General features: G+C 70.9%; 102 protein-coding genes and 2 pseudogenes (2 of these 104 only partly in view). 57 read left to right on the top strand and 47 right to left on the bottom strand.

The annotated features are described in order from the left end of the window. Window positions 1-704, bottom strand: the 5' portion of a protein-coding gene (locus REH65_RS03835) for an ROK family transcriptional regulator (protein ID WP_281455924.1). 556 nt of this gene lie to the left of the window's left edge; the window shows 704 of its 1,260 coding nt (coding positions 1-704); its start codon is at window positions 702-704; its stop codon lies off the left edge, out of view. Between the two features lie 422 nt (window positions 705-1,126). Here REH65_RS03835 and REH65_RS03830 point away from each other — a divergent pair, with 422 nt between their 5' ends. Continuing rightward, window positions 1,127-1,993 (top strand): VOC family protein, encoded by an 867-nt coding sequence (locus tag REH65_RS03830; protein WP_406691301.1) that lies wholly within the window; start codon window positions 1,127-1,129, stop codon window positions 1,991-1,993. 9 nt (window positions 1,994-2,002) lie between these two features. Here the strand turns inward: REH65_RS03830 and REH65_RS03825 are convergent, their stop codons facing one another. The 4 genes from REH65_RS03825 to REH65_RS03810 all read right to left on the bottom strand — a co-directional run bounded on the left by REH65_RS03825 (window position 2,003) and on the right by REH65_RS03810 (window position 6,167). Next, entirely contained in the window at window positions 2,003-2,893 is an 891-nt protein-coding gene (locus tag REH65_RS03825; RefSeq protein WP_281455926.1) for an oxidoreductase, read from the bottom strand. An 81-nt stretch (window positions 2,894-2,974) separates the two neighbouring features. Beyond that, window positions 2,975-3,373, bottom strand: a complete 399-nt coding sequence (locus REH65_RS03820; protein WP_281455927.1) for a peptidase inhibitor family I36 protein — start codon at window positions 3,371-3,373, stop codon at window positions 2,975-2,977. Between the two features lie 322 nt (window positions 3,374-3,695). After that, on the bottom strand, window positions 3,696-4,853 hold the full coding sequence (locus REH65_RS03815) for a lipid II:glycine glycyltransferase FemX (protein WP_406691300.1): 1,158 nt from the start codon (window positions 4,851-4,853) through the stop codon (window positions 3,696-3,698). A gap of 42 nt (window positions 4,854-4,895) precedes the next feature. Next, the gene (locus REH65_RS03810; protein ID WP_406691299.1) at window positions 4,896-6,167 is read right to left on the bottom strand and encodes a nucleotide sugar dehydrogenase; all 1,272 of its coding nucleotides are present in this window, start codon (window positions 6,165-6,167) and stop codon (window positions 4,896-4,898) included. 136 nt (window positions 6,168-6,303) lie between these two features. Here REH65_RS03810 and REH65_RS03805 point away from each other — a divergent pair, with 136 nt between their 5' ends. Continuing rightward, a complete protein-coding gene (locus REH65_RS03805; RefSeq protein WP_406691298.1) occupies window positions 6,304-7,392 on the top strand; it encodes a hypothetical protein in 1,089 nt (362 codons plus the stop codon). A gap of 58 nt (window positions 7,393-7,450) precedes the next feature. On the opposite strand, the gene REH65_RS03800 is transcribed toward REH65_RS03805, so the two are convergent. The 9 genes from REH65_RS03800 to REH65_RS03760 all read right to left on the bottom strand — a co-directional run bounded on the left by REH65_RS03800 (window position 7,451) and on the right by REH65_RS03760 (window position 16,906). Then, window positions 7,451-8,512, bottom strand: a complete 1,062-nt coding sequence (locus REH65_RS03800) for a GNAT family N-acetyltransferase (protein WP_406691297.1) — start codon at window positions 8,510-8,512, stop codon at window positions 7,451-7,453. Beyond that, the gene (locus REH65_RS03795) at window positions 8,509-9,504 is read right to left on the bottom strand and encodes a glycosyltransferase (RefSeq protein ID WP_406691296.1); all 996 of its coding nucleotides are present in this window, start codon (window positions 9,502-9,504) and stop codon (window positions 8,509-8,511) included. The genes REH65_RS03800 and REH65_RS03795 overlap by 4 nt, the downstream gene beginning before the upstream one ends. Beyond that, window positions 9,501-10,145, bottom strand: a complete 645-nt coding sequence (locus REH65_RS03790) for a sugar transferase (protein WP_406691295.1) — start codon at window positions 10,143-10,145, stop codon at window positions 9,501-9,503. The genes REH65_RS03795 and REH65_RS03790 overlap by 4 nt, the downstream gene beginning before the upstream one ends. Next, a complete protein-coding gene (locus REH65_RS03785; RefSeq protein WP_406691294.1) occupies window positions 10,132-11,532 on the bottom strand; it encodes a hypothetical protein in 1,401 nt (466 codons plus the stop codon). Before REH65_RS03785 ends, REH65_RS03790 begins: the two co-directional genes overlap by 14 nt. Further along, on the bottom strand, window positions 11,529-13,133 hold the full coding sequence (murJ, locus tag REH65_RS03780; protein ID WP_406691293.1) for a murein biosynthesis integral membrane protein MurJ: 1,605 nt from the start codon (window positions 13,131-13,133) through the stop codon (window positions 11,529-11,531). Before murJ ends, REH65_RS03785 begins: the two co-directional genes overlap by 4 nt. Further along, on the bottom strand, window positions 13,133-14,071 hold the full coding sequence (locus REH65_RS03775; protein WP_406691292.1) for a hypothetical protein: 939 nt from the start codon (window positions 14,069-14,071) through the stop codon (window positions 13,133-13,135). The genes murJ and REH65_RS03775 overlap by 1 nt, the downstream gene beginning before the upstream one ends. Further along, window positions 14,068-15,168 carry a DegT/DnrJ/EryC1/StrS family aminotransferase gene (locus REH65_RS03770; RefSeq protein WP_406691291.1) on the bottom strand — a complete coding sequence of 367 codons (1,101 nt, stop codon included), beginning with the start codon at window positions 15,166-15,168 and terminating at the stop codon, window positions 14,068-14,070. Before REH65_RS03770 ends, REH65_RS03775 begins: the two co-directional genes overlap by 4 nt. Further along, window positions 15,165-16,253 (bottom strand): Gfo/Idh/MocA family protein, encoded by a 1,089-nt coding sequence (locus REH65_RS03765; RefSeq protein ID WP_406691290.1) that lies wholly within the window; start codon window positions 16,251-16,253, stop codon window positions 15,165-15,167. The genes REH65_RS03770 and REH65_RS03765 overlap by 4 nt, the downstream gene beginning before the upstream one ends. A gap of 455 nt (window positions 16,254-16,708) precedes the next feature. Further along, window positions 16,709-16,906 (bottom strand): hypothetical protein, encoded by a 198-nt coding sequence (locus tag REH65_RS03760; protein WP_281455939.1) that lies wholly within the window; start codon window positions 16,904-16,906, stop codon window positions 16,709-16,711. Between the two features lie 309 nt (window positions 16,907-17,215). Between REH65_RS03760 and REH65_RS03755 the strand changes: the two genes are divergently transcribed. Beyond that, window positions 17,216-18,502: a nucleotide sugar dehydrogenase gene (locus tag REH65_RS03755; protein ID WP_406693075.1), complete on the top strand. Its 1,287-nt coding sequence runs from the start codon at window positions 17,216-17,218 to the stop codon at window positions 18,500-18,502. A 93-nt stretch (window positions 18,503-18,595) separates the two neighbouring features. Then, window positions 18,596-20,011: a selenium-binding protein SBP56-related protein gene (locus tag REH65_RS03750; RefSeq protein WP_406691289.1), complete on the top strand. Its 1,416-nt coding sequence runs from the start codon at window positions 18,596-18,598 to the stop codon at window positions 20,009-20,011. Between the two features lie 54 nt (window positions 20,012-20,065). Here REH65_RS03750 and rpiA read toward each other — a convergent pair whose 3' ends face one another. Next, window positions 20,066-20,818, bottom strand: a complete 753-nt coding sequence (gene rpiA, locus REH65_RS03745) for a ribose-5-phosphate isomerase RpiA (RefSeq protein WP_406691288.1) — start codon at window positions 20,816-20,818, stop codon at window positions 20,066-20,068. A 568-nt stretch (window positions 20,819-21,386) separates the two neighbouring features. Between rpiA and REH65_RS03740 the strand changes: the two genes are divergently transcribed. From REH65_RS03740 to REH65_RS03730, 3 genes are all read left to right on the top strand, one after another. Further along, the gene (locus REH65_RS03740) at window positions 21,387-21,887 is read left to right on the top strand and encodes a hypothetical protein (protein WP_406691287.1); all 501 of its coding nucleotides are present in this window, start codon (window positions 21,387-21,389) and stop codon (window positions 21,885-21,887) included. Window positions 21,888-21,974: 87 nt separating this feature from the next. Then, window positions 21,975-22,487, top strand: coding sequence for an SRPBCC family protein (locus tag REH65_RS03735; protein ID WP_406691286.1), 513 nt, complete (start codon window positions 21,975-21,977; stop codon window positions 22,485-22,487). After that, window positions 22,487-23,521, top strand: a complete 1,035-nt coding sequence (locus REH65_RS03730; RefSeq protein WP_406691285.1) for an LLM class flavin-dependent oxidoreductase — start codon at window positions 22,487-22,489, stop codon at window positions 23,519-23,521. The genes REH65_RS03735 and REH65_RS03730 overlap by 1 nt, the downstream gene beginning before the upstream one ends. A 3-nt stretch (window positions 23,522-23,524) precedes the next feature. Here REH65_RS03730 and REH65_RS03725 read toward each other — a convergent pair whose 3' ends face one another. The 5 genes and pseudogenes from REH65_RS03725 to REH65_RS03705 form a co-directional block, all read right to left on the bottom strand. Further along, a complete protein-coding gene (locus REH65_RS03725) occupies window positions 23,525-24,019 on the bottom strand; it encodes a winged helix-turn-helix transcriptional regulator (protein ID WP_406693074.1) in 495 nt (164 codons plus the stop codon). A gap of 40 nt (window positions 24,020-24,059) precedes the next feature. Continuing rightward, window positions 24,060-26,762: pseudogene (locus REH65_RS03720) on the bottom strand (PAS domain S-box protein); the annotation flags it as partial. 166 nt (window positions 26,763-26,928) lie between these two features. Continuing rightward, window positions 26,929-27,765: a class I SAM-dependent methyltransferase gene (locus REH65_RS03715; RefSeq protein ID WP_406693073.1), complete on the bottom strand. Its 837-nt coding sequence runs from the start codon at window positions 27,763-27,765 to the stop codon at window positions 26,929-26,931. 9 nt (window positions 27,766-27,774) lie between these two features. Continuing rightward, window positions 27,775-29,661, bottom strand: coding sequence for a glycosyltransferase (locus REH65_RS03710; protein ID WP_406691284.1), 1,887 nt, complete (start codon window positions 29,659-29,661; stop codon window positions 27,775-27,777). A 128-nt stretch (window positions 29,662-29,789) separates the two neighbouring features. Continuing rightward, on the bottom strand, window positions 29,790-29,975 hold the full coding sequence (locus REH65_RS03705; protein ID WP_281455949.1) for a hypothetical protein: 186 nt from the start codon (window positions 29,973-29,975) through the stop codon (window positions 29,790-29,792). Window positions 29,976-30,205: 230 nt separating this feature from the next. Between REH65_RS03705 and ahcY the strand changes: the two genes are divergently transcribed. After that, window positions 30,206-31,666, top strand: a complete 1,461-nt coding sequence (gene ahcY, locus REH65_RS03700) for an adenosylhomocysteinase (protein ID WP_406691283.1) — start codon at window positions 30,206-30,208, stop codon at window positions 31,664-31,666. A gap of 138 nt (window positions 31,667-31,804) precedes the next feature. Here the strand turns inward: ahcY and REH65_RS03695 are convergent, their stop codons facing one another. Both REH65_RS03695 and REH65_RS03690 read right to left on the bottom strand, forming a co-directional pair. Beyond that, window positions 31,805-32,785 (bottom strand): Acg family FMN-binding oxidoreductase, encoded by a 981-nt coding sequence (locus REH65_RS03695; protein ID WP_406691282.1) that lies wholly within the window; start codon window positions 32,783-32,785, stop codon window positions 31,805-31,807. A 58-nt stretch (window positions 32,786-32,843) separates the two neighbouring features. Then, the gene (locus tag REH65_RS03690; protein ID WP_406691281.1) at window positions 32,844-33,845 is read right to left on the bottom strand and encodes a LacI family DNA-binding transcriptional regulator; all 1,002 of its coding nucleotides are present in this window, start codon (window positions 33,843-33,845) and stop codon (window positions 32,844-32,846) included. A gap of 107 nt (window positions 33,846-33,952) precedes the next feature. On the opposite strand from REH65_RS03690, the gene hisD reads away from it, so the two are divergent. Continuing rightward, window positions 33,953-35,272, top strand: a complete 1,320-nt coding sequence (gene hisD, locus REH65_RS03685) for a histidinol dehydrogenase (RefSeq protein WP_406691280.1) — start codon at window positions 33,953-33,955, stop codon at window positions 35,270-35,272. 65 nt (window positions 35,273-35,337) lie between these two features. Here the strand turns inward: hisD and REH65_RS03680 are convergent, their stop codons facing one another. After that, on the bottom strand, window positions 35,338-36,573 hold the full coding sequence (locus REH65_RS03680; protein ID WP_406691279.1) for a phosphodiester glycosidase family protein: 1,236 nt from the start codon (window positions 36,571-36,573) through the stop codon (window positions 35,338-35,340). 242 nt (window positions 36,574-36,815) lie between these two features. Here REH65_RS03680 and REH65_RS03675 point away from each other — a divergent pair, with 242 nt between their 5' ends. Both REH65_RS03675 and REH65_RS03670 read left to right on the top strand, forming a co-directional pair. After that, complete coding sequence (locus REH65_RS03675; RefSeq protein ID WP_406691278.1) at window positions 36,816-37,820, top strand: DivIVA domain-containing protein; 1,005 nt, start codon at window positions 36,816-36,818, stop codon at window positions 37,818-37,820. A gap of 67 nt (window positions 37,821-37,887) precedes the next feature. Next, entirely contained in the window at window positions 37,888-38,505 is a 618-nt protein-coding gene (locus REH65_RS03670; protein WP_406691277.1) for a class I SAM-dependent methyltransferase, read from the top strand. 1 nt (window position 38,506) lies between these two features. Here the strand turns inward: REH65_RS03670 and REH65_RS03665 are convergent, their stop codons facing one another. From REH65_RS03665 to REH65_RS03655, 3 genes are all read right to left on the bottom strand, one after another. Continuing rightward, a complete protein-coding gene (locus REH65_RS03665) occupies window positions 38,507-39,052 on the bottom strand; it encodes a type 1 glutamine amidotransferase domain-containing protein (RefSeq protein WP_406691276.1) in 546 nt (181 codons plus the stop codon). Between the two features lie 81 nt (window positions 39,053-39,133). Next, the gene (locus REH65_RS03660; protein ID WP_281458482.1) at window positions 39,134-40,093 is read right to left on the bottom strand and encodes an adenosine deaminase; all 960 of its coding nucleotides are present in this window, start codon (window positions 40,091-40,093) and stop codon (window positions 39,134-39,136) included. Between the two features lie 24 nt (window positions 40,094-40,117). Further along, complete coding sequence (locus REH65_RS03655; RefSeq protein WP_406691275.1) at window positions 40,118-40,822, bottom strand: gamma-glutamylcyclotransferase; 705 nt, start codon at window positions 40,820-40,822, stop codon at window positions 40,118-40,120. An 88-nt stretch (window positions 40,823-40,910) separates the two neighbouring features. On the opposite strand from REH65_RS03655, the gene REH65_RS03650 reads away from it, so the two are divergent. The 4 genes from REH65_RS03650 to REH65_RS03635 all read left to right on the top strand — a co-directional run bounded on the left by REH65_RS03650 (window position 40,911) and on the right by REH65_RS03635 (window position 44,616). Then, complete coding sequence (locus tag REH65_RS03650; protein WP_406691274.1) at window positions 40,911-41,861, top strand: phosphotriesterase; 951 nt, start codon at window positions 40,911-40,913, stop codon at window positions 41,859-41,861. A 95-nt stretch (window positions 41,862-41,956) separates the two neighbouring features. Further along, complete coding sequence (locus REH65_RS03645) at window positions 41,957-43,135, top strand: thiolase family protein (protein WP_406691273.1); 1,179 nt, start codon at window positions 41,957-41,959, stop codon at window positions 43,133-43,135. Window positions 43,136-43,146: 11 nt separating this feature from the next. Beyond that, the gene (locus REH65_RS03640; protein WP_406691272.1) at window positions 43,147-43,542 is read left to right on the top strand and encodes a Zn-ribbon domain-containing OB-fold protein; all 396 of its coding nucleotides are present in this window, start codon (window positions 43,147-43,149) and stop codon (window positions 43,540-43,542) included. Window positions 43,543-43,662: 120 nt separating this feature from the next. Beyond that, complete coding sequence (locus REH65_RS03635; RefSeq protein WP_406691271.1) at window positions 43,663-44,616, top strand: pyridoxal-phosphate dependent enzyme; 954 nt, start codon at window positions 43,663-43,665, stop codon at window positions 44,614-44,616. A 36-nt stretch (window positions 44,617-44,652) separates the two neighbouring features. Here REH65_RS03635 and REH65_RS03630 read toward each other — a convergent pair whose 3' ends face one another. The 3 genes from REH65_RS03630 to REH65_RS03620 form a co-directional block, all read right to left on the bottom strand. Further along, window positions 44,653-45,387 carry an SDR family NAD(P)-dependent oxidoreductase gene (locus tag REH65_RS03630; protein WP_406691270.1) on the bottom strand — a complete coding sequence of 245 codons (735 nt, stop codon included), beginning with the start codon at window positions 45,385-45,387 and terminating at the stop codon, window positions 44,653-44,655. A 67-nt stretch (window positions 45,388-45,454) separates the two neighbouring features. Beyond that, window positions 45,455-46,048 (bottom strand): XRE family transcriptional regulator, encoded by a 594-nt coding sequence (locus REH65_RS03625; RefSeq protein ID WP_281458475.1) that lies wholly within the window; start codon window positions 46,046-46,048, stop codon window positions 45,455-45,457. A 55-nt stretch (window positions 46,049-46,103) separates the two neighbouring features. Further along, a complete protein-coding gene (locus REH65_RS03620; RefSeq protein WP_406691269.1) occupies window positions 46,104-46,511 on the bottom strand; it encodes a DUF5313 family protein in 408 nt (135 codons plus the stop codon). A gap of 59 nt (window positions 46,512-46,570) precedes the next feature. Between REH65_RS03620 and REH65_RS03615 the strand changes: the two genes are divergently transcribed. Next, window positions 46,571-47,047 carry a MarR family winged helix-turn-helix transcriptional regulator gene (locus REH65_RS03615; RefSeq protein WP_406691268.1) on the top strand — a complete coding sequence of 159 codons (477 nt, stop codon included), beginning with the start codon at window positions 46,571-46,573 and terminating at the stop codon, window positions 47,045-47,047. Here the strand turns inward: REH65_RS03615 and REH65_RS03610 are convergent. Further along, a complete protein-coding gene (locus REH65_RS03610; protein ID WP_406691267.1) occupies window positions 47,038-47,793 on the bottom strand; it encodes an enoyl-CoA hydratase/isomerase family protein in 756 nt (251 codons plus the stop codon). The two genes, REH65_RS03615 and REH65_RS03610, sit on opposite strands and share 10 nt — an antisense overlap. A gap of 202 nt (window positions 47,794-47,995) precedes the next feature. Between REH65_RS03610 and REH65_RS03605 the strand changes: the two genes are divergently transcribed. Beyond that, window positions 47,996-48,196, top strand: coding sequence for a hypothetical protein (locus REH65_RS03605; protein WP_406691266.1), 201 nt, complete (start codon window positions 47,996-47,998; stop codon window positions 48,194-48,196). Window positions 48,197-48,283: 87 nt separating this feature from the next. Beyond that, entirely contained in the window at window positions 48,284-48,691 is a 408-nt protein-coding gene (locus REH65_RS03600) for a cold shock domain-containing protein (RefSeq protein ID WP_281458538.1), read from the top strand. A gap of 24 nt (window positions 48,692-48,715) precedes the next feature. Here the strand turns inward: REH65_RS03600 and ligD are convergent, their stop codons facing one another. Continuing rightward, a complete protein-coding gene (ligD, locus tag REH65_RS03595; RefSeq protein ID WP_406691265.1) occupies window positions 48,716-50,278 on the bottom strand; it encodes a non-homologous end-joining DNA ligase in 1,563 nt (520 codons plus the stop codon). A 123-nt stretch (window positions 50,279-50,401) separates the two neighbouring features. Here ligD and REH65_RS03590 point away from each other — a divergent pair, with 123 nt between their 5' ends. The 11 genes and pseudogenes from REH65_RS03590 to REH65_RS03540 all read left to right on the top strand — a co-directional run bounded on the left by REH65_RS03590 (window position 50,402) and on the right by REH65_RS03540 (window position 62,282). Then, a complete protein-coding gene (locus tag REH65_RS03590) occupies window positions 50,402-50,923 on the top strand; it encodes a VOC family protein (RefSeq protein WP_281458469.1) in 522 nt (173 codons plus the stop codon). A 324-nt stretch (window positions 50,924-51,247) separates the two neighbouring features. Beyond that, on the top strand, window positions 51,248-51,781 hold the full coding sequence (locus REH65_RS03585) for a lipoate--protein ligase family protein (protein WP_406691264.1): 534 nt from the start codon (window positions 51,248-51,250) through the stop codon (window positions 51,779-51,781). Window positions 51,782-51,990: 209 nt separating this feature from the next. Further along, window positions 51,991-52,191, top strand: coding sequence for a heavy-metal-associated domain-containing protein (locus tag REH65_RS03580; protein WP_281458467.1), 201 nt, complete (start codon window positions 51,991-51,993; stop codon window positions 52,189-52,191). 28 nt (window positions 52,192-52,219) lie between these two features. Next, entirely contained in the window at window positions 52,220-54,457 is a 2,238-nt protein-coding gene (locus REH65_RS03575) for a heavy metal translocating P-type ATPase (protein ID WP_406691263.1), read from the top strand. Between the two features lie 73 nt (window positions 54,458-54,530). Next, window positions 54,531-54,767 carry a hypothetical protein gene (locus REH65_RS03570; RefSeq protein WP_281458465.1) on the top strand — a complete coding sequence of 79 codons (237 nt, stop codon included), beginning with the start codon at window positions 54,531-54,533 and terminating at the stop codon, window positions 54,765-54,767. A 92-nt stretch (window positions 54,768-54,859) separates the two neighbouring features. Then, on the top strand, window positions 54,860-55,279 hold the full coding sequence (locus REH65_RS03565) for a CBS domain-containing protein (protein ID WP_406691262.1): 420 nt from the start codon (window positions 54,860-54,862) through the stop codon (window positions 55,277-55,279). Window position 55,280: 1 nt separating this feature from the next. Further along, a complete protein-coding gene (locus REH65_RS03560; protein ID WP_406691261.1) occupies window positions 55,281-55,937 on the top strand; it encodes a response regulator in 657 nt (218 codons plus the stop codon). Window positions 55,938-56,031: 94 nt separating this feature from the next. Next, a pseudogene (locus REH65_RS03555) lies at window positions 56,032-59,148 on the top strand (HAMP domain-containing protein); the annotation flags it as partial. A 142-nt stretch (window positions 59,149-59,290) separates the two neighbouring features. Continuing rightward, the gene (locus REH65_RS03550; RefSeq protein ID WP_406691260.1) at window positions 59,291-60,487 is read left to right on the top strand and encodes a four-carbon acid sugar kinase family protein; all 1,197 of its coding nucleotides are present in this window, start codon (window positions 59,291-59,293) and stop codon (window positions 60,485-60,487) included. Next, the gene (pdxA, locus tag REH65_RS03545; RefSeq protein WP_406691259.1) at window positions 60,484-61,476 is read left to right on the top strand and encodes a 4-hydroxythreonine-4-phosphate dehydrogenase PdxA; all 993 of its coding nucleotides are present in this window, start codon (window positions 60,484-60,486) and stop codon (window positions 61,474-61,476) included. The genes REH65_RS03550 and pdxA overlap by 4 nt, the downstream gene beginning before the upstream one ends. Before the next feature lie 23 nt (window positions 61,477-61,499). Continuing rightward, the gene (locus REH65_RS03540) at window positions 61,500-62,282 is read left to right on the top strand and encodes a DeoR/GlpR family DNA-binding transcription regulator (protein ID WP_281458994.1); all 783 of its coding nucleotides are present in this window, start codon (window positions 61,500-61,502) and stop codon (window positions 62,280-62,282) included. A 157-nt stretch (window positions 62,283-62,439) separates the two neighbouring features. Here REH65_RS03540 and REH65_RS03535 read toward each other — a convergent pair whose 3' ends face one another. Continuing rightward, complete coding sequence (locus REH65_RS03535; RefSeq protein WP_406691258.1) at window positions 62,440-63,384, bottom strand: GlxA family transcriptional regulator; 945 nt, start codon at window positions 63,382-63,384, stop codon at window positions 62,440-62,442. Between the two features lie 165 nt (window positions 63,385-63,549). On the opposite strand from REH65_RS03535, the gene REH65_RS03530 reads away from it, so the two are divergent. Beyond that, window positions 63,550-64,212, top strand: a complete 663-nt coding sequence (locus tag REH65_RS03530) for a DJ-1/PfpI family protein (protein WP_406691257.1) — start codon at window positions 63,550-63,552, stop codon at window positions 64,210-64,212. Next, entirely contained in the window at window positions 64,209-64,505 is a 297-nt protein-coding gene (locus REH65_RS03525) for a hypothetical protein (protein ID WP_406691256.1), read from the top strand. Before REH65_RS03530 ends, REH65_RS03525 begins: the two co-directional genes overlap by 4 nt. Before the next feature lie 40 nt (window positions 64,506-64,545). On the opposite strand, the gene REH65_RS03520 is transcribed toward REH65_RS03525, so the two are convergent. The 4 genes from REH65_RS03520 to REH65_RS03505 form a co-directional block, all read right to left on the bottom strand. Next, window positions 64,546-64,941, bottom strand: coding sequence for a thioesterase family protein (locus REH65_RS03520; protein ID WP_406691255.1), 396 nt, complete (start codon window positions 64,939-64,941; stop codon window positions 64,546-64,548). Beyond that, the gene (locus REH65_RS03515; protein WP_406691254.1) at window positions 64,938-65,897 is read right to left on the bottom strand and encodes a 3-hydroxyacyl-CoA dehydrogenase NAD-binding domain-containing protein; all 960 of its coding nucleotides are present in this window, start codon (window positions 65,895-65,897) and stop codon (window positions 64,938-64,940) included. The genes REH65_RS03520 and REH65_RS03515 overlap by 4 nt, the downstream gene beginning before the upstream one ends. A gap of 1 nt (window position 65,898) precedes the next feature. After that, window positions 65,899-66,786 carry a 3-keto-5-aminohexanoate cleavage protein gene (locus REH65_RS03510; RefSeq protein ID WP_281458990.1) on the bottom strand — a complete coding sequence of 296 codons (888 nt, stop codon included), beginning with the start codon at window positions 66,784-66,786 and terminating at the stop codon, window positions 65,899-65,901. 107 nt (window positions 66,787-66,893) lie between these two features. Beyond that, window positions 66,894-67,754, bottom strand: coding sequence for a TetR family transcriptional regulator C-terminal domain-containing protein (locus REH65_RS03505; RefSeq protein WP_406691253.1), 861 nt, complete (start codon window positions 67,752-67,754; stop codon window positions 66,894-66,896). A 182-nt stretch (window positions 67,755-67,936) separates the two neighbouring features. On the opposite strand from REH65_RS03505, the gene REH65_RS03500 reads away from it, so the two are divergent. From REH65_RS03500 to REH65_RS03480, 5 genes are all read left to right on the top strand, one after another. After that, window positions 67,937-69,661, top strand: coding sequence for a BCCT family transporter (locus tag REH65_RS03500; RefSeq protein WP_406693072.1), 1,725 nt, complete (start codon window positions 67,937-67,939; stop codon window positions 69,659-69,661). Window positions 69,662-69,814: 153 nt separating this feature from the next. Then, complete coding sequence (locus tag REH65_RS03495; RefSeq protein ID WP_406691252.1) at window positions 69,815-71,170, top strand: MFS transporter; 1,356 nt, start codon at window positions 69,815-69,817, stop codon at window positions 71,168-71,170. A 99-nt stretch (window positions 71,171-71,269) separates the two neighbouring features. Continuing rightward, window positions 71,270-72,040: an IclR family transcriptional regulator gene (locus REH65_RS03490; RefSeq protein ID WP_406691251.1), complete on the top strand. Its 771-nt coding sequence runs from the start codon at window positions 71,270-71,272 to the stop codon at window positions 72,038-72,040. Further along, window positions 72,037-73,260 carry a CaiB/BaiF CoA transferase family protein gene (locus REH65_RS03485; protein WP_406691250.1) on the top strand — a complete coding sequence of 408 codons (1,224 nt, stop codon included), beginning with the start codon at window positions 72,037-72,039 and terminating at the stop codon, window positions 73,258-73,260. The genes REH65_RS03490 and REH65_RS03485 overlap by 4 nt, the downstream gene beginning before the upstream one ends. Further along, window positions 73,257-74,099, top strand: a complete 843-nt coding sequence (locus REH65_RS03480) for a citryl-CoA lyase (protein WP_406691249.1) — start codon at window positions 73,257-73,259, stop codon at window positions 74,097-74,099. The genes REH65_RS03485 and REH65_RS03480 overlap by 4 nt, the downstream gene beginning before the upstream one ends. 155 nt (window positions 74,100-74,254) lie before the next feature. Here the strand turns inward: REH65_RS03480 and REH65_RS03475 are convergent, their stop codons facing one another. The 5 genes from REH65_RS03475 to REH65_RS03455 all read right to left on the bottom strand — a co-directional run bounded on the left by REH65_RS03475 (window position 74,255) and on the right by REH65_RS03455 (window position 79,678). Continuing rightward, the gene (locus tag REH65_RS03475) at window positions 74,255-75,271 is read right to left on the bottom strand and encodes an NADP-dependent oxidoreductase (RefSeq protein ID WP_406691248.1); all 1,017 of its coding nucleotides are present in this window, start codon (window positions 75,269-75,271) and stop codon (window positions 74,255-74,257) included. 112 nt (window positions 75,272-75,383) lie between these two features. Beyond that, window positions 75,384-75,749, bottom strand: coding sequence for an IclR family transcriptional regulator C-terminal domain-containing protein (locus tag REH65_RS03470; protein WP_406691247.1), 366 nt, complete (start codon window positions 75,747-75,749; stop codon window positions 75,384-75,386). A 348-nt stretch (window positions 75,750-76,097) separates the two neighbouring features. Then, entirely contained in the window at window positions 76,098-77,456 is a 1,359-nt protein-coding gene (locus REH65_RS03465; protein ID WP_406691246.1) for a 2-hydroxycarboxylate transporter family protein, read from the bottom strand. Between the two features lie 102 nt (window positions 77,457-77,558). Next, a complete protein-coding gene (locus REH65_RS03460; RefSeq protein WP_406691245.1) occupies window positions 77,559-78,422 on the bottom strand; it encodes a hydroxymethylglutaryl-CoA lyase in 864 nt (287 codons plus the stop codon). Continuing rightward, window positions 78,422-79,678 carry a CaiB/BaiF CoA transferase family protein gene (locus REH65_RS03455; protein WP_406691244.1) on the bottom strand — a complete coding sequence of 419 codons (1,257 nt, stop codon included), beginning with the start codon at window positions 79,676-79,678 and terminating at the stop codon, window positions 78,422-78,424. The genes REH65_RS03460 and REH65_RS03455 overlap by 1 nt, the downstream gene beginning before the upstream one ends. A 231-nt stretch (window positions 79,679-79,909) precedes the next feature. On the opposite strand from REH65_RS03455, the gene REH65_RS03450 reads away from it, so the two are divergent. Continuing rightward, window positions 79,910-82,786: an FAD-binding and (Fe-S)-binding domain-containing protein gene (locus REH65_RS03450; RefSeq protein ID WP_406691243.1), complete on the top strand. Its 2,877-nt coding sequence runs from the start codon at window positions 79,910-79,912 to the stop codon at window positions 82,784-82,786. 17 nt (window positions 82,787-82,803) lie between these two features. Further along, window positions 82,804-83,757 (top strand): aldo/keto reductase family oxidoreductase, encoded by a 954-nt coding sequence (locus REH65_RS03445; protein WP_406691242.1) that lies wholly within the window; start codon window positions 82,804-82,806, stop codon window positions 83,755-83,757. On the opposite strand, the gene dctA is transcribed toward REH65_RS03445, so the two are convergent. Continuing rightward, window positions 83,742-85,118: a C4-dicarboxylate transporter DctA gene (gene dctA / locus REH65_RS03440; RefSeq protein ID WP_406691241.1), complete on the bottom strand. Its 1,377-nt coding sequence runs from the start codon at window positions 85,116-85,118 to the stop codon at window positions 83,742-83,744. The two genes, REH65_RS03445 and dctA, sit on opposite strands and share 16 nt — an antisense overlap. 159 nt (window positions 85,119-85,277) lie before the next feature. Between dctA and REH65_RS03435 the strand changes: the two genes are divergently transcribed. Further along, entirely contained in the window at window positions 85,278-86,162 is an 885-nt protein-coding gene (locus tag REH65_RS03435; protein WP_406691240.1) for a LysR family transcriptional regulator, read from the top strand. 101 nt (window positions 86,163-86,263) lie between these two features. After that, window positions 86,264-87,340, top strand: coding sequence for a tartrate dehydrogenase (locus REH65_RS03430; protein WP_406691239.1), 1,077 nt, complete (start codon window positions 86,264-86,266; stop codon window positions 87,338-87,340). 6 nt (window positions 87,341-87,346) lie between these two features. On the opposite strand, the gene REH65_RS03425 is transcribed toward REH65_RS03430, so the two are convergent. Beyond that, window positions 87,347-87,949, bottom strand: a complete 603-nt coding sequence (locus tag REH65_RS03425) for a TetR/AcrR family transcriptional regulator (RefSeq protein WP_406691238.1) — start codon at window positions 87,947-87,949, stop codon at window positions 87,347-87,349. Between the two features lie 51 nt (window positions 87,950-88,000). On the opposite strand from REH65_RS03425, the gene REH65_RS03420 reads away from it, so the two are divergent. Beyond that, window positions 88,001-89,245: a cytochrome P450 gene (locus tag REH65_RS03420; RefSeq protein WP_406691237.1), complete on the top strand. Its 1,245-nt coding sequence runs from the start codon at window positions 88,001-88,003 to the stop codon at window positions 89,243-89,245. A gap of 285 nt (window positions 89,246-89,530) precedes the next feature. On the opposite strand, the gene REH65_RS03415 is transcribed toward REH65_RS03420, so the two are convergent. Next, window positions 89,531-90,934 carry an APC family permease gene (locus tag REH65_RS03415; protein WP_406691236.1) on the bottom strand — a complete coding sequence of 468 codons (1,404 nt, stop codon included), beginning with the start codon at window positions 90,932-90,934 and terminating at the stop codon, window positions 89,531-89,533. Continuing rightward, on the bottom strand, window positions 90,927-92,843 hold the full coding sequence (locus tag REH65_RS03410) for a primary-amine oxidase (protein ID WP_406691235.1): 1,917 nt from the start codon (window positions 92,841-92,843) through the stop codon (window positions 90,927-90,929). Before REH65_RS03410 ends, REH65_RS03415 begins: the two co-directional genes overlap by 8 nt. A gap of 118 nt (window positions 92,844-92,961) precedes the next feature. Between REH65_RS03410 and REH65_RS03405 the strand changes: the two genes are divergently transcribed. Beyond that, the gene (locus REH65_RS03405) at window positions 92,962-93,549 is read left to right on the top strand and encodes a TetR/AcrR family transcriptional regulator (RefSeq protein ID WP_281458970.1); all 588 of its coding nucleotides are present in this window, start codon (window positions 92,962-92,964) and stop codon (window positions 93,547-93,549) included. Between the two features lies 1 nt (window position 93,550). Here REH65_RS03405 and REH65_RS03400 read toward each other — a convergent pair whose 3' ends face one another. Beyond that, window positions 93,551-94,219: a GntR family transcriptional regulator gene (locus REH65_RS03400; RefSeq protein ID WP_406691234.1), complete on the bottom strand. Its 669-nt coding sequence runs from the start codon at window positions 94,217-94,219 to the stop codon at window positions 93,551-93,553. Between the two features lie 115 nt (window positions 94,220-94,334). Here REH65_RS03400 and REH65_RS03395 point away from each other — a divergent pair, with 115 nt between their 5' ends. The 6 genes from REH65_RS03395 to REH65_RS03370 all read left to right on the top strand — a co-directional run bounded on the left by REH65_RS03395 (window position 94,335) and on the right by REH65_RS03370 (window position 103,025). Further along, window positions 94,335-95,828 (top strand): fumarylacetoacetate hydrolase family protein, encoded by a 1,494-nt coding sequence (locus REH65_RS03395; protein ID WP_406691233.1) that lies wholly within the window; start codon window positions 94,335-94,337, stop codon window positions 95,826-95,828. Continuing rightward, the gene (dapA, locus tag REH65_RS03390) at window positions 95,825-96,778 is read left to right on the top strand and encodes a 4-hydroxy-tetrahydrodipicolinate synthase (protein ID WP_406691232.1); all 954 of its coding nucleotides are present in this window, start codon (window positions 95,825-95,827) and stop codon (window positions 96,776-96,778) included. The genes REH65_RS03395 and dapA overlap by 4 nt, the downstream gene beginning before the upstream one ends. A 3-nt stretch (window positions 96,779-96,781) precedes the next feature. Continuing rightward, a complete protein-coding gene (hpaE, locus tag REH65_RS03385) occupies window positions 96,782-98,269 on the top strand; it encodes a 5-carboxymethyl-2-hydroxymuconate semialdehyde dehydrogenase (protein ID WP_406691231.1) in 1,488 nt (495 codons plus the stop codon). 30 nt (window positions 98,270-98,299) lie between these two features. Then, entirely contained in the window at window positions 98,300-99,355 is a 1,056-nt protein-coding gene (gene hpaD / locus REH65_RS03380; RefSeq protein ID WP_406691230.1) for a 3,4-dihydroxyphenylacetate 2,3-dioxygenase, read from the top strand. Between the two features lie 105 nt (window positions 99,356-99,460). Beyond that, window positions 99,461-101,359, top strand: a complete 1,899-nt coding sequence (locus tag REH65_RS03375) for an FAD-binding monooxygenase (RefSeq protein ID WP_406691229.1) — start codon at window positions 99,461-99,463, stop codon at window positions 101,357-101,359. 31 nt (window positions 101,360-101,390) lie between these two features. After that, window positions 101,391-103,025 carry an amidohydrolase gene (locus tag REH65_RS03370; RefSeq protein ID WP_406691228.1) on the top strand — a complete coding sequence of 545 codons (1,635 nt, stop codon included), beginning with the start codon at window positions 101,391-101,393 and terminating at the stop codon, window positions 103,023-103,025. Between the two features lie 187 nt (window positions 103,026-103,212). Here REH65_RS03370 and acs read toward each other — a convergent pair whose 3' ends face one another. After that, window positions 103,213-105,153, bottom strand: coding sequence for an acetate--CoA ligase (gene acs, locus REH65_RS03365; protein WP_406691227.1), 1,941 nt, complete (start codon window positions 105,151-105,153; stop codon window positions 103,213-103,215). Window positions 105,154-105,361: 208 nt separating this feature from the next. Here acs and REH65_RS03360 point away from each other — a divergent pair, with 208 nt between their 5' ends. The 9 genes from REH65_RS03360 to REH65_RS03320 form a co-directional block, all read left to right on the top strand. After that, entirely contained in the window at window positions 105,362-106,447 is a 1,086-nt protein-coding gene (locus tag REH65_RS03360) for a sensor histidine kinase (RefSeq protein WP_406691226.1), read from the top strand. Continuing rightward, entirely contained in the window at window positions 106,444-107,226 is a 783-nt protein-coding gene (locus tag REH65_RS03355) for a LytR/AlgR family response regulator transcription factor (RefSeq protein WP_406691225.1), read from the top strand. Before REH65_RS03360 ends, REH65_RS03355 begins: the two co-directional genes overlap by 4 nt. Next, window positions 107,223-107,573, top strand: a complete 351-nt coding sequence (locus REH65_RS03350) for a hypothetical protein (RefSeq protein ID WP_406691224.1) — start codon at window positions 107,223-107,225, stop codon at window positions 107,571-107,573. Before REH65_RS03355 ends, REH65_RS03350 begins: the two co-directional genes overlap by 4 nt. A 3-nt stretch (window positions 107,574-107,576) precedes the next feature. Continuing rightward, window positions 107,577-109,250: a cation acetate symporter gene (locus REH65_RS03345; protein WP_406691223.1), complete on the top strand. Its 1,674-nt coding sequence runs from the start codon at window positions 107,577-107,579 to the stop codon at window positions 109,248-109,250. Window positions 109,251-109,417: 167 nt separating this feature from the next. After that, on the top strand, window positions 109,418-109,759 hold the full coding sequence (locus REH65_RS03340; RefSeq protein ID WP_406691222.1) for a DUF485 domain-containing protein: 342 nt from the start codon (window positions 109,418-109,420) through the stop codon (window positions 109,757-109,759). 18 nt (window positions 109,760-109,777) lie between these two features. Next, the gene (locus REH65_RS03335; protein ID WP_406691221.1) at window positions 109,778-111,385 is read left to right on the top strand and encodes a cation acetate symporter; all 1,608 of its coding nucleotides are present in this window, start codon (window positions 109,778-109,780) and stop codon (window positions 111,383-111,385) included. A 222-nt stretch (window positions 111,386-111,607) separates the two neighbouring features. Beyond that, window positions 111,608-113,080 carry an FAD-binding protein gene (locus REH65_RS03330; protein WP_406691220.1) on the top strand — a complete coding sequence of 491 codons (1,473 nt, stop codon included), beginning with the start codon at window positions 111,608-111,610 and terminating at the stop codon, window positions 113,078-113,080. A 163-nt stretch (window positions 113,081-113,243) separates the two neighbouring features. Beyond that, on the top strand, window positions 113,244-114,233 hold the full coding sequence (locus REH65_RS03325; protein ID WP_406691219.1) for a TerC/Alx family metal homeostasis membrane protein: 990 nt from the start codon (window positions 113,244-113,246) through the stop codon (window positions 114,231-114,233). Window positions 114,234-114,389: 156 nt separating this feature from the next. Further along, window positions 114,390-114,445, top strand: partial view of an ArsR/SmtB family transcription factor gene (locus REH65_RS03320; RefSeq protein ID WP_406691218.1) — the beginning only. The gene runs 301 nt beyond the window's last position; 56 of the gene's 357 nt are visible here — the first part of the coding sequence; the start codon lies at window positions 114,390-114,392; the stop codon falls past the right edge of the window.

Genomic DNA, 114,445 nt, shown 5'->3' with positions numbered 1-114,445 from the left:
ACCTCACCGGTCAGGTAGACCAGGTCGGCGGCCGGGTGCGGCATGGCGTGCAGCTCGGCGAGAGCGGACAGGTTGGCCTCGTTGTCCACCACGATCGGCACGTCGCTGCCGAGCCGGTCGCGCAGCGCCTCGGCGATCGGGGTGGAGCGCCATTCGAGGTTGGGCGCGTAGCGGACCCGGCCGTTCTCGGCGTCGACCAGGCCGGGAACCGCGACCGCGATCCCGGCCAGGAACGACGACGCGCTGCCCGCGAGCTCGGCCACGGCGTCGCGGGCCAGCCCGGCGAGCCGGTCGAGGGTGGTCCCGGGGTCGGCGTGGATGGCGTCGAAGCCCAGGCGGCGCTCGACGATGACGCGTCCGGCGAGGTCGGTGCCGCGCGCGGCCAGGTACTGGGAGTTGATCTCCAGGCCGAGCGCGGTGATGCCGCCGCCGTCGAGCTCCAGGGCCCGGCCGGGGCGGCCGACGGCGCCGTCGCGGCGCAGCCCGGTCTCGCGGATCAGGCCGCGGTCGATGAGCTCGGTGGCGAGGCTGGAGACGGTGGCCTTGGTGAGCCCGCTGCGAGTGGCGATGTCGGCGCGCGAGACGACCTCGCCGCGCCGCACCTCGTCGAGCACGCGGGCCAGGTTGGCCCGGCGCACGGCGGTCTGGTCGACGCCGGACGTCCCGCCCAGCCGCACGACTTCGCCGGTTCCTCGCTCGGTCACGAACACCTCCAATAAGTATGGGCGTCAAACTAATAGCGCGGGCCTCGTGAGGCAAGGGGCTGCCGAAAATCGCAGTCATCGCTGGTCATGTGTGGTGCCGGTCACCGATGAGGACGCTGGTTAGTTGAGATGGTGAACTAAAGCGGGAGTGATCGCTGGATCTGGTGAGATCGCCGGGCGGGGCTCGTTCGCAGGGCCCGAGATGGGCCGAACGGCGTAGCCTCGCGGCTGCCCGTCTCGCCCCCGCCCCCTCGGCGAGGCGGGCACCACCTCTTCCCGGGAGGACGCGAACCGGACAGCCCCCGGTTCGTGTCCCCGACATCCCGTTGCCCTCCTCGTCAGGCCGGTGGCAGCATCATGCGGACGCATGATCACCGGAACGCCGCTCGCCCGCGGCCTCCGGACGAACCGCCGGAGGGGCGATGACCGCGAACCATTCGGCCGATCCGAGCGCGGCCACCGCTGCGATCCGGCACGTCGAGATCGGATGCCGGAACCTGGCCCGATCCCGGGAGTTCTACTCCGAACTGCTGGGATTCCCCGAGATCGCAGCGGAATCCGGCATCAGCTGGCTGGACGCCGGGCCCGCGCGGATCAAGCTGGTCGAGGTCGGCGAGGGCGACCTCGGCGGCTGGGAGCCCGACGACCTGCAGTGCGGGATGCGGCACGTCGGCATGAAGGTCGGCGACGTCGACGCCCAGGCCGCCCGGCTCCGCGAGGCCGGTGTCGAGTTCACCGCGCACCCCAAGGACGCCCACGGCGGCGTTCGCATCACGTTCTTCACCGACCCCGACGGAACCCTGCTGGAGTTCGTCGAAGGTGCGGTCCAGCACGACGAGATCTCCTCGCACGAACTCGCCGCCGAAGACCTCGCCGCGCACCAGAACCGGCCGCGCGCGGCCGGACCGGTCTTCGACCACGTCGCCGTCACCGCGCCGGACCTGCAAGAAGCCCTCGACTTCTACGTCCGCACCCTCGGCGCCCGCGTCATCGGCAAGCTCGTCCGCGGCGACGACCCGCGCGGCTTCGTCATCACCAACGTGCGCGTCGGCGACGTCGTCCTGGAGCTGTTCACCTTCCGCAGCGAGACCAGGCCCAGCACCTGGTCGGCCGGGCAGTCGCGGCACGGGTTGCGCTCGCTCGGGCTCGGCGTGGCCGAAGCCCGCGGCGCCGTCGGAGCGATGACCGCCGCCGGTGCGGGCGCCGTGCTCAGACCCGGCACCGAACCGCTGCTCATCGACCCGCACGGGGTGCCGCTGACCATCACCACCCGCGCGGCCGGCGGCTGAGGCGCCGGGTCAGGACTTCTCGGTGAGCGGGAAGCCGATGCCGGTGAGGTGCTCGGACAGCGTCCAGAGCCGCTGCGCGGCAGCAGGATCGCTGGCCGCCTTGCTGCGGCCGACCAGGGTGGGGGAACCGCGCAGCTCCATCGGACCGTCCGGGCCGACGAAGCTGGCGCCCGGCAGGTCCTGGGTGGCGGCGTAGAGCGTCGGCAGGGCACCGGCTTTCGCGGGTTGCGCGACGACGAGATTGCCGAGCGCCATGAACCGGCGCAGCACCGCGCTGCCCGCGTGGCTCTGCAGGTTCGTCGCCGAGTAGCCCGGGTGCGCGGCCGTGGAGCGGACCCGCGACCCGGCGTCGGTGAGCCGGCGCTGGAGCTCCAGCGCGAACAGCAGGTTCGCCAGCTTGGACTGGCCGTAGGCCTTCTGCGGGTCGTAGGCGCCGGTGAAGTTCGGGTCCTCCCAGTGGATTCCCCGCACCGCCCGGTGCATCCCGGAGGACACGGTGACCACGCGGTCGGTGACCTGCGGCAGCAGCAGGTTCGTCAGGGCGAAGTGCCCGAGGTGGTTGATGCCGAACTGGAGCTCGAAACCGTCCTTCGTGACCCCTTCCGGCGGGAACATCAGCCCGGCGTTGTTGATGAGCAACGAAATCTCGCCGTCGAACCGCTCGGCGAACTCCCGCACCGAGGCGAGGTCACCGAGGTCGAGCCTGCGCACCTCGGCCGATCCCGGAACGCTCCCGGCCGCCCGCTCGCCCTTGGCCATGTCGCGCACCGCGAGCACCACGTGCGCGCCGGCGCGCCCGAGCGCCTGCGCCGTCTCCAGGCCGAGCCCGCTGTTCGCGCCGGTGACCACGGCCGTCTTGCCCGCCAGGTCCGGAAGCTGGTCGCTGCTCCATCGCGTCATGGGCCCATCGTGCCATCGATCGCCGAACACGCCGATGACCACGCCCGCGAGCGGCGGCCGTGGTCATCGGCGTTCCCCCTCTCAGCAGGGATCCACCCCCACCAGGTTCAGCGGACCACCGTCGGCGATGGCCTCGTTCTCGGGCGACCTGTAGCCCTCGGTCCACGTGGCCGGGTCGTCCGGGTTTCCGGTGGCGAAGGACGCGACGCCGGGCGCGTACTGCGTGTTCAGCCACGAGCCCGCACGCCCGTCCTCGAAGCCCTCGAACTTGGCCCAAGCGTCGAGGCAGTCGTGGAAGGTGTTCTGGTGACCCGAGAAGTTCGGACCGTCCCAGACGCACAGCTGGCCTTCGCCGCACACGGCCTTGGCGCGCTGCACGGCCTCCTCCTGCGTCTCACCGGAGGCGACGCCCCCTCCGACGGCCATGAGCAGCAGTGCACCGGCCCCGCTCGCAGCGATCTTGCGAGTCCTCGTCGACATTTTTCCTCCCAGTTCTCAGCTACGCAGGCGTGCGAACGCACAGGTGTCCCGCGCGTGGTGTTCGGTGCTGGCCCCCAGCGGCCCGGTTCGGGCCTTGGCATCGCGACACCCTTTCCACGTCGCACGTTCGACTAGGGTTGCCTCGAACCGGACGGAAAATGCGCGGTTTTCGGCCACGCCACCCGGCCGAGACCACGCGAGACCCGAACTCACACCCGGTAACCAGCCCGAACATCAACCAGGCAGCCGGTTTTCAACGCGAACCCGCGTGCGGAACGCCCGCGCGCCGCACGCGTGCGCGCAGCGTGAGGAAGTTGAACCCTCAGCGAACGCCGTGCGGGGAGGACTGCGGAGCGGTCGTCCCGCTGCGGCCCCGACGCAGCAAGCCCTGCGCCGTCCGGATCAGGCGCGTGCCGGTACCGGTCCGCCTCGCGAGGTCGTAGGCGCCGCGCAGCGCCACCGGCCTGATGGACTCGATCGCGGGGGAGCAGCGGTAGGGACTGCCGCCGAAGTCGCACTTGTACCGGTCGTAGCTGTTCAGCGACGAGCGATCGCCGGCGTCGTCCAGCAACGTCCGCAACGCCGACTCCGGCAGGCCCCCGAGGTCGAACCACCGACACCCCCGGCCCCTGGCCCACATCATGGCTTCCCAGTGCAGGATGCCGGGCATCCCCTTGGGACTCGGCACCGCGCGATCGAACCCGGTCAGGCGCGATTTCATCGTCGCCCCGCACAGGGTGTAGAGGTGGGCGACCACGGGGGTTCCGCGGTGGCGGGCGATCCACAGCGCGGCGTGCTCGCCGAGCCCGCGCAGCAGAGCTGCCACGTACTCCTCGGAGAACGGCTGGAACCCGTGGTGGGCACCGGTCCGGGCGAGCAGCTCGGCCACCACCGGGGCGTCCCGCTCATCACCGCGATCGAGTCGAACCCCCTTGTCCTCCCAGGACCTCCTCCTGATGTCCCGGCGCAGCCGCACGTTGCCGAACTCGGACCGCAGGTCCTCCTCGGAGCGGGTGAGATCGATGCGCAACGACCCGGGCGGGGCCACCCGCGCGTCGGACGCGCGGAACCCGCGCTCGATCAGCTCACCGCTGAGGTCGTCGACGCCTTCCGGTGGTTGCACGAACAGCATCCGCACGTGGTGCCGGGCGAGGTCGTCGAGGGCTCCGGCGAGCGCCTCGCGCACGCGCTCGCGATCGGGCACGCCCGTCGCGATCACGGGCCCGTAGGGCACGTAGCCGATCGTCCCCAGCGGCCGCACGTTCCGGACCAGGACCTGCGCCCCGCCGATGACTTCGCCCCGGTGCGCGGCCAAGACGTAGTGCGGGGCGTAGCCCGCGGCCGCGCGCACCCGCCCCCACGCGCTGAGCTGGCTGACGTCGCAACCAGGTGTGGCGTCGACGAGGTCGTCCCACGCCCGGATCCAGGACTGCTCTGGTCGAGCCGAATCCACGATGGTGATCGAGTTCCCCGCAGGCACGTCCTCCCCCTCTCGCGATGCGGAGCCGGTCGTCGGCGTCCGTCACAGCCTTTCCGCGTTCCCGGCCCGCAGCCGGTTGCGGGTGTCCAACACGCAGTCGCTGCGCTGAGCGACCAGGTCCCAGTTGATGACGTCGTGATCGGTCAGCACGATCACCAGGTCCGCACCGTCGAGGTGTTCCTGCTCGCAGTCCACCATCTCCACGTATGTGGGCACCGCGGCCGGGTCGACGAGCGGGTCGATCGCGGAGAGCCGGGCGCCGAGCTTGTCGAGGAGCCGGGCCACGGCGACCGCCGGGGAGTTGCGCGCGTCCCCGGAGTTCGACTTGTAGGCCAAGCCGATGAGCAGCACCCGGCTGCCGTTGACCGCCTTGCGGCGAGCGTTGAGGCATTCGACCGCCCGGGTGACGACGTGCTCGGGCATGTGGTCGTTGACGGCGTTGGCGAGGTCGACGAACCGGAACGCCTGCCCGAGCGACCGCTTCACCTGCCACGACAGGTACGACGGATCGATGGGCAGGCAGTGGCCGCCGACACCGGGACCGGGCTCGAAGCGCATGAACCCGAACGGCTTCGTCGCGGCGGCGTCGATCACCGACCACACATCGACACCCAGCCCGTGCGTGTAGACCGCGAGCTCGTTGATCAGCCCGATGTTGACGTGCCGGAACGTGTTCTCCAGCAGCTTGGCGAGCTCGGCCTCCCGCGTCCCGGGGACCGCGAACGTGCGGTCGACCAGCGAGTCGTAGAACTCCCGCACGACCCGGAGCGACTCGGCATCGATGCCCGAGACGATCTTCGGCGTGTTCTCGAAGTGCCACGTCCGGTTGCTCGGGTCGATGCGTTCCGGGCTGTAACCGACGTGGAAGTCGCTGCCCGCGCGCAGTCCGGAACCGGCTTCGAGGATCGGGACCAGCACGTCCTCGGTGGTCCCCGGGTAGGTGGTGGACTCCAGCACGACGCAGCAGCCGGGCGAGATGTGCTGCGCGATCATCCGCCCGGCCTCCTCGATGCAGCCGACGTCCGGGGCCCCGTCCCGCAGCGGGGTCGGCACGCAGACGACCGCGACGTCGAACCCGGCCAGCTCCTCCGGGTCGCCGGTGGCGACGTACCGGCCGGACGAGAGCGCGAGTTCGATCTGGGCGTCGCTCACGTCGTCGACGAAGGTGCTGGCTCGCCTCAGCAACTCCACCCTGTCCTTGTCGAGGTCGAAACCGACGACCTCGAAACCGATCTCCACCGCCCGCATGGCGACCGGCAATCCCACGTAGCCCTGGCCCACCACCGCGAGCCGTCCGATCGATTGGTCTGGCATCTCACCCATCTCCTCTGCGATGCGACTCGGTGCCGGGCTCCGATCGCGACGGGCGGTTCCGCCGTCGCTGCATGAATCGGGGCCGGGCTCTAACCTCGGAGAACGACCGCTCGGGTTTCGGGCGGGGAGGGAAACCATGAGCGTCAAGATGTTGATCGCGGTCGTGGGGACGACGACGGCGCTGCTCGCCGGCGCGTGCACCGGTGGTGGGGGCGAGCCCGAGGCACCGTCCCGGCCGGAGCGAGGTCCGGCCGCGGCGGCCGAGCCTCCGCGAGACCCGCCCCCCGTCACCTGCACGCGCACCGCGACCGACCAGGAGCAGGCCCGCGCTCTGCTCGATCAGGCCGCACCCGGTCAGACGCTGTGCTTCTCGGGCGACGGCCTCCGCGGCGCCGACTTGGAGGCGTCGGCCTCGGGGACTCCGGAACAACCGATCGTGCTGGTCGGTCGGGACACCACCGTGGGTTCGGTCTCGGTGGACGCCGACCACGTGGTCGTCGACGGCTTCACCACCGCCGACGGCGACGGACTGGCGCTCACCGGGACGGGCATCACCGCGCGGGGGAACGAAGTGCTGCGCGCGCACGACGACGGCATCGGCTGCGAGTGCACCGACGCGGAGATCGAGGACAACGTCGTGCGCGAGGCGGACGGCACCGGGATCAGGATCGAGGGCGAGCGGATCTCGTTGCTGCGCAACGACGTGAGCGGTTCGGTGATGCGGGAGTCGAACGACGCCGACGGGATCCGGTTCTTCGGCACCGGACATCGGATCAGCGCCAACAAGGTTCACGACATCTCCGACGACGGTTACCCCGAACCGCCGCACACCGACTGCTTCCAGACCTACGACAACAGCAGCCCGCCGACGGTCGACGTGGAGATCTCCGGGAACAGCTGCCTCAACGTTGATCACCAGTGCCTGATCGCCACGGCGGAGGAGGCCGGGCAGACCGGCGCCATCGGCCGCTCCCGCTCGGTGCGGTTCGTCGGCAACACCTGCGCCGTCAACGGGTCGCAGGCCGTGCTCGTCCGGTGGTTCCCCGAGATCACGGTGCAGGACAACGAGATCTCGGGCCCGGACCTGGTCAACGGCGTGTACATCGCGGACGATTCGACGTCCGCGACGGTCGTCGGCAACCGGTTCCGCGGTGACTACCCGATGGTCGAGGTGGACGAGAGCTCCCGGCCGGGCCTGCGCCTCGAGGGGAACCAGCGCTTCTGACGCGGGCGGCAGCGCCCGGGTGAGGCAGCGTCGGTGATCGCACGACATGTCGCCGCTCCTAGCAGAAGTAGTGGTACAGCTCGGCGCCGGCGCGCGCCGTGACCTCGTCCGGGACGGAGTCCTCGGTGAGCAGCAGCGTGATCGCGTTCAAGGTCGACCCGACCTCGACCTCCGCGGGGGAGGGCTCCTCCCCTCGGGAGCGCAGCGTCACGACCCGCGACTCGTGCGTGGAGTACTTGCGCTTGAACCGCTGCAGGCCGGGCTGGTCGAGTCCGCTGATGCCCCAGTCGACCGCCCGCAGCCCCTGCTGCGCCGCCCAGCGGATTCCCGCCCAGTACAGCGCGTCGTTCGGCCTGTCATCGAGGGAACCGGGCAACGACGCCATGAACTTGGCGTACAGCGCGCCGTTCCACCGCAGGAACACCACACCCGCCACCGGTTCCGCGGCCCCGGGCGGGTACGCCAGCATCGTCGTCACGCCCTGCTCCGGGGCGAACGCCTCCCAGATCCGCTCGAAGAACTCGACCGGCTGCGCCAGCATCCGGAACTTGACCTTGCGCAGCGCCACCTGCAGCCGGTGGAACCGCCGCACCCCGTCCAGACCGGTGTCGATCTCGATCCGCACGCCCCGCCGCTCGGACCTGGTGATGCTGCGCCGGGCGGCGGACCCGATGCGCTCGTACAGCTCCGGCACGGGCACGTCGAGGCGACAGCCTTGCCGGACCGACTCGTCGACCACCTCGAGGCGTGCGTCCTCGAAGGGAACCGAGCCCTTCGAACACCGCACGCTGAAGCGCTCACCCGGGGCGAGCACGTCGGCGGTCAGCGCGTTCCAGGTCGCCGCGTCCGGCATGATCGGATCTGCCCAGTCGGAGAACGGGAGGCTGCACACCCGCCGTCCCCGGGCGTCCGACACCGGGACCCAGGCCAACCCGGCGACCGGTTCGCCCCCGGCGTCGAGCGCGATCCTGGCCGTCGGGGTGAATCCGTAGGTCGCGCACAGCGCTCGGATCCACGGCGGGGACACGAACGGTCCGCCGGACGCGCTGAGCGCCAGCTCCCGCCATCGGTCGTCCCGGCGCGGGTCGACCCGCACGACCTCGCCCGCAGTGAGCGTCATCGCCGACCACTCCTCTCGTTCCGCGGGAGGAGGCTGAACGGGCTCGGTTCGTCGACGCGCCGAACCGACCAGGACATGCTCGCGGTCAGCTCGGCGACGCCGACCGCCCCGTCCCGTCGGTACGACGCCAAACCACGCCGCCGCAGCTCCTCGGCCAGCTGACCCTGGTGGTCGTCGCTGGCTTCGCCGTACTCGTGCAAGCGGGTGACGAGGACGGGCTTCAGCCCCGCCTCGAACGCCGCCATCGCCGACCCGGTGCCGGCATGGCTGATCACGATGTCCGCCACCGACAGGGCGCGCTCCAGATCGGGGCCCGACAGGTACCGGACCCCGTCGATCGGCAACCCGTCGACCGGTGTGGAACCCGTTTGCCACAGCACTTCCACGGTCGATCCCGTGGTGTTGCTCAGCTCGCCCTGCGGCCCGAGCAGCCGCACGAGCTGGTCGAGCATGCGCCTGAACGGGAAGTTCGACGTCCCCACGGTGACCAGGACCCGGATCGGACCGCGGCGATCGCGGTGCGCCGGTACCGGTGCGTAGCAGTCGAACTGGCTGCCCCCGTAGTGCCAGTGGCGCGAGGCCCACCCGGGGTGCTGGGTGTAGCAGCGCACACCGGGCACCCACCGCATGATCCGCCCGGTGAGCGAGGGGCTGGTGACCCTGGCCGCGCTCTCGACGTAGTGGCACTCGACGCCGCGCGCCGCCAGGTACGGGAGGAATCCCAGCGCGATTCCGGAACCCGTTGAGATGGCCCGCGTCACCTCCCGGTTCCGCCAGATCCGGTGGGCGATCGGCAGGCACCGCAGCACACCCGACACGCTGCGGCCCGGGACGACGTGGGTGAACTCGGCATCCCGGTCGGTCAGCAAGGACCGGCCCTGCGTGGAATCGGGGGTCACCCACAGCGCGGTGCCGTCGGGAGGAACGCGTTGCGCCAGCTTGTCCAGCTGGGCGAGGTGACCTCCGGTCGTCGCCACGAACAGCGTGGTCATCGCGAACCACCCCCGCGCAGCACCGAAGGCACCGTTCGGGCGAGGATCACGAGGTCGCTCCAGAAGCCGCGCTGCCGGACGTAGGTGAGGTCCAGCTGCAACATCTGGAGGGTCCCCATCGTGCTCCTCCCGCTGACCTGCCAGAGCCCGGTCAAGCCGGGCCGGACGGTGAACCGCGCCGCGTAGGTCGCGGGGAACATCTCCGCTTCCCACTCCAGGCAGGGCCGCGGGCCGACCAGCGCCATCTCCCCGCGGATCACGTTGATCAGCTGGGGGAGCTCGTCCAGGCTGGTCCTGCGCAGCCACGATCCGAAGCGGGTGATCCTCGGATCGGCGTCGAGCTTGCAGCTCCCGTCGATCGAGGTGTCCTCACCGCGCAGCTCGCGAGCGATGAGCTCCCGGTGCGCGGCGTCGCTGCCGCCGAGGCGCATGGTGCGGAACTTGTAGAGGGTGAACGCTTCACCCGCGAGGCCGACGCGGCGCTGTCGCAGCAGGGCGGGGCCGGGGCTCGTCAGCCTCACGAGCGCGCCGATGACGAGCATCGGTAGTGCGAGCACCGCCAGCGCCAGGCTCGCGAGGATCACGTCGGTCCACTGAGGTGGGTCGAATCGCCGTCGGGCGGGCAGGTCATGAGCGTTCACGGGTGCACCTCCCCGAAACCACCGCGAGGAGCACGAAGAGGAGGTCGCCGGACCCCCGCAGCACCAGGTGGATGTCGATGATCGAGAGCACCAGGACGACCCACCACGCGATCTCCAGGGTCGCCGCGAACGCGCCGGTGGTGTCCAGGCGCGTCCGCAACCGCGACGTCGTGGTCAGAACCGCCACCGAGAGCCAGATGAACGCCGCGAGGAGCGGCAGACCGCCCACCCACAGCAGCTGCAGGTACCCGCTCTCGAGGTAGATCAGATCGCGCCAGGTCTCCGGAGCGGGGAGCACCGAGTCCGGGGAGACGCCGAGCACGAAGCCGAAGTCGTCGAGCCGGGGCAGGTAGAAGTGGGTGATGTTGTCCCAGCGCCCCAACCAGCTGCGGGGCACGGTGAAGCCCTCCGAGAAGTCCGACATCCGGCCGAGGAACGCGGGCGCGCCGACCAGCACGGCGACCCCCACCACCGGCAGGAACTTCACGGCGCGCCGCCGCAGCTGCGGGTACCGGCGCAGGATCACCAACCCCGCGACCGCGGCCGCGATCCACGTGGAGAACTGCCCGGCCGCCAGCACTCCCGCTCCGAGGACGAAGCCGGCGACGAGCGCTTCCCGCTTGGCGAGCAGACCGCGCAGCGAGCAGCAGATCACCAGGCTCAGGCAGATGATGATGTAGTCACCGGTGGCGATCGACGAACCGAGCGTCGTCGTGCCCCGCGACGAGAGCCCGCCGTTGTCGGTGGCCCACCACCCGGCGAGCAGGTCCAGCACGGGACCGACGTTGAGCGTCTGCAGGATCGCCACCACGGCGACGACGACACCCGGCCAGATGATCAGACGGGTGCATCGCAGCAGCTGCGCGTCGGTTCGCACGGTCATGCGCACCAGCAGGAACAGCGCCGCGAGCTTGCACATCGGCAGGACGGCCGACAGGTCCGAGCCCAGCGGCGTCTGCCCGCGCAGCATCATGGAGGCGAGCGGCCACACCGTGGCCAGCAGCACCAGGCAGCCCAGCGGCACGTCCAGCGGACGCAGCCGCAGCCGCACGGCGTCACCGCGCAGGTACCTCACGAGTCCGCCGGCGCAAGCGCCCGCCAGCAGCACGGCCAGCAGGGCTTCGTTCGGGCGCGCGATCGGCACCAGCGCGCCGCGTTCGATCCCGGCCAGGAACGGCAACGTGACGAGGTAGAGGTAGGGGGCGAACACCGGGCGGTAGGCGCAGGCGGCGAACAGCCCGACGATCACGAGCGTCGCGAACACGAGCAACCCGCCCACGATCGACAACGCCCCGAGCACGACCGCCGCGACGACGGCCAACACGACCAGCCGACGGTCTCCGCGAACGCCCGCTCGCGGTGTTCCGTCGCGGACCAACGAGATCATGTCGCACCTCCCGACATGCGGAGCAGCCTGAAGCGGGCGGCTCCGGTGAAAGCGGCCAAGGACAGCAGTCCGCACGCGACGAGCACGCCGAACTCGGCGACGGTGCCGAGTTCGCTGGTGTTCAGCAGCCACCAGCCGGCCCCGACGACGGGCAGCATCGCCGCCGCGGCTATCACCGAGACCCCGATGTGCGCCGGATCGGCGAACCTCTCGGGCCGGATGGCGCGCCACAGCCGAACGAGCGTGATCACCGCTCCCGCGAGCTCCCCGAGCAGCAACGCGACGCACAGGATGACCAGGCGTCCCGTTCCGGGCGCGACCACCAGCGCCGACGCGGCGACCGTCACCGTCACGAGCAACAGAGCCAGGCTCGCGTTCCTCGGTCCGGCGACATCGATGCGCGCGAACAACCCCTGGCGTCCGATCTGGTGCAGCCCGGCCGCGAGCTGCGCCACCGCGACGACGGTGATGCACGCGGCGAACCGGGCGATCACGTCGGGCGACCGCATCTCGCCGTTGGCGAGCACGCGGGCCACGGGATCACCGAGCACCAGCAGCAGCACCGCCGCGGGGACGCCGGTCACGGTGGCGTAGGTCAGCGCTTGACGCCACGAGGCGGCGAAGGCGGCGCGGTCGTCGCGTTCGTAGCTGCCCGACATCTCGGGCAGCACGGCGATCGAGACGGCACGCGCCCCCAGCGCGAGCGGGAACTGGAAGAGGGCGTACGCGAGCTGGACGACGACCACGCCGCCGGGAACGGTCGCCGCGATGATGAGCAGCGCGTACATCCCGATCATCGGGGAGGCGGGTACCGCGAGCGAACCGCGGAGCCGCCGCGCGACCCGCATCGTGGCGGGGTCGCGCCACCACTTCCGGAACGGCCGGACCGCCAGACCGCAGCGCGCGGCACCGTACAGCTGCAGTCCGGTGTGGACGGCGACCGCGGCGGTGCTGCCCACCCCGAGCGTCAGGAGGAAACCGAGCGGGATTCCACCGGCCTCCTGACCGGTACCCCACGTGGCGCCGGCGATGACGACGATCGCGATCAGGACGACGTTCTCCACCGCCGGCGCGGCCGCCGCGAGGACGAACCGCTCTCGGGACTGCTGGGCGGCAGCGCCCAGAGCGGCCATGGTGTACAGCACGACCTGCGGGCTGACCAGGAGGATCAGCAGCACCGCGATGCCCTGTGCCTGTCCCGCGACGACGGGGTCGGCGATGCCGAAGGTCAGCGACCACGCCAGCAGGGGGGAGGCCAGGAGCAGGAGCGCGGTCACCGCTCCGGCCGCCGTGAGCAGGCACGCTCCCACACCGCCGAGCAGTTCCGCGGCATGCCCGCGCCGCCCGCGCGAGGACGCGCTGACGACGGCCGGCACGACCACGAGCCCGAGCGCCTGTCCCGCCACCGCCGAGAAGACGATGTTGGGAACGACGTTGGTGGCGACGAACGTGTTCGCGAAGAAGGTCGGCCCGAGCACGGCCCCGATCACGACCACGCGGCCCAGCCCCGTCACCCGGCTGATCAGCGTCCATCCCGCGACGACGGCGGAACGACGTGCAGCCGTGGTGACGAAGGGCCCGAGCGGGCGGGAGCGCAACATCACTCGGCCCCGCTCGTCCGCGTGCGCCGGTGAACGATGACCGCGACCGTCAGCAGCGCGACGACGAAGGCCGCGAGCGCACCGGAGACGGCGGCGAAAACGGGTCGTGGGCTCACCGGGTCGGGCACGCCGTACGGCGGGACGACGATCTCGGTGCGGGGCGCGTCCATCTGCGCGACCGTGATCTCGTCGAGCTGCCGCCGCAGGTTCTGCTCCCGATCGCTCAGGTCCTGCACCTGGGCCTCGGCCGCGGCCAGCTTCGCGGTCCCGATCCCGCTGTAAGCCTGTTGGGCCCGCTGGGATTCCAGGTCCGTGCGGGCCTTGGCGAGTCCGCCCTGCACCTGGCTCAGCTGCGTGTTCAGGTAGCCCGACGCCTGGCTGCCGTCCTGGGTGCGCACGACCTGCTGATAGCGGTCGACGATGTCGCGGGTGAGGTTCTGCGCGGTGTCGCGGTCTCCCGCTCGGGCTTCCACCTGGATGATCTCGCTGCTGTCCAGCAGTGAGATGGTGACCTGCTTCTCGATGCTCTCGACGGGGACACCGTTGGCGACGGCGACCGGGCCGAGCACCTGCCTGCTTCGGAGGGTGACCAGTTGGGTGGTCAGGCTCCGGTCCTCGCGCAGGAAGCCCGTCGGCTTCTCCGTGCTGATCTCGTACAGGATGTCCGCCCGGGCCGCGTACTCCTTCGGCCACAGCAGGGCGCCGCCGAACCCGGCGGCCGCCCCGAACATCACTATCGCCAGGATCAACGCGAACAGGCGACGTGGGGAGATCGCGCGAAAGAGGGTGTGCGCGGCGGTGTCCCGGTCCCGGGTCGGTACCCGCGCGCGATCCGCCTCCCAGGGCTCGTAACGATGCCAGCGTTCGACGGACGAGTTGTTCGCGTTCCCGTCCGGTTCGATCCGCGGCTGTCCTCGATCGGATCCGGTGCTGGTCATGAGGTGACACCTCGCAATGCTTCACAGATTCGTGCGACGTCGGCTTGGCCCAACGTCGGCGAGATCGGCAGGGACAGGATCTGCTCGGCGGCCTTCTCGACCGTCGGCAACTGCTCGCGAAACGCGGAGAAAGCGGGCTGCAGGTGGCAGGGAACGGGGTAGTGCACGCCCCAACCGATCCCCGCGGAGTCCAGTGCGGACACCGCCCGCTCCCGCTGCGCGGTCCGCACCACGGCCAGGTGGTGCGCGGACTGCGCCTCGGGTGATACGGCGACCGGGGCGCAGGAGGCGGGCAGCAGCGCCGCGTAGGCCTCCATCAACGCCGAGCGTCGCCGGTTGTCGTCGTCCAGCATCGGGAGCTTGGCCGACAGGGCTGCCGCCTGGATGCTGTCGAGGCGGCTGTTGCGGCCGCGTTCGCGGTGCACGTGACGGTTGCCCGGTGCGCAGCCGTGGTTCGCGAGCCTGCGCACTCGGTCGGCGACCGAACGGTCGTGCGTGACGACGGCTCCCGCGTCCCCGAGTGCCCCGAGGTTCTTGCCCGGGTAGAAGCTGAAGGCCGCTGCTGTGCCGACGCTTCCCGCCCGCTGGCCGGCGTACCGGGCACCGTGCGCTTGTGCGGCATCTTCGAGCAGCGCGAGCGAGTGCCGTCGGGCCACGGCCGCGACCCGGGGCACGTCGATCATCTGGCCGAAGAGGTGCACCCCGACGATCGCCGCCGTCCGCGAGTTCACCGCCGCGCCCGCCGCATCGGGATCGATGAGCAGCGTGCTGGGATCGACGTCCACGAACCTCGGTCGGGCGCCTGCCGAGCAGACCGCCTCGGCCGTGGCGGCGAACGTGTTGGCCGGGACGATCACCTCGTCACCGGCGCCGATCGACAGCGCGGTCAGGATCAGTTCCAGCGCGTCGGTCCCGTTGCCGACCCCGACGCACTCGGAGGTCTCGCAGTAGCTCGCGAACTGCTCCTCGAACATCCCGACCTCCGGTCCGCCCACGAAACGCCCGTGCTGCAGAACGGCTTTCCACGCGATGTCGAGCTCCTCGCGCACGTCGGAGTTGACGCCGACGACGTCCAGGAAGGGAATCGGCTCGTTCATGACGGTGTCCCACCGAGTTGGGCGCGCGCGAGCAGGACCTGCCGGCCGTCGAGGAGGCCGTGCTCCTCGCGAACCGCGACCTCGTGGCCGCTCTTACGGGCCGCGTCGGAGGCGCTGAGCACCCGGACCACGTCGAGCCCGCTCTCTCCTGGCGTGGACGGCCGCTCACCGGTGCGGACGCAGTCGATGAAGTGGGTGTCCTGAACCAGGAGCGGCTCCCGGAACACGACGTGCGGCGACACGATGTCGCCCGTGCGGTAGGTGACCGGCATCGCCGGCGTGTCCACCGGCTCGCCCTGATCGGTGGAATCCACGCCGATGTCGTAGATCCGGATCCGGTCCTCGTCGAGCAGGTCGTTGTAGACGGCCATCTTCCGGTCTCCGACGACGGTCACGCGCCGGACCTTCTGCGGGTCCAGCCAGCTCACGTGCACGAAGGCCGGGATGAGTGACTGCTCGAGCTGCAGGCGCAGGTACGCGACGTCGGCATGACGCGCGCCGACGCTGCGGTGCGCCCAGGCCGCGACCGAACCGGGCCGTTCCCCCATGAGGAACGAGATGATCGACAGATCGTGCGGGGCCAGGTCCCAGATCACGTCGACGTCGTTCTGGTAGATCCCGAGGTTGAGCCGGGCCGTGTCGATGTAGAGGACGCGTCCGAGCTCGCCCGAGTGGATCATCTCCCGCAGCTTCCACACCGCCGCGTTGTACTCGAAGGTGTGGCCGACCATCAGCGGGACACCGTGCTCGGCCGCCGTGTCGACGAGTGACCTCGCCACCGATGTGGACGTCGCCAGCGGTTTCTCGACCAGCACGGGTTTGCCCGCGCGCAGTGCGCGATGCGCGATCTCACCGTGCGTCCTGGGTGGAGTGGCGACCACGACACCTTCGACGAAGTCGAGCGCTGCGGCGAGATCTCCTGTGAGGTCGGCGTTGGGACAACCCCACCGGGCCTCCTCCCGTCGGCCCGGATCGTTGTCGACCACGACGAGGTCGACCCCCGGAACGCTGCTCAACACGCGTGCGTGCTTGGCGCCCCAGTACCCGTACCCGACCACGGCCAACCGCGTGTGTTGATGACTCATCCCCGCCCCCGTTCGAGTAGGCGCTGCAACGCATTTCAGTTCTCGGCTGAAAGGTTGTGATAGCGCTACCGAAGGTGGAACAGGTTGTTGCGTCGTCCTAGTGTCAAAAGTCCCCGCCACACCACGTGACCGGAAGAATGCGGTGAGTGAATGCCGGATCGGCGCGCGGCACGGGGGAGCGTGCGAGGGAAAGGTGCTGCGGCAGAGGATGATCCCCGGCATCGCGAGGTTCATCGGCCCCGTGGCGGACGAAATTCAGGGCACGGGCAGCGCCGAACGCACCGCCCGCTTCGGAGGAATCCGCTCCGGTTCTGAAATCCCGGAAGTGGAACGAAATGATTCTCTTCTTTCCGGGGGTGGGCGATTCCTCGTGCGCGACTCGGGCCGTTCAGGGCGAAGTCGACGCCGTACGTCCGTTTGCGGCCACGACCGGGCCGGAGGTGATCAGGTGCGGCTCACTGCCGCTGCTCGCGACCGGCTTTCCGAACGCGTTTGATCTCCTCGGCGTCGTAGAGGTTCGCCAGCGCGCCGCGACCGGCGGGTCGCCGCGCGATCGGACTGATCCTGTGCCGGGAGAGCCAAGCGTTCACCGATCCGACCCGGATTCCCAAGTAGTCGGCGATGTCGTGACGGTCCCACTTTTGCTGATCCATGGGGCCTCCTCGTGCGGGTCCGATCACGGACTCGTTTTCCCGATTGTGCCCTCCCCGCTTCTCGCGGCAGCGGGGAGGAAGTCCCTTATCAGGCCTTTGTTCCCTGGTTTGTGGCACCACGTTGGTGCACTCTTCTCTGCAGGTCGGATCGGCCCGGTCCCACGCATCGGCGGTCATCGGGGTTGCGCGAAGCACCGGGGGAACCGCCCGGTTCCGGCCCGGTTACTCAGCGAAACGTTCTGACAGCAGTGCGTTCTCAGCGACCGATGCACAAGACGAGAAGGTTCCGCGATCATGGGTGAAGCGAATATGACTGCGACGCGGTCGAGTTCAGCGATCGGAATCATGCAGGAGCCGGGGTCGGTCCACGCGGTGGTCGTGGGTTCGGGTGAAGTCGGTATGCGGACCGCGCTGTCCCTCGTGGAATCCGGAGTCGCGGTGACCGGTGTGAACGTCGATGAGAGCAGGCTGCTGGTGCGCGACGCCGAGCCGTCCACCCCCGACCGCGCGCGAGTCGAGCGCGCGCTCGCTGACGGCCGGATGGAGTTGACCTCCGACCTCGCGGCGATCAGCGACGCGGAGTCCGTGGTGATCGCGGTGCCCATGCCGGTGGACAGCCGCTTGGTGCCGGACATGCGCGAACTGACCGCGGCGTGCGCCTCGGTGGTGGCCAACGCCGTCGAAGGGCAGTCGATCGTGCTCACCTCCACCACGTACGTCGGTTGCACTCGCGACCTGGTCGCCGAACCGCTGCGCCACCGCAACGGCTGGACCGTCGGCGAGCAGGTGCACGTCGCGTTCAGCCCGGAGCACGTCGATCCCGGCGTGAACGGGCCCGAGCGGTACGCGACCCCGCGCGTGATCGGCGGGGTGACCGAGGAGTGCGGTCGCCGGGCCGAGGCGGTGATCGCCCGCGGCGCACCGGGCGTGCACGCCGTCACCTCACCGGAGGCCGCGGAGATGACCGAGCTGCTGCAGAACAGCTTCCGGGCGGTCAACATGGCGATGATCAACGAGTTCGCCGACGGCTGCCGCGCCTTCGGGGTCGATCCGATCGAGGTCATCGAGGCGGCGGCGACCAAGCCCCACGGGTTCGTGCCGTTCCAGCCGGGGCCCGGCCGCGGCATCCCCTGCGACGCGCACTCCCTGCTGTGGCAGTTGCGCGCGCAGCGGTTCCCGGCGCCGCTGATGAACGCCGCGATGGGGTCGATCGCGGCCCGCCCGCACCGGGTCGTCGAACGCGCCCGGCACCTGCTGGCCGACCGGGGCAAGCCCTTCGCCGGCTCCGACGTGCTCGTCCTGGGCGTCGCCTACGAGCCCGGGGTCGCCGACGTGCGGGAGTCCCCGGCGCTGGAGGTGATGGCGGACCTGGCCGCGGAGGGGGTCCGGGTGGCCTACGCGGACCCGTTCGTGCCGTCCGTCCGGTTGGGTGACACCACGTTGCGAGCCGATGACGCCGCCGAGTCGCGGCGGTGGGACCTGGTCATCGTGCACACCGCGCACCCGGGAGCGGAGATGTCCTGGTTGAGCGGCCAGAACGCCGTCCTGGACATCACCTACCGGCTCGACCCGTCGCTGCGCTGCGCGCACCTCTAGCGGCCGGTCCCGCGATGCGGACACCGCTCGCCGAGGGGTGAGGTGCGGGACGATTCGGGGTGGACCGAACGCCATCTCCCGATGGAGGACGAGATGAGCACACCCACGGTGGATCCGACGTTCTACCGCAGTCCGGCCGAGGCGATCGCCGCACCGCCCGAGTCGCTGGCCTACGTCGTGACCTTCGACCGCGCCGCCGAGAAGCCCGACGCGCTGGCCGTCATCGGCACCGACCCCGACGCCGACGGGTACGGGCAGGTCGTGGGCTGGGCGGACCTGCCCACCCGCGGCGACGAGCTCCACCACTTCGGCTGGAACGCCTGCAGCAGCGCGTTCGCGCACGCCGGGCACCACACCGACGGCCTGCAACGCCGCTACCTGCTGCTGCCGGGCCTGCGGTCGTCGAACATCCACGTCTACGACACCCACCCGGACCCGACGCAGCCGCACCTGGTGCGCACCGTGGACGCCGACGAGCTCGCCGCCCGCGCCGGGTACTCGCGGCCGCACACCCTGCACTGCGGGCCCGACGGCATCTACCTGTCGTGCCTCGGCGCCGCCGACGGCGACGGGGGACCGGGAGGGATCGCGGTCCTCGACCACGACACCTTCGAGGTCGTGCGGGCGTGGGAGACCGATCGCGGCCCGCAGCACCTGGCCTACGACGCCTGGTGGCACCTCAACCAGAACACGCTGATCACCAGCGAGTGGGGCACCCCGTCGATGATCGAGGACGGTCTGGTGCCCGAACTGCTGCTGGGCCAGCAGTACGGGCACGCGCTGCACTTCTGGGACCTGGCCGAGGGCAGGCACGTGCAGCGCGTCGACCTCGGCTCGGAGCACCAGATGGTGCTGGAGCTGCGGCCGTCCCACGACCCGGGCGCGACCTGGGGGTTCGCCGGGGTCGTGGTCAGCACCGCGGACCTGTCGGCCTCGGTGTGGCGCTGGTTCCGCGACGGCGAGCGGTGGCAGGTGGAGAAGGTCATCACGATCCCGGCCGAACCCGCCGGGACCGAGCAGCTGCCGCCCGCGCTGCAGCCCTTCGGCGCGGTCCCGCCGCTGGTCACCGACATCAACCTCTCGGTCGACGACCGGTTCCTCTACGTCTCGTGCTGGGGGACGGGCGAGCTCAAGCAGTACGACGTCAGCGATCCGGCGCACCCGCGCGAGGTCGGTTCGGTCCGGCTCGGCGGCATCGTCGACCGGGCACCGCACCCCTCGGCACCGGACCGGCCGCTGGCGGGCGGCCCGCAGATGGTGGAGGTCAGCCGCGACGGGCAGCGGATATACCTGACCAACTCGCTCTACGGCGCCTGGGACGACCAGTTCTACCCGGACGGCGTGGGCGCGTGGCTGGCCAAGCTCACCACCGACCCGCAGCGCGGCGGGCTGACCGTCGACCGGGACTTCTTCGTGCACGGCGACGAATTCCGGGGTCGCCGGGCGCACCAGGTGCGCCTCCAGGGCGGCGACGCGTCCTCGGACTCGTACTGCTACGCGGGGATCTGAGACGCGACGAGGGGCCGTGAGCGGTGCTCACGGCCCCTCGGTCGGGTGACGGCGTCAGCGTCCGCGGGTCGACGGGCGGGCCGACGGGGTCGCGGAGACGTCGCGGATGTCGTGGCTGCCGTCGCCGCGGCCGATCACGACCTCGGCGGCGATGCCGGTGAACAGGCCGTTCTCCACCACGCCCGGGATCCAGTTGAGCTGGGAGTCCAGCGCGATCGGGTCCTTGATCGCTTCGAGGTGGGCGTCGATGATGAAGTTGCCGCTGTCGGTGACCAGCGGGCCGCCGTCCTTCTCGCGGCGGGTCAGCTTCACGCCGGGGTGGCCGAGGGAGTCCAGCAGCTCGCCGATGGCGCGCTCGGTGGCCTGCCACTCGAACTGCACGACCTCGATCGGCAGCGGGAACTTGCCGAGCTGGTCGACGGCCTTGCCCTCGTCGACCACGCACACCATCTTCGCCGAGTTGTCGGCGATGATGCGCTCCCAGAGCAGGCAGGCGCCGCCACCCTTGATCATGTGACCGGCGGGGTCGATCTCGTCGGCGCCGTCGACGGTGAGGTCCAGCTTGCCGACCTCGGCCAGCGTGGTCAGCGGCACGCCGACCTCGAGCGCCAGGTCACGGGTGCTGGTCGAGGTGGGCACGCCGACCACGTCGAGGCCGTTGGCCACGGCCTCGCCCAGCGCGCGGACGAACCAGTGCGAAGTGGTGCCCGAGCCCAGGCCGAGCTTCATGCCGTCGCGGATGTAGGCGTCGATGACGGCCGTACCCGCGGCCCACTTCGCCCGGTCCTGCTCGTTACTCGGTTGCATCGCTGCTCAAGTCTCCTGTGGACGCTCCTGCGGATCACCGCCGGCCGGGCCGGGCGGTGGGTTCGACGTCACGGTACATGTGCTGGTCGCAGGCGGTCGCCGGGTCGTGCCCCGTGGTCCCGCGCACCGCCGAGCCGGGTTCCGACGGACCCCGTCGGGGGCTTCGGAATCGATTTGGAAGGACGCACCACCGGGTGACGTCGCGGTGTGCGGGAGATGATGTTGCTCGCGCAACGAAGGTCCGGGTCAGCGACGGTTCAGCGACTTGATCCGAAGCGCTCTCGTGGTCTTGCCGCCGTCGCCGAATCCGGTAGGCTCCGCCGTCCCCGGATCGGAGCCGGGTGTCCGCATCGGAGGGACGCGGGCGAAACTCCCTGCGCTTCAACCGCTTCCGATCTGGCCCAACGCTGTGCCGCGCGTCACGCCCGAACCCCGGATCGCTGCCCGTGGCGCGATCACCGGGTGCCGATCGAGTTGCTGATTCCCTTTCGGGCCGAACAATGGACCCGGTGGGGGTAATCCGGTCGCGGGGCGTCCGGGGGGAATTGAGTGGAAGGACGCTTGAGCCATGCCCTTCTATTCGACGGTGGCCGAGACGGAGATCGCGTGCCCGGCCATGGACGTCTACAGCTACATCACCGATCCGGCCAACTGGGAGGGCGGCCGGCCGGTGGCCGATCCGGGGTGGACGCTCGTGCCACCGGGCAGGAGGCCCGTCGACGACGGCTGGCAGGAGAGTCGGGGGAACCGCTGGGCGATCCTCGACGCCGAACCGGGCCGCCGCTGGATCGTGCGGTCGCGGGGGCTCGACGGCGCCTCGTCGGTGACCATCACCTACAGCTTCTCCGAGGTCGACGGCATGACGCACGTCCTCCGTCACATGGAGATCGAGGTGTCCGAGCACGCCGCGGTCAGCGAGCACGCGCGCGCCGCGTTCGCCTGCTCGCCGCCGAACCGGGAGCTGGTGGTCATCATCAAGCACGCGCTGGAGAAGGCGCGGCGGGTCCCGCTCCCGGACATCCCGCTCCCGGACGTTCCGGTGCCCGCTTCGACCTCGCGCACGGCCTGACGAGCACTTCCTCGTCGAGGAGTTGACATTGCGGGTTGCATCACGCAACCCTACTGGTCAACGCCGCATGACGAGGAGGTCGCGAGCATGGAGTGGACGGGCGCGCGCTACGCGGACGGACCGGCGGTCGAGGTCGAGACCTGGATCGACGCCCTGCCGCAGCGGGTGTGGGAGCTGGTCAGCGACGTGCACCTGCTCGCGCGCTTCAGCGAGGAGCTGCAGGAGGTCGCCTGGCTCGACGGAGCCGTCGAACCGGCGCTCGGAGCCCGCTTCACCGGCCGCAACCGCAACGACGCGCTGGGGGAGTGGACCACGACCTCCCACGTCGTCGAGTTCGAGCCGCACCGCGCCTTCGGCTGGGCCGTCGGCGACGCCGAGCACCCGACCGCGTCCTGGCGCTTCACGCTGGAGGCCGACGGCTGCGGCACGCGGCTGCGCCAGTGGGCTCGGATGGGACCGGCGCGCTCCGGGCTGAGCCTGGCCATCGACCGCATGCCGGACAAGGAGCAGAAGATCGTCTTCGTCCGCCTGCGCGAGTTCGAGCGCGGCATGACCGCCAACCTCACCGGCATCAAGCGGCTCGCCGAGGCGACCGGCTGATGCGCACCGCCACCACCATCGAGGGCTCCGGCGGCGACTGGCGCGAGACCGTAGAGTTCGTCCGCGAAGCCGAGAAGCTCGGCCTGGACATGTGCTGGGTCGCCGAAGCCTGGGGCTCCGACGCCCCGTCCACCCTCGGCTACCTCGCCGCCCGCACCGAGACGATTCGCCTCGGCTCCGGGATCATGCAGCTCGGCACCCGCACGCCGGTCGCCATCGCCCAGGCCGCGATGACGCTGGCCCACCTGTCCGAAGGCCGGTTCCACCTCGGCCTCGGCGCGTCCGGACCGCAGGTCGTCGAGGGGCTGCACGGCGTGGACTTCGCCCGCCCGCTGGGCCGCATGCGGGAGACGGTGCAGGTCGTGCGGCAGGTCTTCGCCGGCGAGAAGGTCCGCCACAGCGGCGAGCACTTCACGATCCCGCGCCCCGGCGAATCCCGGCCGATGCGCGTGTCGATCCCGCCGGTGCAGGTGCCGATCCACCTGGCGACGCTATCGCCGAAGATGCTGGAGCTGACCGGGGAGATCGCCGACGGCTGGCTGGGGACCAGCTTCGTGCCGGAAGGCGCCGACGCCTACTTCGAACACCTCGACGCGGGTCTGGCCCGCGCCGGGCGCACCCGCGCCGACCTGGACATCTGCCAGGGCGCCGAGGTCGCCTTCGCCACCGACCCCGCCGAACTGCGCGACATGCTCGCCGGGCGCAAGAAGCAGCTGGCGTTCTCCCTCGGCGGCATGGGTTCGGCCACCACCAACTTCTACAACCGCGCCTACGCCCGCCAGGGTTGGCGGGAAGCGGCCGAAGCCGTGCGCGAGCGCTGGCAGGCGGGCGACCGCGACGGGGCGGCGGCGCTCGTCACCGACGAGATGGTGCTGGCCACCACCTTGATCGGCACCGAGGAGATGATCCGCGAGCGGTTGCGCGTCTGGCGCGACACCGGCGTGCGCACCGTCCGCTTCTACCCGGCGGGGGAGGACCTGGAGGAGCGGCTGACGACCCTCGGCCGCGCGCTCGACCTCGTCCGGGACCTCTGAGGCTCAGCCGAAGCGGCGCTTGACGTCCGGGCGCTCGGCCAGGCGAGGCGGGTAGCCCGGGCCGAGCCGGGCCGCCGTGTCCTCCGCGCGCAGCGGTTCGCGGCAGGCCGCGCAGACCACCTCGGCGTGGGTGTCGTGGCCGCAGCGCTCGTGGTGCAGCACCACCGGGACGCCCTCGGCCCCCGACAGCCACCGGTCGCCCCAGCGGGCCATCGCCGCCAGCACGCCGTAGAAGTCGCGGCCCTTCTCGGTCGGCACGTAGTCGTAGCGCGGCGGTTCGTCCTGGTAGGCGCGCTTGTCGAGCAGGCCCTCGTCCACCAGGCGGCGCAGCCGCTCGGCGAGGGTGTTGCGGGCGATGCCCAGCGAGGTCTGGAAGTCGTCGAAGCGCCGGACGCCGTAGAAGGCCTCCCGCAGCACCAGCGGGGTCCACTGGTCGCCGAGCAGGTCCAGGGCCCGCGCGATCGAGCAGGGCCAGTGAGCCAGGGACGTGCGCCGCATGCCGCCGAGGATAGCGGGTTGCGCGACGCAACCCGCCTCACTCGATGATGGCCCGCCGGTTGGCGACCTCGATGGTGCCCGCCAGCTCCTGGACCGGCGACGGGCGGCCCAGGTAGTAGCCCTGGGCCTGGTCGCAGCCGAGCCTGCGCAGCACCGCCAGCTGCGCCGGGTTCTCCACGCCCTCGGCGATGACGCCCAGATCGACCGCGTGGGCCATCGCCATGATGCTGGTGACCAGCGCCTCCGAGTCGTGCGAGTGCGCGATGTCGTTGATGAACGACCGGTCGATCTTCAGCGAGTCCAGCGGCAACCGCAGCAACTGCGCCAGCGAGGAGTAGCCGGTGCCGAAGTCGTCGATGGCCAGCCGCACCCCGTACCGCCGCAGCTCCTGGAGCATGTGCGCGGCCGTGGTCGGGTCGTGCATCAGCGCGCTCTCGGTGATCTCCAGCGACAGCGACCGGGCCGGCAACCCGGAACTGCGCAGCGCCTGGTCCACCGCCTCCGGCAGCGCCGGGTCCTCCAGCTGGCGCACCGACAGGTTCGCCTTCACCTGCAGGTCGAGGTCGAAGCGCGAGCGGAACTCCGAGATCTGCTTCACCGCCGTGGACAGCACCCAGCTGCCGATGTGGTGGATCAGGTCGCTCTCCTCGGCCATCGGGATGAACTCCTCCGGCGAGACCGTCCCGTGCTCCGGGTGGGTCCAGCGCAGCAGCCCCTCGACCGCGGCGACCCGGTTGGAGTGCAGGTTCACGATCGGCTGGTAGGCCAGCCACAGCTCGCCCCGGTCGACCGCCGAGCGCAGGTTCTGCTCCAGCTCCAGGTAGCGCTGCAGCCGCTCGCGCAGCTGCACGTCGAAGAACGCCACCCGGCCGCGCCCGCGCGTCTTGGCCTCGTACATCGCCACGTCGGCGTCGCGCAGCACGTCCTCGGCGGTGCGCGTGTCGCCGGGCGGGACCAGGACGATGCCGATGCTGGCGTCGACGTGCAGGTGCCTGCCGTCGACCAGGATCGGCTCGGTGAGCCGCCGCCGGATCCGCTCTGCCAGCGCGTGCAGGCGTCCCGAGTCGTGCTCGTCGTGCACCAGCACGACGAACTCGTCGCCGCCGTGCCTGCCGACGTGCTCGTCGGACCGCATCACCGACCGGAGCCGCTCTCCGGCGACGCGCAGCACCTCGTCACCGACGACGTGCCCCAGCGAATCGTTGATGATCTTGACTTGTCCAGGTCGATGAACATCACGCCGGTCGGTTTCGTGCGGGTCGGCTCGCGCATCGCCGCCTGCAACCGGCGCAGCACCATCGTCCGGTTCGCCAGCCCCGTCAGCGGGTCGTGCGTCGCCTCCCGCTCCAGCTGCTTGCGGAAGGCGCGCGGCTCGGTGATGTCGGTGAACGACACCATCGTGCGGTGCGGCGGCGAGTCCTCCGGCGTCAGGGAACGCGCCGAGATCGCCAGCCACGCGCTGCTGCCGTCCCGGCGCTCGAAGCGCGCGACGCGGCGGTTCTCCGGCTCACCGCTGTAGCGCGTGCGCACCGACGGCGGCTCCGGCAGCTGCTCGCCGTCGTCGTCGTAGGTCACCCACGACTCCGGCGAGCTGCCCAGCAGCTCCTCCTCCCGGAAGCCCAGGATCGCGGCCGCGGCCGGGTTGGTCGTGACGATCCGGCCGCCCTCATCGATGATCAGCACGCCCTCGTCGAGCAGGCTGACCACCGTCGCGTAGCGCTGCTCGGCCGTGCGCCGCGCCGTCTCGTCGGCGCACACCAGCACGTAGCCGTTGCTCATCTCCGCCGCCGAGATCCGCACGAGCACCGGCGAGCCGTCGGCGTGCCGGTGCTTGGCCTCGGTCGTCCCGCCCACCGTGAGCAGCGCCGCCGGGTCGATCCGGGCGCCCACCACCTCGCCGACCGGGCGGCCGCGCGCCTGCTCCGCGGAGTACCCGTAGATCATCTCGGCGGCGGGGTTCCAGCTGGTCACCACGCCGTCCCAGGACGTGGCGATGATGGCGTTGCTGACGTGCTCCACCAGCGCCGCCTGGTACCGCAGCGCCGCCTCCGCGGCCCGCTGCGCGGTCACGTCGTGCAGGATCACCTGGAACGCCGGCCGCCCGTGCCAGCTGGTGCGCACCGCGACCGACTCGACCAGCATCCGCGAGCCGTCGACCCGGATCATCTCGGCTTCGGCCGGCTCGGTCGTCGTCCCCGGCTCGTTGGCCACCGACAAGCGCGAGAACAACCCCGCCCGGGAGTGCTCGGCGACGAACTTGGTGATGGGATGCCCGACGACCTCGTCGGGGGAGGAGGCGCGCATCATCCGCACGCCCGCCGGGTTGACGTAGACGGTGACCCCGTCCTGGTGCACGCACACGGCGTCCGGGTTGAGCTCGATGAGCCGCCGGTATCGGTCGGCGATGTCGGTGTCCAGCCGCTGGTCGCGCAACGGCGGCGCCGCGTCCACGGCGATCCCGACCAGGCACCTCTCCCCCCGGTAGTGGGTGGTGCTGCAGCGCAGGAACGCCGAGCGCGCCTCGCCCGAGGCCGTCAGGAACGGCTCCTCCAGGGCTTGCGAGTCCGGGGCCTGGCGGGTCTCGGCGGAGTGCACCAGCGGCGAGACCAGCTCCAGCAGGCGGGTCCGGATCTGCTGCAGGTCGTCCTCGTCGACCTGCAGCAGCCCCGCCATGCCCGCCGACCAGTGCAGCTCGCCGTCGGAGAACCGGTAGGACCAAGCGGCGGCGCGGTTGACCCGGCATGCCAGGTCGTTGAGCCCCTCGTCCAGACCGGCCGCGTCGTCCAACCGGTAGCTCTCAACCATGGCCCTCCGCTTCCCAGGCGAACGCCGCCGACACCCTAGTCGGCCTTCCGTGCGCGCGCTGCTCGGGCTGCCCGCCCGGTACCCGGGCGGGCGGGACGAGCGGATCAGCTGTGCTGCACCGCGGCCTGCGGGGCGCGGGCGAACCTGTCGATCTCCACGCCAGGGCCGACGTCGGTCAGCCGGACTGCCACCTGCTCGTTGTCGATGGTGAACGCTTCGTACGAGAACTTCCAACCGGTCGCGTCGACGTGCTCGCCCCACGCCCGGTACTCGCCGAACTGCCAACCCGGGTAGTTGAAGAACTCGTCGAACACCACGACGCTGCCCTTGCGCAGCCGCGGGCCCACCAGCTCCAGCACCGTCTTGGTGGACGAGTAGATGTCGCAGTCGACGTGCAGGAACGCCACCGGGCCCGGGTGGGCGTCCAGGAAGCGCGGCAACGTCTGGTCGAACCAGCCGACGACCAGCTCGGCGCCCTCGACCTGCGGCGGCCCGTCCGGAAGCATCTCGCCGCCGAACGTGCCCTCCGGGAACCCGGCGCGCCAGTGCTCCGGCAGACCCTCGAAGGAGTCGAAGCCGTAGACGTCGACGCCCTTGCGGGAGCGGGCGATCTCGGTGAGCGTCTTGCCGGAGTACACGCCGAACTCCAGGGCCATGCCCTCGGCCGGGGCCAGCGACAGCGCGTGGTTGAGGGTGGCGATGGGGTCCGGCAGCATCCGAGCCGAGGCCATCTCCTGGTGCACCAGCCGCGCGGTGGACACCGCGGCGTCGCGCTCACCCGCGGCGAACAGGTCGCGGCGCGAGCGCATCTCGAAGTCGCGGGTGGCGTTGACCGCGCGGTCGACCTCGGGGCGGACCACGCCCGCGACGGCCTCGGACACCGCACGCTGCAACTTCTCCCGTGCGGCGACCCGCACGGGGTTGAGGACGCGGGACAGCATGTTCACGATCTACTCCTTGGCAGCGTTGGTTTCGTCGAGCTGGAACAGGCGGGTCCAGTTCGTCCTGTCGGTGAGCGCGCGGTGGCCGTCGCGCCACGCGCCCCGCGCCCGGTCTCCTTCGCGGCGCAGCCGCAGCGCCGTGCGCAGGGCCTTCGCGCCGATGCGACGGAGCTCGTCGCGGTCGACCCGGCGGACCGACACCGATTCCTGGGAGGCGTCGGTGACCACCGCGGTCTCGAACAACCCGACGTGCCACCAGTGGGCGTCGCCGGACGGGATGGAGGCGGCACCGCCGACCTTGCCGCGCAGGTGCCAGATCAGGCGCTTGGCCAGCACCAACCGACGGCGGGCCGGGTGCGGTCCGGCCTTGGCGATGGGTCGCGAGGCCCCGCGCAGCCCCGGCACCTGCGAGGGCGCGTACCGCGCGGTCTCGGGGTGGGCGGCGCGGATCCGCGCGATCCGGGCGAGCGTGTCGGCGTCACCGTCGCGCAGGACGCCGGGACCGGCCAGGAAGTCCTCGACCGCGGCGATCAGCACCTCGGCCTGGGCGTAGCGCATCGACACCAGGCACTCGGCGGTCCAGCGCAGGAAGACCTTCGCGCTCGCCGCGCCGCTGAAGTCGCCGTGCAGCGCGTCGATGATCAGCGCGTTGCGCAGGGTGAAGTACCGGACCCAGCTCTCCTCGTCCTTCCAGTCGAAGTCGGCGTGCCACACCGCCGCGCCGGGCAGCGTCACGGTCGCGTGGCCCCGGCCCCGGATGCGGTAGCCGAACTCCACGTCGTCCCACTGGAAGAACATCGGGATGGGGTAGCCAGCGTCGCGCACGATCTCCGAGGGCAGCAGGCAGCACCACCAGGCGTTGTAGTCGGCGTCGACGCGCCGGTCCTGCAGCTGCTCGGTCAGGTCGGCCCGGTCGAGACCGCCGTCGACGGCCAGGCCGGGTTCGATGGTGGTGAACCGGGCGTGCTCGGCGGAGACGTGGATCTGGTACGGGTGCAGCAGCTGCAGCATCTGCGACCCGACGACGGTCGGTTCCACGGCCGAGTCGGCGAACGTCGTCATCCGCACCACCGTGTCCGGCTCCAGCAGGATGTCGTCGTCCATGAACAGGGTGTTGAGCACGGCGTCGTCGTCGGCGAGCGACTCGTGCAGGCCGCGGGTGAAACCGCCCGCGCCGCCGAGGTTGCGCTGGCGCACGTAGTGCATCCGGCCGCCGAACATGTCGCGAACCGACTCGAACGGCTCGCGGGATTCGAGGGTGTCGTCGCCCTGATCGACCACGTAGACGTCCGACAGCGCGCTCATCGCGGCCGGGTCGGCGGCCAGCGCGCGCAGCGTGTTCAGGCAGTCGTCGGGCCTGTTGTGCGTGCACAGCACGGCGGTGGTGGGGCGGCTGCGGTGCGGGTGGGGGACCAGCCACTCGACGTCGGCGACCTGCAGCGGGTCGGCCTCGGTGATCAGCTCCAGCCAGATCGCGCCGCCGTCGACGAACTTGCCGATGCCCACGGTCCACTGCGCGCGCGTCTCGGTGGTGCCCGCGACGCGCGCGGTGTGCAGCGTGCGGGTGCCGCCCCGGGAGTCGGAGGCCATGACGCGCACGATCCCGGCGCCGCTGACGCTGGCCCGCACGGTCACCTCGGTGACGGCGGTCCAGCGCTGCCAGTAGCTGGCGGGGAAGCGCCCGAAGTAGGTCGAGGTGGACACGGTGCTGTGCGGGTGAACCGTGACCGCGCCGCGGTGCCGGGTGGCCGCGCCGTCCTCGATCTTGGCGTAGAGATCGACGGGCAGGCTGGCGAACGGAGGCGTGAAGAACGTCCGCATGGCTATCGCCGGGCCGTGGTCCTCAGGTGTGGGTGCCGCCTGTCGGCCGGTCGGGAGCACCTCGGTGTCGTTCACTTCACGGAAGCCGCCAACAAGTGTCATGAGCGCCGCATTCTTCAACTGTGATCTCAATGGATGGTCAAGAATGTTTATCGCGTTCATGGCGGCCGACCTTGACGACGCGACGGCGCCTCACGCGGAAATCACCTCTTCCGGTGAAAATCGGGAAGGCCGAGGTCCGGCGCGGTTTCGCGCCCCGCGCGGCCGGTGGGGCGGTTGACAAAGCGGTCGGCGGTCACCAGAATTTTCAGCACGCCGGGTTCGACCGACTCGATGCGCTCCGATCCGGGGCGCGACCGCTGGCTGAGAGGCGCTGCAACGGACGTCACGTCCGCCACGCTCGGCCGGCGGGGTAAAGGGACAGCACGGTAAGGGCGCCTCCTGACGGAGGTGCCTTTTTTGATGTCGCGAGGGGGATCGCGGCCACCGGCCGACGTGCGAACGCCGTGGAGTCTCCGGCGTCGTGCCGCCTGCGCGTGATCGCGGTCGGCGTCTTCCACCTGATGGGTCCGCTGTGGACTGAGTTGTCGATGAATCGTGCTATGCGAGAAGAGGAATCATGAGCGTGAAGCTTCAGCAGGTGGGCGGACTGGAGTTCGCCGTGCGCGACCTGAAGCTGGCGGAGGCGGGTCGTCACCAGATCCGCCTGGCCGAGCACGAGATGCCGGGTCTGATGGCCACGCGGAAGGAATACGCCGACTCCCAGCCGCTCAAGGGCGCCCGGATTGCGGGTTCGTTGCACATGACGGTGCAGACGGCTGTGTTGATCGAGACCCTGGTCGCTCTGGGTGCGGATGTGCGTTGGGTGTCGTGCAACATCTTCTCCACTCAGGACGAGGCTGCGGCTGCGGTCGTGGTGGGTCCGAACGGGACTGCGGAGAAGCCTGCTGGTGTTCCGGTGTTCGCGTGGAAGGGCGAGACGCTGGAGGACTACTGGTGGTGCACCGATCAGCTGTGGGACTTCGGTGACGGCAAGGTCGCCAACATGATCCTCGACGATGGTGGTGACGCGACGCTGCTGGTGCACAAGGGTGTCGAGTTCGAGGCTGCGGGTGCGGTGCCGCAGCCGAGTGCGGATGACCCGGAGGAGTTCAAGGTCGTTCTGGAGACTCTGCGCAAGTCGGTCGCCAACGACAAGCAGCGGTTCACCAAGCTGGCGGCTGAGATCAAGGGTGTCACCGAGGAAACCACGACCGGTGTGCACAAGCTCTACGAGCTGGTGAAGTCCGAGGAGCTGTTGTTCCCGGCGATCAACGTCAACGACTCGGTGACGAAGTCGAAGTTCGACAACAAGTACGGGTGCCGTCACTCGCTGGTGGATGGCATCAACCGGGCCACCGATGTGCTCATCGGCGGTAAGGTCGCGGTGATCTGCGGTTTCGGTGATGTCGGTAAGGGTTCGGCGGAGTCGTTGCGGGGTCAGGGTGCTCGGGTGATCGTGACCGAGATCGACCCGATCTGCGCGCTGCAGGCGGCGATGGAGGGCTACGAGGTCAAGACGCTTGAGGATGTCGTGGAGTACGCCGACATCTTCATCACGACGACGGGTAATTACGACATCATCAAGGCCGAGCACATGGCCAAGATGAAGCACCAGGCGATCGTGGGCAACATCGGTCATTTCGACAACGAGATCGACATGGCGGGTCTGGAGAAGACCCCGGGTGTGACCAAGCAGGAGATCAAGCCGCAGGTGCACGAGTACACCTTCGATGATGGGCACAGCATCATCGTGCTGTCGGAGGGTCGTCTGCTGAACCTGGGCAACGCCACGGGTCACCCGTCGTTTGTGATGTCGAACAGCTTCACCAACCAGACGATCGCGCAGATCGAGCTGTTCACCAAGCCGGGCGAGTACGGCAAGGACGTCTACGTGCTGCCCAAGCACCTGGACGAGAAGGTCGCTCGTCTGCACCTGGACGCGCTGGGTGTGAAGCTGACCAAGCTCACCAAGGAGCAGGCGGCCTACATCGGCGTCGACGTCGAGGGCCCGTACAAGCCCGAGCACTACCGCTACTGAGCAACCAGCCGTGAGTCTCCCGGCCCCCCACCACTCCCGGGAGGCTCACGGCTGGCCGTGTATCGCGCGGGCAACGGCGCCTGCGCCGCAGGGAAATTCGGCGCTGCATCCGGCGAAAGGTCGGGTGCAGCGCCGTTTTCAGTCGATCAGCAGTTCCGCCGGATCGCGGCGCGGGGTCTCCGGCACGGGGGAGCCGTAGCCGAAGCGCAGCACGGCCTGCGGCTGCAGCGACCCGCCCAGCATCCGGCGCAGCTCGTCGCGCGTGTCCTGCACCTCGACGACCTGCGACAGCAGCGAGGCCGACAGGCCGTGCGCGCAGGCCGTGAGCAGCACCCGCTGCATCGCCTGACCGGCCCGGACGTCGTCGGCGCGGCTGTCGTGGTGCGAGCACAGCACCGCCAGCAGCGGATCGCGCTCGAAGTCCTTGCCCGCCACCCGTTCCGGTGCCGAACCGCCCGAGAAGTCCCGCACCACCCACAGGTCCTGGGGCTCCGGGCGAGGACCGGCGGAGGCCGTCGGAACCCCTTCGCTCACCTGGCGCGAACGCCCGGTCCAGCGCTCCAGCTCCGCGCGGAAGCGCTCGTCGTCGAGCTGGACCCGGTGCGCCCGCTGCGCCAGCTCGGCGAAGGCGTCGAGCTCGGTGCGGGCCAGCACGTGCAGCCATCCCTGCTCCCGCTGCGCGGCGTTGATCAGCGCGTGCCGGTCGGTGGTCGAGACGGGGATCTCCTGGAACGGGCGGCGGTTGGTGCGGCGACGCGGGATCGCGTCGTGGAGCTCGCGCTCGGCCGGGGCCTGCTCGGCCCGGCCCCCGTCGCGGACCTCCGCGAGCACCGTCGGCGCGCTCATCGACGACGGCGGATCGACCACCGGCCGCAGGCCCTCGTGCTCCAGCGCCAGCCGCAGGTTCAGCAACGCCGCCCCGCACGACAGGCGCAGCTCGCGGTCGTCGGGATCGGTGGCGGGCAACCGCCGCTGCGGATCGGCGTGCACCTCGATGACGTGTTCGCCGAGCCGGAACAGCCACGGCTGCCGGTTGTGCAGCGACGGGGCGAGCCCGGCGCAGCGGATCACGTGCTCGGTGCGCTCGGGCGGCAAGCCCAACGCCGTCGGAAAAGTCATGGCCAGCCCCTCGACGTGTCCGGCCGCACAACGCCATCCGAGTCTGGCAGAGCCCCGGCTAGCCCGCCGGGTGTGCGGTGCGCGCGGTCGAGCCGCGCACCACGAGCTCGCTGGGGAAGCGCTCCTCGCGGGCAGGCAGATCGCGGTCGTCGATGCGCTCCAGCAGCAGCCGGACCGCGGCGCGCGCCATCTCGGCGATGGGCTGGCGCACGGTGGTGACGTCGTAGGAGTCCCACGCCGTCATCGCGATGTCGTCGTAGCCGACCACCCACACGTCCTCCGGGACGCGGCGGCCCAGCGAGACCGCACCGTCGACGGCGCCCAGCGCGGTGAGGTCGTTGGCGCAGAACACCGCCGTGGGCGGGTCGGGCAGCTCCAGCAGGTCGCGCATCGCGGTGCGCGCGACGTCGTGGGCGAACCCGCTCGGGACGCTGAGCTCGGCGGCCAGCGGGTGGCCGAGCTCGGCGAGGCGCTCGCGGAACCCCTGCTCGCGGTGCCGGGCGGTGCTGGGCAGCTCCGGCCCGGCCAGGAACCCGATGCGGGTGTGGCCGGTGGCCACCAGGTAGTCGGCGACCGCGCGGCCGCCGCCGAGGTTGTCGGTGGTGACCTGATCGCAGTCGAGCTCGTCGAGGCCGCGGTGCAGCAGCACGATCGGGGCGGAGCGGTCCACCGCGTCGGTGAGCTGGGGCGTCGGCTCGGTGACGGTGGTGAAGATCAGGCCGTCGGCGGTGCCCTCGTCCAGCGACTCCAGCGCGCCGGACCCGTCCGCGCCGTTCCACAGCACCATGCGCTGCCCCGCGGCGTCGAGGGCTTCGGCGACGGCTTCCAGCAGCTGCGGGTAGAAGGGGTTGGTGATGTCGGCGACGACCACCCCGACGGTCGCCGTGCGCCGGGTGCGCATGGTGCGCGCGGCGGCGTGCGGCCGGTAACCGGCCTCGCGCATCGCGGCCAGCACGCGCTCCCGGGTCTGCGGGGCGACCTTGCCGTTGTCCTGCAGGACTCGGGACACGGTCATCTGGGACACGCCGGCCAGCCGTGCCACGTCCCGGCTGGTGACCACCGGGCACCTCCTTCGCGTCTGCACCGAGGAAGGCCATCCTACGGGGTTTACGTAAACACCCGCGCCGCCTAGGGTGCGTGTGTACGTAAACATCCTGGGAGGGACACATGACGTTCGCGCTGAAGCGGGCCGCGGAGAGCTCGGCGGCCACCACGACCTCGCTGCCCGACGTGCAGGAGAAGGTCGCCGCGATCATCGCCGACATCCGCGAGCGCGGGGACGAGGCGGTCCGCGAGTGCTCGGCCCGCTTCGACAAGTGGGAGCCGGAGGCGTTCCGGCTCTCGCGAGCTCAGATCGACGAGATCATGGCCCGGGTGCCCGACCAGGTCATCGCGGACATCGAGTTCGTCCAGCAGCAGGTGCGCGGCTTCGCCGAGAAGCAGCTGGAGTCGATGCGCGAGATCGAGGTCGAGACGCTGCCGGGCGTGCACCTGGGGCAGAAGCACATCCCGGTCGCCGCGGCGGGCGCCTACGTGCCGGGCGGGCGCTACCCGCTGCTGGCCTCGGCGCACATGACGATCCTGACCGCCAAGGCCGCCGGGGTGCCGCGCGTCATCGCCTGCACGCCCCCGATCCGCGGCGAGGTGCCCGACGCCACCGTCGCGGCCATGCACCTGGCCGGTGCCGATGAGATCTACCTGCTCGGCGGTGTGCAGGCGGTGGTGAGCATGGCGCTGGGCACCGAGACGATCGAGCCGGTCGACATGCTCGCCGGACCCGGCAACGCCTTCGTCGCCGAGGCCAAGCGCCAGCTCTACGGCGAGATCGGCATCGACCTGTTCGCCGGGCCGACCGAGGTCCTCATCGTCGCCGACGAGACCGCGGACCCGTTCGTGGTGGCCGTCGACCTGCTCAGCCAGGCCGAGCACGGTCCCGACTCGCCCGCGGTGCTCATCACCACCTCGGAAGCCCTGGGCCGCAGCGTGGTCGAGCACGTCGACGCCCTGCTGCCGGACATGCCCACGCGCGACAACGCCGAGCCGGCCTGGCGCGACCACGGCGAGGTGCACGTGGTGGCCGACCTCGACGAGGCCTACCGGCTCGCCGACGCCTACGCGAGCGAGCACGTGCAGATCCTCACCCGGCAGCCCCGCGAGGCCCTGGAGAAGATGCGCAACTACGGCGCGCTGTTCCTGGGCGAGGGGACCTGCGTGTCCTACGGCGACAAGGTGATCGGCACCAACCACGTGCTGCCCACCCGGGGTGCCGCCCGTTACACCGGCGGTCTGTGGGTCGGCAAGTACCTCAAGACCGTGACCTACCAGGAGGTCACCGACACCGCCGCCAGCGCCCGCCTCGGAGAGGTCTGCGGCCGCGCCGCCCGCGTCGAGCTCTTCGAGGGCCACGCCCGCTCCGGCGACGTCCGCGCCGCCAAGTACGGCACAGCGGACCTCCCCTGGGCGCCCAACGCGCCCGCACGCTCCTGACCGCAGCGGGTGTCCACGATTTCAATGGAGATCGGGTTCCTGATCTCCATTGAAATCGTGGGCCGTCAGCGGGTGAAGACGCCGATTCCGTTGGCGACGGGGCGTTGTTCACCGTCGGAGGGGGCGTTGCGGACCGTGGCCAGCGGGGTGCCGGGGGTTCTGACGGCCATCGTGGTCGAGCCCCCGCCGTCGAGGTTGACCGCGTCGGTGGCCCCGAGATCGGTCAGCAGGCCCGCGGTTTCGGCGAGGTTGAGCCCGGTGCTGGCGGGGGAGCGGCCGTCGACGACGACCAGGTGCACGAGGCGGCCGTCGTCCCCGATGCCCGCGGCGGTGCGCGGGGCGAGTTCGGCGGTGTCCAGGCCGGGGATCGGGGTGCCGTCGCGCATGATCGGCGTGGCCCCGACCGCGAACGACAGGGGCATCCCGTCGGCGGGTACCAGAGCGGTGCGGACCCTGACGGGGTCGCCGGGGTCGAGGGCTTCCAGTACCGCGTCGCCCGCCTCCCGGCCGACCAGGACGACCGTGTCGTCCGGGATCGGGCCCGCGCCCGGCAGATCGGTCTCGGAGCGCACGACGCCGTCGGTGATCACCACCTCCTCGGTGGCGGTGCTGCACGGCGCGGAGCGGTCGGTGTCGGTGCCGCAGACCGAGCGGGCGCGGGAGACCTCGCCCCAGTCGTCGGTGTAGGCGCCGACGCCGTCGACCGGCAGCGCGTACTGGTTGAGCCCCTCGACGTCCACCACCCCGCCCGGCCAGATCGCCGAACCGGTCACCGAGAGCCGGGAAAGCCTTGCCCTGCCGTCGATCCCCACCGCGAAGACGTCCTCATCGGACGTTCCCTCCGGCAGGGCGGGGCCGAACCGCTGGCCGTCGGGAACCGCGCCCTTGAGCGCCTCGCCACCGGCGATCTCCGGGCCCACCGACGAGCTCGTCGGCACCACGCCCGGGTGCTCCTCGCTGATGTTGAAGAAGTCGCCGTTCACCCCCGCCACCGCGCCCGCCGCGTTGGTCTGGTCGGCGATCTCGTCCTTCGCCGCCACCGAACCCGGGTGCAGCAGGCCGAGTTTCGCGTTGGGATCGCTCAGATCGACCGTCACCACGTGGCCGAGCACGGGGCCGTGGGCGGTGGACAGCTGGAACGGCCGGTAGCTGACCCCCGGTCCGATCACGACCTCGCCGTCCTGCGCGGCCGCCGGTATCGGCGAGGCGAGCGCCCCGCAGGTCAGCAGGACCGCGAGCAGGCGGGCACCACGACCGGCCACCATCCGAGAACCTCCCAGCACTCCGGTGATCGCGCTCACTCAAGCAGCCGGTCGTGAACGCGTGGTGTGCTTGGAAAGAACTCGACGTGCAGCGAGCCCGAAGGGCACGAGCGGTTACCGCCGTTGGCGCAACGTGAATGGGCTGGCTCGGGCCTTGATCTCGCGTCCGGGTTTGGGCAAGCTGGAGCGCGCAAACGCGGGCGGTCGGGGGCCCGGCGCGAATGTGAGCCGGGTATGCGTCCGAGAGGAATCATGCGGACGCCCTGTGGAGGCCGGACTACATGCTGACCCCTGATGACGTGCGGAATGTCGTCTTCGGCCGGGCCTGGCGCAAGGAGCGCGGGTACGACGAGGCCGAGGTCGATCACTTCCTGGGTCGGGTCGAGGCCACGCTGCGCGGTAAACGACTGGTGACCGCGCGCGACGTGCTGACGATGCACTTCAGCCCGCGCAAGCGCGGCGGGCGCGCCTACAAGAAGAACCAGGTCGACGAGTTCCTGGACAAGGTCGCGCTGACCCTGATGAAGCTGGAGGTGCGCGCCGAGGAGCGCGGCAAGTCGCGCTCGGCGGAGGACGGTGTCCGTGGCGAGCGAGCCGCGCGCAAGCCCGACGAGATCCGCCCGAAGTCCGAGGAGACCGGGAGCACCCCGCTGCCCAAGCGCCACGTGAGGGAACCAAGCGGTCCGGCCCCCAGCGGTCCGGCTCGGATCGAACCGGCGCACAACGCCGCGGCGCAGGTCGAACCCGCCCCGGTCGTCGAGCGGGCGCCGGAGGAACCGGGACGCCCGGAGCGCTTCCGCGGCCTGCAGCCGGCGACCTCGCAGAGCTCGGCGCTGGACAAGGCCGAGGTCGACGCGTTCATGGACCGGGTCCAGGCCACCCTGCGCGGCATGGACGACCTCACGCCCAACGACGTGCTCAACGCCCGGTTCAACCCGCCCGCACCCGGCATGCCCGGCTACGACGAGGCCGGGGTGCTGGCGTTCCTGGTGATGGTGTCCTCCAGCATCCGCAACATCACCCGCACCAACATGCGCGCGGTGACCACCGGCACGAACCTCCCGCCGGTGACCGCCACGGGCACCCAGATGCGGCCGGTCACCGGCACCGGGACCAACATGCGTCCCGTCGGCACCGGCACCAACCTGCCGTCCGCGACCGGGACCGGGACGAACCTGCCCCCGGTGGCCGCGCAGACCGGGGCGTTCCCCACCCACGCCGGCGACGGCACCCGCCCGCCCCGGCAGCGGATGATCCCCGGACGGCGTCGGCCCCCGCGCCGCTGAAGCGGGCGCTGAAGCGGGCGCGGAAACGGCCTGTGCGGACCGCGGTGGTGCGGTAGCGTTCCGCGCCGTGGAGCGCTCGGAGAAGCTGCGGCGGTACTGGGACCGGTCGGCGCCCTCCTACGACGGCGTCATGGCCCGCTTCGACCGCTACCTGGCCGGCGACAGCAGGCGGTGGATCTGCTCGCGAGCCGGTGGTGACGTGCTGGAGGTCGCGATCGGCACCGGCCTCAACCTGCCGCTCTACCCGGCGGGCACGCACCTGACCGGCGTCGAGTGGAGTCCCGGGATGCTGGACCTCGCGCGGCGCCGCAACGACGAGCTCGGCACCGGCGCCGAACTGCGCGAGGGCGACGCCCGCGCGCTGCAGTTCCCCGACGGCGCGTTCGATACCGTGGTCTGCACGTTCTCGCTGTGCGCGATCCCCGACCACGAGCAGGCGATCACCGAGATGCACCGGGTGCTGCGGCCCGGCGGGTTGCTGCTGCTGGCCGACCACGTGGTCAGCACCGCGTGGCCGGTCCGGCTGCTGCAGCGGGCGGCCGAGCTGGTCACGGTGCCGATGGGCGGCGAGCACTTCCGCCGCCGCCCGTCCCGGCACCTGGCCGCCGCGGGCTTCGAGGTGGTCGAATCCGAGCGCTTCAAGCTCGGCCTCATCGAACGCCTCGCGGCCCGCAGGCGCGGCTGACTCAGCTGGACGCGATCGCCTTGATCACCGCCTCCTGGAAGGCGGGCAGGTCGCCCGGATTGCGGCTGGTCACCAGGTTGTCGTCGACGACGACCTCCTGGTCGGTGACCTCCCCGCCCGCGTTGCGGATGTCGGTGCGGATGCTGGGGAACGACGTGAGCTGCCGTCCCCGCACCACACCTGCCTCCACCAGCGTCCACGGGCCGTGGCAGATCGCGCCCACGGGTTTGCCCGAGGCGACGAAGTCCCGCACGAACGACACCGCCGTCCCGTCGCGGCGCAGCTGGTCGGGATTGATGGTGCCGCCGGGCAGGACCAGCGCGTCGTAGTCGCGCACCGACACCTGCGAGACCTCCCGGTCCACCGGGAACCGGTCGGCCTTGTCGATGTCGCCGTTCATCGCCTGGATCTCGCCGGAGTGCAGCGACACGAGATCGACCTGTGCGCCCGCCTGTTCGAGCGCCTGGCGGGGCCCGGTCAGCTCGACCTGCTCCACGCCGTCGGCGGCCAGGACGACGACCTTCCTGCCGGTGAGTTCGTCAACCATCGTCGAAACCTCCTTCACGGGTACCCGACGGCTCAGGTACCCGTGGAGGAGGCGCGTCAAACCAGTCCACTGGGGACGGTGTCAGCCGCCGATCTCGGCCTTCCACGCCGACTTCCGCTCGTCGTCGACGAAGCAGGCGTCGAAGGAGTTGCGCGCCAGCGTGGCCACCTGCTCCTCGGTGATGCCCAGCTCGCGGCGCAGCGCCGCGAAGTTGTCGTCGACGTAGCCGCCGAAGTACGCGGGATCGTCGCTGTTGACGCACACCAGCAGGCCCTCGTCGAGCATCGCGGGCAGCACGTGGTCGGAGAGCTTGTCGACCGTCCGCAGCGCCACGTTCGACAGCGGGCACACGGTCAGCGGGATCTGCTCGTCGCGCAGCCGCGCCACCAGCTCCGGGTCCTCCATCGCGCGGATGCCGTGGTCGATGCGCTCGACGCCGAGCACGTCCAGGGCGTCGCGCACGTAGTCCGGCCCGCCCTCCTCGCCGGCGTGGGCGACCCGGTGCAGGCCCTCGGCCGCCGCCCGCCGGTAGACCTCGGCGAACGGCGCCGGCGGGTGGCCGACCTCCGCCGAGTCCAGCCCGACGCCGATGAAGCGCTCCCGGTAGGGCATCGCCATCCGCAGCGTCTCGGCCGCCGCCTCCGGCCCCAGGTCCCGCAGGAAGCACAGGATGAGGTCGGTGGAGATCGGCGAGTCGCGCAGCGCGCCGCCGATGCCCTCGAACACCGCGCCCAGCGGCACGTCGTTGTTCAGGTGCACCTGCGGGTCGAAGAAGATCTCCGCCCGCCGCACCCCGGCCTTCTCGGCGCGCGCGAGGTAGGCGCTGGTCAGGTCGTAGAAGTCCTGGTCGGTGCGCAGCACCGGCAGGTTCGCGTAGTAGAGGTCCAGGAACGACTGCAGATCGTTGAAGTCGTACTTCGCCCGAAGCTCGTCGAGATCGCTGGTGGGCAGCGCGACGCCGTTGCGCGCGGCCAGCTCGACCAGCATCTCCGGTTCGAGCGTTCCCTCGATGTGAATGTGCAGTTCCGCAGTCGGCAACATGTGTGATTCCTCCCCGGTCCCAACCTACCGGTGCGGCGGGCCGGGCTCGCCGGTGACCTCCACGCAGGTCAGGCCGTCGGATGCGGCCAGGCTGCCGGTCAGCTCGCGCGCCCGCTCCTGCCCGAGGTCCGCGCAGGGCACGTACCGGCCGTCGACCAGCAGCGGGCGGCGGATCGCGCCCAGCGCGCCGTAGGCCAGCACGTCCGAGACCGGGCCGGTCTCCAGCTCGACGCGTTCGGGTCCGCGCAACCGCACCAGGCGGTAGCGCTCGCCCCGGCCCTCGCAGACGTCGAGGACCCGGCGCTGCTCGGCGGTGGCCAGCCACACCGCGTGGTGCTCGACGACTCCGGGTGCGCCGACCAGCACCGCCGGGCGCTGCCCGTCGCGGGCCCGCACCCCGGAGGCCCACACCGCCGACAGGCCGGTGCAGCGCGCGCGGAGCACCACGACCGGGCCGTCCAGCCCCAGCTCCTCGCGCAGCCACGTGATCTTGCTCGGGCAGGCGTTGGAGCCGTAGGCCAGCACCGGCCACCGCGCCGCCAGCGGCTCGTCGAGCACGTCGTCCAGGCAGCCGGGCCCGACCCGCCAGCCGGAGGGCTGCGAGGCGTCGGGGGAGAGCCGCCAGCCCTGCCCGTCGACCTGCAGGAACGAGTGGTCGGGACGGGCACCCGGATACGGATCGGCCGGGAAGTCGGCATCGCGGAAAGTGGCCGGTCCCAACGCGTTCACCGGACCAACATGCCTGGCTCGCGGCGGTTCGCGCAAGGCGCACGAGCGTTTAAGGTGCCCGCCAGCGAGATCGTCGAGGAGGACGAACATGGTCGAGACCGTTCGCGGGCAGGTGCCGGTTGACCAGCTGGGCACCGTGCTGATGCACGAGCACGTCTTCGTGCTCAACGAGGAGATCCGCCGCAACTACCCGGAGTTCTGGGACGAGGAGGCGCGGGTCGCCGACGCGATCCGCAGGCTGCGGGAGCTCGCCGGGCGCGGCGTGGACACGATCGTGGACCCGACCGTGATCGGGCTCGGCCGCGACGTCGAGCGCGTCGCGCGCATCAACGCCGAGGTCGACCTCAACATCATCGCCGCCACCGGCCTCTACACCTACGACTCGGTGCCGTTCTTCTTCCGGATGCACGGGCCCGGAACGCTGCTCGGGGGCGACGACCTGATGGTGCGAATGTTCGTAAAGGACATCACCGAGGGCATCGCCGGAACCGGCATCAAGGCCGCGTTCCTCAAGTGCGCCATCGAGGAGGAGCTCACCCCGGACGTGGAGCGCGTGCTCAACGCCGTCGCCGAGGCCCACAACCGCACCGGCGTCCCGATCACCGTGCACACCAGCCCGGGGCACCGCACCGGTCTGGTCGCCCAGGAGGTGCTGCGGCGCAACGGGGTCGACCTCGGCCGGGTCGTCGTCGGCCACAGCGGCGACACCACCGACACCGACTACCTGCGCGAGCTCATCGACAACGGCTCCTTCATCGGCATGGACCGCTTCGGCCTCGACGTCCTGCTGCCCACCGACGACCGGGTGGCCACCATCGCCGAGCTCGCGGGCCAGGGCCTGGCCGACCGGATGGTGCTGGCCCACGACGCCTCCTGCCACATCGACTGGTTCCCGGAGGGCCTGGTCGAGGAGGCGATGCCGAACTGGAACTTCACCCACATCCACGACGTGGTGCTGCCCGCGCTGCGCGAGGCCGGGGTCACCGAGGACCAGCTGACGACGATGCTGGTCGACAACCCGCGCCGGTACTTCAGCTGATCACCGCGGCCGCGCCGGAGGAGATCCGGTGCGGCCGTTTACAAAGCGGGTGCGCTCACCTACTTTCGGACCGAGATCGTCCGGAAGGGTGTCAGATGAGCAGTCGCAGTGACCTGCCCGCGCACCGCAGGGCCGCGATCGCCGGGCTCGGCATGACCGAGATGGGCAAGGTCTACGGCCGCACCGCGCAGCAGTTCGCCGCCGAGGCGGTCCGGCGCGCCGCGGACGACGCCGGGCTGGGTCTCGGCGACGTCGACGGCCTGCTGGTGTCGGCGGGCCTGGGCGGGGGAGTGGACCTGAGCCTGCAGGACGACCTGGGGCTGGAGGACCTGCGGCTGCTCAGCCAGATGCAGTCCTTCGGCTCCACGGCAGGGGCGATGGTCCAGCACGCGGCGATGGCCGTCGAGGCGGGCATGGCCGACACCGTGGCCTGCGTGTTCGCCGACGCCCCGCTGCGCGAGGGCGCCTCCTCGGGTGCGGCCTACGGGAGCGAGCGCTACTCGCCGAGCGGCTGGGGCGGGCTGATCGCCACCAGCGGTTTCAGCGGCCCGAACTCGTTCTACGCGCTGGCCGCCCGCCGCCACATGCAGGCCTACGGCACGACGAGCAAGCAGCTCGGCGAGATCGCCGTCGCGCAGCGCGCCTGGGCGGCGCTGAACCCGCTCGCCCGGTTCCGGGACCCGATCGACATCGCCGACCACCAGGAATCGCGCATGGTCGCCGAGCCGTTCCACCTGCTGGACTGCTGCATGGTCTCCAACGGCGGGGTGGCGGTGATCGTCACCCGCGGCGACCGCGCGGCGACGCTGGCCCAACCCCCGGTGTCGGTGCTGGGCTGGGCGCAGGCCCACCCGGGTGGTTCGCTGCGCCGCGACGACGACCTGGGGCTGGTCAGCGGTGCGGCCCAGGCCGGACCGGCGGCGCTGCGGATGGCCGGGGTGAACCTTGCCGACATCGACATCGCCGAGCTCTACGACTGCTACACGTTCACCGTTCTGCTGACGCTGGAGGACTACGGCTTCTGCGCCAAGGGCGAGGGCGGCGAGCTCGTCAGCACCCCGGGCGTCCTCGGCCCCGGCGGATCGCTGCCGGTCAACACCGGCGGTGGCCAGCTGTCCTCGTACTACATGTGGGGTTTCACGCCGCTGTCGGAGGCGATCATCCAGGCGCGCGGCCAAGCCGGCCGACGCCAGGTCCCGAACCACGAGCTGCTGCTGGTCTCGGGCAACGGCGGCATCTTCTCCCACCACAGCACGCTCGTGCTGTCCGCCTGAAGGAGGCCCCGATGGCTCTCGTCCCGGTCACCAGAGACCGCGCCAGCGCGGCGTTCTTCGACGGAACCCGCCGCGGTGAGCTGCTCCTGCCGCGCCGCCGCGACACCGGCGAGCACCTCAGCCCGCACACCCCGATCTCCCCGGACGACGACGTCGAGCAGGTCCCCGCGGCCGGGACCGGCCGGGTGGTGTCCTGGACGGTGGTGCACCACAAGCTCCCCGACGGCGGCGCGTTCCGCCTCGTCGTCGGCATCGTCGAACTCGACGAAGGACCGTGGTGGTGGACCCGTCTCGCCGAGGTCGACCCGGACTCCGACCTCACCGGCCTGCGCGTCCGCGTCGCCTTCGAACCCTCCGGCCCGGACCCCGACCACGAGGTCGTCCCGTACTTCGTGCCGGAGGAGTAGCCCTCGTCCGGTGGCCGCGTTCATCCACAGTGGACCAACGTCGTCACCGGACGGCGCTCGCGCGTGGCGCTGCGCGAGTGACTACCGTGCTCCTGGAACGGAGCTCTCGGGAGGCGTGTGGTGATCGGGATCGGGGACGTCGAGGCCGCTGCGGAGGCCGTGGCGGGGTACGTGGTGCGGACTCCGACGGTGAGCAGTCCGGGGTTGTCGGAGCTGCTCGGGGTGCCGGTGACGGCGAAGCTGGAGCTGCTGCAGCGGACCGGGTCGTTCAAGGCGCGCGGGGCGGTGGCCAAGCTGCTGTCGCTGACCGAGGCGGAGCGGGCGGCCGGGGTGGTGGCCGTCAGCGGCGGCAACCACGGCATCGCGCTGGCCGTGATGGCCGGGGCGCTGGACGTCAAGGCGACCGTGGTGATGCCGGAATCGGCGCCGCGGCGGGCCGTGGAGGTGGCCGAGTCCGCCGGGGCGACCGTGCGGTTGTGCCCGGACATGGCGGGCGCTTTCGCGCTCACCGAACAGCTGCGGGCCGAGGGCTCCACGCTGGTCCACCCCTTCGACGACCCGGTGGTCATCGCCGCGCAGGGCACCGTCGGGCTCGAATTCGCCGAGGACGCGGGGGAGTTCACCGACGTGCTGGTGAGCATCGGTGGCGGCGGCCTGATCTCGGGCGTGGCCACCGCGCTGCGCGCGAAGCGGCCGGGCGTGCGGATCTGGGGCGTGGAGACCGAAGGCGCCGAAGCGATGTCGCGGGCGCTGGCGGCGGGCGGCCCGGTGCCGGTCGAGCTGTCGTCGATCGTGTCGACGCTGAGCGCGCCCGCCGTGTCCCAGCTGACCTACGACACCGCGCGCGAGCTCGTCGACGACGTGCTGGTGGTGCCCGACGCCGAAGCCGTGCGCGGCGTCCTGGACCTGGCGGGGCACGCGAAGCTGTGGGCCGAGCCGGCGGCCGGCTGCCTGCTCCCGGCCGCCCGGCGGATCATCGCCGAGCACGACGACGTCGCGCTCGGCCTGGTCGTGTGCGGCGGCAACGCCACCCCGCACGACGTCATGGCCTGGGCCCAGCGCTTCGGGGGCTGAGGAACCCGGCGGGGAAGACCCAACCCCCGAAGGCGGTCACTCGGAGCGGTTGATCACGCGCGCCGAGGTCTGGTCGCGCGCCAGCAGCAGGATCTGGTCGACGTTGACGTGCGGCGGCCGCGTCGCCACCCACGACACGGTCTCGGCGACGTCCTCCGCGGTCAGCGGGTTCGTCCCCTCGTAGACCGCGTCGGCCTTGTCCTGGTCGCCGCGGAACCGGACGAGGCTGAAGTCGGTCTGCACCAGGCCCGGGTCGATCTCGCATACCCGGATCGGCCGGCCGAACATCTCCAGCCGCAGCACCCGGGACAGCGCCGCGACCGCGTGCTTGGCGGCGTTGTAGCCGCCGCCGGTGGCGTAGGGCTCGCGGCCCGCGACCGAGCCGATGTTGATGACCTGGCCGTCACCGGACTCCAGCAGCTTCGGCAGCAGCGCGCGGGTCACCCGCAGGGTGCCCATCACGTTGGTCTCGTACATCCACTGCCAGTCCTCGTCCTTGGCCTCCAGGATGGTCTCCGCGCCGACGGCCCCGCCGGCGTTGTTGACCAGCAGGTGGCAGCGGTCGATCGCACCGGTGAACGCGTCCACCGAGGTCTGGTCGGTGACGTCGAGCTCCAGCGCCCGGCCGCCGCAGGCCTCGGCCACCTCCTTCAACCGGTCCAGGCGGCGCGCACCGAGCACGACCTCGAAACCGGCTCCGGCCAGCGCCTTGGCGCTCGCGGCACCGATCCCGGTGCTCGCCCCGGTGACCACCGCTACTGGCTTGCTCATCGAAGAAACCTCCTCGTACCTCGCGCGTCGGCCCCAACCTAACGCGCCGGGGCGCGGCAGGGCGTGATCACCGCTCGGGGGCGTCCTTGGGCTTGGCGCGGAGGTGCGCCCGTTCGCCCTGCTTGCCGAACAGGCTCAGGAATTCCACGGTCTGGTCGTCGGCAGGGCCGAACCAGTGCGGGACGCGGGTGTCGAACTCGGCGGCCTCGCCGGGGGAGAGCACCAGGTCGTGCTCGCCGAGGATCATCCGCAACCGTCCGTTGAGGACGTAGAGCCACTCGTAGCCCTCGTGGGTCTGCGGATCGGGTTCGCCGCGCCGCACCGTCGCCGGGATGATCAGCTTGTAGGCCTGGATGCCGCCCGCGCGTCGGGTCAGCGGCAGCATCGTCATGCCACCGCGCGAGATCGGGCGGAGGTGAACCCGGGGATCGCCGGTCGGCGGGGCGTCGACGAGCTCGTCGAGCGTGACGCCGTGCGCCTTGGCCAGCGGCAGCAGCAGTTCCAGGGTGGGTTTGCGGGAACCGGATTCGAGCCGCGAGAGCGTGCTCACCGAGATGCCGGTGGCCTCCGACAGGTCGGACAGCGTGGTCTCCCGCTGCTTGCGCAGCGCCCGCAACCGCGGTCCGACGGCTTCCAGCGCGTTCCCGAATTCCCCGTCCACCCGTCCAGCTTGCCACTGCGGCAAGCTGGATTGCCACCGGTCTCACCCGGAGCGATCAGTCCTGGTTGCGGTAGATCTCGTCGTAGCGGGAGGCCCGCTGCGCCCGCGCTTCGGCGTGGGCGGCCTCGCGGGTCGCCCTGCCGGTGCCGATCGGGTAGCCGTGTTTGTGCAGCCGGTACTCGCAGGTGTGCTCCATGTACGACAGCGAGTACCACAGGGCCAGGATCACGCCGCCGAGCACGGCCATGCCCCGGATCCACAGCGGCCCCGGCAGCAGCAGGAACAGCAGGCCGGGGGAGATCTGGACCAGGCTGCGCGCGGTGTGCCGCAGCACCCAGGTCCGGCAGGTGACGTCGTGCAGCACCCACTCGCGGTACCGGGAGGGCAGGCGTCCGCCGAAGGCGTACCAGATCCACCGCAGCGGGTCCGGGCGTTTCGGGCGCGGGTCAGGCTGTTGGCTCACACCCCAATACTTAGCACACTAACTGTTAGCGTGTTCCAGCACGTGGGTAAGATGACGCCGTGCAGACTCCCGACCTGGGCGAGGACCCGCTCGCTCTCGACCGCCAGGTGTGCTTCGCGCTGTCGGTCGCCTCCCGCAACGTCATCTCGCTCTACCGGCCGCTGCTCGCGCCGATGAACCTCACGCACCCGCAGTACCTGGTGATGCTGGCGCTGTGGGAGAGCTCCCCGCGCTCGGTCACCGACCTCTGCGAGGCGCTGCACGCCGACGCCGCTACCTTGTCCCCGCTGCTCAAGCGGCTGGAGGCGGTGGGCTACGTGGTGCGCACCCGCAGCCGCAGCGACGAGCGCCGGTTGGAGGTCGCGCTCACCGACGAGGGCGCCCGGCTGCGCGCGGAGGCGGAGAAGATCCCATACCAGATCGTCGAGACGCTGGGCGTGGAGCTCTCCGCGCTGGAGGAGCTGCACGGCTCGCTGACCACCATCATCGCGGCCAGCCGACGCGCCCTCGACGCGCGCGGCAGCGGTCAGGCGTAGGGGAAGACCGCGGGCCGGCGTTCGAGGAACGCGGTGACGCCCTCGGCCGTCTCCCCGGTCTCGGTGGCCACGTCCTGCCAGTGCGCGGCCCGCTCGGTCAGCGACTCGCCCCGCGCGGCGAGGTCGACCAGCTCCTTGGCCGCGCGCACGCTCAGCTGCGACCGGCCCGCGATGGTCGCGGCCAGCGCGGCGACCCGCGCCACCGGATCGGCCACGACCTCGTCGACCAGCCGAATCCCCAGCGCGCGCCCGGAGTCGAAGAAGTCCGCCGAGAACAGCAGCAGCTTGGCCGCCGCGGGGCCGACCAGCTCGGTCAGCCGCTCGATGCTCGACGACGGGTAGACCACGCCGAGCTTGGCCGGGGTGATGCCGAACATCGCCGGTTCGGCGGCGATCCGCAGGTCGCAGGCCGCCGCCAGCTGGCAGCCGCCGCCGATGCACAGACCGTTGATCAGCGCGATCGTCGGCAGCGGGCAGTCCAGCAGGGCCCGCTCGGCGGGCTCGGTCGCACTGCCCCCGGGGCCCTCGATCTCGTGCAGCTCGGAGATGTCGGCTCCGGCGCAGAAGGCGTCCCCGGCCCCGGTGAGCACGACGACGCGCACCGCCGGGTCGGCGGTGATCTCGGCGAGCAGTTCCGGCAGCCTGCGCCACATGGCCGCGTTCATCGCGTTGCGCTTGCCCGGGTTGTCGATCGTGATCCGGGCCACGTTCTGATCGACTTCCAGCCCCAGCCGACCCTCGCTCATGCCGCCTCCACGCCCCGTCGCACCTGCTGCCCGGCGGATCGTAACCGCAGATCGGGAACGGTGACCCGCAGTGGTGTCCGGGCTAACGATCACCGCGCGCCTCACCTGATCGGGTTTCGGGTCTAGCCTTGCCCGGTCGTGCGAGAAACGCGAACACCCTTGAGGATTTGAGTGGTGTTCATGCGGAAGGGTGGCAACCAGGATGGATGAGGAGACCCGCAGCCGGCTCGCGGAGATCCGCTCGCTGGCGGAGGAGCTGTACCCGGAGACGATCGAGGCCGAGATCGGCCGAGCCCGGGTGGAGGCCTACCAGGCGGGGATCAAGTTCGCCGCTGACTTCATCGAGCACGGCCCCAAGGAACGCAGCAGGCCCAACACCGACATCCCGATGCCGCGCCGCTGAGCCGCCGTTGGACACCGTTGGTCGCCTGCTCGTGACCGGAGGTAGAGTGCTCGCGCTGCGGTGCGGGGTGAAGGCGGGGTGCGGCAGATGGTCACCGGCAAGGTCATCAGGTTCGACGAGGTGCGCGGCTACGGGTTCGTGGCCCCGGACGTGGGCGGCGAGGACGTCTTCATCCACGTCAACGACCTGACCTTCGACAAGCGCCTGATCGCACCTGGCGTGGTCGTCGAGTTCGACCTGGAGGACAGCGACCGCGGCCCGAAGGCCTCCCACGTGAGCATCGTCCGGGAAGCGCCCGCCGCCGCGGCCGAGCGCGGGCCCGACGAGCCGCCGCCGGGAGAGGAGCTCTTCGACGTGCTGTCGGCCAAGGAGTTCCACGAGACGATCACCGAGGCGCTGCTGGCCGCCGCGCCGACGATGACCGCCGAGCAGATCCTGCAGGTCCGCCAGAAGCTCACCCAGGTCGCCGTGAGGCACGGCTGGGTCGACGCGTAGTAGCCGCGCCGCAGGCGGTTCCGGTCAGACCGGTGGTAGCGGCTGGCGGTGGTCGAGCAGTTCGGCGAACGGGTCGCCGCGTTCGGCGACGCGCTCGCCGACGGTGCGCAGCGTCCAGCGGTCCGGCGTCAGGTCCGGGTCGTCGAGCTCGTCCCACTCCAGCGGGACCGACACCGGCGCGCCCGGTCGCGGGCGGGCGCTGTAGGGCGCGACGAGGGTCTTGCTGAGGACGTTCTGGGTGTAGTCGAGCCGGGCCAGCCCGTGCCGCTCCGACTTGCTCCACGCCCAGCTGACCAGTTCCGGCACGGTGTTGCCGACGGCGCGCGAGACCTTCTCCACCCACTCGCGGGTCTCGGAGTAGCTGTAGCGCGGTTCGATCGGCACCCAGATCTGGATCCCGCGCTGTCCGGTGACCTTCGGCTTGGCCAGCACCCCCAGGTGCTCCATCGCCGCGCGATGCAACCGGGCCAGCGTCAGCACGTCGTCGAAGCTCGTGCGCTCGCCGGGGTCGATGTCGAACAGCGCCCAGCTCGGGTGCTCCACGTCGTCGATCGGCGAGGTCCACGGGTGCAGCTCCAGCGCGGCGTAGTTGGCCAGCCAGGCCAGGGCGGCGGGGCTGTCGGGCACGATGTAGCGCTGCACGTCACCGGGATCGGCGCCGGGGTAGGCCCAGGTCCGCAGCCAGTCCGGCGCGTGGCTCGGCGCCTCCTTGTGCCAGAAGCCCGGTGAGTCCACGCCGCGCGGGAAGCGGTGGCTGTTGAGCGCCCGGTCGGCCAGGTACGGCAGCATCACCGGCGCGATCCGCGCGTGGTAGGCGATCAGCTCGCGCTTGGTGATCGGCTCTTCCCCGTCCCGGCCGGGGAAGAGCACCTTGTCGAGGTTGGTCAGCGCGATCCGCTCGCCCTGCAGCGTCCAGGTCCCCTTCGACCCCAGCGCCGCGAGCTCGGCGAGCTCGTCGTCGGTCGGCGGCTGCCACGACGGGCGGAGGCGGATCTCGGCCTGATCGGCCGGGAGGTCGCTCCGCCACATCGCCTCCGGGGCGGCCGCGACCTGCTCGTTGGTGCGGCCGCTCTTCACCGAGACCAGGTGCTCCTCGGGGTCCCAGCCCGGTTCGGCGTGCTCGTCGCGCTTGTGCAGCAGCAGCCACTGCGTCTCGCCGCGCCGCACGAGCACGAAGTGCCCGCGCAGCTTCTCGCCGTGCAGCTCGAAGTGCAGCGTGCCCGCCTCCAGCGCCGCGGCCGGGTCGTCCTCGCCCGGCGTCCAGGTGCCGCGATCCCACACGATCACGTCGCCGCCGCCGTACTCGCCGGCCGGGATGGTGCCCTCGAAGTCGGCGTACTCCAGCGGGTGGTCCTCGACCCGCACCGCCATCCGCCGCACCGCCGGGTCCAGCGTCGGGCCCTTGGGCACCGCCCAGCTCAGCAGCGCGCCGTCGTGCTCCAGGCGCAGGTCGTAGTGCCTGCGGCGGGCGCGGTGGCGCTGCACGACGAACCGGTCACCGGTGCCCGTGGTCTCGCCGCCGCGCGGTTCGGCGGTGCGCTCGAAGTCGCGCATGCGCCGGTAGGTCGCCAACCGACCCTCGTCCATCGGTTCAGCGTGCCACGCCCGGGCGCAGGTCACATCGTTGTGCTCAGCGGAAGGTCTCGGTCCGACTGATCATCGTGCCGTCCGAGTGGCCTAGAATTGGTTGAAAACGAAAGGAGTCGGAACATGCCGCAGCCGCAAGGAGCCGAGCTGGAGGCCGTCCGGGCTCGTCGCAACGAGCTCCGCGACCGCTACCTGAAGCCGAGCGCGCAGCGTCCGGCCCCGACTGTAGGGGGCTTCCACCACGTCGCGCTGATCTGCAAGGACGTCGAGGAGACCATCCGCTTCTACCAGGAGTTGCTGGGCTTCCCGCTGGTGGAGCTGGTGGAGAACCGGGACTACGCCGGTTCCAGCCACTTCTTCTTCGACGTCGGCAACCGCAACCTGCTGGGGTTCTTCGACTTCCCCGGCCACGACCACCCGCCGTTCGAGGAGACCATCGGGGCGGTGCAGCACATCGCCCTGGCCACCGACGCCGAGAACTTCGCCGCCGCGCGCGAGCGCCTCGACGAGGCCGGAGTGGAGTACATCGGTCCCGATCGCGGGATCGACGACAGCCTCTACATCCGCGACCCCAACGGCATCGGCCTGGAGTTCTACCGCGAGGAGCTCGCCGTCTTCAACGGCACCCCGCTCCTGGACGACTGAGGCCGCGCACTGCGGTCCGGGGCCGGATTTCGACGGGAGCCGGGCCCCGGTCCGCTCGAGATCCCGTCCCCGGGGAAGGGATTTGCCCTGCGTAGACTGCGCGCGTGGAGTTGTTGCGCGGGGCTTTGGGCGTGGGCGAGGACCAGGCGATGGAGGTCGCCACCGCGCACGCGATGCTGCGGCGGATCAGCGCCGGTGAGACCGGGCCGGTGCTGCGGGTCTACCGGCCGGAGGCGCGGGTGGTGGCCTTCGGCAGGCGCGACAGCCTGCTCCCCGGGTTCCCCGACGCCGTCGCCGCCGCACGCGACGCCGGGGTTCGCCCCCGTGCTGCGCGCACCCGGCGGGCGCGCCGTCGCCTACACCGAGAACTCCCTGGTCGTCGACCACGCCGGCCCCGACCCGGGCCGCCTGGCCGGCCTGGAGGAGCGGTTCGTCGGCTACGCCGAGCTGTGGTCCGAGGTGCTGGCCGCGCACGGGGTGGCCGCCCAGGTCGGGGCCGTCCCGGGGGAGTACTGCCCCGGCGCGCACAGCGTCAACGCGCGCGGCCGCGTGAAGCTCGTCGGCACCGCGCAGCGGATGGTGCGCGGTGCGTGGCTGTTCAGCGCGGTGGCGATCCTCGACGACGCCGACGTGCTGCGCCCGCTGCTCACCGAGATCTACCGGGCCCTGGACCTGCCCTTCGACGACGACTCGGTCGGTTCGATCGCCGACGAGTCGCCGGGCGTCTCCGCGGCCGATTTCGAGGACACCGTGCTGGCCGCCTACGACGGCCGATTCGGCCTGACCCCGGCGACGCCGCCCGAGGAGCTGGTCACCCGCGCCAAGGCGCTGGTCGCCGATCACCGCGTCACGGCGTGACCGGCGGCGCCGTGCGGGGCGACCAGGTCGGCCCGGCCTGAGTCCACGGTGGAGCCGGGAAGTTCCCATCTCCAATGCTGGTGGGGTTACCCCTCGGGGGTATTACGATGAGGGTGTGTCGTGCTTGCAGTGGTACCCCCAGGGGGTATAGTTTCGGGGTGTCGGCGCGCGATGCCGACGACAACCCGAGAGCGAGAGGGATGGCCCCGATGAGCGAGACGACCTACCACGTGACCGGAATGACCTGCCAGCACTGCGTGGCGTCGGTGACCGAGGAGGTCGGTGCCGTCGACGGCGTGACCGACGTGCGGGTCGACCTGCCCACCGGTGCCGTCACCGTCGTCGGCAGCGCCGAGGAGGCCGCCGTGCGCGCGGCCGTCGAAGAGGCCGGCTACGAGCTGGCCTCCTGATCGGATCGAGCGCGGGAGAGGACCTGGCATGACCACCGTCGAGCACTCCGCGGGCCGCACCGTCGAGCTGGCGATCACCGGCATGACCTGCGCGTCGTGCGCCAACCGCATCGAGCGCAAGCTCAACAAGGTCGAGGGCGTCACCGCCAGCGTCAACTACGCGACGGAGAAGGCGCAGGTCGCCGCCCCCGACGACCTCGACCCGCAGCGGCTGGTCGAGGTCGTCGAGGCCGCCGGGTACGGGGCCGCGCTGCCCGCCGCCGAACCCGCCGACGCCGAGGAGGCCGAACCAGCCGACGCGCTGCGGCAGCGGCTGCTCGGTTCGCTGGCGCTGTCGGTGCCGGTCGTGCTGCTGGCGATGGTGCCGGTGCTGCAGTTCACCTACTGGCAGTGGATCTCGCTGGTGCTGGCCGCGCCGGTGGTCGTGTGGGGCGGCTGGCCGCTGCACCGCGCGGCGTGGGTGAACCTGCGCCACGGCGCGGCGACGATGGACACCCTGGTGTCGATGGGCACGCTGGCGGCCTTCGCCTGGTCGCTGTACGCGCTGCTGCTCGGCCACGCCGGCATGCCCGGCATGACCCACCCGTTCACCTTCACCATCGAACGCGGCGACGCCACGAACTCCATCTACCTGGAGGTCGCGGCCGCCGTCACCACGTTCGTGCTGGCCGGGCGCTACTTCGAGGCCCGCGCCAAGCGACGCGCCGGGGCCGCGCTGCGCGCCCTGCTGGAGCTGGGCGCCAAGGACGTGGCGGTGCTGCGCGACGGTGCCGAGGTCCGCATCCCCACAGCTCAGCTGGCGGTCGGGGACCGGTTCGTGGTGCGTCCCGGCGAGAAGATCGCCACCGACGGCGTCGTGGAGGAAGGCGGCTCGGCCGTCGACGCCTCGATGCTCACCGGCGAGTCCGTACCGGTCGAGGTCGGCCCGGGTGATGCCGTGGTCGGCGCGACGGTCAACGCCGGGGGCCGGCTGGTCGTGCGCGCCACGCAGGTCGGATCCGGCACCCAGCTCGCGCAGATGGCGCGGATGGTGGAGGAGGCCCAGACCGGCAAGGCGCAGATCCAGCGGCTCGCCGACCGGGTCTCGGCCGTGTTCGTGCCCATCGTCATCGGCCTGGCGCTGCTGACCCTGCTCGGCTGGCTGATCGCCGGTCAGCCCACCACGGCCGCCTTCACCGCTGCGGTGGCCGTGCTCATCATCGCCTGCCCGTGCGCGATGGGCCTGGCCACGCCGACCGCGCTGCTGGTCGGCACCGGGCGCGGCGCCCAGCTGGGCGTGCTCATCAAGGGCCCGCAGGTGCTGGAGTCCACCCGTGGCATCGACACCGTCGTGCTGGACAAGACCGGCACCGTCACCAGCGGGCGGATGCAGCTGGTCGACGTCCGCACCGCCGAGGGCGTCGAGCGCGCCGAGGCGCTGCGGATCGCCGGGGCCGTGGAGCACGCCTCGGAGCACCCGATCGCTCGCGCCATCGCCACCGCCGCCGAGCAGGAGACCGGCGAGCTGCCCGCGGTCGCCGACTTCGCCAACATCGAGGGGCTCGGCGTGCAGGGCGTCGTCGACGGCCGGGCCGTGCTGGCCGGTCGCGCCGCGCTGCTGGACCAGTGGGGCCTGCACCTCGACGGGGAGCCGGCCGAGGCGAAGGCGGCGGCCGAGGCCGCCGGGAAGACGGCGGTCGTGCTGGCCTGGGACGGCGCCGTCCGCGCGGTGCTGGTCGTGGCCGACACCGTGAAACCGACCTCGCAGCAGGCGATCTCGCAGCTCCGCGACCTCGGCCTGACCCCGGTGCTGCTCACCGGCGACAACGCGGCCGTGGCCGACGCGGTGGCCGCGCAGGTCGGCATCGACGAGGTCATCGCCGAGGTGATGCCCGCCGACAAGGTCGAGGTCGTCAAGCGGTTGCAGGGCGAGGGCAAGTCGGTGGCGATGGTCGGCGACGGCGTCAACGACGCCGCGGCCCTGGCCCAGGCCGACCTCGGCCTGTCGATGGGCACCGGCACCGACATCGCCATCGAAGCCGGCGACCTCACCCTGGTCCGCGGCGACCTGCTCGCCGCGGTCGACGCGATCCGGCTGGCACGGCGCACGTTGACCACGATCCGCGGCAACATGTTCTGGGCGCTGGCCTACAACGTCGCCGCCCTGCCGCTGGCCGCGGCCGGGCTGCTCAACCCGATGATCGCCGGTGCGGCGATGGCGTTCAGCTCGCTGTTCGTCGTCGGCAACAGCCTCCGCCTCCGCCGCTTCCGCAGCACCGCGCAGTAGTGGCGAGCGCCCGTTCGGTTCCGGGCGGGCGCTCGCACTGGCCCGGGTTGACCGGCTGCGGTCCAATGGGGGTATGGCTGAGTTGAGCACTGCGACCCTGCAACCGGGGCAGACCGAGTCCAACGACCAGGGCGAGCGGGTCGGCCGGTCCACCGGCGGGCACCTCGTGCAGATGCGCCGCCGGGTCTCCGACCGCGGTTTCGCGGTCACCGTCGACGCCGAACCGCGCGCCGAGATCCCCACCGAAGTCCTCACCCACGAGTGGTCGGCGGCCAACAGCGCCTTCGACCGCCTCATGCGCGAGTACTGACGCGGACACCGCTTCAGCGGCCCCTCGCCGGGGTTTCGCGCCGACCGGCCCCGGGTAGTGCGGAAGGACCCACTCCCGAGGAGGGCCGAATCATGACGACCGCACGCGACATCATGCACTCCGGTGCTGAATGCATCGGTGAGAACGACACGCTGCTCACCGCCGCGCGGATGATGCGGGACCTCGACGTCGGGTCGCTGCCGATCTGCGGGGACGACGACCGGCTGTACGGCATCATCACGGACCGCGACATCGTGCTGCGCTGCTGCGCCGAGGGCCGCGATCCCGCGCAGGTCAGAGCGAGCGAGATGGCTCAGGGCACGCCACACTGGATCGACGCGCGATCCGACGTCGGCGAGGTGCTCGCCTCGATGGAGGAGCACAGGATCCGGCGGATGCCGGTGATCTCGGATCACCGCCTCGTGGGCATGATCAGCGAGGCGGATCTGGCCCAGCACCTCGACGGCGACCAGCTCGCGCACTTCGTGGAGACCATCTGCGCCGGGAAGTGAGATGAGCACACGGGTGTTCGTGGTCGACGACCACGACGTGATCAGGCGCGGCATCGCCGCGCTCGTCGGCGCCGAGACCGACCTGGAGCTGGTCGGCGAGGCTGGCAGCGTGGCCGAGGCACTGGCCTGGGTCCCGAAGATCCGCCCCGACGTGACGGTGCTCGACGTGCGGTTGCCCGACGGCAACGGCGTCGAGCTGTGCCGGGAACTGCGCTCGCAGCTGCCGGAGCTGCGCTGCTTGATGCTGACCTCCTTCGACGACCACGAAGCGCTGATGGACGCGATCATGGCCGGGGCCAGCGGTTTCGTGCTCAAGGGCGTGGTCAGCGAGGAGCTCGTGAGCGCGCTGCGCAAGGTCGGCGCGGGCGAATCGCTGCTGAGCCCGCAGCGCACCGAGGCGATGCTGTCCTGGCTGCGCAAGGAGCAGGAGAAGGCCGATCCGCTGCGGGAGCTCACCGCCCGCGAGCGCCAGGTGCTCGAACTCATCGGTGAGGGCATGACCAACCGCGAGATCGCCGACCGGATGGTGCTGGCCGAGAAGACCATCAAGAACTACGTCTCGCAGATGTTGGCGAAGCTCGCGATGAGGCACCGCAGCGAGGCGGCGGTGCTGGCCACCGAGCTCCGGCTCGACCGCGATTCCCGCAACAAGCGCTGAGCGCGAAGGGACCCTGATGCCACCACAGCCGGAGCGGTCCGACGCCGAGCAGGCATTGGACCGGTTGCTGCCCGCGCTGCGGGAACTGCGCGACGGCAACTTCCGCCGCCGCCTGGTCGTCACCGGCGGCGGCGCCGCCGCCGAGGCCGCCGCGATCTACAACGAGGTCGCCGAGCGCAACCAGCGGCTTGCCGGTGAGCTGCAGCGGGTGGGGGAGTCGGTGGCGCGCGGGCAGCTGCCGGTCGCCCCGGTCTCCCTGGACGGCCCGGTCGAGGGCGGTTGGGCGCTGTCGGCCGACTCGGTGAACTTCATGGCGGACAACCTCACCAGCCAGGTCCGCGACATCGCCCAGGTCGCCACCGCCGTGGCCGCCGGGGACCTGACGCAGAAGATCGACGTGGACGCCCAGGGCGAGATCCTTCAGCTGAAGAACACGATCAACACGATGGTGGATCAGCTCTCGGCGTTCGCCGCCGAGGTGACGCGGGTGGCGCGGGAGGTCGGCACCGAGGGCAAGCTCGGCGGCCAGGCGCGGGTGTACGGCGTGGCGGGGATCTGGAAGGACCTCACCGACAACGTCAACATCATGGCCGACAACCTCACCAATCAGGTCCGCAGCATCGCGCAGGTGACCACCTCGGTCGCCAAGGGCGACCTGTCGAAGAAGATCGACGTCAACGCGCGCGGTGAGATCCTGGAGCTCAAGACCACGATCAACACGATGGTGGATCAGCTCTCGGCGTTCGCCGCCGAGGTGACGCGGGTGGCGCGGGAGGTCGGCACCGAGGGCAAGCTCGGCGGGCAGGCCGAGGTCGCCGACGTCTCCGGCACGTGGCAGCGGCTGACCGAGAGCGTCAACCGGCTCGCCGGCAACCTCACCACGCAGGTCCGGGCCATCGCCCAGGTCGCCACCGCGGTCACCGAGGGCGACCTGACCAGGCAGATCACCGTGGACGCCTCCGGTGAGGTCGCCGAGCTCAAGGACAACATCAACGCGATGATCAGCAACCTGAAGGAGACGACCCGGGCCAACCAGGAGCAGGACTGGCTCAAGACCAACCTCGCCCGGGTCTCGGCGCTGATGCAGGGGCAGCACGACCTCGACGCGCTCGCGCAGCTGATCATGTCCGAGCTGGCGCCGCTGGTGGCGGCCCAGCAAGGGGCGTTCTACCTGACGCGCACCGGCGACGACGGCCGCCGCTACCTGGAGCACACCGCCGGGTACGGCTGCCCGCCCGACAGCGATTCGCCGCAGCGGTTCGCCTTCGGCGAATCGCTGGTCGGGCAGGCGGCCGTGGACCGCCGGTCGATCCTCGTCGACGACGCGCCGCCGGACTACATCCGGATCGGGTCCGGGCTCGGCGAGAGCGCGCCGGCGCAGGTGGCGATCGTGCCGGTGCTGTTCGAGGGATCGGTCCTCGGCGTGCTCGAACTCGCCGGGATACACCCGTTCGGCGCGGCGCACCTGGACCTGCTGGACCGGCTCAAGGAGTCGATCGGTGTCGAGGTCAACACCATCGTGGTCAACAGCCGGACCGAGGCGCTGCTGGCCGAGTCCCAGCACCTGGCCAGCGAGCTGCAGGCCCGTTCCGAGCAGCTCCAGCACCAGCAGGACGAGCTGCAGCGCTCCAACACCGAGCTGGAGGAGAAGGCCACGCTGCTGGCCAGCCGCAACAACGACATCGAGCTCAAGAACATCGAGATCGAGCAGGCCCGCCAGGAGCTGGAGGAACGAGCCCGGCAGCTGTCGGACGCCTCCGCCTACAAGTCGGAGTTCCTGGCCAACATGTCCCACGAGCTGCGCACACCGCTCAACAGCGTGCTGATCCTGGCCAAGCTGCTGGCCGACAACATGGACGGCAACCTCACCCCGCAGCAGGTGGACCTGGCCCGGACCGTGCATCAGGCGGGCTCCGACCTGCTCCAGCTGATCAACGACGTGCTCGACCTGTCCAAGGTGGAGGCGGGGCAGATGCACCTGCTGCCGGAGGACGTCGAGATCGGCGAGGTGTCGCGGAGCCTGGACTCGATGTACCGGCCGGTGGCCGCCGAGAAGGGCCTGGACTTCAAGATCGTGGTCTCGCCGTCGTTGCCGCCGAGCGTGCGCACCGACCGCAGCCGGCTCGAGCAGATCGTGCGCAACCTGCTGTCCAACGCGGTGAAGTTCACCGATCGCGGCAGCGTCGAGCTGCGCATCCGGCCCGCCCAGCCCACCGAGGTCACCAGCGGCTCCCTGCGGCGCGCCCGCCAGCGCGTGGTGTTCTCGGTGCGCGACACCGGGATCGGCATCCCGGCCGACAAGCTGTCGCTGATCTTCGAGGCGTTCCAGCAGGTCGACGGCACCACCGTGCGCAAGTACGGCGGCACCGGGCTCGGCCTGTCGATCAGTCGCGAGCTCACCGACCTGCTCGGCGGCGAGCTGCAGGTGCGCAGCGAACCCGGGCAGGGCAGCACGTTCAGCCTCTACCTGCCGACCGAGCCGATCGAGGAAGCTCCCGGGCGAGGTCCGGCACCGGCCGAGGTCGAAGGGGCCGACACCGAGCCGGTGGACGCGGGAACGGTGGACGCGGAAACGGTCGACGCGCAAACGGTCGACGCGGAAACGGTCGACGCGGAACCGGTTGACGCGGAACCGGTTGACGCCGGACGGGTCGAGCCCCCGCCGCTGCCACGCGTTCCCACCGATGCCGAGACCAGCTTCGACGTCTCGGCCGAGGGCATCGATCCGCCGCTGCGCTCGACCGAGCTGATCAACCAGGACACCCAGCCGCACCTGCAGCGCTCCGCCCAGCCCGCCCAGCGCGGGTCGCTGCAGTTCCACTCCGAGAAGGTGCTGGTCGTCGACGACGACGAGCGCAGCGTGCAGGCCATGAAGGTGCTGCTGGAGCAGCACGGCCTGCAGGTCGTGCAGGCCGACAGCGCTCTGTCCGCGCTGACCGAGCTGCGCAAGCACGCCGACGTCGTGATCGTGCTGATGGACGTGATGATGCCGCAGCTGGACGGGAACGAGACCATCCGCATGATCCGGGAGATGCCGCGCTACCGGGATCTGACGATCATCGCCGTCACCGCCAAGGCGATGAAGGGCGATCGCGAGCAGAGCATCTCCGCCGGGGCCACCGAGTACCTCACCAAACCGGTCGACGCCGACCGCCTGCTCGACCTGCTCTCCGAACACCTACCTGCGGGAATGGGCGCCGAAGCGGACTGAACTCCGGGGCGCGCAGCATGTTGCGCACTGCGCACTCACTGGAGAGGACTATTGCGCGGTTCGCGCAGTGATCTCTATGGTTGGACCAAGCCCGACGGGGGGTGCTCGTTGGGTGTTCCGGCGAGCAGAAGAGCAGGTGATCATGGGATCGCGAGTCCTGGTCGTAGCCGATGACCTCAGCGGTGCCGGTGATTCCGGAGTTCCCTTCGCATTGCGCGAAATGCGCACTCTGCTGGCGTTGGACGACACCGGCGACGCCGAAGTGTTCGTGGCCGACACCGACAGCAGGCACATCGAACCCGATCTCGCCGCCAAGCGCGTGCACGAGGCCCTCGACGGGCACGCGCAGGGGCGGGTGGTCTTCAAGAAGATCGACTCCACGCTGCGCGGCAACGTCGCCTCCGAGGTCGGCGCGATCGTCGAGCACGCCGGGGGAGCGGGGGTGCTGCTGTGCCCGGCCTCGCCGGCGACCGGCCGCACCGTGCTCGGCGGAGTGGTGCACATAAACGGAATCCCCTTGCACCACACGGGTTTGTGGAAGAACGAACCCGGAGAATCGCCGGTGGACATCGCGTCCGCGCTCGACGGGCTGAAAGTCCGCCACGTGGCGCTGGCTTCGGTGCGCGGCAGGCCCGCGCAGCTGCGCGAACGCGTCGCCCAGCTGCTCACCGAGGCCGAAGTGGTGATCTGCGACGCGGTGTCCGAGAGCGACCTGCGCGCCGTGGTCACCGCGGGCGCCGCGGCCGAGAACCCGCCGCACTGGGTCGGTGCCAACGGGCTGGCCGACGCGCTGGCCGAACTGCTGCGGCCGGGCTACGACATCGAACCTCCGCCGCCGGTCGACGGGCCGGTGCTGGCCGTGGTCGGCAGCGCCAACTGGGCTTCCCGCCAGCAGGCCGATCACCTCGCCGAGCGCTTCGGGCACACCCGGCGGCTCTCGGCGCGCACCCTCGTCGAGGCCGATCCGGCCGCGCTCGTGCGGCTGGCCGACCAGATCAACGACGCGCTGTGCGGCGGCGACGTGCTGGTCACCGTCGAAGGGCCGGTGGAGGCCGGGCACGCGCGCCGGCTCACCGCCAGCCTGGCCGAGGTCTGCGCCCCGGCCGCGCAGAAGGCCGGACTGCTGGTGCTCACCGGCGGCGAGACCGCGCGGGCCGTGCTGACCCGGCGCGGCGTCAGCGGTCTGCGACTGCTCAACGAGCTCGAACCCGGCGTGGTGCTGGGCCGCACCATCGAGAAGCAGCCCGGCTACGTCATCACCAAGGCCGGTGCGTTCGGCGCGCCGGACACCCTGCACCGCGCGGTCTCCGCGGTGCGCTGCGGAAGGGCCGTCGCGTGACCCTTCCCGCCATCGCCGTCACGATGGGCGACGCCACCGGTGTCGGGCCCGAGGTGGTCGTGCGCGCTCTCGCCGAACCCGAGCTGCGCGGCCTGGCCCGGCCGGTGGTGATCGGCGACGCGGCGCGGCTGGCCCGCGCCGCCGAGATCTGCGGCGTCGACGTGCGGATCAAACCGGTCGCCGAGCCCGCCGAGGCTTCCGGCGACCCGGGCGTGATCGACGTGCTCGACGTCGGCGGCATCCCGCCGGACCTGCCCTTCGGCGAGCGGTCGGAGATCGCGGGGGAGGGCGCCTACCGGTACGTGGCCCGGGCGGCGGAGCTGGCGCTGTCCGGGCAGGTGCAGGCGATCTGCACAGCCCCGCTGAACAAGGCGGCGCTGCACGCCGCCGGGCACCGCTATCCCGGGCACACCGAACTGCTCGCCGAGCTGTGCGGGGTCCCGGAGGTGTCGATGATGCTGTCCACCGGTCAGGTGCGGGTCATCCACGTGACCACGCACATCGGGCTCGTCGACGCCATCGAGCGGATCGATCCCGGCCTGGTCGAGCGCACCGTGCGGCGCGGACACCGGACGATGGTCGACGCCGGGATCGCCGCGCCGCGCATCGCGGTGTGCGGGATCAACCCGCACGCCGGGGAGAACGGCCTGTTCGGGCGCGGCGAGGAGGAGTCGAAGATCGACCCGGCGTTGGAGATCTGCCGCGCCGACGGCATCGACGCGCAGGGCCCGCTGCCCGCCGACACGGTGTTCTTCCGGGCCGGGCGAGGCGATTTCGACCTGGTCGTGGCGATGTACCACGACCAGGGCCACGGCCCGGTGAAGATCCTCGGCCTGGAAGCCGGGGTGAACATCACGGTGGGCCTGCCGGTCATCCGGACCTCGGTCGACCACGGCACGGCCTTCGACATCGCCGGCACCGGCCGGGCCGAGGCGGGCAGCATGATCGAGGCGCTGCGCCAGGCGTCGGCACTGGCCGGAAAGCCTTGATCCGGTTCTGGGAGGATCGCGGCGTGAGCGCGGAAGTCGAAGGACGCCTCTCGGCAGGGCAGCGCCGGGCGTTGATAGAGCGGTTGGTGACCGAGCAGGGCGCGGTCCAGGTCGAGGAGCTGGCGGCGTCGCTGGCCGTCACGCCCTCGACGATCCGGCGCGACCTGCAGCTGCTGACCGACCAGGGCAAGCTCGCGCGCACCTACGGCGGGGCGATGCCCGCCAGCAGCGCCGAGCCCTCGCTGGGGCAGCGCTCCGCGCTGGCCTCGGCGGAGAAGGACCGCATCGCCGAGTGGGCGGCCGGGCAGGTCTCCATCGGGGACACGGTGATCCTCGACGCGGGGACCACGACCGGCAAGCTCGCCCACCACCTGCGCGACCGCTCCGGGCTGACGGTGGTCACCAACAGCGTCATGGCGCTGACCGAGCTGGTCGACGCCGATCCGGTGCAGGTGGTGTCGCTGGCCGGGGAGCTGCGGCACATCAGCCAGGGCTTCGTCGGTCCGCTGGCGGAGCTGACGCTGTCGCGGCTGACCGCCGACAAGGCGTTCCTCGGCGCCGACGGGCTGGACTCCCGGTACGGCATCTGCGAGGCGAGCCTGCTGCAGACCCGCCTCAAGGAGCAGATGATCGCCCAGTCCCGCGAGGTCTTCATCCTCGCCGACAGCAGCAAGCTCGGCGCCATGCCGTTCAACGCCTGGGCCCCGCTGCCGTCGCGCTGGACGCTGGTCACCGACACCAACGCGGGCGAAACCGACCTCGCCCCGTTCCGCTGCCTCCCCGAGGTCACCATCATCACCGTCTGACCCCACCCCCAGGTGCAACACCGGCTGATCCGGGCGCACCGGTGGTGATCGTGGTGGGCAGGGGACGGTTCTTCCTCGAATCACCCATGATCAATGTCCGGTATGTCCGGACAGTTCTCACTAGAACTGTCCACTGCCCTGCGCTCTTCCGCGCTGCTCAGCCGCCGTTGCGGAAGGTGGTTCTGTAGGTGCGGGGGTTGACCCCGGCGAGGCGGCGGAAGTGGGTTCGGAAGGTGTTGGGGCTGGCGAAACCGACGCGGTCGGAGATGGTTTCCACCGCGTGATCGGTGGTTTCGAGGAGCTCCTGGGCGTGGCGGACCCGGACTCGGGTGAGCCATTCGACCGGGCTCTGGCCGGTTTCGGCGTGGAAGCGCCGGTGCAGGCTGCGGGTGCTCATCCGGCCCGCGGTGGCCAGGTCGGCGAGGGTGAGGGGTTCGTGGGCGTGCTCCTCGATCCAGCCCAGCAGCGGTTCGAGCGTCGCGGGCGCCAGGTCCGGTGGGTTGTGGACGATGAACTGGGCTTGGCCGCCGTCGCGGTGCAGCGGGGCCACCGCCAGGCGTGCGGCGTCGGCGGCGACGGCGGTGCCGTGATCGCGGCGGATCATGTGCAGGCACAGGTCGAGTCCGGCTGAGGCGCCCGCCGAGGTCAGGACCGGGCCGTCGTCGACGTAGAGGACCTGCGGATCGACGTCGACCCGCGGGTACCGCTGCGCCAGGAGGTCCGAGGCGGCCCAGTGCGTGGTGGCGGGGCGGCCGTCGAGCAGTCCCGCTTCGGCGAGGGTGAAGGCGCCGACGCAGATCGAGGCGACCCGCGTCCCGGCCGCCGCCGCGACGCGCAGGGATTCCAGCGCGTCCGGCGGCGTCGGCACGGTGATGTCGTGGCGCCCGGGCACGACGATCGTGTCCGCGCGGGCGAGCTCGTCGAGACCGTGATCGGTGGCGATGCGGATCGGGCCGGCATCCAGCAGCGGCTCGGTGCCGCACACGACGACGCGGTAGGCGGCGCGCCCGTCGGGCATCCTGGCCCGGCGGAACACCTCCATCGGCGTGGCCAGATCGAAGGCGATCGTGTCCGGCAGCGCGAGCGCGGCGACGGTGTGCATGAGCCGACTGTAGCCACGACATCCCAGTTCACGGTCCTGCCGCAGGACGGTGGCGAGATCCGGGTGAAGGTTGGCGTTCAGACGGTGGTGGGCGCGGTCGAGCCCACCCGACGATGGTGCCGACCCCGGCGAGAGCGCCGGAACGAGCCCGAGGAGCCCCCGCTGATGCCCCTGTCCGACCAGATCGTGCTGTTCGACGGGTTCGACCCGCTCGACGCGATCGCGCCGTTCGAGGTCCTCGCCGCTGGCGGCGACGAGGCCGGCGACGGCCCGCACATCGAGTTCGTCTCCGCCGAAGGACCCCGGCGAGTCGTGTCGGGAACCCGCGGCATGGCCCTGGAAGCCACCGCCGCGCTCGACCCGGACCTGCCCGGATTCGTCGTCGTGCCGGGCGCTTCCGGCCCGATCGACGGCGACCCCGACGACGGCGTGGACACGATTCCCGTGCTGCTCAACAGGTTCAGCACCAGCGCGGCCGCCCCGCTGCTCGCCCGCGCGCTGGCCAACCCGGAGGTGACCGTGGCGACCGTGTGCGGCGGGTCGCTGGCGCTGGCCATGGCCGGACTCCTCGAAGGCCGCCACGCGGTCACGCACGCGCTCGGCATGGACCTGCTCGACGCCACCGGGGTCCATGCCGTGCACGCCCGCGTCGTCGACGACGGTGACCTCGTCTCGTCCGGCTCGGTGACCTCCGGGCTGGACCTCGGCCTGCACCTGCTGCGACGCCGGTACGGCTCGCACGTCGCCCACGCCGTCGAAGAGCTCTTCGCCCACGAGCGCCGCGGAACCCCGTGGCTGTCTCCGAACGCCGAACGGGAGCACGCATGATCACCGGGACCTGGGACGTCGAGCTCAAGACGCCGATCGGCACGCTCGCCGCGACCTACGAGTTCACCGGAACCGCGGACGGTTTCACCGGAACCGCCACGTCCCGGGACGAAACCGTCCCGCTCGTGGACGTCGTCGTCGACGGGCAGCGCGTCACCTGGCGGCAGTCGGTGACCCGGCCGCTGCGCCTGAACCTCGACTTCGACGTCATCGTCACCGGCGACGAGCTCACCGGTCACTCCCGCGCGGGGCGCCTGCCCCGCACGGCGGTCACCGGAACCCGGCGGGCCTGAAGTGGTGCGCCCGGTGCCGAGAACGACACCGGGCGCACCCTCAGCCGTCCAGCTGCGCGGCGATGTGGTCGGGGAAGGGCACCGAACGCCCCTGCGCGCTGTCGACGTGCAGGGCGACGATCTCCTCGGTGGCGACCACGGTGCCGTCCACGATCATCTCGTGGGCGATCCGCAGCTTCTTCGCGCCGCGCTCGACGATGCTGGTCCGCACCAGCATCTCCGCGTCCGGACCGACCTCGCGCAGGTACTTGACGTGCGCCTCGACGGTGTAGAGCGAACACCCGGACCCGGTGCGGTAGGCCTCGTCCATCCCGGTGCGCTCCATGAGCGCGTCGGTGGCGAAGCCGAACACCAGCACGTAGTAGGCCTCGCTGAGGTGGCCGTTGTAGTCGATCCACTCCGGCCGGACCTTCTGCCGGAACTCGCCTCCGCTCATCGCGTCCCCCGGACCTGCTGCATCGCGCGCATGACGGCGATGACCGCCTGGTCCCGCTCGGCGACGAGCTCCGGGATGGGCCGGCCGCCGGACGCCTCCTCGCAGCCGTCGACCATGCGGTCGCGCAGCTCCCCGGTCAGTTCCGGTGCCTCCAGGCGGGTCCACGGCGCCTTCAGCGACGGGCCGAAGTGGTCGAGCATGTGCGCCATGCCGCCCTCACCACCGGCGAGGTGGAAGGTCAGGCACGGGCCGAACAGCGGCCAGCGCAGCCCCGGTCCCTCGGTGATGGAGGCGTCGATCTGCTCCACCGTCGCTTCGCCGTTGGCGACCATGTGCAGCGCCTCGCGCCAGATCGCCTCCTGGAGCCGGTTGGCGATGAACCCGGGGACCTCGCGGTCCATCGTGATCACCGACTTGCCCGCGACCTCGAAGAACTCCGAGGCCCAGCGCACCGCCCAGTCTTCGGTGCTCTCGCCGCCGACGACCTCGACCAGCGGGATGAGGTAGGGCGGGTTGAACGGGTGGCCGACGACCAGGCGCTGCGGGGTGGGGCAGCGGTCCTGCATCTCGGTCATGGTGAAGCCCGAGGTGGACGAGCTGATCACCACACCGGCCGGGGTGGCGGCGTCGATCCGGGCGAGCAGGTCGCGCTTGAGGTCCAGGTCCTCGGGAGCGCTCTCCTGCACGAACTCCGCTCCGGCGACGGCGTTCTCGAGGGTGTCGACGACGGTCAGGTTGTCGCGGGACGCGCCCTCGGCGAGACCCAGCTCGGTCAGCGCGGGCCAGGCGAGCTCGACCAGCCGGTGCAGCTTCTCGGCGGCGTCGTCGGCCGGGTCCCAGGCGGTGACCCGGTAGCCGCGCGCCAGGAAGTGCGCGACCCAGCCGCCGCCGATGACACCGGCGCCGATGCAGGCGACGTGGCCGACCTCGGCCGGAGCGATCGTGGACTCGGTCATGTCAGGACCTCCGCTTCAGGCCGAGCTTCTCGCGCGCCTGGTCCGGCGTGGCGACGTTGGCGCCCAGCGCTTCGACGATCGTCACCGCGCGCTCCACCAGCTGGGCGTTGGTGGCCTTCACGCCGCGGCTGAGGTAGAGGTTGTCCTCCAGCCCGACCCGGACCTGGCCGCCGAGGATCGCCGACTGCGCGACCCAGGGCATCTGGTTGCGGCCGATGGCGAAGCTGGCCCAGTTCGCGCCCTCCGGCAGCATGTTCACCATCGCCTGCAGCACGCCCGGGTCGACGGGTGCGCCGTAGGGGATGCCCATGCACAGCTGGAACAGCGGCGGGGCGTCGATGAGGCCTTCCTCGATCATCTTCGTGGCGAACCACAGCTGACCGGTGTCGAAGATCTCCAGCTCCGGCTTCACGCCCAGCTCCTGGATGCGCTTGGCACCGGCGCGCAGCATGTCGGGGGTGGAGATGTAGAGCTGGCTGCCCTCGCCGAAGTTCAGCGAACCGCAGTCCATCGTGCAGATGTCCGGCAGCAGCTCCTCGACGTGCGGCAGCCGCTCCAGGCCGTTGACCAGGTCGGTCCCGTCGACCGGCTTGAGCGGGTCGTCGGGGTCGATGAACAGGTCGCCGCCCATGCCCGCGGTGAGGTTGATGACGACGTCCACACCGGACTCGCGGATCCGCCGCACCGTCTCCCGGTACAGCGCGACGTCGCGAGAACCCTTGCCGTCGTCGATGTTCCGCACGTGGATGTGCACGACGGCCGCCCCGGCGTTGGCGGCTTCCACGGCCGAGCGGGCGATCTGCTCCGGGGTCACCGGCACGTGCTCGCTCTTGCCGACCGTGTCACCGGCGCCGGTGAGCGCCGCGGTGATGATCACTTCGTTGTTCAACGCGATTCCTTTCTCGAACCACCGGGTTTTCCAGGGGTTTTCCGGGCAGCGCGCAGCGCGCCGGACACGGGCGTGCCGACGACTGCGGGAATTCGGGTGATTGCGGGTCAGTGCTGGACGATGTCGCGGTTGACGTAGTCGTGCAGGACCTGGCGCATGCGCTCGACGGAGCGGCCGGGTCGGTCGGTGAGGACCTGGATGCCGAGGCCGTCGATGAGCGCGGTCAGCGACAGGGCGAGGTCCTCGGGGTCGGCGTCGGCGACGAACACGCCCTGCTGCTGGCCCTCGCGGATGGTGCGGGCGATGGTGTCGTGCCAGCGGGTGTAGGAATCCGAGTGCAGCACACCCATCTTCGGGTTGCGGGCGCTCTCGTTCCACACCTGCAACCAGATGGACCACTCCAGCCGCAGCAGCCCGGGTTTGGGCAGCTGGAGCTCGACGAGCCGCAGCAGGCGGTCGTGGGCGTCGTCGATGCTGTGCAGCTCGGCGACCTGCCGGTCGAAGGCCTGGCGAACCGAGTGCCGGAGCGCTTCGGTGAGCAGGTCGTCGCGACCGGGGAAGTGGTAGTGGATGGTGGCCGCGCTGACCCCGCACTCCTGGGCGACGTCGGAGACGCGCACGGAGTGGTACCCGCGTTCGGCGATGAGGTGCCAGGCGGCGTCGAGGATCTGCTGGTGCCGTCCGGCTTCCCGCGCGTCGGGGGTGCGGGAGAGCACGGCGGAGCGCTGCGGAACGGCGGCGACCGTTTCGGCCTCGTCGCTGCCGTTGATCAGCCAGTTGACCGTGACGTTGCCGGTCTCGGCGATGCGGGTGAGCTCGGCGGGGGTGAACCGCCGGGTGCCGGCCAGGGACTTGGACAGCTTGGTGGCGTCCAGGCCGATCTGCTCGGCGAACGCCCGCTGGCTGCCCGGGTGCCCTCGCAGCACCTCGCGCACTCGGTCGCGCAGCGCCGACTCCGTGTCCTCCACGACTCACACGCTAACAGCGCATTGCGACTATCGCAACGGTCGGGGTTTCATCGCAACGCTGCGTCGGCGCCGCGACCGCTGGTTGCGGAACGAAGAAAAGCCAATTACCTGCGAATATGCGCATTGGGTCTTGACGATCGGTGAGGGCGGCTTCAAGGTGTACGCCATTGCGCAACTGACTCATCAGTAGAATCGCAACGCAATCGGCTCCGCTGCCCGTCCGCGGGCGACGCCGCGGACCGCTTCCGGCGCGGACGCCGACGAGACGCTGCACGGCCGGTGCGAGCCGGCCCCGACACTGTGGAGGTGCTTCCGTCATCCCTGCGACAGGCGGAGAAGTTCGGATCGACAGACGGATCTTCGGTTTCTCGGTGCTGCTCGTGGCCCTCATCTGCGTTCCGGTGATGATCGCCCCGGAACGCGGTCAGCAGGCCCTCGACGCGCTGCTCGGCGTGCTCACCGGGAAGTTCGGATGGGTGTATCTCTGGTTCGCCGCCGCGGTCGCGGCCTTCCTCGGGTGGCTGGCGTTCAGCCGCTACGGCCGGGTGAAGTTCGGCGGACGCGACGACAAGCCAGAGTTCGCCACGCACAGCTGGCTGGCCATGATCTTCACCTCCGGCATCGGCGGCGGGATCATCTACTGGGGCGTCATCGAGTGGTCCTACTACTACGTCGAACCGCCGATGCACATCCAGCCCCGCAGCACCGAGGCCGCCGACTGGGCCGCGGCCTACCCGCTGTTCCACTGGGGTTTCACCGCGTGGGGCCTGTTCTGCTTACCGGCGCTGGCCCTGGCCTACGTCTACCACGTGCGCAAGCAGCGCACCCTGCGGCTCAGCGACGCCTGCCGCGGGGTCATCGGTGACCGGGCCGACGGCTGGCTGGGCCGGCTCATCGACGTGCTGTTCATCTTCGGCCTGATCGGTGCCGCGGGAACATCGCTGGGCCTGGAGGTCCCGCTGGTGTCCGAGGGCATCGCCGCGATGACCCCGCTGGAGAAGGGCACGCCGCTCGACATCGGCATCGTCGTGGTGTGGACGGCGCTGTTCGGGGTGAGCGTGTTCCTGGGCATGCAGAAGGGCCTCAAGCGCCTCGCCGACGTCAACGTGTGGCTGGCGCTCGTGCTCGGCGTGTTCATCCTGGTCGTGGGCCCGACGGTGTTCCTCATCGACACGTTCACCCAGAGCTTCGGCATCCTGCTGCAGAACTTCGTCGAGATGAGCTTCTACACCGACCCGGTGGGCCGGTCGGGCTTCGAGGAGACCTGGACGATCTTCTACTGGGGCTGGTGGATCGCCTACGCCCCGTTCGTCGGCCTGTTCACCGCGAAGATCTCCAAGGGTCGCACGGTCCGCGGGATGATCGGCGCGATGTGCCTGGCCGGCAGCGCCGGGTGCTGGCTGGCGTTCATGCTGCTGGGCAACACGTCGTTGTGGATGGAGATCAACAAGATCGTCCCGGTGGCCGACATCGTGCAGGGCCAGGGCGACACGGCCGGCATCATCGCCACCCTCGCCCACCTGCCCTTCGGCTCCTTCGCGGTGGTGGCGTTCCTGCTGCTGATGGTGGTCTTCCTGGCGACGACCCTGGACTCCTCGGCCTACACGATGGCCGCCACGGCGTCGAAGGACCTGCCTCAGGACGCCGAACCGGCCCGCTGGCACCGCGTCTTCTGGGCGATCGTCCTCGCCGCGGTCTCGGTGATCCTGATGTACACCGGCGGCCTGGAAGCCCTGCAAACCCTGTCCATCATCACGGCCTTCCCGCTCATCTTCGTCCTCGTCCTCGTCGCCATCTCCCTCGCGAGATGGCTCCGGGAGGACTTCGGCACCAACGACCTCCAACCCCCGCTGGTGGCCGACCAGCAGCTCGAAGAGGGAACCGAGAAGGAACCCGTGACGACCTGACCCCATCCCGCCGAATCGGGGCCGACTCCTTCGCGGAGTCGGCCCCGATTCGTCTCCGGGTCTTGTCAGGCTCGGGGGTGCACCGTACTCTCCGTCCGCCTAATGACACAGTCGTACCACCAGGCGGTACGAACAGGTGACAAGGGAGTCGCTATGGGTGCACCGAGCAGACGCGGGTCTGCGTTCCAGCCGCGGGTTTTCGCGGCCGGGGTCCTCGGCACGACCGTCGAGTGGTACGACTTCGCGTTGTACGCGACCGCGGCGTCGCTGGTGTTCAACAAGTTGTACTTCCCCGGTGGAGATCCGCTGGTCGGCACGATCGCCGCCTTCGGGACGTTCGCCATCGGGTTCCTCGGCCGACCGCTCGGCGGCGCCTACTTCGGCGAGCTGGGAGACCGCAAGGGGCGCAAGCACGTCCTGGTGATCACGCTGCTGCTGATGGGCGTCGCGACCACCGGGATCGGTCTGCTGCCGACCTACGGGTCGATCGGGTTCGCCGCACCGCTGCTGCTGACCGTGCTGCGCTTCGTGCAGGGCTTCGCCGCGGGCGGGGAGAAGACCGGCGCGCTGGTGCTGATGTTCGAGAACGCGCCCACCCGCTCCCGGGGGCTGCAGGCCAGCCTGCCGGCCATCGGCACCGGCGCCGGTTCGCTGCTGTCCACGGGTGCGATGGCGCTGGCGTCCTCCACCCTGTCCGAGCAGGCCTTCCTCGACTGGGGCTGGCGCGTTCCGTTCCTGATCAGCGCGGTGCTGACGCTGTTCGGGCTCTGGGTGCGCCGGTCGCTGGAGGAGCCCGAGGAGTTCAAGCGGGAGCAGCGGCGTCAGGCAGCTGAAGGCGAAGGCCGGCAGGTCGCGCGGCGCCCGTGGCGGGAGCGGTTGGCGCAGAGCCGTTTCGTGGAGTCCTGGCGCAAGTACCCCAAGGAGATGCTCATCGTCATCTGCGCGGGTGCGGCCGAGAACTGCGGGTACTACGTGTTCGGCACGTTCTCCGTCGCCTACGCCGAGGACGCGGGGCTGTCGACCGGGCCGGTGCTGACCGGCGTCATGTTCGTCTCGGCGGTCAAGCTCGTCTCGGTCCCGCTGTTCGGGGCGCTGTCGGACCGGTGGGGCCGCCGGCCGGTGAGCATCCTGGGTGCGCTGGTCATGGCGATCGCCTGCTACCCGTTCTTCCTCATGGTCGACACCGAGATCGCGTGGCTGGTGTGGCTGGCGCTGCTGATCACCCTCGGCATCGGGCAGTCGGCGGTTCTGGGTTCGCAGCCGGCGTTCTTCGCGGAGCTGTTCAGCACCAAGGTGCGCTTCACCGCGGTCGGGGTCGCCAACAACATCGGCACCGTGCTCACCGGTGGGTTGGCCCCGGTGCTGGCGAGCGCGCTGCTGCTGTGGTTCGACCACAACATCATCGGAGTCGTGATCTTCCTGCTGGCGACGTGCGCGATCACGGTCGTCACCGTCGCCGTGGCGCGGGAGACCCGCGAGACCGAGGAGCCCGAGCCGGTGAACGCGTAATTCGAGTGCCATCTGTCGGTACCGACGTACCGACAGATGGCACTAACCGGGTAGGGTTGGGGGAGACGTGCTCGGCCGAAAACCTCTGGGAGGACGCAGATGCCGCAGAGTTCGAGCGAGAGCGGTGACGGTGTTCGCAGCGTGCTGCGGGCGTTGGACCTGCTGGCGCTCTTCGACGAGAACCACCGCTCGCGCACCGCGCGGGAGCTGATCGACGCCACGGGACTGCCCAAGTCCACGGTCGTGCGGCTGGTGTCGACCCTGGAGCAGCGGGGTCTGCTGTGGACTCGCGGCGACGGCCGGCTGGCGCCGGGCGCGGGCATGCTGCGCTGGGCGCAGCTGGCCCACGACGCCTGGCAGCTCCCGCCCGAAGCGGTGGAGTGCCTGCGCCGGTTGTCCACCGAGTCCGGCGGCGAGTCGTCCCGGATCTACGTCCGGCAAGGCGTCAACCGCCTCTGCGTCGCCCAGCACGAGGGCACCCAGCAGTTGCGGCACGTCGTGCGCATCGGCGAGGCCATGCCGCTGTGGGCCGGTGCGTCCGGGCACGCGCTGCTGATCGGCGCCGCCCCGGAAGCGGTGCGGGGCGTGGCCGCGGCGGCCGGACGGGGAACCGAGTTCGAGGCGGAGTTCGCCGAGCGGGTGCGCCGGGCCGAGGAGCGGGGCTGGGCCGTCAGCCACGGCGAGCGCGAGGACGGTGTCTCCGCCGTCGCCGCCCCGGTCACCGACTCGGCGGGGCGAGTCGTCGCCGCGGTCGGGCTCGGCGGACCCACCAGCCGGTTCACCCAGGACCGGGTGAGCGAGTTCCTGCCCGTCCTGGTCCACGCGGCGGAGCAGTTGTCCAAGCTGAACTTCATCGGAGGTCGTTCGTGAGCCCACGTCCCTCGGGACCCGGGAACCTGCTGGAAGGCGTCCGGGTCCTGGACCTGACCAACGTGCTGGCCGGGCCGTTCGCGGCCTACCAGCTGGGCAACCTGGGGGCCGACGTCGTCAAGGTCGAGGTCCCCGGCGCCGGTGATCTCGCCCGCCAGCTGGGCGCCGATGCGGGGCTGAACCAGGAGCGGCTCGGCGCGTCGTTCCTCGCGCAGAACGCCGGGAAGCGCTCGCTGACGGTCAACCTGAAGTCCCAGCGCGGGCGCGAGGTGCTGCTGCGCAGCGCCGCCGAGGCCGACGTGCTCGTCGAGAACTTCCGACCGGGCGTGCTGGACCGGCTCGGCGTGGGCTGGGAACGCCTGCGGGAGGCCAATCCTCGCCTGGTCTACTGCGCGATCTCCGGTTTCGGACAGGAAGGGCCGCTGCGCGACAGGCCCGCCTACGACCAGATCGTCCAGGGGTTGTCCGGGATGATGAGCGTGACCGGCACCGCCGAGTCCGGTCCGCTGCGCGCCGGGTACCCGGTGGCCGACACGCTCGGCGGGATGGCCGCGGCGTTCTCCATCGCCGCCGCGCTGGTCCAGCGCGACCGCACCGGCGAGGGCGTGCACCTGGACGTGTCGATGCTGGAGTCGGCGATGACGGCGATGGGCTGGGTGGTGTCCAACCAGCTGATCGCCGGGCAGGAGCCGAAGCGCGTCGGCAACGACAACTTCACCGCCGCCCCGTCCGGCGCCTTCAGCACCGGGGACGGGCTGCTCAACATCGCCGCCAACGAGCAGCGCCAGTTCGCCGCCCTGTGCCGCGTGGTCGAGCGCCCCGAACTGGCCGCCGATCCGCGCTTCGCCGAGCGCGGGGACCGCAAGGCCCACCGCCAGGAGCTCACCGACGAACTGGAGAAGGCGCTGGCGGCGCGCTCGGCGAAGGAGTGGGAATCCGCGCTCGCCGAGGCCGGGGTTCCGGCCGCCTGCGTGCTCACCGTGCCCGAGGCGCTCGGCAACGAGCAGGTCGCCGCCCGGAACTTCATCCACGACCTGCCGTTCCCGGAGCACCCGGACCGCGGGCTGCGCGTGCTCGGCAGCCCCGTGCGGGTGGCCGGGGAAGCGGCCGGCCCCGCGACCCCGCCGCCGACCCTGGGCGAGCACACCGACGAACTGCTGGCCGAACTCGGCTACAGCGCCGAGGAGATCACCTCGCTGCGCGAGGAAGGAGCGGTATGAGCACCCCCGCCTTCAGCACCACCCAGGAGTACGAGAACGCGGTCACCGGGTGGTGGCGCACCGGCGTCAGCCGCATCCGGCCGGGTGAGATCCTGCTGCGCGGATACCCCGTCGAGCAGCTCATCGGCGAAGTGTCCTTCGTGGACACGATCTGGCTGATGCTGCGCGGTGACCTGCCCGAACCCGGTCAGCGCCGGTTGCTGGAGGCGGCGCTGGTCTCGGCGGTCGACCACGGACCGCAAGCGCCGTCCATCGCCGCGGCCCGGATGTCCGCCACCTGCGGGGTCGGCCTCAACAACGCCGTGGCCACCGGCGTCAACCTGCTCGGCGACGTCCACGGGGGAGCGGGGCAACAGTGCATGGAACTGCTGGCCGAGCTGCACGAAACCGGCGCGGACCTCGACGAGGCCGCCGAGAAGGTCGTGGCCGACCACCGGGCGTCGGGCGCGCGCATCCCCGGCTTCGGTCACAGGTTCCACCCGCGCGACCCGCGCCGGGACCCGTTGGTGAGCATGGTCGAGCAGGCCGTGGCCGACGGGGACGTGCCGGGCTGGGCGTTGCGCGCGGGCACGGCCCTGGAACGCGCGCTCTCCCGAGGCCGCAGCCGCCCGGTCCCGATGAACATCGACGGCGCCACCGCCATCGTCTACAGCGAGCTCGGGTTCCCACCGGAACTCGGCCGCGGCCTGTTCGTCCTCGCCCGCAGCGTCGGAGTCCTCTCCCACGCCTGGGAGGAGAAGTCCTCCGGAACCCGCATCAAGGGCCCCATCCCACGACCTCTCCTCCCGGACTACAACGGCCCCGAACCCCGCGACCTCCGCGGCGGAGGCTCGGCTTGATCGTGGGTGGGGAAGTTTTCATGAAAACTTCCCCACCCACGATCACGGTGCTGCGCGGGCTCGGCGGAGGCTGAGGCACCCACACGCTCGATGCCGATCGCTTCGTTCACTGGTGTTCCGTCGGCGACCAGGACCGGTTCTCGTCGGTCAGTGAACTAGGGGGCCTCGGGGAGTGCGATGAGCTGCTTGCCCAGGTTCATCCCGTCGAAGAGACCTTGCAGCGCGTCCGGGGCGCGGTGCAGTCCGGTCGTGATGGTCTCGTTCCACACGAGCTTCCCGTCGGCGACCCAACCGGCGAGCTCCCGGAGGGCGGACGGGAAATCGGCGACGTGGTCGAAGAAGACGAAACCCTCCATGCGCGCGCGGCGGAACGCCAGCTGCATGTAGTTCGCGGGACCGCGCCCGTAACCTGCGGCGGTGTAGCCGGAGGAGATCGAACCGCACAGCGCGACGCGCGCGCCGAGGGCGAGGTTGTCGAGGGCTGTCTCCAGCAGCGGTCCTCCGACGTTGTCGAAGACCGCCGACAACCCCGAGGGGGTGAAGGTGCGCAGCGCCGCGTGGACGTCGTCGTGGTAGTTCACGCAGTCGAAACCCGCCACGTCGGTCACCCAGCGCACCTTCTCCGCGGTGCCTGCGGTGCCGATGACCCGCGCACCCCTCAACCGGGCGATCTGGCCGGCCAACGAGCCGACACCTCCGGCCGCCCCGGTGACCAGAACCGCCTCGCCGCCGGAGAGGCCCAGCACGCGGGTGATCCCGATGTGGGCGGTCAACCCGTTGGTGCCGAACACCGACAGCATGTGCCTGGGCTCGATGCCCGGCGGCACCGGGTTGACCCCGAAGATCCCTTCGCCACGCGCGATCGCGTACTCCTGCCAGCCGAGGTCGCCGTACACCCACTGCCCCTCCGGCAGCCGGGGATCTCGGGACTCCAGAACCTGACCGACGCCGCTGCCGCGCATGACCGCGCCGACCGCGACCGGGTCGGTGTAGGTCGCGTCCGGGTTGAGCCACGTGCGCTGGGTGGCGTCGATGCCGAGCCAGCGGACACCGACCAGGGCCTCGCCGTCGGCGAGAGCGGGCACCGCTTCCGTGCGCAGGTCGAAGGTGTCGGCGTCGATGTTGTGCGCGGGTCGTGCCCGCAGGACGACCTGGCGATTCTGCCTCGGCACTTGCCCCCCAGCTCTCAGCGGCCCGACCGGCCGCGAGGTGCCGATCTCAGGGGAAGACTAGCTTCGGGCGCAACCGGATATCGGATGAGATCCGGTTGCCCGAGTCGCGTTGTCAGGAGTTGCGGAGGGAGTCCGAGAGCTGGGCCGCGGCGGAGACGATCAGGCCGCCGTAGGCGGCTCCGGGGCCGGTTTCGTCGACTCGGATCACCGGCGCGGAGAGGCAGAGGGCGGCGACGGTTTCCCCGGTGGGTCGTTGGATCGGGGCGCTGACCGAGCACAGGCCGGGCGTTCGGCGCGAGACGCTCTCCACCCAGCCCTGCGCGGGGGTGGGTTCGGTGAGGACGCGGGCTGCCGATCCCCCTGCCGCTAGCGGCAGGAGCGTGCCGACGGGCACCGAGGCCCGCAGTTCCGCGGGGGAGTCGACGCCGGCCAGGCACAGGCGGTGTTCGCCTCGGCGGACCCAGCTGCGCGGTCTCACCGGTCTTCTGCCGCAGGTCGGTGAGGACGGGCTTGCCGAACTGCTCCAGCGACGGCATCGAGAAGCGGGCGCCGAGGCGGAGCCCGCCGTCGTCGTCCCTGCTGAGCAGGGAGTGCGCGAGCATCGATCCGACCAGCCGGTGCGCGGTCGGGACCGACAGGCCCAGGTGGCGGGCGAGTTCGGAGGCGGTCATGCGGCGGAGCTCGACGGCGTCGAGGACGGCGACGACGCGGTCCAGGACCCCGACGCCGGTCGAGCGGATGACCGGGCTCGGTTCGGCTCCGGCGAGTGGATCGGTCGGCACCGCCCCAGGGTAGGTCCGATCCCCGGTTCGTCCTCCGCTGGTCGTCATGTCAGCGACAGCAGGGGTGCGAGCAGGGACGTCGCGAAGAGCACGACCGCGCCGCCGAGCCGGTTGGTCAGAGCCGCGAAGGGCATCAGGTGCATCCGGTCGGCCGCCGAGAGCACGGCGACGTCGCCGCTGCCGCCGGTGTCGGCCATGACGAGCCCCGGGGTGATCGCGGCCTCGACGAAGTAGAACCGCACGAGCCAGCCCAGGACGCCGGAGGTCAGCGTCGCGCTGAGCACCGTCGCCGCGGTCAGGACCAGGAACAGCGGACTGCTGAGCGCGGTGAGGACGTCGCCGATGTCGATGTAGGTGAGGCTGACCGCGACCAGCAGCGCGGGCACGAACAGGGTGGTGGCCATCGCGCCCCAGTTGGTGCTGGCCTCCTCCAGGTGGTGGGGCAGCAGACCGGCGATCTTGACGATCGCGGCGGCGATGATCGTCCAGGCGTAGGGGTGGAGGAACGGCAGCAGGCCGCCCATGAGCTCGCCGAACACGAACAGCAGCCCGGCGATGAGCAGGCCCTGTCCGAGGGCGGCGTAGGTGGCGCTGTCGCGGGTGGGTGCGGTGTCGATGGTGATGTCGCGGCGCTGGATGCGCATCAGCTGGCCGCGGCCGTCGAAGCCGACGAACAACTGCTTCTCGCGTCGTCCGAGTCCGTTGTAGACACCGGCGATGGCGATGCAGAGGATGTTGGCGACCACCACAGCCGACATCAGCTGGCCCATGAAGGAATCCGGGGTACCGCCGGTCGCCGCGGCGTACATCTCCGACATCGGCACGGCACCGATGCCGAGACCACCGGCCATGATCGGTGCCGCGACGAGCAGAACGCCCTGCGCGAAGCCGAATCCCAGCAGGGCGCCGAGCGCCCCGGTGATCACGAACGTCAGCGCCAGGCAACCCAGCAGCGGGACGGCGAAGCGCGGACCGGCCTTGAGCAGCAGCGCTCGCGGCATGCCCAGGACGCTGCCGGCGATGATGGTGATGACCAGGAAGTCCAGGAACCCGCTGTCCTCCACGAACCCGGCGACGACCTCTGCCGCGACCTGCGGGAACACGCCCGCGAACAGCAGGATCGCGGGAACGAACGTGCACAGGACGGTGGGCAGGCCGTAATCGCGCAGCACCGGGACCTGCTTGCCGACCCACATCAGCAGACCGCCGACGAGCATCGTGACGGCGAACCCGGACAGCAGCGAGGTCGGCAGGTGGTCGGTCAGCGCGGCGGCGAGCAGGATCGCGGCACCGGCCAGGTGGACCAGCGGGGGAAGGCCGGCCAGCTCCGGTCCGCGGAGCAGGACCGGGGTGGGAGCGGAGATCGGTCTGGACTGGGGTTCGCTGCTGGGGATGGTGGACATCGTTGTCTCCCAAGGGAACCGGCCGCCGTTGGCCGGTCGGAGGGGTCACGGAACGCCTGCGGCTCGCAGGAGGGGTGGTGCGCCGCCCGGGGGCGGCCTGGTTCAGGACGTCGGGCTGCCTCGGTGCAGCGCGTCCTCCACGGCCGTCACCGCTTTGGCGAGCAGGGACGCGTCGATTCCGGTGGCGACCCCGCGTCGGTGCAGGTGCTCGACGAGGGTTTCGGTGGCGATGTTGCCGTGCGCACCCGGCGCGAACGGGCACCCGCCGTAACCGCCCGCCGCGGCGTCGAAGCGGGTGATGCCCAGGTCCAGGGCGAGATCGACGGTACGCAGGGCCTGGCCCAGGGCGTTGTGCAGGTGCAGTCCGATCGTGGCCTCCGGCAGGGCGTCCCGGACCGCCCCGACCGACCTCCCGACGTGCTGGGGGTCGGCGGTGCCGAGCGTGTCGGCCAGACCGAGCCGGGTGATGCCGATGTCGGCGTAGGCGGTGGCGACCTCGGTGAGCCGCTGCGGGGTGACCTCCCCGTCGAAGGGGCAGACGAACGCGGTGGCCACCCCGCCGGTGAAGCGCACGTGCGGGTTGTCCTCGACCACCTCGGCGAGGTCGGCCAGGGCCTCCCGCACGCCGCGTCCCGCGTTGGCGCGGCTGTGCCCCTCGGCCGCGGAGACGACCAGGCACACCTCCGTCACCCCGGCTGCCACCGCTCGATCCACGCCGCGCCGGTTGAGCGCCAGCGCGCTCCACCGAACCCCGGGCGGGTGCGGCAATCCGGCGACGAGCTCCTCGGCGCCCGACATCTGCGGCACCCGGGCAGGGTTGACGAACGACGCGGCCTCGACGCGGGTGATCCCGGCGGCCACCAGCGCGTCCGCGATCCGCAGCCGGTCGGGCACCGACACCACCAGGGGCTCGTCCTGCAGCCCGTCGCGCATCACGACGTCGGTGATCTGCACGTCCCGGCTCATCACAGGACACCTCGCTCGCGCAGGTCGGCGACCTGGGAGGCGGCGAGGCCGAGCACCTCGCGGAGGACGTCGTCGGTGTGCTGGCCCAGCTCGGGCCCGGCCCAGCGCACGTCCCCGGGAGCGCCGGGGACCTGCGGGACGACTCCGGGGAAGCGGATCTCCTCGGGATCGGTCTCGACGGAGACCATGAGCGGGCGCAGCATGCCGCGCTCGGCGAAGTGCGGGTCGTCGGCGATGGCGGCGGCGTCGTAGACCGGTCCGATCGGAACGCCCGCGGCGCTGAGCACGTCGACCGATTCGGGTGCGGTGCGGCGGGTGGTCCAGTCGGTGATCGCGGCGTCGAGCTCGGTCTCGCGGGCGTGCCGGGCGTCGCCGTCGGCCAGCGAGGGGTCGTCGGCGAGGTCGGTGCGGCCGATGGCGGTCATCAGCCTGGTGAACGCTCCGCTGGAGTTGCCCGCGATCATCACCGACTGCCCGTCGGAGGTGGGGTAGACGCCGCTGGGCACGACGCCGGGGAGGTTGCCCGCGGTCCGCCGGCGGACCATGCCGTAGGCGTCCATGTCGGGCACGAGCGACTCCATCGCCATGAACACCGCTTCGTAGAGCGCCACGTCCGCGACCCGGGGGCCGTCGTGCGTGCGGCCGGTGGCGCGGGCCAGCAGCAGCATCAACGCGCTGATCGCGCCGTAGAGACCGGCCAGGGCGTCGCCGATCGGTGCGGCCGGGCGCACCGGCGGTCGATCTGCGTGCCCGGTGACCTGGCGGAGGCCGGCGAAGGCCTCGGCGACCCCGCCGAAACCGGCGCGGTCCCGGTATGGACCGGTCTGGCCGTACCCGGAGATGCGTACCAGCACGACCTCGGGGTTGGCGGCGTTGAGCTCCTCGGGGCCGAGTCCCCAGCGCTCCAGCGTTCCGGGCCGGAAGTTCTCGATGACGACGTCGGATTGGCGGACCAGGTCGAGGACGAGGTCGCGGCCCTCGGCGGTGCGCAGGTCGAGGGTGAGGGACTTCTTGTTGCGGGCGATGGTGCGGAACATCATCGAGGTGGCACCGCGACCGCGACGCCACCCGCGCAGCTCATCACCGGTGCCGGGGCGTTCGATCTTGATGACCTCCGCGCCGAAGTCGGCGAAGATCCGGCTCGCGAACGGCGCGGCGATGAAGTTGCCGAGCTCCAGAACGCGGAACCCGGTGAGCGGAGGGTCGGCCTGCGGTGGGACATCCGTAGGGGCATCGGGAACTCCCTGGGTTCTCATTAAATGAGCAACACTGCTCAACGTAGGAGAACGTTAGGCTGTGCGAACGGGAGCTCGCAAGATGTCCGCGAAAGTCCTTCGGCAGAACGCTTCTCGAACTTCGAGAACCCCGGAACGGCCTGCGGTTTCGCTCGCCCGCGAGGGCGATCGGGTTCTCGTGGCGGGCGGGCCCGACACGCGGACGCGTGTCGGGGTGGGCCGGAGGCGTTGGGGGAGGGAGAATCCTGGGTCATGATCGAGACCGCCGTGGATTCGACCTCGCTGCTGAGCGCGCTCGCCGAGGTGGGGGTGCAGGCCGACGCTTCGACGCGGCGGCGTGCCGAGTACGCCTACGACGCTTCGAACTACCGCGTCGTGCCCGTGGCCGTGGTGTTTCCCCGGACTCCCGATGACGTCGTGGCCGCGGTGGGGGTGTGCCGCGACACCGGGACGCCGATCATCGCTCGGGGCGGCGGGACCTCGATGGCGGGCAACGCCGTGGGTCCCGGGTTGGTGCTGGACTTCTCGCGGTACATGAACCGGGTGCGGGCCATCGACGAGGAGACCGGGACGGTCGACGTCGAACCCGGTGTCGTGCTCGCCGACCTGTCGGTCGCGGTGGAACGCGCCACCGGCGGGCGGCGGACGTTCGCGCCGGACCCGTCGTCGAAGAACCGCGCCACCGTCGGCGGTGCGATCGGCAACGACGCGTGCGGCAACCACTCCGTGCGCTACGGCCGCACCTCCGATCACGTCGCCGAGATCGACCTCGTCACCTCCGACGGCGCGCGGTTGACCGCCACCGAGACGGGTCTGCGCGCCACCGACCCCGCCGACGCGGTCTCGGCCGCGCGGGCCGAGGAGCTGACCGCGTCGCTGACCGGCTTGGCGCAGGAGCACCTGAGCGCGTTGCGGCTCGAACTCGGCCGCATCCCCCGCCAGGTCTCCGGATACCACCTCGAAAACCTGCTTCCCGAGCGGAAGTTCAACATCGCCCGCGCCGTCGTGGGTTCCGAGGGGACGTGGGCCGTGGTGGTGGGGGCGCGGATGAAGCTGGTGCCGAAAACGGCCAGCGCGCTGCTGGTCTGCCTCGGTTACCGCGACGTCGTCGACGCGGCTCGCGACGTCACGACGATCCTGGAGTTCTCCCCGGCCGCCGTCGAGGGCACCGACGCCGCCATCGTGGCCACCATGCGCCACCGGCGCGGCCCGGACGCCGTGCTCGGGCTGCCCGACGGGGAGGCGTGGCTGTTCGTCGACCTCGACGGGGACGACCCGGATTCGGTCAGCGCCCAGGCGGACCGGCTGCTGGAGCGGCTCGCGGAGAACAGCCGGCTCGTGCAGGGGCGCAAGGCCGCCGACCCCGCCGAGCGGGCGTCGCTGTGGCGGGTCCGGGAGGACGGCGCCGGGCTGTCGTCGCGGCTGGCCTCGGGTGGCGAGTCGTGGCCGGGCTGGGAGGACGCCGCCGTCGCGCCGGAGCGGCTGGCCGACTACCTGGCCGACCTGCGCGAGCTGCTCGACTCGCACGGGCTCACCGGGGTCATGTACGGGCACTTCGGGGCCGGGTGCATGCACATCCGCATCACCTACGACCTGCGCAGCGAGCAGGGGAGGTCGGTGTTCCGGGAGTTCACCCGCCAGGCCGCGGAACTCGTCGTGCGCCACGGCGGATCGCTGTCCGGTGAGCACGGCGACGGACGCGCCCGGTCCGAGCTGCTGTCGATCATGTACTCGCCGGAGGTGATGGCCGCTTTCGCCGAATCCCGCCGCATCTGGGACACCGTCGGCATCCTCAACCCCGGATCGATGACCGACCCCGACCCGATCGACGCCCACCTCGCCCTCGCCGGGGTACCCGAACGCGAGTGGCGCACCAGCTTCGAGCTGAACCCGACCTCCGGCCGCGACCCGTGGGTGCACGCCGTGCAGGGCTGCATCGGTGTCGGCCGGTGCCGCGCCGACGGCGGTGGCGTGATGTGCCCGAGCTACCGCGCCACCCGCGACGAGAAGGACTCCACGCGCGGGCGGGCCCGCGTGCTGCAGGAAGTCGTGCGGGGCGCCCGCACCGTCGAGCAGGGCTGGCGGTCCGAGGAGGCGCGGGAGGTGCTGGACCTGTGCCTGTCGTGCAAGGCCTGCGCCACCGACTGCCCGGCCGGGGTCGACATGGCCACCTACAAGTCGGAGTTCTACGACCACTACTACCGCCGACGCCTCCGCCCGCGCTCGCACTACACGCTGGGCTGGCTGCCGCGCTGGCTCAAGCTCACCGGCCGACTGCCCGGCGCCGTCAACGCCGTGCTCGGAAGCCGCCTGGGCAAGGCGATTTCGGCAGCGGGCGGGCTCACCACCCGACGCGCGCTGCCGCGCTTCGCCGGTGCGGGGGAGTGGCGGCGAGAGGTCCCCGACGCCGGTGCCGAGGGTTCGGTGGTGCTGTTCGTGGACACCTTCACCCGCGGCTTCCGGCCCGAGGTCGCCGGTGCCGCCGCCCGGGTTCTGGGTGACGCGGGCGAGTCCGTGACCTGCTCGGCCGACGCCTGCTGCGGCCTGACCTGGATCTCCACCGGCCAGCTCGGCACCGCCAGGCGCAAGCTGGCCGAAGCCGCGGCCTCTCTCGACGACGGCACCGACCGGCCGATCGTCGTCGTCGAACCCAGCTGCGCCGCCGCGCTGCGCAAGGACCTGCCCGAACTCGTCCACACCGACCAGGCCCGCCGCGTCGCCCGGCGCGTGCGCAGCTTCGCCGCCCACGTCGCCGACCGCGTCGCCGGAGGCTGGACGCCGTCCCCGGCGCGGCCACCGGAGAAGGCCGTGCTGCAGACGCACTGCCACGAGCACTCGGTCTTCGGCGCCGCCGCCCAGCGCACCGCGCTCCAGGCCGCCGGGGTCTGCGAGGTCGTCGACGCCACCGGATGCTGCGGCGTGGCGGGCAACTTCGGCTTCGAAGCCGAGCACTACGAGGTCAGCATGCAGGTCGCCGAGAACGCGCTGGCCCCGGCCCTGCGCGGAACCGACCGCGATGCCGCGGTGCTCACCGATGGATTCTCCTGCGCCAGGCAAGTGGACCAGCTCGACCCCACCCGCCCCGGCCTGCACCTAGCGCAGGTGCTCGACCCGGGCCACGACCGCTGAGAGATTGGACGAGATCCATGCGAACGGTTCCGCTCGGCACCACCGGTGCCCAGGTCCCGAACGTCGTCGCCGGGATGATGCGCATCGCCGACAAGACCGATGAGCAGATCCGCGAGCTCTACACCACCGCCCGCGACGCGGGCATCGACTTCTTCGACCACGCGGACCTCTACGGGTTCCGGCACCCGGGCGGTGGCACGCACTTCTGCGAGCGCCGCTTCAGCGAGGCCCTGCAGCTGACCGGAGCGGATCGCGACGAGATCACGCTGCAGACCAAGACCGGCATCGTCGACGGCGAGGAGTGGCACTACGACTCCTCGTACGAGCACATCGTGTCCTCGGTGGAGGACTCGTTGCGCGCACTAGGCACCGACCGCATCGACGTGCTGCTCCTGCACCGGCCCGACGCGCTGTTCGAGCCCGAGGAGGTCGCCCGGGCCTTCGACGAGCTCGAATCCTCCGGCAAGGTGCGCAGTTTCGGCGTTTCCAACTACACGCCGCGCCAGATCGACCTGCTCAAGACCGCGGTGCGGCAGCCCATCGTGACCAACCAGGTGCAGCTGTCGGTGACGCATTCGACGATCGTCACCCAGGGCCTGGTCGCCAACACGGCCGACGACGACGCGGTCACCCGCGACGGCGGCGGACTCGTCGAGCACGCGCGCATCAACCGGATCACCCTGCAGGCCTGGTCGCCGTTCCAGAAGGGCGGCGGGCAGGGCGGGGTGTTCCTCGGCGACCCCGACCTGCCGGAGCTCAACACGATGCTGGACAAGCTCGCGGCGAAGTACGGGGTCACGCCGATGGCCATCGCCACGGCCTGGATCACCCGCCACCCGGCCGCGATGCAGGTCGTGCTGGGCACGACCACTCCGCAACGCGTCACGGACGCCGCTGCCGGATCGGACGTCCGCCTGACCCGATCCGAGTGGTACGGGCTCGTCCAGGCCGCAGGTCACCGCGTGCCGTGAGCCGGGGCGGTCGGTTCGGCGGTGTTGTCCGGCATCGCCGCCGACCGCTCCGCCGAGCCGGGATCGGCCAGGACCTGCCTGGCGCGGTCGAGGTCGAGGTTGCGGTCCCACTTGGCGATGGCGAGGGTGGCCACGGCGTTGCCGTAGAAGTTGACCAGGGCGCGGCACTCGGACATGAACTTGTCGATGCCGAAGATCAGCATGATCCCGGCCGCGGGCACCGTCCCCACGGTCGACAGCGTCGCGGTCAGCGCGATGAACCCGCCGCCCGCCACGCCGGCCGCGCCCTTGGAGGTCAGCAGCATGACCGCGAGCAGCCCGAGCTGCTGGGTGATGCTCAGCGGCGTGTTCGTGGCCTGGGCGATGTAGAGCGTGGCCAGCGACAGGTAGATCGCCGCGCCGTCGAGGTTGAAGCTGTACCCGGTTGGCACGACCAGGCCGACGGTGGTGCGGTCGGCGCCGAGGAACGTCATCTTGCGCATCAGCCCCGGCAGCGCGGGCTCGGCGGTGGAGGTGCCCAGCACCAGGAAGAACTCGTCCTTGAGGTAATGGAAGAGCTGGAAGATGTTGAGCCGCACGTAGAGCGCGAGGAACCCGCCGAGCACGACCACCACGAACAGGATCGAGGTGACGTAGAACAGGGCGATGAGCGAGCCGAGACTGGTCAGAGTGGACAGTCCGAACTTGCCGATGGCGTAGGCCATCGCGCCGAACGCGCCCAGCGGGGCGGCCTTCATGACGAAGCTCAGCACCTTGAACACGATCTCGGTGAACCGCTTGACCCCGGCCACCACCGGTTCCCCGATCGGGCCGACCGCCTTGATCGCGATCCCGAACAGCACCGCCAGGAAGATGATCTGCAGGATGTCGCCCTCGACGAAGGCGCCGAAGAAGCTGTCCGGAACCAGGTTCGTCAGGAACTCCCACCAGTGCTGCGACTCACCGGATTCGATGTACTCCTGGGCTTTCCCGCTGGTCTGGATCGTCGACGGATCGGCGTTGACCCCCTCGCCGAGCCGAACGAGGTTGATCGCGACCAGGCCGATGACCATCGCGATGATCGTGCCGACCTGGAAGTAGGTCAGCGCCTTGAGCCCGGTCATGCCGACCTTCTTCAGGTCGGCGACGCTCGCGATGCCGCCGATGATGGTGAGGAACACGATCGGCCCGATCAGCATCTTCATCGCGTCGATGAACGTCGTGCCGATCGGCTCCATCGCCTCACCGACATCCGGCCAGCGCCACCCGACGAGGATCCCGATGACGATCGCGACGAGCACCTGCACGTAGAGCTGCCGGTACCAGGGCTTGGCCTTCGGCCTCCCGCTGTCGGGAACCGGGCGCTGTGCGGTTTGCGTCATTGCAAGTCTCCTGCACGTCGATCATCTCCAGCGGCACGCTGCCGGGCACCGACAGTGACCCGGTTCGCGCGGCGCCGTCCAACAGGGACTCGCTACCCGACTGATAGGTTCGATGAATGAATCCCGGTTGACCTGGGAAGATCGACGAGAGGTGGGTGCGTGGACGCGCGACAGCTGGAGTACTTCCTGGCGATCGTCGACAACGACGGCTTCGGCCGCGCCGCCGCGAAGCTGCACATCGCCCAGCCCTCGCTGTCGCAGGCGGTGGCAGGGCTGGAGCGCGAGCTCGGCGTGCGGCTGTTCCACCGGATCGGGCGCGGCGCGGTGCTCAGCGACGCCGGCAAGGAGTTGATCGGTCCGGCCCGCCAGGTCCTGCGCGACCTGCGCACCGCCAAGGCCACGATGGACTCGCTCAAGGGCGTCCAGCGCGGCCACGTCGAACTGGTGACGATGCCCTCGCCCGGCATCGAACCGCTCGGCACGCTGACCAGGCTGTTCACCCGCGAACACCCCGGGATCATGGTCGGTGCCGACGCCGCGTTCACCCCGGACGAGGTGCTGCAGAAGGTCCGGGAAGGCGTCTGCGAGCTCGGACTGGTCGGCGTTCCGGGTGATCTGCGGGCCCCCGGGGTGGACGTGCTTCCGCTGGAATCGCAGGACTTCGTGCTGGTCGGCGCCGAGCTGCCGGACGACGACCCGGTGCCGGTGACGGCGTTGGGCGGTGCCCGGCTGATCGCCTCGCCACCGGGCAGTCAGATGCGCCGGATCGTCGACGAGATGGTGACCTCGGGTGCCGAGATCGTCGCCGAGGTCGCCCACCGCACCTCGATCCTGCCGCTGGTCCTGCAGGGGGTCGGGCTGGCGGTGCTGCCCTCGGCCTGGGTTCCGCTGGCGCGGCGGGCCGGTGCCCGCGCCGTGCGCGTCGACTCGCCGTCCCAGCTGCACGTCGCGCTGGTCAGCCGATCGGCGCCGCTCACCCCGGCCGCGCGGGCGTTCCTGACCGTCGCCCGCTCCTACACCCCGCTCGACCACCTGGACACATAGCTCACGCCTATCAACCGAATCGGCAGCGCGTGTTGGACGCGAGGCGGCCCGCCGGTCTTCACTCAGGGGAAGAGCAACCGACCGCCGCAGGGAGTGACCTGATGTCCGAGCAGCGCAACTTCTCCATCGCCGCCATCCCCGCCGATGGCGTGGGCACCGAGGTCGTGGCCGCGGGACGGGCCGTCCTGGACGCGCTGGCGGCGGGTTCGGGCGGGCGGTTCGCCTTCGAGTGGACCGAATTCCCCTGGGGCTGCGGCTACTACGAGAAGACCGGCCGCATGATGGACGAGGACGGGCTGGAGACGCTGCAGGACTTCGACGCCCTGTACTTCGGGGCCGTCGGCTGGCCGTCGGTGCCGGATCACATCAGCCTGTGGGGATTGCGGCTGCGGATCTGCCAGAACTTCGACCAGTGGGCCAATGTGCGTCCCGTGCACTTCCACCCGGGCATCACCTCGCCGCTGCGCAAGGCCGACGACACCCCGCTGGACTGGGTCGTGGTCCGCGAGAACAGCGAAGGCGAGTACGCGGGTCTGGGCGGCCGCAACCTCGCCGGTCGCGGGCCCGGCAACGAGGTGGCGCTGCAGACGGCGCTGTTCACCGAGAAGGGCTGCGAGCGCATCATGCGCTTCGCCTTCGACCTCGCCCGGCAGCGCGACCGCAAGAAGGTCTCGTCGGTGACCAAGAGCAACGCCCAGCAGTACGGGATGGTGCTGTGGGACGAGGTCTTCCAGCGGGTGGCCGCCGACTACCCGGACGTGGAGACCGAGAGCGTGCTGGTCGACGCCATGTCGGCGAAGTTCGTGCTGCACCCCGAAGACCTGTCGGTGGTGGTGGCCTCGAACCTCAACGCCGACATCCTGTCCGACCTCGGCTCGGCCTTGGCCGGGAGCCTCGGCCTCGCCGCGAGCGCGAACCTCAACCCGGACCGCCGCTTCCCGTCGATGTTCGAGCCGGTCCACGGCTCGGCCCCCGACATCGCGGGTCAGGGTCTGGCCAACCCGATCGGCGCGATCGGCAGCGCGGCACTCATGCTGGAGCACTTCGGCTTGAACGACGAGGCCACCCGAGTGCGCAAGGCCATCGAATCGACCACGGCCGCAGGCCTGCTCACCCCCGACGTCGGCGGCACCGCCCGGACCGACCAGATCGTCGAGGCGGTCCTGGCCAACCTCTGAGCGAGGTCAGCGCAGGGCCGGGGCGAGCCAGCGTTGCAGGTAGGCGCGGAGTTCCGGCCCTGCGCGCGGTGGGTCGCCGGGGTCGAGGACCAGGGATTGCAGGGTGCGCAGGAGGTGTTCGACGAGCTCGCGGCGTTGCTGCTCGTCCCAACCCAGCGAGTCCCAGTCGATGCCGAAACCGGTGATGAGGTCGCGGCCGATCTCGATCGACGCCGACGAGGTCAGGTTCGCGACCGTGCCGCTCATGCGGCCCGGCGCCAGCAGGCGGTTGAGCGCCGGGTCGTCGCGCAGGTGCTCGAAGACGTAGGCGACGACCTCGACCGCGGCGTCCCCGGCATCACCGCCGGTGGCGGCCAGGTGGGCGCGGACGTGCTCGACCAGGTCGGTCGTCAGGTCGGCGACGGCCTGGTTCGCCGCCGCGTTGAGCAGTCCTTCGGTGGTGGGGAAGTAGCGGTACACGGTCTGGCGGGTGATGCCGACCCGCTCGGCGATCTCGGCGGTGCTGGTCGTGCCCGCCTCGGCCAGGCGCTCCCGGGTCGCGGCGAGGATCCGGGAACGCGCCTCCGAGGCGTCGGCCGGTGGGGACCCGGCCCATCCGTGCGCACGCATGCCTGCAGTATCCCATTCCATACACTTCTCGAAATGTGTATGGTCCCGGGTATGGCGAATCCGCTGCCCCCAGGTTTCGACTTCACCGACCCCGACCTCAACCTCGCCGGAATCCCGCACGAAGAGTTCGCCGCCCTGCGCAGCACCGCCCCGATCTGCTGGGTCGAGCAGACCCCGGAGGCGCGCGCCGGCATGTCGGAGGAGTCCGGCACCGGCTACTGGGCCCTGACCAAGCACGCCGACGTCGCCGCGGTCTCCCGCAACAGCAAGGTGTTCAGCAGTCACGAGAACGCCGTGATCATCCGGAACCCGGAGACCGCCACCCGCGAGTCGGTCGAGCCGTCCAAGGTCGTCATCATCAACCAGGACGCGCCCGAGCACACCCAGCTCCGCAAGATCATCAGCCGGGGCTTCACCCCGCGCGCCATCGGAGCCCTGGAGGAGGCGCTGGAGGAGCGGGCGCGCCGGATCGTCCGCGACGCCGTCGAGACCGGTGGCGGCAACTTCGTCGACCAGATCGCCTCGCAGTTCCCGCTGGAGGTCATCGGCGACATGCTCGGCGTCCCCGCCGAGGACCGGCGCAAGATCTTCGACTGGACCAACCAGATGACCGGCGCCGAGGACCCCGATCTGGCCCGCGAGGACAACGATCCGGAGGCCGCGGCCGCCGAAGTGCTGATGTACTCCATGGGTCTGGCCGCCGAGCGGCGCGAGAACCCGCGCGACGACATCGTCACCAAGCTCGTCAACGCCGACGTCGACGGGCGCGGTCTCACCGACGACGAGTTCGGCTTCTTCGTCATCGCCCTCGCCGTCGCGGGCAACGAGACCACCCGCAACGCCACCTCCCACGGCATGAACGCCTTCTTCGAGCACCCCGACCAGTGGGAGCTGTGGAAGCGGGAGCGCCCGGCCACGATGATGGACGAGGTGATCCGCTGGGCCACCCCGGTCACCTCCTTCCAGCGCACCGCGCTGGAGGACGTCGAGGTGGGCGGCGTGGAGATCAAACGCGGCGAGCGCGTGGGCCTGTTCTACGCCAGCGCCAACCACGACGACGAGGTCTTCACCGACCCGTTCACCTTCGACATCACCCGAGACCCCAACCCGCACCTGGCCTTCGGCGGCCACGGCGCCCACTACTGCATCGGCGCCAACCTCGCCCGCATGGAAGTCCGGCAGATCTTCGACGCCGTGGCCGACATGGCCCCCGACCTCCGCCGCGCGGGAGAACCCCGCCGCCTCCGCTCGGGCTGGCTCAACGGAATCAAAGACCTCCCCGTCCAGTACACCTGACACCGGGATTACGGCCGCAATCCGCCACCCGAGTACGGCCGTATTCCGCGACCCGATTGCGGCCGTATTCCGTCAGCGGACTCAGTCACGACCCCTGGGTGCGACGGCCGCAGGTCTCGACCCGTCGAAAACCGCTGTTTTCGCGCGACGAAAACAGCGGTTTTCGTCGCGTGAAAACAGCGGTTTTCGACGTGGGGTGCGGGGCGCGTTGTTGGGGTGTTGCACGGTGGTTCGGTGTTGGTGGGTGGGGGACGTTTTCACGGAGGTGCCTCAGCCGCCACGGGGCTAGGGCGTCGGGGAGGTCGTGGGGTGGGGTTTGGTGGTGAGGGTGGTGGCCGCTCCGAGGGCGAAGGCCGCGGGGATGGTGGCTAGGAGGGTGGTGGCGACGGTCGCCGAGCCGCTGATGAGGGTGGTGAAGTTGGTCAGGACCAGGATCGTGAGGGCGAGGACTCCGAGGAGGCCGAGGGCGGGGGCGATTCGGGTGTTCCACCAGCGGGTGTCGACGTCCGCGCGGGCGAAGAAGACGAGGATCGCCAGGCCCGTGAGCAGGATGAGGGTGAGGATGCTGACCGTGGCCAGACCGGACATCCAGGTGAAGAGGTTGAGGACCGGATCGGCCCCGGCGAGCGCGAAGATCCCGAGGACGACGACGGCGGTGCCGGTCTGGGCCAGCGAGGCGAGGTGCGGGGACTCGTGGCGCTCGTGGGTGGTGCCGAGCGCGGCGGGCGCGATGCCGTTGCGGCCCAACGCGAACAGGTAGCGGGCGATCGCGTTGTGGAACGCCAGCAGCGCCGCGAACAGGCTGGTCAGCAGCAGGACGCCGACGGTGTCGGCGAAGATCGGGCCTAGGCGGTCGCCGGCGGTGTCGAAGACGAGGCCCGAGGTGTTGGCGGTGGCCGCGGCCTCGACGCGGCCCGGGCCGTGGGCGACGACGATGGTCCAGCTGGAGAAGGTGTAGAACCCGCCGATGAGCAGCACCGCGGCGTAGGTCGCGAGGGGGATGGTGCGCTTGGGGTCGCGGGTCTCCTCGCCGTAGATGGCGGTGGCCTCGAAACCGATGAACGAGGCCACGGCGAACGTCACCGCCACGCCCGGCGCGCCGTGGAAGAACGTCGCGGGGGAGAACGACGTCGTCGAATAGCCCTGAGGACCGCCCTGCAGCAGGATCGCTACCGATAACACCGCGACGACGCCGATCTCCAGCACCAGCATCGCACCGAGGACCTTCGCCCCGATCTCGATGTTGCGGTACCCCAGCGCGGCGACGACGACCAGCAGCACCACGGCCGGCGCCCACCACGGCACGCCCGGCCCGCCGTAGCGGGTGATGAGCTCCTGCAGGGTGGAGGAGGCGAGACCGTAGATCGCGGCCTGGATCGCCGTGTAGGTCAGCAGCGCCAGCCCTGCCGCGCCGAGCCCGGGAACCCGGCCGAGACCTCGGGTGACGTAGGCGTAGAACGCGCCGGCGTCGACGACGTGGCGGCTCATGGCCGCGTACCCGACGCTGAAGACGACCAGCACGACCGCCACGACCGCGTAGGCCAGCGGGACACCGGGACCGTTGCTGATCGACAGCATCACCGGCAGCGCCCCTCCGATGGAGGTCAGCGGCGCGGCGGCCGCCACCACCATGAACACGATGCCCGCGACGCCGATCGATCCGCGCAGGCCGCTGGTTCTCTCACTCATGGCAGCACCCTCCGGTCGTCTCGGCGGAGCGGTTCGGCGGCACGTCCAGGGCGGGGTTGCGGTCGAAGAACCCGACTGGCTTGAGCTGGAAACCGGTGCGGTCGACCGGCATGATCGGCCAGTCCTCCGGACGTGGGAAGTGCGTGAGCCCGAAGGTGTGCCACACGACGACGTCCTGATCGTCGAGGTCGCGATCCTCGGCCGCGAACGCCGGAAGGCCCGCTCCGCCCGGGTGCTGGTTCACGAAATCGCCTGCGGCATAACGCTGATCCGGGTCGTAGCGGGTGACCCACAGGTGCCGCGTGGCGAAGGTGGCGCGACGCCGGATCGACGAGCCGTCGTCGGCGAGCAGCTCGGGGTTGCCCTCGGGCAGCAGCGCGTAGGCCACCGGGTCGCCGAGCCGGTTGCGGGCGGCCGGGTTGGTGATGTGCCAGACCCGGCCCGCCCGGTTGTCGGCCAGCCGCTGGGCCTGCGACTCGGTGCGCAGCGGGGTCCGGGTGCGGGTGAAGGCGTTGCCGCGCGGGTTGTCCGGGCCGGTGGGCACCCGCTGCACGTCGATCTCCTCGACGGAGTTGCCGTGCCCGTCGACCATCATGTCCAGCCGCGCCGAGAACAGGTGCTGGTGGAACGGGGCGCCGAGACCGGGTGCGAGCTGCGAGGCGTAGGGGTTGGTGGTGGCGTTGCCGGGCCCCGGGTAGGCGGAGGTGAAGACGACGCCGGTGGCCTTGACCTCGCACTCGATCGTGCCGTCGAGGTAGAGGTACCAGTAGAAGCCGTAGTCGTAGTTGCCGATGGTGGTGAAGAACGAGATCACCATCCGCCGCTGCCTGCGCGTCTCCGACGATCCCGCCCACAGGTCGGTGTGCTTCCACAGCACTCCGAAGTCCTCCTCGTGCATGCAGATCGCGTTGCTCAGCACGCGCGGGTGGCCGAACTCGTCGGCGACGACGGCGTCGAGGTAGGTGATGTCGCCGAGGCAGTCGCAGCCCAGCTCCAGCGCGTTGGCGTACCGGCCGATCATGTACTCGCCGGTGTCGAAGTAGTTCTGCCACGACCGCACCGGTGACGGGTCGGCGTAGGGCACGACCATCTCCGAGATCGACGCGCGGTGGATGATCGGGCGCTCGCGGTCGCCGTCGCGGAACGCGATCTGGTGCAGCACGAGGCCCTCGCGGGCGTCGAAACCGATGCGCAGCGACCAGTTCTCCCACTCCAGCCGGTCGCCGTCGAGGCTGAAGCCGGGGCCCTCGGGCTGGAGGATCTCGATCGGCCGCTGCGAGGTCCGCAGCGGACCGGTCACGGCCGGGTCGTCGAAGTTGCCCGACTCCTGCGGGATCGGCACCGGACCGAGGTCGAGGACGCGGGTGACCGCGCGCTCGTCGACGTCGACGTAGCCGACCAGCCCGTCGATCGGATGCGCCCAGGCGTGGTCGGCCGGGTGCTGCTGCAGGAACGCCAGACCGCGCAGGATGCGCCGGCCGGTCTCCTCGGGGTAGTCGAACACGCCCGCCGACAGGGGTGCGACGCGGACCTGACCGACGTCGAGATCGCGCGCGGCCAGGGCCTGCAGCCAGCGCTCGTCGGCGGCGAGGATCTCCTCGACCAGCCCGAACTCCTCGTCCAGAACCGGAAGGTGGCCGTCCGAGGCCGGATCCAGCGCGGTGTCGCGCAGCACCGAACCCGACGACAGCGACAGGACGAGGTCCCGGTCGCCGGACTTCGGATCGTGCAGCAGGGCGCGCACCCGGCGGTCGGCGCCGTCGAGGGCGTGCTTCGGGGGTTCCTCCAGTCCCAGGTAGACCACGCGGGTGGTCTCGGGCAGGAAACCGTTGTCGTCGAGGAGGTTTCTCGCGCGGGTGATCTCGTCCGCGGAGAGCCGGTCGAGCGGATGGGGGGAACGGGTGGGCATCCTTGACTCCCTTTTTTCTACACTCGTAGACGAAAGGGTGAGGGATGACACCAGCGCGCACAAGGGGCGGAGCGAACTCGATCGGTAGAGTGGGGCGGATTCTTACCCGGGAGCAATCGTGCCGAAACGCGTGGACCACGAGGACCGTCGCGCCCGCATCGCGGACGCGACCTGGCGACTGATCGCCGAACGCGGCATCGAGGCGACCACGATGCGCGCGATCGCCGAGTCCATCGGGATGGCCAACGGCGCGCTCAAGCACTACTTCCCGGACAAGAACTCCATCGTGCGAACGGCTTTCAGCTACGTGTTCGACGCGACCAACGAGCGCGTCCGCGAGCGCTTGCGCGGCGAGACCGGAATGGACGCGCTGTGGATCTTCTGCGAGGAGATCATGCCGGTCGCCGACCTGACCGACCTGGAAGCCCGCGTGGTGCTGCCGTTCTGGCAGCGGGCCCTGGCCGACGCCGACCTGCGCCGGCTCTACACCGACTCGATGGCGTTGTGGCGCGGGCAGATCATCGGATTCCTGGCCGAGGCCCGGGACGAGGGGGCGATCGGGACCGCGATGTCCGACGAGCTCGTGGCGGAGCAGCTGCTCGCCATGCTCAACGGCCTGCAGGCCCTGGCGCTGCTCGACGAGGCCTCCGCGACGCGGGAGGTGCAGCAGCGCACGGTCGCCGCGTACCTGGAGTCGCTGCGGTAGTTCAGCCCTGGGAGTGCTGGAACTCCAGCAGGGCGTCCAGGGTGGCCGTGCGGTGGCGGCGGGCCGCCAGTTCGATGTCGATCGAGTCCGCGCCGGACTCGATGAGGTCGACCAGGGCGTCGTGCTCGGCGACGGATTGCACCGCGCGGCCGGGGACGAAGCTGAAGGTGGAGTTGCGGAGCATCCGCAGGCGGCCCCAGCCGCGGTGCACCAGGTCGATGAGGTGGTCGTTCGGGCAGTGCAGGAACAGCGCCGAGTGGAACTCCTCGTTGAGCTCGGTGAACCGGCGCGGGTCGAAGTGCTCCAGGGTGTCGCGCATGCGGTCGTTGATGGCGCGCGCCTTGGCGAGCTCGGCGGCGGTGAGCAGGGGAGCGGAGAAGCCGGTCGCGGCGCCCTCGACCACGGCGAGGGTCTGCATCGTGGTCACGTACTCGCCCTCGTCGACCAGGGCGACCTGCGCGCCGACGTTCTTCTCGTAGGTGACCAGCCCCTCGGCCTCCAGCCTGCGGATGGCCTCGCGGACCGGGACCGTGCTGACGCCGAGCTCGGTGGCGAGCTGGCTGAGCACGAGCCGGTAGCCGGGGGTGAACCGGTGCGAGACGATCCGGTCGCGGAGCCACTCGTAAGCCTGCTGGGACTTGCTGGTGGCGGCCGGTGCGTCGCTGGTCATGGCTCCCCGTTTCGGTGACGTGGCGCCTCATTGTGCCGGACGGGTGATCAGGTCCGGTGAAGCGCGGTCGGCGTCCCATTGTGATCGCATACGGCATCATATACGATCCGGCGTCATGACGACCGATGCCGTTCGTTCTCCGGCTGACGGCCTCGCACACCACCCGCTCGTCGGGCGGCCGGGCAAGGTCATCGCACTGCACCTCAACTACCCGTCCCGCATCGCCCAGCGCGGGCGCGCGCCCGCCAGACCGTCGTACTTCCTCAAGCCCGTCACGTCGCTGGCCGCCGACGGGGGCAGCGTGGAGCGCCCGCCGGGCGCCGAGCTGCTGGCCTTCGAAGGCGAGATCGCGCTGGTCATCGGCGCGACCGCGCGCCGGGTGTCCCGGGAGGACGCCTGGTCGCACGTCTCGGCCGTCACCGCCGCCAACGACCTCGGCGTCTACGACCTGCGGGCCGCCGACAAGGGTTCCAACCTGCGCTCCAAGGGCGGCGACGGGTTCACCCCGCTGGGGCCCGAGCTGCTCCCGGCCGCGGAGATCGACCCGGCGGGGTTGCGGGTGCGGACCTGGGTCAACGGCGAGCAGGTCCAGGACGACACCTCGGGCACCGTGGTGTTCCCGTTCGCCGAGCTCGTCTCCGACCTCTCCCAGCTGATCACCCTCGAACCCGGCGACGTCGTGCTCACGGGCACTCCGGCGGGCTCCTCGGTGGTCGGGCCGGGTGACGTCGTCGAGGTCGAGGTGGACGAGCCCGCGAGCGGGCGCAGCACCGGCCGCCTGCGCACCACCGTCGTCGAGGGCGCCGAGCCGCTGCCGGAGTTCAGCGCGCAGCCGGCCGTCGACGACCACCAGCGCGCCGAGGCGTGGGGGAGCCGGGAGGCCGCCGGGCTGGAGCCGCTGTTCGAGCTCACCGAGGAGATGCGGGCGAAGCTGGAGAAGGTGGCGGTGGCGACGCTGTCGGCGCAGCTGCGCAAGCGCGGCTACGACCAGCTGTCCATCGACGGCGTGCGCACCAACAAGCCCGGGAGCAAGCTCATCGGTCGGGCCCGCACGCTGCGGTTCGTGCCCGCTCGCGAGGACCTGTTCCGCAGCCACGGCGGCGGGTATAACGCGCAGAAGCGCACCTTCGACTCCCTCGGGCCCGGCGACGTGCTGGTCGTCGAGGCGCGCGGGGAGCGCGGCAGCGGCACCGTCGGTGACATCCTCGCGCTGCGCGCGCAGGTGCGGGGCGCGACCGGCATCGTCACCGACGGGGGCGTGCGCGACCACACCGCGGTCGCGGAGCTGGAGATCCCGACGTTCTCCAACGGCCCGCACCCGGCGGTGCTCGGCCGCAAGCACGTGCCCTGGGACAACGACATCACCGTGGCCTGCGGCGGGGCCACCGTGCAGCCCGGCGACGTCATCGTCGGCGACGACGACGGGGTGCTGGTCATCCCGCCCGCGCTGCTCGGTGACGTGCTCGACGCCGCGATCGAGCAGGAGGCCGAGGAGGAGTGGATCGCCGCCCGCGTCGCCGAAGGCGCGGCCGTGGACGGGCTCTACCCGCTGACCGGCGAGTGGCGTCGCCGCTACGACGCCGAGCGAGCTCAGGAAGGAACACGATGACGAACTGGCGTACGCGACCGGAGGAGCTGACCGGGTCGATCGCTCCGGTGATCACGCCGTTCACCGAGGACGGCGCGGTGGACCACGAGTCGCTGGCGAACCTGGTGAACTGGCAGCTCAAGCAGGGTTCCGACGGGGTGTCCATCGGCGGTTCCACCGGTGAGCCCAGCGCGCAGACCATCGACGAGCGCGCCGACGCGATCCGCACCGTCCTCAAGACCGTCGACGGTCGCGCACCGGTGGTGCCCGGGACCGGATCGGCCAAGCTCGACGAGACGATCGAGCTGACCGGCGCGGCCTACGACGCGGGCGTGGACGCGGCGCTGATCATCACGCCGTACTACGCGCGGCCGACCCAGGAAGCGCTCTACGTCTGGTACAAGACGGTGGCCGAGGAGTACCCGGAGCTGCCGATCATCGCCTACAACGTGCCGAGCCGGACGGCGGTCGAGATCGCGCCGGAGACGGTGGCTCGGCTGCACCGCGATGTGCCGAACTTCGTGGGGATCAAGGAAACCACGAAGGATTTCGAGCACTTCTCCCGCGTCATCAAGGCTTCCGGCCGCGATCTGCTGGTGTGGTCGGGCATCGAGCTGCTGTGCCTGCCGCTGCTGGCGCTGGGCGGAACGGGTTTCGTCAGCGCCACCGCCAACATCGCGCCCGCGGCGACGAAGAGGATGTACGAGGCCTTCCACGCCGGGCGCATGGACGAGGCCCTGGACATCCACTACGGCGTGCACCCGCTGGTGGACCTGATCTTCGTGGAGACCAACCCGGCCCCGGTCAAGTGGGTGCTGTCCGAGCGCGGCCTGATCCGCTCCGGGCACGTGCGCTCGCCGCTGATCACGCCGACCGACGCGGGCAAGGACAAGATCCGCGCGCTGCTCGCCGAGGGCGCCGACTACCTGTCGCCGGTCGAGGACACCGACACGATCGCCGGAGGGAACTGAACCATGCAGCACGTTCCGGAGAACCTGCCCAAGCGCATCCAGCACTTCATCGGCGGTGAGTTCGTCGACAGCCTCGACGGCGACACCTTCGAGGTCCTGGACCCGGTGTCCAACCAGAACTACCTGGAGGCGTCGGCGGGCAAGCAGGCCGACATCGACCGCGCGGTCGCGGTCGCCAAGCAGGCCTTCGACGAGGGCCCGTGGCCGGGGATGCTGCCGCGCGAGCGGGCCCGGATCCTCAACCGCATCGCCGACATCGTCGAGACCCGCAACGAGCGGCTCGCCGAGCTGGAGACCTTCGACACCGGCCTGCCGATCACCCAGGCGCTGGGGCAGGCGAAGCGGGCCGCCGAGAATTTCCGGTTCTTCGCCGACCTCATCGTCGCCCAGGCCGATGACACCTACAAGGTGCCGGGCAAGCAGGTCAACTACGTCAACCGCAAGCCCAAGGGCGTCGCCGGGTTGATCACGCCGTGGAACACGCCGTTCATGCTGGAGAGCTGGAAGTTGGCTCCCGCCTTGGCCTCCGGGTGCACGGTGGTGCTCAAGCCCGCCGAGTTCACACCGCTCTCGGCGGGGCTGTGGCCGGAGATCTTCCGCGAGGCCGGGGTTCCCGACGGGGTGTTCAACATCGTCAACGGCATCGGCGAGGAAGCCGGGGACGCGCTGGTCAAGCACCGCGACGTGCGGCTGATCTCGTTCACCGGCGAATCCGCCACCGGCAGCCTGATCTTCGCCAACGCCGCTCCGACGCTCAAGGGCCTGTCGATGGAGCTCGGCGGCAAGAGCCCGGCCGTGGTGTTCGCCGACGCCGACCTCGACGCGGCGATCGACTCGACGGTGTTCGGCGTGTTCTCGCTCAACGGCGAGCGCTGCACCGCCGGGAGCCGGATCCTGGTGGAGCGGCCGATCTACGACGAGTTCGTGCGCCGCTACGTCGAACGCGCGAAGAACGTCAAGGTCGGCGACCCGCACGACCCGGCGACCGAGGTCGGCGCGCTGGTGCACCCCGAGCACCACGCGAAGGTCACCGAGTACATCGAGATCGGCAAGACCGAGGCGAAACTCGCCGCCGGTGGCGGACGTCCCGAGGGACTTGAGTCGGGCAACTACGTGCAGCCGACGGTGTTCATCGACGTGCCGCCCACCGCGCGGATCTTCCAGGAGGAGATCTTCGGCCCCGTCGTGGCGATCACGCCGTTCGACACCGATGACGAGGCCGTGCGGCTGGCCAACGACGTCAAGTACGGGCTCGCCGCCTACGTGTGGACCTCGAACCTGGAGCGCGCCCACAACGTCGGGCAGCGCATCGACGCCGGGATGGTCTGGCTGAACTCGCACAACGTCCGCGACCTGCGCACCCCCTTCGGCGGTGTCAAGGCCTCCGGATTGGGGCACGAGGGCGGGTACCGGTCGCTGGACTTCTACTCCGACCAGCAGGCCATGCACATCTCGCTGGCCCCCGTGCACACCCCGAAGTTCGGCGCCTGACGCGCCGCGGACGCGAAGGAGCTCTCAACGATGAGTGCCACCACCCCTCCGGACATCGTGCGCTGCGCCTACCTCGACCTGGTCGTCACCGACCTGGCCAGGGCGCGGGAGTTCTACGTCGACGTGCTCGGTCTGACCGTCACCGCCGAGGACGACGAGGCGATCTACCTCCGCACCCTGGAGGAGTTCATCCACCACAACCTGGTGCTGCGCAAGGGGCCGGTCGCCGCCGCGGCGGCCTTCGCCTACCGGGTGCGCACGCCCGAGGACGTGGACCGGGCGGAGGAGTGGTTCGCCGCGCGCGGCTGCCGCACCGAACGCCGGAAGGAGGGCTTCGTCAAGGGCATCGGGGATTCCGTCCGGGTGACAGATCCGCTCGGGTTCCCGTACGAGTTCTTCTACGAGGTCGCCCACGTCGAGCGCCTGGCGTGGCGCTACGACCTGCACACACCGGGTGCGCTGGTGCGGCTGGACCACTTCAACCAGGTCACCCCGGACGTGCCGAAGGGCCGGGAGTACCTGGAGGACTTGGGTTTCCGCGTCACCGAGGACATCAAGGACGACGAGGGAACCACCTACGCGGCGTGGTTGCGGCGCAAGGACACCGTGCACGACACCGCCCTGACCGGCGGTGACGGGCCCCGGCTGCACCACATCGCCTTCGCCACCCACGAGAAGCACAACGTCCTGTCGATCTGCGACAAGCTCGGCGCGCTGCGCATGTCGGACGTGATCGAGCGCGGTCCCGGCAGGCACGGGGTGTCCAACGCCTTCTACCTCTACATCCGCGACCCCGACGGGCACCGGGTGGAGATCTACACCCAGGACTACTACACCGGCGACCCCGACAACCCGACGGTGACCTGGGACGTCCACGACAACCAACGCCGCGACTGGTGGGGCAACCCCGTCGTGCCGTCCTGGTACACCGAAGCCTCACCCGTCCTCGACCTCGACGGCAACCCGCAGCCGCTCCACGAGCGCACCGACAGCAGCGAGATGGCCGTCACCGTCGGCGCCGACGGCTTCTCCTACACCCGCAAGGGCGACGAGGAGCAGGGATTCAAGTTGGGATCGTCGCTCTGAGGTGACGGTTTTAGCCACAACTGTCCATGATCGAAGTCCGTTTCGTCCGGGCAATCATGGCTGGAACCGTCCGCGGCAAGGCTCACGATGAAGTGAGGAGAGATCGTGCAGTTCCACCACCACGGCTACGTCTCCGGTGATCCCCGCGTGCAGCAGGCCTCCGGCACCGGAATCGATCGCCCGCCGGAACTCCCCGACGAGGTCGACGTGCTCATCGTGGGCAGCGGCCCCGCGGGCATGATCGCCGCCGCGCAGCTCGCCCAGTTCCCGCACATCGTCACGCGCGTGGTCGAGCGCCGCGCCGGACGGCTGGAGATCGGGCAGGCCGACGGCATCCAGGCGCGCAGCGTCGAGACCTTCCAGGCGTTCGGGTTCGCCAACCGGATCATCGAGGAGGCCTACCGGATCACCGAGATGTGCTTCTGGGCGCCCGATCCCGAGCACCCGGAGAACATCGTCCGGACCTCCCGCGCCCCCGACGACCCGACGGGGATCAGCGAGTTCCCGCACCTGATCGTCAACCAGGCCCGCGTTCTCGACTACTTCGCCGAGGCCGCCCGCAACGCGCCCGCGCGCCTGGAACCGGACTACGGCTGGGAGTTCGTCACCCTCGACGTCGCCGAGGAGGGGGAGCACCCGGTCACCGTCACGCTGCGGCGCAGCGCGGGGGAGGGCGAGGGCGAGCAGCGGACCATCCGCGCCAAGTACGTGATCGGCTGCGACGGTGCTCGCAGCCGGGTGCGCGAGGCGATCGGCCGCGAGCTCGTCGGCGACCAGGCCAATCACGCCTGGGGCGTGATGGACGTGCTGGCCGAGACCGATTTCCCCGACATCCGCACCAAGTGCGCCATCCAGTCCCACGACGGCGGCAGCATCCTGCACATCCCGCGCGAGGGCAACCACCTGTTCCGGATGTACGTCGACCTGGGCGAGGTCTCCGCCGACGACCACGGCAAGGTCCGCGAGACCACCCAGGAGGAGGTGGAGGCCCGCGCCAACCGCATCCTGCACCCGTACACGTTGACGGTGAAGCACGTGGGCTGGCGCAGCGTCTACGAGGTCGGGCACCGGCTGGCCGACAAGTTCGACGACGTCCCGGCCGAGCTCGTGGGCACCCGCACGCCGCGGGTGTTCATCACCGGCGACGCCTGCCACACCCACAGCGCCAAGGCCGGCCAGGGCATGAACGTGTCCATCCAGGACGGCTGGAACATCGCCTGGAAACTGGGGCACGTCCTCGACGGCCGCGCTCCGGAGTCGCTGCTGGACACCTATTCGGCCGAGCGGCAGGTCATCGCGCAGAACTTGATCGACTTCGACCGCGAGTGGTCGAGCATGATGGCGGCCAAGCCCGAGGAGCTGGGCGACCCGACGGCCCTGGCGGACTTCTACGTCAAGACCGCCGAGTTCCCGGCCGGTCTGATGACGCGGTACGAGCCGTCGCTGATTACCGGCGAGACCGCGCATCAGGACCGGGCGGCCGGGTTCCCGATCGGCAAGCGCTTCAAGTCGCACCCGGTCACCCGGGTCTGCGACGCGAACCCGGTGCACCTCGGTCACCACCACCGCGCCGACGGGCGCTGGCGGATCTACGTCTTCGCCGATCGTCCGGTCCCCGGAAGTCCTTCGAGGACGACCGAATTCGCCGAGTGGATCACCACCTCGCCGCAGTCGCCCGTGGTGGCCCACACGCCGGAAGGTCTCGACGTGGACGCCTGGTTCGACGTGAAGGTGATCTACCAGCAGGACCACGCCGAGTTCGACCTCGGCTCGGTTCCGCCCGCGTTCCTGCCGAAGGTCGGCCCGTACCAGTGCGTCGACTACGAGAAGGTCTACGCCGCCGACCCGGCCGACGACATCTTCGAAGCCCGGGGCGTCCACCGCGACGGCGCCCTCGTCGTCGTCCGGCCCGACCACTACGTATCCCAGGTCCTGCCGCTGGAGGGCACCGACGAGCTAGCGGCGTTCTTCGAGCGGATCCTCGGCGCCCGCGTCAACGCCTGATGCCTGAGACCAGCTTCGGAGAGGACCGAGCATGCCCGCAGACCTCGTCGTGACCGGCGGTCGGATCTGGACCCAGGACCCGGCCAGGCCGTGGGCCGAGGCGCTGGCGGTGCGGGAGGGGAAGATCGTCGCGATCGGATCCGGTGCCGACGTCGAGGCGTTCACCGGCCCGCGGACCCAGGTGCACGACGCCGCCGGCGCGATGCTCATGCCGGGCCTCATCGACGGTCACGTGCACCTCGGCCTGGGCGGGAGCCAGGCCGCGTTCGAGCTGCCGCTGGACGCCACCGACGACCTGGACGCCATTCTCGGCAAGGTCGCCGAGTGGGCGGCGGACCTGGAACCCGACGCCTGGGTGGTCGGCGGCATCGTCGGGAGCACGGTGCTGGACGGGCTCACCACCGCCGCGCTCGCCCGGCTGGACCGCGCCGCAGGAGGCCGACCGGTGCTGCTGCGCGATGACACCATGCACAACCGCTGGGTCAGCTCCCGCGCCCTGGAACTCATGGGCGTCGGTCCCGGTACCGCGGACCCGGACGGCGGCCGCTACGTGCGCGACACCGGTGGCGACCTGACCGGGGTGCTGCACGAGTCGGCCTCGGGGGAGGCGGAGTCGGCTTTCACCAGGTCCATCCCGGACGTGCAGGCGCGGACGGACGCGTCGGTCGCCGTTGCGGTCGACACCCTCAACGCCTACGGGGTGACCTCCGCGCAGGAGGCCGCCACGATGCTCGGGGTCGCTCGGTCGCTCGCGGCTCTCGAAGCCTCCGGCGGGCTCAACGCGCGGGTCGTGCTGTCCATGCCGGTCCGCCCGTTCATCGAGGACGGTGCGGTCGGTGAGGAGCTGGTCGCCGAGGTCGCGGAACTGGCGGGCGACCTGGTCCGCCCGGACTTCGTGAAGATCTTCCTCGACGGCGTTCCGACGACCAGGACGAGCGCGCTGCTCACCCCGTACCGGTGCGCCCACGGCACCGAGCGGGGTGAGATGTACTGGGAACTGGACGATCTGGTCGCCCAGCTGCGGCGGTGCGCCCAACTAGGTCTCGGCGCGAAGGTGCACGCCACGGGAGACGCCTCGGCTCGCCGCGTGCTCGACGCGGCGGAGCGAGTGCGCGAGGACTCCGACCTGCGCCTGCAGCTCGCGCACGCCGAGTTCATCCACGCCGACGACGTGCCGCGGTTCGCGGCGCTCGACGTCGTCGCCGACGTCTCGCCCTACATCTGGTATCCGGGCGTGATCCAGGACAGCATCGCCGAACACGTGCCCCAGGAGATCGTCGAGTCCTCCTGGCCGATGCGAGATCTCCTCGACGGCGGCGCGATCGTCGCCGCGGGCTCGGACTGGCCGTGCGCGGTACCGACACCCGACCCGTGGACGGGCTTGGAAGCGATGGTGACCCGCCGCAACCCGGACGAACGATTCCCCGGCACGCTCAACCCCGCCCAGAAGCTGACGGTGGCGGAAGCCATCACCGCGTTCACCTCGCACCCCGCGGTGGCCCTCGGCCTCGGCGACACCGCCGGGAAGCTGGCCACCGGTTACTCCGCCGACTTCATCGAACTGGACCGCAACCTCTTCGAGATCGACCCGACCGACATCCACGCCACCCGAGTCCGCCGAACCTACTTCGCAGGCCGCCTCGTCCACGAGAACCCGGACGTGTGAACCGGAACTCGCCTGCAGGAGCACCGACGTCGCGTTCCAGCCGAGTGGCGGTCCGATGTGACCGCTCCGCCTGCCGGGTCCGTCGCGGTCATCACCTTCCTCGCCGCCTCCGCTTGCGGGATTTGACCCGGAGCTGAGAACGGGTGGCCGGGCGGGGTTTCCGCTCGGCCACCCGTGTGTGGCGGGGTCAGGACGTCGTGCTGAGGCCCTTGGAGATGAGGTCCATGACCGAGGAGTCGGCCAGCGTGGTGACGTCGCCGACTTCGCGGTTCTCGGCGACGTCGCGGAGCAGGCGGCGCATGATCTTGCCGGAGCGGGTCTTGGGCAGCTCGGGGACGACCATGATCTGGCGCGGTTTGGCGATCGGACCGATCTCGGTGGAGACGTGGTTGCGCAGCGCGGTGAGCGCCGCCTCGCCTCCGGCCGCGTCACCCGCGCCGCCGCGCAGGATGACGAAGGCGACGATGCCCTGACCCGTCGTCGGGTCGCTCGCACCCACGACCGCCGCTTCAGCGACGTCGGGGTGCGACACCAGCGCCGACTCGACCTCGGCCGTCGAGATGCGGTGACCCGACACGTTCATGACGTCGTCCACCCGACCCAGCAGCCAGAGGTCGCCGTCCTCGTCGTACTTCGCGCCATCGCCGGCGAAGTAGTAGCCCTGGTCGGCGAAGCGCGACCAGTAGGTGTCCTTGAACCTCTCCTCGTCGCCCCAGATGCCCCGCAGCATCGACGGCCACGGCCGGTCGAGGACGAGCAACCCGCTCCCGCCCGACTCGACTTCCTCACCCTGCTCGTCGACGACCTTGGCGGAGATGCCGGGCAGTGGTGTCTGCGCCGAACCCGGCTTGGTGGCGGTGACGCCGGGCAGGGGGGAGATCATGATGGCGCCGGTCTCGGTCTGCCACCAGGTGTCGACGATGGGTGTTTGGTCGGAGCCGATGTGCTTGCGGTACCAGATCCAGGCTTCGGGGTTGATGGGTTCACCGACCGAGCCGAGCACTCGCAGGGAGGACAGGTCGTACTGGGCGGGGATCTCGGCGCCCCACTTCATGAAGGTGCGGATCGTGGTGGGGGCGGTGTAGTAGATCGTGACGCCGTACTTCTGCACGATCTCCCAGTGCCGTCCTTCGTGGGGGGCGTTGGGGGTGCCTTCGTAGATCACCTGCGTCGCGCCGTTGGCCAGGGGGCCGTAGACGATGTAGGTGTGGCCGGTGACCCAGCCGATGTCGGCGGTGCACCAGTAGACGTCGGTGTCGGGTTTGAGGTCGAAGACGTGGTGGTGGGTGTAGGCGGCTTGGGTGAGGTAGCCGCCGGAGGTGTGCAGGATGCCCTTGGGTTTTCCGGTGGTGCCGGAGGTGTAGAGGATGAACAGCGGGTGTTCGCTGTCGAAGGCCTCCGGCGTGTGGGTGTCGGGCTGGCGGTCGACGACGTCGTGCCACCACTTGTCGTGGCGGTCGTTCCAGGCGACGTCGGTGCCGGTGCGCTGCACGACCAGGACGTGTTCGATGCTGGGGGCCTCGGCGACGGCCTCGTCGACGTTGGCCTTGAGCGGCATGGCCTTGCCGCGGCGGTATTGGCCGTCGGCGGTGATGACGACCTTGGCTTGGGCGTCGTTGATGCGGGAGCGCAGGGCTTCGGCGGAGAAGCCGCCGAAGACCACCGAGTGCAGGGCGCCGAGGCGGGCGCAGGCCAGCATGGAGAACACGGCCTCGGGCAGCATCGGCAGGTAGATCGCGACCCGGTCGCCCTTGCCGACACCCAGCTCGGCCAGGGCGTTGGCGGTGCGGGAGACCTCGCGTTGGAGTTCGGCGTAGGTGATGGTGCGGGAGTCGCCGGGTTCGCCTTCCCAGTGGATCGCGACGCGGTCGCCGTGGCCTGCTTCGACGTGGCGGTCGGCGCAGTTGTAGGCGACGTTGAGGGTGCCGCCGACGAACCACTTGGCGAAGGGCGCGTCGGACCAGTCCAGGACCTGGTTCCAGCGGGTGTCCCAGGCCAGGCGGTCGGCCTGGTCGGCCCAGAACGCCTCGCGGTCGGCATCAGCGGCCTGGTACAGCGCCGACGTGGCGTTGGCCTGCGCCGCGAACTCCTCAGACGGCGGGTACTGGGCGTGGGCCTCGTTGCTCACGGACACTCCCTGTGCTGCTCGGTGCGTGGTGCTCGACAACGCAACGTAGGCAACTCCCGTGATCTGGGGCACCAGGTTCGCGACCGACCGCCCCGCTGACGCGGCCGAACGTCCCCGCCGCGCGACGAGCGGTTGACGAGCGGTCTCGCCCAGTTCAGCCGTTCGGATTAGCATCCGGACATCCGTCAACGGTGATGTGGAGTGCGCGATGCCGGTCCCGACCAACCGCCTGCCGCAGTCCGGCGCGTGGTTGCCGCGGCGCTCGGACTCCGAGTCGGTGCTGCGCACGGCCCGCCGCCTGGCCGTCAACCTGCGCGCCGGACCCACCGGTCCCGGCGTGCCCAGCGCGCTGCGGGACCTGCGCAAGCTCCTGGCCGTGGACGCGGTCGGCCTCAGCGACCTGTCCGGGGCCCTGCAGTGGTCGGGCGGGGTCAAGGCCGAGGCCGACGCGGTCACCGCCGTCGCCGACGTGCTGCACACCGAGACCCGCAGCGGCCGCCCGCCGCTCGTCGCGATGCCGCTGCTGGTGCACGACGAGCTCGCCGGCGTCCTCGTCGTCGAGGGCGAGGTGCGGATGTCGGCGGTGCGCGAGGCCACCGCCTGGGTCGAGGACGCCCTGGAGCACGGCAAGCTGGAGGACTCCGCCGAGCTCGCCGCCCAGGCCGAGCTGCGCGCCCTGCGCGCCGAGATCTCCCCGCACTTCATGTACAACGCGCTGACCGTGATCGGCTCGCTGGCGCGCTCCGACCCCGAGCGCTCGCACGAGCTGATGCTCGACTTCGCCGAGTTCATCCGCTACGGCCTGGCCCGGCACCGCGACTACACGACCGTCTCCGACGAGTTCCACGCCATCGAGACCTACCTGGCCCTGCAGCGCGCGGTGCTGGGGGAGCGGCTGCGGGTGCAGATCCGCGTCGCCCCCGAGGTGCTGGCCGTGGCGATCCCGTACCTGGTGCTGCAGCCGCTGGTGGAGAACGCCGTGCGGCACGGCCTGGAACCCGGCTTCACCCCCGACTCCGACGACGTCGGCACCGTGCAGGTGCTCGGCGAGGCCGAAGGCGGGGACCTGATCATCAGCGTCGAGGACGACGGCGTCGGCATGGACCCCGCCGAGGCCGAGGCGATCCTGGCCGGGCAGGGGCCCGCCGACTCGGTCGGGCTGGCCAACGTCGACCGGCGGCTGCGCAGCGTCTACGGGGCCTGGTACGGGCTGGTCGTGGAAACCGCCGAGGGAGCGGGCACCCGCGTGGTCGTCCGCGTCCCGCGATTCCATCCGGGAGTGGTGCCGAGTTGAGCGAAGGATTGCGCGCGCTGGCGGTCGACGACCTCTCACCCGCGCTCGACGAGCTGTGCAGGTTGCTGCGCGAAGCTCCCGAGGTCGGGGAGGTCGTGGCCGCCTCGGACTCCCTCAGCGCCCTGCGCACGCTGCAGAGCGACCGGTTCGACGTGGTGTTCCTGGACATCTCCATGCCCGGGCTGGACGGCATGGAGCTCGCGTCGCTGCTGGCGAAGATGAGCGAGCCGCCGGTGATCGTGTTCGTCACCGCCTACGAGCAGCACGCGGTGCGCGCCTACGACGTCGGTGCGGTCGACTACCTGCTCAAACCCGTTCGCGCCGAACGGCTCTCGGCGGCGCTGGACCGGGTGACGCGGCTGCTGTCCGCTGAGGACGTCGTCGCGTCGGTGCCCGCGCAGCAGCCGGACGCGATGGTCGCGCTGCCGGTCGAGACCGCCGGGCGCACCCGCTACGTGCGGCGCAGCGAGGTGCTGTTCGTCGAGGCGCACGGCGACTACGTGCGGCTCAACACCCGCAACGGCGTGCACGTGGTGCGGATGCCGCTGTCGCGGCTCGAGGAGTACTGGGAGGGCGCGGGTTTCGTGCGGGTGCACCGCAGCTTCCTGCTGTCGCTGGCGGCGGTGCGGGAACTGCGCAGCGACTCCGCCGGGGCGCTCAACGCCCACACCGAGGCCGGTGACGTCCCTGTCAGCCGACGGCACGCCCGCGACCTGCGGGAACGGCTGCTGGAGAGCGCCCGCAACGCCGAGCTCACCAACCCGCGAGGACGCGGATGAGCGGTGGTCCCAGGCGCGTCGCGGTCACCAGCCCGCAGACCCGGGTCGCCCACGCCCGCCGCACCCTGCGGCGGCGCTGGCGCGCGCCCCGCCTCGAACCCGGCGAGGAGCTGCGCGCCCGCGCCCTGCACCGGGCGCAGCGCAGGCTCGGCGCGGTGACGCTGCTGCTGCTGTGCGCGCTGGTGTTCGGGCTGCCGCTGGTGTTCACCGCCGCGCCCGTGCTCGACGAGCTTCGGCTGCTGGGCATTCCGGTGTCGTGGTTGATGCTGGTGCTGCTGCCGTTCCCGGCGATGGCGGCACTGGCGCGCTGGCAGCTGCGCGGCGCCGAACGCGTCGAGGAGCGCTGAGGCGTGTTCGTGCTGATCGCGGTCGCGGCGGTGGTGCTGCTGACCCTGCTCATCGGGTTGCGCGGGGTCGCGGCGATGCGCACCACCTCCGACTTCCTGGTCGCTTCCCGGCAGGTGTCGCCGCTGGTCAACGCGGCGGCGGTGTCGGGGGAGTACCTCTCGGCGGCGTCGTTCCTGGGCGTGGCCGGGCTGATGCTGTCCCACGGCGTCGGCGCGCTTTGGTACCCGGTGGGATTCACCGCCGGGTACGTGGCGATGCTGGTGCTGGTGGCCGCCCCGATGCGCCGCTCCGGAGCGCTGACGGTGCCCGACTTCGCCGAGGCCCGCTTCGCCTCCCCGGAGCTGCGGCGGCTCGCCGCTGTGGTGGTGCTGATCATCGGCGGGCTGTACCTGGTGCCGCAGTTCCGCACCGCCGGGCTGGTGCTCAGCGTCGTCAGCGGCACCCCGTACTGGGTGGGCGTGGTCATCGCCGGCGCCGCCGTGTCGATCACGCTGGCGCTGGGCGGGATGCGCGCGGCGACGTACGTGCAGGCGTTCCAGTTCTGCCTCAAGCTCGTGCTGTTCGTGGTGCCCGCGGTGTGGCTGCTGCTGCAGGTGGGTCCGGAGGTGCGGCAGCAGGCGCTGCACCCGGTGCAGTTCACCCACTTCGCCCAGGACACTCCGGTGACCTTCCGGGTCGCCGTCGACCTCGACGTCGCCGAGCCGGTCACGGTGCGCGACCCGGGAGGACGCCCGGTGCCGCTGCACCCGGGCTCGCACGAGATCGAAGCGGGCCGGACGCTGACGTTCCCGGCCGGAGCCGCGGTGCCCGAGATCGACGGCATCGACGTGCCCGGCGGACCGGACTGGCAGCGGCCGCTGCTGGACCTGGAGAACGCCGAGCACCCGCTGCTGGGAACCTGGGCGGTGCTGGTGGCGACGCTGTTCGGCACGATGGGCCTGCCGCACGTCATCGTGCGGTTCCACACCAGCCGCGACGGCCGCGCCGCCCGCCGCGCGGCGGCGATCACCGTGCTGCTGCTGGGCTGCTTCTACCTCTTCCCGGGCATCTACGGCGCGCTGGGCCGGGTGCTGATGCCGCAGCTCTACCTCTCCGGCGTCACCGACTCGGTCGTCGTCGGGCTCCCGGCCCAGGTCGACACGGGGTGGGCCGGGACGTTGTTCACCTCGCTGCTCACCGGTGGTGCGTTCGCCGCGTTCCTGGCGACCTCGCTGGGGTTGCTGCTGGTGGTCTCCGGTGCGATCTCGCACGACCTCACCCCCGGTGGGCTCGGCCAGCTGCGGTGGACGGTGCTGGGCGCGGCCGCGGTGGTGGTGCTGCTGGCGCTGCCCGCGACGCACCTGTCCGCGGGCGTCCTGGTGACCTGGGGCTTCACCGTGGCGGCGGCGACGTTCTGCCCGCTGCTGGTGCTCGGCGTGTGGTGGCCGAGGCTGACCCGCACCGGGGCGCTGTGGGGGATGCTGGTCGGGCTGACCGCGACCTCCGGCGCGATCGCGGCGGCCCTCTTCGGCCCGCCGCTGGCGGGGCTGCTCGCGATCCTCGTCGCCCAGCCGGCCCCGTGGGCGGTGCCGCTGGCCTTCGCCACCATGATCGCGATCTCGCTGCGCGGCAAGACCCCGCCGTGGGCCGAGACCGCCGTGCTGCGCCTGCACCTGGACGAAACCTCGCGTCGCTGACGGTTGACGCGGATGTCACAGGCCGGACAAGAGCGGGACCGCTCGTCGTGGTCGACCGGCCGTTCGTCGACCGTTCGTCCCGGTGGCGCCGTCATCGGTCCCGCACGGCTCCCGCATCGGATGGCGGCTTCCTTAGCGTGGCGCTCCTCACACGTTAGGGAGGATCCGTGAGCACCACCGACTCCGCCAACCCGCCGCCCACCGACGACGTCTGGCACGAAGCGCACGCCAGCGAGGACTTCGCGTTGCTGCGCCGGCGGTTGCGGGCGTTCGTCTTCCCGGTCTCCGCGCTGTTCCTGGTCTGGTACCTGGTCTACGTGCTGCTGGCCGACTACGCGCACGGGTTCATGTCGATCAAGCTCGTGGGCAACATCAACGTCGGCCTGGTGCTGGGCCTGCTGCAGTTCGTGTCCACGTTCGCCATCACCACGATCTACGTGCGCTACGCCAACCGGAACCTGGACCCGGTGGCCGAGCGCGTCCGCGCCCGCGTCGAAGACGCCTCCTGACCCCCACAAGGAGCTGGGATGAACCACCTCGCGCAGGGGTTGCAAGGAAGCAACCCGCTGCTCAACATCGGAATCTTCGCCGCGTTCGTCGTGGTGACGCTGGTCGTCGTGCTGCGCGCCAGCCGCAACACCCGCAGCGCCGCCGACTACTACGCGGGCGGCCGCGCGTTCTCCGGGCCGCAGAACGGGATCGCGATCGCCGGTGACTACCTGTCGGCGGCGTCGTTCCTGGGCATCGTCGGCGCGATCGCGCTCTACGGCTACGACGGGTTCCTGTACTCCATCGGCTTCCTGGTGGCCTGGCTGGTCGCGCTGCTGCTGGTGGCCGAACTGCTGCGCAACACCGGCAAGTACACGATGGGCGACGTGCTGGCGTTCCGGATGCGCCAGCGCCCGGTGCGGGCCGCGGCGGCGACCTCGACGCTGATGGTCAGCTTCTTCTACCTGCTGGCTCAGATGGCCGGTGCGGGCGTGCTGGTCTCGCTGCTGCTGGGTGTCTCCAGCGGCACCGGGCAGGCGTTGGTGATCGGCATCGTCGGCATCATCATGATCGTCTACGTGCTGGTCGGCGGCATGAAGGGCACCACGTGGGTGCAGATCATCAAGGCGGTGCTGCTGATCAGCGGTGCCGCGGTGATGACGGTGTGGACGCTGGCGATGCACGGTTTCGACTTCTCCGGCCTGATGCAGGCCGCCGTGGACCGCGCGTCCTCCGGTGAGAAGCTGCTCAACCCCGGCGCCAAGTACGGCAAGTCGGAGGTCAGCAAGCTGGACTTCCTGTCGCTGGGCATCGCCCTGGTGCTGGGCACCGCGGGTCTGCCGCACGTGCTGATGCGCTTCTACACCGTGCCCACGGCCAAGGAGGCGCGTCGCTCGGTGGTGTGGGCGATCTGGCTGATCGGCCTGTTCTACCTGTTCTCGCTGGTGCTGGGCTACGGCGCGGCGGCCATCGTGGGTCCGGAGGCGATCAAGGCCGCGCCGGGTTCGTCGAACTCCGCGGCGCCGCTGCTGGCCCAGGCGCTGGGCGGGCCGCTGCTGCTCGGGTTCATCGCCGCGGTCGCCTTCGCGACGATCCTCGCGGTGGTCGCGGGTCTGACGATCACCGCGTCGGCGTCGTTCGCGCACGACATCTACGCCAACGTGATCAAGAAGGGCAAGGTCGAGGACAAGGACGCGGAGGTGCGCGTCGCCCGGATCACCGCGGTGGTCATCGGCCTGGTCGCGATCGTGGGCGGCATCCTGGCCCGCAACCAGAACGTGGCGTTCCTGGTGGCGCTGGCGTTCGCGGTGGCGGCCTCGGCGAACCTGCCGACGATCCTGTACTCGCTGTTCTGGAAGCGGTTCAACACCTCGGGCGCGCTGTGGAGCATCTACGGCGGTCTGTCCACGACGGTGGTGCTGATCGTGTTCTCCCCGGCGGTGTCGGGCAGCGAGGAAGCGATGCTGCCGAACGTGGACTTCCACTGGTTCCCGCTGCAGAACCCGGGTCTGGTGTCGATCCCGGCGGCGTTCTTCTTCGGCTGGTTGGGCACGGTGCTGTCCAAGGAGCACCTGGAGGACAAGTACGCCGAGATGGAGGTGCGTTCCCTGACCGGTGCTGGAGCCGAGAAGGCCTCCACGCACTGAGTCACCCGCGACGCGCGGTGGTCCCGGACGTCGGGACCACCGCGCGTCGTCGTGTTCGGGGTGGGGGAAGTTTTCATGAAAACTTCGCGACCCACCCACACGCAGATAGAACATGTTACATTTCGTCTCTGTCTGACTGGCGAGCTTCGAACTCCGCCCGAGGCAAAGGTGATTTGGGGTTGTCGCGCGGTCGGGTGGTCGTGACGGTGTAGCGCGTTCTAGGTGGGTGGACTCGTGGGTGTGGAGATCCCTGATCCGGTGTCGGTCGAGTCGGTGAGCGCCTGGTCCGATGAGGTCGACGTCGTCGTGATCGGTGCCGGGATGGCGGGCGTGAGCGCCGCGCTGGAGGCCCGGTCCGCGGGTGCGAACGTCCTCGTCCTGGACGCCGGTGGCCGCCTGACCTGCACGAGCGCGATGGCAGGCGGGCACTTCTACCTCGGCGGCGGGACCGAGGTGCAGCAGGCGACCGGCTGGGACGACTCGCCCGAGGCGATGGCCGACTACCTCGCCCTGATGTCGCCGGAGTGCGACCCGGCCAAGATCCGCGCCTACGCCGACGACAGCGTCGAGCACTTCCGGTGGCTGGAGTCCCTGGGGTTCGAGTTCAACCGCTCGTTCTACCCGCACAAGGCCGTCGTCCAGCCGGGAACGGAGGGCCTGAGCTTCACCGGCAACGAGAAGTGCCTGGACGTCGCCGACGTCGTCAAACCCGTTCCGCGCGGCCACAAGGTCCCGATCCCGGGCGACACCGGCGGCGCCGGGCTCGTCGTGGGCCTGGCGCTGGACGAGCTCGCCGAGCGAGGGGTCGAAGTCCGCTGGGAGACCGCCGCGACCGCGCTGGTCCTCGACGGCGACCGGGTCGCGGGCGTGACCTGGAAGGACCTCGACGGCGCCGGCGCGATCAAGGCCGGTGCGGTGGTGATCGCCGCGGGCGGCTTCGTGCTCAACCGCGAGATGCTCGAAACCCACGCCCCCGACCTGCTGGCGGTCGAGAGCAACGGCATGGCGCTGGGCAACACCTACGACGACGGCCTGGGCATCCGCATGGGCCAGTCCGTCGGCGGCGTCGCCGACCACCTCGGCGAGGTGTTCCTGACCGGCCCGTTCTACCCGCCGGGCGAGGCGCTGCGCGGCATCGTCGTCAACAAGCTCGGCGAGCGCTTCGTCAACGAGGACTCCTACCACTCCCGCACCTCGGCGTTCGTCTTCGAACAGCCCGACCGGGTGGCCTACCTGATCCTCGACGAGGCCACGATGGTCCAGCCCAGCTACCGCTTCCAGCCGCTGATCGACGGCTGGGACACCGTCGAGGAGATGGAGCGGGCCCTGGGCATCCCGGAAGGCGCCCTCGTCGGCACGCTGAACTCCTACAACGAGAACGCCGCCCGAGGCGAGGACCCGGACTTCCGCAAGGCCCCGGAGCACCTGACCCCGCTCGACCACGGCCCGTGGGGCGCCTACGACCTCACCCCGGGCAAGTGCTTCTACGCCGGGTTCTCCTGCGGCGGACTGCGCGTCACCGTCGACGGACAGCTCCTCCGCCAGGACGGCACGACCGTCCCCGGCGCCTACGCGGCCGGAGCCTGCGCCTCCAACATCGCCGTCGACGGCAAGGGCTACGCCTCGGGAATCCAACTCGGAGAAGCCTCCTACTTCGGCCGCAGAGCAGGCCGCACCGCGGCTCGGCAGGCCTGACCGCCGGGGTTTGCGCGCCCCTGACCGGGGATACCCCCGGTTGAAAGGGGGGAGTACTTCGGAACGGTCGCGCCGGTCAGCACGGACGCTCTCGCGTCCCCGGTGGGCCGCCCCGAGCGGGTGAAGGAGACCCCGGACCGCCACGTGCTGTTCGGGAGTCGCCATGCTCGTCCTCGCCTCCGCCGATGTCTCGGTGGGCTCGCCCTGGATGTGGGGCATCAGCATCGCCGTGCTGCTCGCGCTGCTGGCACTGGACTTCGCCATCACCCGCAAACCGCACGAGGTGGGGATGCGCGAGGCGCTCGGGTGGTCGGTGTTCTACATCGCGCTGCCGCTGCTGTTCGCGCTGCTGCTGTGGGGTGGGTACGGCGGGGGTCCGGCGCTGGACTTCTTCACCGGCTACGTGGTGGAGAAGTCCCTGTCCGTCGACAACCTGTTCGTGTTCATGCTGCTGCTCGCCGGGTTCTCGGTGCCGAGCGAGCTGCAGCAGCGGGTGCTGCTCTACGGCATCGTCGGGGCGCTGGTGCTGCGCGGGATCTTCATCGCCCTCGGTGCCGCGCTGCTGCAGGCCGGCACCTGGGCTTTCCTGGTGTTCGGCCTGATCCTGTTCGTCACGGCCGTGAAGATCCTGCGCGAAGCGCTCAGCGGTGCCGCGTTCGACCGCGACGTGTCGGAGATGCGCTCGGTGCGGCTGCTGCGGCGGCTGATGCCGGTCACCGACGACTACCGCGGGGCGAAGCTGGTGGTGAGCGAGGCCGGACGTCGCGCGCTGACGCCGCTGGCGGTCGTGGTGGTGGCGGTGTTCGCCACCGACGTGGTGTTCGCGGTCGACTCGGTTCCCGCGGTCTACGGCATCACCGCCGACCCCTACCTGGTGTTCACCACCAACGCCTTCGCCCTGCTGGGCCTGCGCGCCCTGTACTTCGTGCTGCACACGGCGCTGGCCAAGCTCGTGCACCTCAACCACGGGCTGGCGATCATCCTCGGGTTCATCGGCGTGAAGCTCGTCCTGCACTGGGCGCACGGGATCTGGCCGCAGGTCCCGGAGATCCCCACGCCGATCTCGCTGGCGGTCATCGTGCTCGTGCTCGCCGCGGTCACCCTGACCAGCCTGCGCGCCCGCCGCTCCGCACAACCCGACCTCGGGAGCTGACCATGCTCTGGACGGAACTCCTCGCGACCGCGCTCGTCCTGGCCGCACTGGTGATCACCTGCGCGGTGCTGTCCTCGGCCCGCCCGCCGCGCGGGCCGCACGCCGGTCACCGCTGACGACTTGCGATCTACAACCGATCGGTTGTATGTTCTTCGTGTGGACGACACCGAGGCAGAGGACAGGGCTGACGCTCTCTTCCACGCGCTCGCGGA

Source organism: Saccharopolyspora sp. ID03-671, assembly GCF_045278815.1.
Taxonomy (GTDB): Bacteria; Actinomycetota; Actinomycetes; order Mycobacteriales; family Pseudonocardiaceae; genus Saccharopolyspora; species Saccharopolyspora ipomoeae.
Note: the sequence above shows the minus strand (reverse complement) of the source record. Positions and strands in the feature narration are given on the sequence as shown.

Coding starts and splice junctions, on each gene's coding strand:
- REH65_RS03395 (WP_406691233.1), top strand. CDS start 94,335: ATGACGACCGATGCCGTTCGTTCTCCGGCTGACGGCCTCGCACACCAC.
- REH65_RS03695 (WP_406691282.1), bottom strand. CDS start 32,785: ATGACTTTTCCGACGGCGTTGGGCTTGCCGCCCGAGCGCACCGAGCAC.
- REH65_RS03580 (WP_281458467.1), top strand. CDS start 51,991: ATGAGCGAGACGACCTACCACGTGACCGGAATGACCTGCCAGCACTGC.
- REH65_RS03430 (WP_406691239.1), top strand. CDS start 86,264: ATGTCCGAGCAGCGCAACTTCTCCATCGCCGCCATCCCCGCCGATGGC.
- REH65_RS03665 (WP_406691276.1), bottom strand. CDS start 39,052: ATGGTTGACGAACTCACCGGCAGGAAGGTCGTCGTCCTGGCCGCCGAC.
- REH65_RS03370 (WP_406691228.1), top strand. CDS start 101,391: ATGCCCGCAGACCTCGTCGTGACCGGCGGTCGGATCTGGACCCAGGAC.
- REH65_RS03825 (WP_281455926.1), bottom strand. CDS start 2,893: ATGACGCGATGGAGCAGCGACCAGCTTCCGGACCTGGCGGGCAAGACG.
- REH65_RS03455 (WP_406691244.1), bottom strand. CDS start 79,678: ATGAGAACCCAGGGAGTTCCCGATGCCCCTACGGATGTCCCACCGCAG.
- REH65_RS03350 (WP_406691224.1), top strand. CDS start 107,223: ATGAGCGGTGGTCCCAGGCGCGTCGCGGTCACCAGCCCGCAGACCCGG.
- REH65_RS03520 (WP_406691255.1), bottom strand. CDS start 64,941: ATGAGCGGAGGCGAGTTCCGGCAGAAGGTCCGGCCGGAGTGGATCGAC.
- REH65_RS03805 (WP_406691298.1), top strand. CDS start 6,304: ATGAGCGTCAAGATGTTGATCGCGGTCGTGGGGACGACGACGGCGCTG.
- REH65_RS03630 (WP_406691270.1), bottom strand. CDS start 45,387: ATGAGCAAGCCAGTAGCGGTGGTCACCGGGGCGAGCACCGGGATCGGT.
- REH65_RS03605 (WP_406691266.1), top strand. CDS start 47,996: ATGGATGAGGAGACCCGCAGCCGGCTCGCGGAGATCCGCTCGCTGGCG.
- REH65_RS03640 (WP_406691272.1), top strand. CDS start 43,147: ATGGCTCTCGTCCCGGTCACCAGAGACCGCGCCAGCGCGGCGTTCTTC.
- hpaE (WP_406691231.1), top strand. CDS start 96,782: ATGCAGCACGTTCCGGAGAACCTGCCCAAGCGCATCCAGCACTTCATC.
- REH65_RS03415 (WP_406691236.1), bottom strand. CDS start 90,934: ATGAGTGAGAGAACCAGCGGCCTGCGCGGATCGATCGGCGTCGCGGGC.
- REH65_RS03335 (WP_406691221.1), top strand. CDS start 109,778: ATGAACCACCTCGCGCAGGGGTTGCAAGGAAGCAACCCGCTGCTCAAC.
- REH65_RS03325 (WP_406691219.1), top strand. CDS start 113,244: ATGCTCGTCCTCGCCTCCGCCGATGTCTCGGTGGGCTCGCCCTGGATG.
- REH65_RS03560 (WP_406691261.1), top strand. CDS start 55,281: ATGAGCACACGGGTGTTCGTGGTCGACGACCACGACGTGATCAGGCGC.
- REH65_RS03425 (WP_406691238.1), bottom strand. CDS start 87,949: ATGCGTGCGCACGGATGGGCCGGGTCCCCACCGGCCGACGCCTCGGAG.
- REH65_RS03480 (WP_406691249.1), top strand. CDS start 73,257: ATGAGCACCCCCGCCTTCAGCACCACCCAGGAGTACGAGAACGCGGTC.
- REH65_RS03740 (WP_406691287.1), top strand. CDS start 21,387: ATGCCCTTCTATTCGACGGTGGCCGAGACGGAGATCGCGTGCCCGGCC.
- ahcY (WP_406691283.1), top strand. CDS start 30,206: ATGAGCGTGAAGCTTCAGCAGGTGGGCGGACTGGAGTTCGCCGTGCGC.
- REH65_RS03675 (WP_406691278.1), top strand. CDS start 36,816: ATGCTGACCCCTGATGACGTGCGGAATGTCGTCTTCGGCCGGGCCTGG.
- rpiA (WP_406691288.1), bottom strand. CDS start 20,818: ATGCAACCGAGTAACGAGCAGGACCGGGCGAAGTGGGCCGCGGGTACG.
- REH65_RS03535 (WP_406691258.1), bottom strand. CDS start 63,384: ATGCACACCGTCGCCGCGCTCGCGCTGCCGGACACGATCGCCTTCGAT.
- REH65_RS03755 (WP_406693075.1), top strand. CDS start 17,216: ATGACTGCGACGCGGTCGAGTTCAGCGATCGGAATCATGCAGGAGCCG.
- REH65_RS03360 (WP_406691226.1), top strand. CDS start 105,362: ATGCCGGTCCCGACCAACCGCCTGCCGCAGTCCGGCGCGTGGTTGCCG.
- REH65_RS03400 (WP_406691234.1), bottom strand. CDS start 94,219: ATGACCAGCGACGCACCGGCCGCCACCAGCAAGTCCCAGCAGGCTTAC.
- REH65_RS03765 (WP_406691290.1), bottom strand. CDS start 16,253: ATGAGTCATCAACACACGCGGTTGGCCGTGGTCGGGTACGGGTACTGG.
- REH65_RS03800 (WP_406691297.1), bottom strand. CDS start 8,512: ATGACGCTCACTGCGGGCGAGGTCGTGCGGGTCGACCCGCGCCGGGAC.
- hpaD (WP_406691230.1), top strand. CDS start 98,300: ATGAGTGCCACCACCCCTCCGGACATCGTGCGCTGCGCCTACCTCGAC.
- REH65_RS03490 (WP_406691251.1), top strand. CDS start 71,270: ATGCCGCAGAGTTCGAGCGAGAGCGGTGACGGTGTTCGCAGCGTGCTG.
- REH65_RS03460 (WP_406691245.1), bottom strand. CDS start 78,422: ATGAGCCGGGACGTGCAGATCACCGACGTCGTGATGCGCGACGGGCTG.
- REH65_RS03610 (WP_406691267.1), bottom strand. CDS start 47,793: ATGAGCGAGGGTCGGCTGGGGCTGGAAGTCGATCAGAACGTGGCCCGG.
- REH65_RS03550 (WP_406691260.1), top strand. CDS start 59,291: ATGGGATCGCGAGTCCTGGTCGTAGCCGATGACCTCAGCGGTGCCGGT.
- murJ (WP_406691293.1), bottom strand. CDS start 13,133: ATGTTGCGCTCCCGCCCGCTCGGGCCCTTCGTCACCACGGCTGCACGT.
- REH65_RS03830 (WP_406691301.1), top strand. CDS start 1,127: ATGACCGCGAACCATTCGGCCGATCCGAGCGCGGCCACCGCTGCGATC.
- REH65_RS03570 (WP_281458465.1), top strand. CDS start 54,531: ATGGCTGAGTTGAGCACTGCGACCCTGCAACCGGGGCAGACCGAGTCC.
- hisD (WP_406691280.1), top strand. CDS start 33,953: ATGACGTTCGCGCTGAAGCGGGCCGCGGAGAGCTCGGCGGCCACCACG.
- REH65_RS03750 (WP_406691289.1), top strand. CDS start 18,596: ATGAGCACACCCACGGTGGATCCGACGTTCTACCGCAGTCCGGCCGAG.
- REH65_RS03645 (WP_406691273.1), top strand. CDS start 41,957: ATGAGCAGTCGCAGTGACCTGCCCGCGCACCGCAGGGCCGCGATCGCC.
- REH65_RS03445 (WP_406691242.1), top strand. CDS start 82,804: ATGCGAACGGTTCCGCTCGGCACCACCGGTGCCCAGGTCCCGAACGTC.
- REH65_RS03410 (WP_406691235.1), bottom strand. CDS start 92,843: ATGCCCACCCGTTCCCCCCATCCGCTCGACCGGCTCTCCGCGGACGAG.
- REH65_RS03565 (WP_406691262.1), top strand. CDS start 54,860: ATGACGACCGCACGCGACATCATGCACTCCGGTGCTGAATGCATCGGT.
- REH65_RS03525 (WP_406691256.1), top strand. CDS start 64,209: ATGATCACCGGGACCTGGGACGTCGAGCTCAAGACGCCGATCGGCACG.
- REH65_RS03785 (WP_406691294.1), bottom strand. CDS start 11,532: ATGATCTCGTTGGTCCGCGACGGAACACCGCGAGCGGGCGTTCGCGGA.
- REH65_RS03760 (WP_281455939.1), bottom strand. CDS start 16,906: ATGGATCAGCAAAAGTGGGACCGTCACGACATCGCCGACTACTTGGGA.
- REH65_RS03420 (WP_406691237.1), top strand. CDS start 88,001: ATGGCGAATCCGCTGCCCCCAGGTTTCGACTTCACCGACCCCGACCTC.
- REH65_RS03515 (WP_406691254.1), bottom strand. CDS start 65,897: ATGACCGAGTCCACGATCGCTCCGGCCGAGGTCGGCCACGTCGCCTGC.
- REH65_RS03660 (WP_281458482.1), bottom strand. CDS start 40,093: ATGTTGCCGACTGCGGAACTGCACATTCACATCGAGGGAACGCTCGAA.
- REH65_RS03650 (WP_406691274.1), top strand. CDS start 40,911: ATGGTCGAGACCGTTCGCGGGCAGGTGCCGGTTGACCAGCTGGGCACC.
- REH65_RS03495 (WP_406691252.1), top strand. CDS start 69,815: ATGGGTGCACCGAGCAGACGCGGGTCTGCGTTCCAGCCGCGGGTTTTC.
- REH65_RS03730 (WP_406691285.1), top strand. CDS start 22,487: ATGCGCACCGCCACCACCATCGAGGGCTCCGGCGGCGACTGGCGCGAG.
- REH65_RS03465 (WP_406691246.1), bottom strand. CDS start 77,456: ATGTCCACCATCCCCAGCAGCGAACCCCAGTCCAGACCGATCTCCGCT.
- REH65_RS03795 (WP_406691296.1), bottom strand. CDS start 9,504: ATGACCACGCTGTTCGTGGCGACGACCGGAGGTCACCTCGCCCAGCTG.
- REH65_RS03530 (WP_406691257.1), top strand. CDS start 63,550: ATGCCCCTGTCCGACCAGATCGTGCTGTTCGACGGGTTCGACCCGCTC.
- ligD (WP_406691265.1), bottom strand. CDS start 50,278: ATGGACGAGGGTCGGTTGGCGACCTACCGGCGCATGCGCGACTTCGAG.
- REH65_RS03735 (WP_406691286.1), top strand. CDS start 21,975: ATGGAGTGGACGGGCGCGCGCTACGCGGACGGACCGGCGGTCGAGGTC.
- REH65_RS03590 (WP_281458469.1), top strand. CDS start 50,402: ATGCCGCAGCCGCAAGGAGCCGAGCTGGAGGCCGTCCGGGCTCGTCGC.
- REH65_RS03450 (WP_406691243.1), top strand. CDS start 79,910: ATGATCGAGACCGCCGTGGATTCGACCTCGCTGCTGAGCGCGCTCGCC.
- dapA (WP_406691232.1), top strand. CDS start 95,825: ATGACGAACTGGCGTACGCGACCGGAGGAGCTGACCGGGTCGATCGCT.
- REH65_RS03770 (WP_406691291.1), bottom strand. CDS start 15,168: ATGAACGAGCCGATTCCCTTCCTGGACGTCGTCGGCGTCAACTCCGAC.
- dctA (WP_406691241.1), bottom strand. CDS start 85,118: ATGACGCAAACCGCACAGCGCCCGGTTCCCGACAGCGGGAGGCCGAAG.
- REH65_RS03715 (WP_406693073.1), bottom strand. CDS start 27,765: ATGCTGTCCCGCGTCCTCAACCCCGTGCGGGTCGCCGCACGGGAGAAG.
- REH65_RS03600 (WP_281458538.1), top strand. CDS start 48,284: ATGGTCACCGGCAAGGTCATCAGGTTCGACGAGGTGCGCGGCTACGGG.
- REH65_RS03810 (WP_406691299.1), bottom strand. CDS start 6,167: ATGCCAGACCAATCGATCGGACGGCTCGCGGTGGTGGGCCAGGGCTAC.
- REH65_RS03820 (WP_281455927.1), bottom strand. CDS start 3,373: ATGTCGACGAGGACTCGCAAGATCGCTGCGAGCGGGGCCGGTGCACTG.
- REH65_RS03775 (WP_406691292.1), bottom strand. CDS start 14,071: ATGACCAGCACCGGATCCGATCGAGGACAGCCGCGGATCGAACCGGAC.
- REH65_RS03575 (WP_406691263.1), top strand. CDS start 52,220: ATGACCACCGTCGAGCACTCCGCGGGCCGCACCGTCGAGCTGGCGATC.
- REH65_RS03725 (WP_406693074.1), bottom strand. CDS start 24,019: ATGCGGCGCACGTCCCTGGCTCACTGGCCCTGCTCGATCGCGCGGGCC.